We start from the raw sequence: 109,074 nt of genomic DNA, 5'->3' as shown, positions 1-109,074 counted from the left end.
GCCATAGGTCGCCAACACGGCGCCATCGGCCTGCCGCGCGATGCGGCCGGTTTCCAGAGTGAGGGTCTTTCCGCCCCACTCCAGCTCTACTTTCTTGGTATCGAACATGTATTTTCCTTCTGAACCCGCCAGCCATATTGCATGCGCGGGGCCTCTGATGCCGGGTAAACCGTCCCGGTCCGGTGTGGGGCCTTGTTGCGGCCCCCGGCTCTGGCGCCGAATTGCGCCGTCAGCCCATAAGCGAAGGGCGGCCTTGTCGAGCCGCCCTTCACGAAACCCTTATTTGCGAAGTCCGAGCTTCTGGATCAAGGCGTTGTACCGCTCCAGATCGACCTTCTTGAGATAGGCGAGCAGCGTGCGACGCTTGTTCACCATCATCAGGAGACCACGGCGGGAATGGTTGTCCTTGTGGTGCTCCTTGAAGTGTTCGGTCAGGTTGCGGATCCGTTCCGTCAGGATGGCGACCTGCACTTCGGGCGAACCGGTATCGTTCGCTTCGCGGGCGTTATCCTTGATGATTTCCTGCTTCTTTTCCGCCGTGACGGTCATGTGTGCTACTCCGCGACATCGATCAGGTTGAAGCCCCGCACGACCTTGGCCGCGCCTTGCGCCAGTTCCATCAACGCCACCGGAACACCGTCCAGCTTGGCAAGATAGAGGCCGTCGGCCTGGGACAGTTCCGCGATGACCCGGCCCTGGCGGACCGCCTGCGCGCTTGCGGGATCGAGGTGCAGAGCCGGGATGTCGTCCAGCCCCGCCTCCAGCGGCAGGAGGAGGTCGTTAAGGGCCGCGCCTTGACCGATCGTGTTCAGTTTGTCCAGCGAAATCGCCTGACCCTGGCCGAAGGGTCCGGCCCTTGTCCGCCGCAGATAGGTGACATGGCCCAGCGTGCCAAGCGCACGGGCGACGTCGCGCGCCAGGGAACGGATGTAGGTCCCCTTGCTCACATGGGCCATCAGAGTGATGCTGTCGACGAGTTCCAGCGGCGCCGTGGGATCGAACGGGTCGGGCCGACCCATGGTCGTGGCAAAGGTGCTGAACAGCCCGGCGTCCTGATCGGGCGAGACTGATTTTCGGGGCAAGTCCTCTGCGGCGTCAGCCAGCGCATCTTCCTCTTCTCCGCCGCTGGGAAGAAAGGTCAGCGAATGAATCCTGACCCGCCGCGGCTGCAATTCGACCGCCTCTCCCGACCGGGCGCGGTCGAACGCGCGCCGGCCACCAACCTTCAGCGCCGAATAGGCGGGCGGAACCTGTTCGATCTCCCCTTTGAAATGCGGAAGGATGGCGGCAATCGCCGCGCGCGGAGGGCGGTGCTCGGTCTGCTCCACCACCCGGCCCTCGGTGTCGAGCGTGTCCGTCTCTGACCCGAACTGGATGGTGAACTCGTAAACCTTGCTGGAGTCGAGCAAGCGGCCGCACAGCTTGGTCGCCTCGCCCAGCGCAATCGGCAGCACGCCTTGCGCCAGCGGGTCCAGCGTGCCGCCATGCCCGACCTTGACGCGCGCATATCCGGCTTCCCTGAGGTTGCGCTTGACCGCGCCGACCGCCTGCGTCGACCCCAGGCCGGGCGGCTTGTCGAGGATGATCCAGCCCGAAGGGGCGCTGCTGTCAGCCATGGGTCAGCCCGCCACCGCGCTGACGACCTGCATGTAGCGGCCGTGCAGCCATTCCACCGGCGGCAGGATGACGTTTTCGATAACCCCCAGCTGCGGCGCAAACCAGGTGAGTGCGACCAGGCCGAAGAAAAACACCATGCCGACAGGTCGCAGCCGTTCATACTGGCGCGCCGCCTTTTCCGGCAGGATCCCCTCCACGATGTGCGAGCCGTCGAACGGCGGGATCGGCAAGAGGTTGAACAGCGCGATGAAGATGTTGATGATGATGAAGTATTCCAGCCCGTTTGCCAGCCCCATCATCCACACGGACCCGTTGCCGCTGGTCAGCACCTTCAGCACCGCGCCGAGCAGAACCGCCCCGACCAGCCCGAGAATGAAGTTGGTGCCCGGCCCCGCCGCCGCGACCGCCACCATGCCCCAGCGCGGATTGCGCAGCCGGTCCTTGACGACCGGTACCGGCTTGGCCCAGCCGAAGATCGGCCCCTTCGCCAGCGCCAGCAGGCCAGGCACGACCAGCGTGCCGACCGGATCGACATGGCGAAGCGGATTGAGGCTGAGCCGCCGCTGCTCGCGCGCGGTCGGATCGCCCAGCGCGTTTGCCACCCAGCCATGCGCCACCTCGTGAAAGACGATGGCGATGATGAGGGAAGGCACCAGGATCAGCGCCAGCATGATGGTGTCGGACATGGCGGGTATATGGGGCGTGGCGGGTCAGCCCGCCAGCGCTCCGCCGATCCCATGCACGAAATGACGGCGGCACAGCGCAACATACCGGTCGTTGCCGCCGATTTCCGTCTGTGCGCCCTCGTTCACCGCCCGCCCCTGTTCGTCCACCCTGAGGTTCATCGTTGCCTTGCGCCCGCAGTGGCAGACCGCCTTCAGTTCGACGAGAGCATCCGCGATACCCAGAAGCGCGGCGGACCCGGCGAACAGCTCGCCGCGAAAATCGGTCCTCAGGCCATAGCACAGCACGGGAATGTCCGCCTCGTCGGCGAGCCGGGCGCACTGCCAAACCTGCGCCGGGGACAGGAACTGCGCCTCGTCCACCAGCACGCAGGCGAGCGGCCGGCGCTGGTGAGCCTCGTTGACTTCTATCCACAGGTCCGTGTCGGGGTGGAACAGATGCGCCCCCGCCTCCAGCCCGATGCGGCTCGCGATCGGCTGCCCGGCCGAGCGGGTGTCCAGCCCGGCGGTCCACAGCATCGTCGCCATGCCCCGTTCCCGATAGTTAAAATCGGCCTGCAACAGGTTGGTTGATTTGCCTGCGTTCATGCTGGCATAGTAGAAATACAACTTGGCCATCGCGGCGGCCCCTTCGGGCAAAGCCGCGCGGCGCGCAAGCATGGTTGGGAGGATGAGTGGCGGACAATGTGGCGGCTGCGGATGCGCAGCGGGGAATACTTGGCTGGATAGAGCGCACCGGCAACCGGCTGCCCGATCCGGTATTCCTGTTCTTCGGCCTCATCGGTGTCCTGATCGTCATCTCCATCGTCGCGTCGCTGGCGGGTTGGGCGGTCACTCACCCGACCGAAGTTGACGAGGCAACGGGCGCGGCGCGGGTCATCGCCGCCGAAAGCCTGCTCTCGCCCGGCAATATCCAGCGGTTGTGGGTGGAGATGCCGACCACCTTCACGCACTTCCACCCGCTTGGCTATGTGCTGGTCGTCATGCTGGGCGCCGGCGTCGCGGAACGGGCCGGCCTGTTCGGCACCGCCATGCGCGCCGGCGTGAAAGACGCGCCCAAGCACTTGCTGACGCCTATCGTTGCGCTGGTCGGCATGGTCGGCAATCTGGCTGCGGATGCCGCCTATGTCGTGCTGATCCCCCTGGCCGGGATCATTTTTCACGCCGCCGGGCGCCACCCCATCGCCGGCATAGCCGCAGCCTTTGCCGGAGTTTCGGGCGGGTTTTCCGCCAACCTGCTGCCGGGTCAGCTTGATGCGCTGCTGTTCGGTATCACGGAAGCCAGTGTTGAGACCGTGTTCGGCGGCTTTACCGCCAATATTGCGGGCAACTGGTACTTTATCTTCGCCATGACCTTCGTGTTCCTGCCGGTCATCTGGTTCGTGACTGACCGCCTGATCGAGCCGCGGCTCGGGACGTGGAACGCGGCAATGGCAGGCGGCACCAGCCCGGAACAGCAGGGCGAGGTAGAAGATGGCGACCGCCCCCTCACCGCCGGCGAGCGGCAAGGACTGCGCTGGGCCGGACTTGCCACGCTGTTCGTGATCGGCCTGTGGCTGTTCTTCACGCTGGGGCCGGGAACGCCGCTGATCAATGAAGAGGCGACCCCCGAAGCGCGGCTGACCCCGTTCTATCAAAGCCTGGTGGCCGGCTTCTTCATCCTGTTCCTGCTGGCCGGTTGGGCGTACGGCAAGGCGGCGGGCACGGTGAAGAACCACCGCGATCTGGTGCAGATGATGTCAGGGTCGATGGCCGACCTTGCCTATTACCTGGTGCTGGCATTTGCCGCCGCGCACTTCGTGGCGATGTTCGCGTGGTCCAATCTGGGCCTCATCCTGGCGGTGAACGGCGCCGACGGCCTGCGCGCCAGCGGCCTGCCGGCCTGGGCACTGCTCGGCGCGATCGTGGTGGTGACCGGACTGCTTAATCTGTTCGTCGGGTCGGCCAGTGCCAAATGGGCACTGCTGGCGCCGGTGATGGTGCCAATGCTGATGCTGCTGGGCATTACGCCGGAGATGACCACAGCCGCTTACCGCGTCGGCGACGGGGCGACGAACATCATCACCCCGCTGATGGTGTATTTCCCGCTGATCCTCATCTTCTGCCAGCGGTGGCAGAAGGATTTCGGGCTGGGTTCGCTGGCGGCCACCATGCTGCCCTACTCCATCGGGCTGCTGCTGTCGGGTCTGGCGCTGGTGATCGCATGGGTCGCTCTCGACCTGCCGCTGGGACCGGGGGCACAGGTGTTCATGGACCCGCCGACGACGATCGCGCCCACCGCTCCGACGCAGGCGCAGTAATCAGCGGGCGACTCTAGTCCTCGTCTTGGAGGTCGCGGACCACCTTTTCGTCGCGCAGCAACCGCTCGATCCGCTCCGCCTCGTCGAAGCTCTCGTCGGCGGCGAACCGCAGCTTGGGCGCGAACTTTAGGCCGAGGCGCTTGGCTACTTCCTTCTGGAAGAACGCGGTGTTGGTGCGCAGGGCCTTCAGCACCGCCGCCTCGTCCCGGCCCAGCAGCGGCTTGATATAGGCCATCGCGTGGCGCAGGTCGGGGGTCATGCGCACCTCCGTCACGCTGACGGCGTGGGCGCTGAGCGTGTCGTCATGCACCTCCTGCCGGACGAGCAGTTCCGACAGGATATGCCGCACCCGCTCCCCCACCTTCAGGACGCGGACCGATTGCTGTTCGGGGGTGGAATGCTGTTTCACCTTATCCGTCCTTAGCGAGCGTAGTGGCGGGTGCACCCCTTCTGAGCTGGGGGAGCAGTCAAGCCGCTACAAAGTCCGCTCCCGCTCCTCCACCTCAAAGACTTCAAGCTGGTCGCCAGGCTTGATGTCATTCGTGTCCGCCAGCACCACGCCGCATTCCAGCCCCGTGCGCACTTCGTCCACGTCGTCCTTGAACCGGCGGAGCGACTGGATAACGGTGGCCGATACGATGACATCCTTTCGGGTGAGCCGGGCATGCAGCCCCTTGCGCAGCACCCCTTCGACCACCAGCAGGCCGGCCGCCTTGTCGCGCTTGCCCGCAGGGAACACCTGCTTGACCTCGGCCCGGCCGATGACGTTCTCGACCTTGAGCGGGCCGAGTTCGCCCAGCAGCTCCTTCGTGACCTCGTCGGTCAGGTGGTAGATGACGTCGTGGTACATCATCCGCACCTTTTCGCGTTCCACCAGCTGCCGCGCCTTGGCGTTGGGACGCACGTTGAAGCCGATGATCGGCGCCTTCGATGCCGCTGCCAGTGACACGTCCGTTTCGGTGATCGCGCCTACCCCGGCGTGCAGCACGCGCACCTTGATGTCGTCATTCGACAGGTTGTGCAGGGCCGACACGATGGCCTCCACCGAACCCTGCACATCCGCCTTCACCACCACCGGATATTCGATGACGCTGGACTGCAGCCCGGCGAACATGGTGTCGAAGTTCGTCGGCGCCAGCGCGGTGCGCTTGGCAGTTGCCTGTTCCTGCCGATAGGCTGCGACTTCGCGGGCGCGCTGTTCGTTCTCCACCACAGTCAACTGGTCGCCGGCCATCGGCACGCCGCCCAACCCCAGCACCTCCACCGGAACGGAGGGGCCGGCTTCCTTCACCTGGCTCCCCTTGTCGTCGATCAGCGCGCGGACGCGGCCGCTCTCGGTGCCGACAACGAAGGTATCGCCGCGCTTCAAGGTGCCGCGCGTGACCAGCAGGGTTGCGACCGCGCCGCGCCCCTTGTCGAGCTGCGCTTCCACCACGATGCCTTCGGCGTCGCGGTCGCGCCGCGCCTTGAGGTCCAGCAGTTCGGCCTGCAGCTGGATCGCCTCGACCAGCCTGTCCAGTCCGTCGCCTGTCTTGGCCGATACTTCCACGTCCTGCACGTCGCCCGACATGGCCTCTACGACGACATTCTGTTCCAGCAGGCGTTCGCGGATGCGCTGCGGGTTTGCCTCGGGCTTGTCCACCTTGTTGATGGCGACGATCATCGGCACGCCCGCCGCACGGGTGTGATTGATGGCCTCCACCGTCTGCGGCATGATGCCGTCATCCGCCGCCACCACCAGCACCACGATGTCGGTGACATTGGCACCGCGCGCGCGCATCTCGGTAAACGCCGCGTGCCCAGGTGTATCGAGGAAGGTGATCTTGTCCCCCGCCTTCGTGGTGATCTGGTACGCGCCGATATGCTGGGTGATGCCGCCGGCCTCGCCCTTCACCACGTCGGTTCCGCGCAGCGCATCCAGCAGCGACGTCTTGCCGTGGTCGACGTGGCCCATGATCGTGACCACCGGCGGCCGCGGACGCAGCGTTTCTTCGGGATCCTGATCGACCGACGTGTCGATGTCGACATCGCTTTCCGACACGCGGGTGATGTTGTGGCCGAACTCTTCCACCAGCAGTTCGGCGGTGTCCTGGTCGATGGTCTGGTTGACCGTGACCATCATGCCCATGTTGAACAGCGCCTTCACGAGGTCCGCGCCCTTTTCCGCCATGCGGTTGGCCAGTTCGCCCACCGTGATGGCTTCGGGCACGACGACATCGCGCACCTGCTTCTCGCGCGCCTTGCCGCCGCCCCCGCCCTGCGCACGGCGCTCTTTTTCCCGGGCGCGCTTCAGCGCGGCCAGCGAACGAGCGCGGGCGCCTTCGTCGGAGTTCAGCGCCCGGTTGACAGTCAGCTTGCCGCCACGACGCTTGTCGTCGCGTTCGTCCCCGGCAGAACGGGTCTTCTTCTCCTCTTTCTTCTTTTCGGGACGCTTGGGCTCTGGCCGGGCAACCGGAGTGAACCGCCGCGGCGCGGGTGCGGCTGCGGCAGAACCGGAACTCTCCTCGGCCGCTTCGCCGCCAGCCGGATCGGCACTCGCGCTCTCGTCCTGCGCAGCCGGTTCGGCAGGAGGCGCCTCCGCCGCCCGGCGCAGCGCCTCTTCCTCGGCCCTGCGGTTGTCTTCCGCGCGGCGGCGCTGTTCTTCAAGGGCGCTTGCCTGGGCTTCTTCCTCGCGGCGGCGGGCTTCCTCGGCCTTGCGCAGCCGATCTTCCTCGGCTTCGCGAGCGAGGCGGGCGACCCGTTCCTGCGGCGTTTCGCCAGCAGGTGCGCTGGGGCGCGGAGCAGGCTTGGGCGGCGGGGGAGGAGGCGGGGGCGGGGCGGCCACCGGTTCGGCCACCGCGGCGGTCGCGGGCGCCTGCTCCACCGTCTCGCCCGGCTTCAGCAGCTTGCGGCGACGCTTCACCTCCACCGCGACCTTGTTGGTGCGGCCGTGGCTGAAGGTCTGCTTGACCTCGCCCGCGTCGACGGACCGCTTCAGGCCCAGCGGCTTGCGCGTGCGCGCGGTGGTGTCTTCGTCGCTCATAAAACCCGTCAATCCTTCACAAAATCCGTTCCGGCCAAACCAGTCGGTTCAGCCGGGTCAGCGCCGCTCTGCCTGCCGGTGGCGGCAATCGCAGTCCCCTTGTATGCGCTCCAACGTCCGGCGATCGCGCCTACCCGGCGACCGGCACCCTCATCCGTCAGGGCGAGGTGGACGACATTTTCCCGGCCCATTGCCACAGACAGGGCATTGCGGTCCAGTGGCAAGCGTGTCCCCGTCTTTCCCGAACCTTCGGCATCGGTGCCTACCCGCCAGGCCTGGTCGAGCTTGGCCGCGCCATCCGCGCTGGCGTCGGCGGCATGGAACAGATAGGTAACACGCCCTTCCCGCGCCGCCTTGTCGATGCGCTGCGAACCCAGCAGGAGGTGTCCTGCCCGCAATTCAAGGCCAAGACGATCCAGCAGCAGCTTCTGCAGTGCCCGGTCGATCCGTTCCGGCAGGTCCTCGGGCACCCGCAGAGCGCCGCTCTTGAAAGCGTGCGCCAGCGCCCGCTTCAATGTGCCATCGCGGATCGCCTTTTCAAGGGTCGGGCGGTCGACGCCGATCCAGGCACCCCTTCCCGGTGCCCTTGCCTGCACGTCGGGCAGCACCAGCCCGTCAGATGCGACGGCAAGGCGCGTCAGCTCGTCCCGGCCGCGCGACTGGCGGGTCAGGATGCACCGCCGCTCCGGCGCTCCGGAGAACGCGTCGGCGGGTTCAGCAGTGGCGGGCGTCAGGCGCTCATTGGGTGGAGTCCGCATCGGCGGCCTCCTGTGTGTCAGCGGCGCTTGCGCTGTCCGCGTCGAGACCCGCCGCATCGGCAGCCGTTTCCTCGTCCTCGAACCAGTGCGCGCGGGCAGCCATGATAATCTCGTTGCCCTGCTCTTCGGTCAGCCCGAACGCGCCCAGCACGCCGCCTTTGTCCTCGGCTCGCTGCGGCCGGCGCTGCGGCGGGCCGTCGGCTGCGCTGGCACGCCGGCGCGGCGCTTCGGCCTTCTTGGCGATGAGTTCGTCGGTGGCGAGGTCTGCCAAATCGTCCAGCGTCCTGATCCCCGCCTTGCCCAGCGTGACCAGCATGGCTTCGGTCAGGTGGGGCAGCTCGGCAAGGTCGTCTTCCACGCCCAGTTCGCGCCGCTCGGTCCGGTGGGCCTCTTCCTGCCGCTCCAGCGCCTCGGTTGCGCGGTTCTGGAGTTCTTCGGCCAGTTCCTCGTCAAAGCCTTCGATGCTGGCGAGTTCCGACAGCTCGACATAAGCGACTTCCTCCAGTTCCTGGAACCCTTCGGCTACCAGCAACTGCGACAGGGTTTCATCAACATCCAGTTCTTCCTCGAACATCTTGGAGCGTTCGGAGAACTCGCGGCTGCGCCGCTCGCTCGCCTCTTCTTCCGTCATGATGTCGATCTGGTGGCCGGTCAGCTGGCTGGCGAGGCGCACGTTCTGCCCGCGGCGGCCGATCGCCAGGCTGAGCTGGTCGTCGGGCACCACCACTTCGATCCTGCCTTCCTCCTCGTCGAGCACCACCCGGGCGACTTTCGCCGGTTGCAGCGCGTTGACCACGAAGGTCGCAGTATCTTCGGACCAGGGGATGATGTCGATCTTCTCGCCCTGAAGTTCCTGCACGACCGCCTGTACGCGGCTGCCCTTCATGCCGACGCAGGCGCCGACCGGGTCGATCGAGCTGTCGCGGCTAATGACGCCGATCTTGGCGCGGCTGCCCGGATCGCGAGCGGCGGCCTTGATCTCGATGATGCCGTCGTAGATTTCGGGCACTTCCTGCGCGAACAGCTTGCGCATGAAATCGGGGTGAGCGCGCGACAGGAAGATCTGCTGCCCGCGATTGTTGCGTTCGACCTTGGTGATGAGCGCGCGGATGCGTTCCCCGTTGCGGATCGGTTCGCGCGGAATCTGCTGGTCGCGGCGGATAACTCCGTCAGCGCGCCCCAGGTTCACGATGACGTGACCAAATTCGACCGATTTGATGACGCCGGTGATGATCTCGCCGGCTCGGTCCTTGAACTCTTCGTACTGCCGCTCGCGCTCGGCATCGCGGACCTTCTGGAAAATGACCTGCTTGGCAGACTGCGCATCGATGCGGCCAAGGTCAACCGGCGGCAGCGGATCGACGATGAAGTCGCCGACCTTGGCCCCGTCCTGCAATTTCTGCGCCTGCTCGACCGAAACCTGCTTGAAGTAGTCCTCGACCTCTTCGACCACTTCCACGACGCGCCACAGGCGCAGGTCACCCGTTTGCGGGTCGAGCTTGGCCCGGATGTCGTTTTCCGCCCCGTAGCGGTTGCGCGCGGATTTCTGGATCGCTTCTTCCATCGCTTCGATGACGATCGCCTTGTCGATCATCTTTTCCGACGCGACCGAGTTCGCGATTGCGAGCAGTTCGGCCTTGTTGGCGGATACGGCAGTGGTGGCCATCAGTCTTCGACCTTTTCTTCTACTTCGACGATGTCCTCGGCACCCGTGGTGTCGAGCGGTTTGGTGGCGGCGATGAGTTCATCCGTCAGGACGAGCTTCGCCGAGTGAATGTCGGCCAGCGGCAGAGCGGTTTCCCCCGCCTTGTTGTCGATGATAGTGACAATGTCACCGTTGATCCCGCGCAGGATCCCGCGAAAAGTGCGTTGACCGGGCGCCGACTTGTCCAGGCTGATCTTCGCCTCGTGCCCGGTCCAGTTCGCGAAATCCTTGGGCCGGGTCAGGGGCCGGTCGATGCCTGGGCTGGACACTTCGAGGTGATAAGCGCCCTCGATCAGCTCGTCGCCCGCCTCTTCCAGAGCGTCGAGGCGGTCCGACACCCGCCGCGACAGAGCCGCGCACTGGTCGATGATCATTTGCCCAGTGGCCGGGTCTTCCGCCATGATCTGCAGCGCCTGGCCGCCTTCGCCCGCCTCGCTCGCCATCATCTTGACCCGCACAAGATCGAGCCCAAGCGCGCGCGCCTCCGGCTCTATGAGATCAGTCAGGCGGGCTAGATCGGCCATCAACTCTCCAATTAGCTGGACTTTGTGGCAAAGCGGTTTCGTGCCGGCCCCTTGCGGCGCCAGCCCCTACTTCGCTTTCACAATGTCGGGATTGCCGGAGAGATAGTTTGCTCCCGCCCGATTGGCAAGCGCCTTTTCGCAAGATCAGCGGTCGTAGCCCTGCGCCCATGCCCGAGCCGCCTGCCGCGCAGCCTCGTCCTGCATGCGGGCAGCTTCGTCGGCGAGGCCGCGCAGGCCGACTACCTGATCGCGCCGCAACGGCGCGTCGAAGGCGATGCCCGCCAAGGCGCCGCGGCGCCACACCAGCGTGCCGAACAGTTCCAGATGGAGGCATCGTACGACGACCATCACCCCCGGGCGAGGTGGTTCCGGAGCAGCGACCCGGGCACCGGTTTCGGACACGTCGACCACTGTGCAGTCGCCGCTGCCGGTGGCCGAAACGATCCGGGCCGGCAGGCTTACGCGCAGCCGCGAACGGGCGCGCTTCCCTGTCAGGCTGGCCGGTGGAGAACAGGCTGTTTCGTTCCGCATAACAGACCATTTCCGGCCATGGTCTTGAAGAAGCGTGGCGGGCAGGGCCGGCAAAACACCTAGAGCGGATCAGCCTTCGGTCAGCCCGTGCTTCTTTATGCAATGGCGCAACTGGTCGTAGCTGAGGCTGAGCGCCTTGGCCGTCTGCCGCTGGTTCCACCTGTTCGCGCCGAGGTGGTGCGCCAGAATTCGCCGCTCGTAGGCCTCGACCGCAGCGCGCAGGTCATGCACGCTCTCGTGGGTGGGCTCGGGTGCCGGGGCCAGAGCCGGAGCTGCCGTCCCGTTGTCTCCCGATTTCGGGGTGGCCATCGGCTTCCAGGGCGAGGAGAACGGATCGAACTGCACATGGCCGACCGGCTCCTCCCAATTGTCCCAGCGATAGATGGCGCGTTCTACCACGTTGCGCAGTTCGCGCACATTGCCAGGCCAGCGGTACTCCTCAAGCTCTCGCTGCACGTGCGGGGCATAGCCGGGCCACGCCTCCCACCGCAGTTCGGCGGCCATCCGGCGTCCGAAGTAATCGGCCAGCACCGCGATGTCTCCTTCGCGAACCCGCAGCGGCGGCAGGGTAATGACCTCGAACGACAGCCGGTCGAGCAGGTCCGCCCGAAACGTCCCGGCGGTCGCGCGTGCCGGCAGGTCTTCGTTGGTGGCGCCCACGATCCGCACATCGACCCTGATCGGACGGGACGAACCGATCCGCGTCACCTCGCCGTACTCGACTGCGCGCAGCAGGCGTTCCTGCGCACCCATCGACAGGGTGCCCAGCTCGTCGAGGAACAGGGTGCCCTTGTCCGCTTCCTCGAACCGGCCGACCCGCGCCTTGGTCGCGCCGGTGAACGCACCCGCTTCGTGCCCGAACAGTTCCGCTTCGATCAGGGTTTCCGGCAGCGCGGCGCAGTTCACCGTCACCAGCGGCTCGCCCCAGCGCGTGGACAGGCGGTGGAGACGTTCGGCGATCAGTTCCTTACCCGTGCCCCGCTCCCCGATCACCAGCACCGGGCGGTGCATGGGCGCGGCACGGCTGGTCCGCTCTACAGCGTCCAAGAACGCGCCGGATTGCCCAACGAACTGACCTTCCCGCTCCATCGCGCCGCATATTAGCGATCAGCACCAACGAATGGCAACAATTTCGCATTCTACCAATATGCTGGCTCGCTACTTCCCCGAAAACCGCAATTGGCACGCTGGTTGCTTGGCCTGTCGTACAGGAGACGAAACATCATGCAACAGCATCCCTTTTCTGCTACCAGCTTTGCCAAGGCCGCGATGGTATTTGCCCCCCTTATGGCGGCGCTGATCGTGTTTGGCCCGGCTCTGCCTGCCGCGCATATTGCCCCGCAGGCCGGGATGGGCTGGCAGCAGGTGGAACTGGCATGAGCATGTCCGACGACGACTTCCTCCGCCCCGAAGACGACACTCCGGCTCGCGGCCGCGGCGCTGGCCGCGCCCCCCGGATCGAACGTGAGATGGAACGCATCCGCCGTTCGCCCGCTCCGCGCGTGGCCGACAGCGAACCGGAATACCGCCGCCAGCGCCGCACTCCTCGCGGACCGGAAGATTTCTTCAACGGAGCCAACTTGATGGGTATATTCAATCGCACCCGCGACATCATCGCCGCCAACTTCACCGACATGCTCGACCGGGCGGACGACCCGGCCAAGATGATCCGCATGATCATCATGGAAATGGAGGAAACGCTGGTGGAGGTGCGCGCTTCGGCGGCCCGCACCATCGCCGACCAGAAGGAAATGCACCGGCACACGGTCAAGCTGGACCGGTTGCAGGCGGAGTGGGCGGAAAAGGCGCAGCTTGCCCTGTCCAAGGATCGCGAGGATCTGGCCCGGGCGGCTCTCGTGGAAAAGAACAAGGCGTCCGACATGGCCCTTCAGTTGAAGGAAGAAATCGCCGTGCTCGACGATGCCCTGCGCGCCTATGAGCAGGACATCCAGAAGCTGCAGAGCCGCCTGCGCGAGGCGCGCAGCCGGCAGACGGCCATCGCCGCCCGGCTGGAGTCGGCGGAAAACCGGGTCAAGCTGCGTACCCTGATGAGCACGGAGCGGGTGGACGAGGCATTGTCCCGCTTCGACCAGTTGGAGCGCCGCGTCGATTATGCCGAAGGACGGGCCGACGCGCTGAGCATCGCCGGCGAAGGCAAACGGTCGCTCGCCGACGAGATCGCCGCGCTGGAAGGATCGGACAAGGTGGATGAAGAGCTTGAGGCGCTGAAGAAGGCGCTGGGCAAGACCGACGAAAACAAGGAGGGCTGAGAGATGGACGATTTCATCTGGGTCGCGGCGATCTTCATCGCTCTGCCATGGATCGTGCTGCACTACATTACCCGGTGGAAGACCGCCGCAACCATCACCACCGATGACGAGGTGCTGCTGGACGAGCTGTACCAGCTGGCCAAGCGGCTGGACGAACGGATGGACACGGTGGAACGTCTCGTCGCCGCCGACAACCCGGAATACACCGCACCCAAGCTGATCCACGACCGGGAGATCGACAACGAGAAGCTGCGCGAACTGGACCGCATGCTGGCCGAGAAGAAAGGACAACGCCAATGAATACGCCGCGCACGTCGCTCTACAAGGACAAGAGCAACGCCAAGCTGATGGGTGTCTGCGCCGGCATCGCGGACTACACCGGGGTGGATGCGCTGTGGGTCAGGCTGGGCGCGGTGTTCCTGCTGTTCGCGCTGAGCGGCACGCTGATCCCGGTGTATTTTGTCGCCGGCCTTCTGCTGAACAACAAGCCGGAGCATCTCTATCGCGATCCGCAGGAGCAGAAATACTGGCAGGGCGTGCGGCAGAGCCCCAAGCGGACCGCCCGCGAAATCCGCGCCCGGATGAAGGACGTGGATCGCCGCCTGGCCGATGTGGAGACGTATTACGTCTCCAGCAACCCGCGCCTCAACGCCGAAATCGAACGGCTGCGCTGACGGCCGCGAAAGGGGGAGTAGCATCAAATGGAATGGATGATCGGATTTGCGCCTTTCCTGATGGTCATCATGATCGTCTGGATCGTGTCCCGCGCCAAGCTGGAGAGCCGCAAGCTCAAGTACACGGCTTCCGAGACGGCGGAAAAGGCCGCGCAGTATGTCGGGCAGATCAAGAGCCTGGAGGACCGTGTCGCCGTGCTCGAGCGCATCGTCACCGACAGCGGCTACAACGTGTCCGCGCAGATCGAGGCGCTGCGCGACGTGCGACGGGTAGAGGACGAAGGTGCGGGCGTGATGCTGGGCACCGGCAACAGGGAGCGTGCGTGATGGACTGGAGCAATCCTGCCTTTATCCTGCTGATCATCGCCGTCAGCTATGGCGGCTGGCTCATCAACAACTGGATCCGCGCCAAGCACGGCTACCCCCTGGAAGACGAATACGGCGGCAAGAGCGTCCTGCCTGCGCAGGGCAGCGACCCCGCGCTGTCCGCGGAAAACGACCGGCTGCGCGAGGAACTGAAAACGGTGCTCGGCCGCGTGGCAGTGCTCGAACGCATCGTGACCGACAGGGGCTATAGCCTGGCCGAGGAAATCGAAGCGCTGCGCGAGCTGCCCAGCCCTGCACCGCAGGCACAAAGTGCTGCACCTCACAACCCGGCGAAGGAGCGTGCGTGATGAGCGCCGTTGATTTTCTCCCATACCTCGGCTGGATCATCCTCGCCTGCTTCATCCTCGGCGCCCTGGGAATTGCGGTTTCGTTCCAGACCACCAGGCTCAAGATCAAGAACGGCTATCCGCTGGAAGGCATGTGGGGCCAGTCACTGAAGCCCGGCAGCGACAAGCAGACAGCCGAGAGGGTCATGCTGCTGACGCAGGAAAATGCGCAGCTTCGCGCCGAGATCGGGTCGGTCAAGGACCGCCTCGCGAATGTGGAACGGATCGTCACCGACAGCGGCTACCACCTGGGGCACCAGATAGAGGCGCTACGACTGGAGCAGCGGGAGGACGCCAGATGAGCCTGTGGACCATGATCTTCCTGATCGTGCTGGTCAGCTGCGTGACGAGCATTTTCGTGGAGCGCCAGAAAACGCTGCGCAAGACCGGCGGCCTTGGCGAAGCGGACCGCCGCGCGCTTGAGGAGGAGCGCAGCCGCGCCCGGTCCGAGATCGCCGAACTGCGCGAACGGGTGAAGGTGCTGGAACGCATCGCCACCGATGGCCACACGCTGGGCGCAAGCGACACGCGCCGCATCGCGGCGGAAATCGACGCGCTGCGCGAAGAACAGAACCGCTGACCGGCAGGAGGAGAGGTGATGATGCCCGAACCTGTAACCGTGATCGCCCTCACCAGCCTGGTCGGCCTGTGCATCGTGACGGCCGGACTGCTCAAGGCCTGGCTCGCCTGGTTGCGGATCAGGGAACGGGAACTGGACCGCAACGCCGACCAGCCGCGGCCGGAACGCGGGTCGCCCGAAGGGGCAGCGCGGATCGAACTGGCCGACCTCAAGGAACGCATCCGCAAGCTGGAAGCCATTGCGAACGGCGTGGATCTCTGAAAGGCAAGGCGGCCGGGCTTCGCCGCGCATTGTCGGGTATATCATTCCCCGCTAAGGCAGCCAGCCATGCGCTCGCTCGATGACATCCGCGAAGAATACGAATTTCTCGACGGCGACGAACGCTATCGCCTGCTGATCGAACTGGGACGCGAACTGGAACCGATGCCGGACGCACTCAAGACCGACGCGACACTGGTGCGCGGCTGCTCCGCCCAGGTCTGGGTGTATCCGACCCCGGCGGGCGACAGGCTGCATTTTCTGGCGGACAGCAACGCGGCCATTACCAAAGGCATTGTTGCGCTGGTGATCGCGGCGGTGCAGGACAAGCCGGCAGCAGATGTTGCCGCGATGGACATCGCCGGGGCGCTGGCACCGTTCGGGCTGGAAAAGCAACTGTCGTCAAACCGCACCCAGGGCGTGCCCAATATGATCAGCCTGATCAAGTCACACGCCGAACGGCTGGCAACGGTTTAGGCACACTGGCGCAAGGCAGCATCGTGCCCGGCTACGACTGGCGGCAGAACCTGGCCGGCGCGGACTTCGCCGACTGGTTCACTGTTGCCGCTTACGGCCTCGCCATTGCCGCTGCTATGGTGGCGGCACGCGGCGCGCGGGCGCACGAGCGGACGCAGGACGGGCTGTTCTGGCACTTTGTCGCCTTGGCGCTCGGCTTCCTGGCGGCGAACGAGCTGCTCGACCTCCAGACACTGCTCACCGCGCTGGGCAAGCAGGCAGCCTTGAACGAAGGCTGGTACGATCAGCGTCGCGTTGTGCAGATGTGGTTCATCCTGGCCCTGCTGATCGGAGCATTGCTTGGAGGCGCGGCCATCGTCTGGCTGACACGCAGGTCTCAGGCCGCCATCCGCCTCGCAATCGGCGGCCTCGCGTTCATTGCGGTTTTCGTCCTCGTCCGCGCAGCGTCGTTCCATCATACGGACGAATGGCTCGGCCGCGATCTGTCGCTCATCGACTATGGCACGGCGCAGGAAGTGACGGGCATCGCGCTGGTGGCATTCGCGGCGGTCCTGTACCGGCGCGCCCTTGCCCGCTCCGCGCCTCCGCAAGCGAGCGGAAGCAGCGGGCGCTAGGCTCCCACGCTGTCCCGGACGCGAGCGATGCCGGCTTCGCGCTGGCGTTTCAGTTCCGCTTTCAGCTTGGCGGGGCTCCGCGCCAGAACGAAACCGAAGCTGACCCCGCCCTCCTTGCCGATGGTCGCGTGGTGCAGCTTGTGCGCCTGCACCAGCCGCTTGGCATAACCGCGCTTGGGCACCCATTTGAAATACCGCTGATGAACCAGCCCGTCGTGCACGAAGGTATAGATGAGGCCATAAAGGGTGATGCCAAAAGCGGTCCACCACAGCGCATCCGACCAGACATAGCCGACGGCAAACATGATGAACACGATGGTGCCGAACACGACGGCATACAAGTCGTTCTTCTCAAGCGCATTGTCATGGGGTTCGTGGTGGTCGCGGTGCCACGCCCAGCCCCACCCGTGCATCACGTATTTGTGCGCCCACCAGGCAAACAGTTCCATGCCGATCACGGCGGCGGCGACGATGGCGATGATTTCGAGCGTACTCATGCTGTTACCATATCGGCTTTGCTGACTTGGCTGCGACGCCAGGCCGGCAGTTGCCACCACGGCACATGCGGCGCGAGGTGGTGTTCGTGATGATACCCAAAATGGAAACAGGTGGCGAGGCTGCGCAGCGTGCCAAAGCCTTCGCTGCGGGCATTGTGCTGGTCGGCGAAGGCGCCGCGCCGGTGGTTGTGCGGGCGGTAAGTACCGAAGTAGAACAATTGCAGCGACGACAGGATTGCCGGCGCGCCGTACAGCAGCACGATCTTGGTCATGGGCACATCCAGCACCAGCCAGTAAAGGGTCACCACCGTGCTGACGAACAGGATCGAGTTCCAACCGAAATAGCGGCGGATAAAGGTCGCGTACCAGCGCCAGAAACGGGTCGGGTGCTGCTCGTCGAAATCGGGATCCCCCGCCCGCCCGGCATGGCGATGGTGCGCAAAGTGTGCCTCGCGCATCCGGCGCCAGACAAAACCAGCGTACAGGAACAGCAGACTTGCGCCGACTGCCGTGTTGATCCGCCTGCCGCCGGGCACCAGCGAGCCGTGCATCGCGTCATGGCTGATAATGAACAGGCCGACCGACAACCAGCACTGCACGGCCGCCATCAGCAGCGCGAGCGGCAAACTGGCCCAGGTCAGGTCGAACACGAACATGGCGTAGACATGGATGCCCAGCCAGCCCGCGAAAACCAGCGCCGCCAGGATCAGGCCAATCACGGCCTGCCGATTGCCGCTGCGGCGCGACCGAAGGGATGATGCGTAGTGCATGCTCAGCCCATATAGGCCGCCTCACAGCGCACGCAAAGCGGTTCAGGACGGGGTGGCGACGCCTTCGCCGAAAAAGTACCGGGCGACTTCTTCGCCAATGCGCGCGGGCCGGTGCGTGACTGCATCAAGGCAGCACCAGGCCGATTTCACCTCCGCCAGCACCTCTTCGCCGCGGCTGATCACGGTGGTGTAGAACGCGCGCACCCCGGCGATCTTCTCCAGCACGGTGCTGGCCACCACCTCGTCATCCAGGAAGGCCGGCTTGCGGTATGTGATCTCGTGCTTGAGCGCGACCCACGCGCGGCTGGCGACCGCATCGGCCGGGGCCAGCTTGCGCCAGTGCGCCAGCACCGCGTCCTGCACCCATGACAGGTAACGCGCGTTGTTGACGTGCCCCATGAAGTCGATGTCAGCGGGCACGATGCGGATGGGGAAGGCGAAAGGTTTGGCTGACATGGGTGTAAGCTAACCGCGAAATCGTTACCGCGCCATGACTCTCGCCAAAAAGATTTGCCGCCATCGGGCGTCCGAGTTGTTTTTGGCGGCCTTGCACTTGCCCCCGACCGACGAAAGCCGCATGACACCGCCATGACCAGCAAAGTCCCACGCGCCGCCGGGAAAGCGGCAGTTGCCATCGGCTCTGCGGCCATTGCCGCGGCGCTGCTCTACTCCTCCCGGCGCAAGGACCGGCAGGAAAAGGACAAGCCGGCCCCGCCGCACACCCCAACGGGCGAGCCGCCGCAGACGGATTGACAGGGAACCCACGAATGAAAGCATTGCTCTCGAACGAGGTCGGCGGACCGGAAACACTGGTTCTGGCGGAAATCGACTCTCCTGTCGCCGGACCGGGACAGGTCGTGATCGATGTCGCGGCCTGCGCGATCAATTTCCCCGATGCCCTGATCATTCGCGACCTCTACCAGATGAAGCCGCCCCGCCCGTTCTCGCCCGGCAGCGAGATCTCCGGCACGATCGCATCGCTGGGCGAAGGCGTGACGGGCTGGCAGGTGGGCGAAAAGGTCATCGCCGGTCTGGGCAGCGGAGGGTTGCGCGAACAGATCGTCGTGGAAGCGGCCCGGTTGTTCCGCGTCCCGGACAGCATCGACCTGATCGAGGCATCCGCGCTGCTGATGACCTATGGTACGTCCATTCACGCGCTGAAGGACCGGGGCCACATCAAGGCCGGCGAAACGGTGCTGGTGCTGGGTGCGGCGGGCGGCGTCGGCCTGTCCGCCGTCGAGCTTGCCAAGGCTTACGGATGCCGGGTGGTCGCGGGTGTCTCCAGCGAGGAAAAGGCGCAGGCCGCGCGCAAGTCGGGCGCGGACGAAGTCGTCATCTACCCGCGCGCGCCGTTCGACAAAGACCAGTCGAAGGCGCTGGCCAATCAGTTCAAGGAAGCCGTCGGGCCGAACGGCGCCGACATCATCTATGACGTGGTGGGCGGCGATTATTCGGAACCCGCGCTGCGGGCGATCGCCTGGGAAGGCCGGCTGCTGGTTATCGGGTTCCCGGCCGGCATCGCCAAAATGCCGCTCAACCTGACGCTTTTGAAAAGCTGCGACATTCGCGGCGTGTTCTGGGGCGCGTTCACCATGCGCGAACCGGAACGCAACGCTGCCAACATCGCCGAACTGTTCGACCTGTGGCGGGCGGGCAAGATCAGGCCGACGATCTCGGAGACCTATACCCTCGCTCAGGCACCCGAAGCCATCGCCAAGCTGGAACGGCGCGAAGCGGTCGGCAAGCTGGTTGTCACCATGTGAGGCGACGCTTGTTGCCGGTGGGCAGCGGGGCTAATGCGGCAGTCAAGATTGTACAGCGAGGATGCTCATGACCGATTTTTCCGACCGCCAGCGGGGTGAAGAAGCGAAGTTCGCCTTCGACGAGGAGAACGCCTTCAAACTGGCCGCACGGCGCAACCGTCTGCTGGGCCAGTGGGCTGCCGGCAAGATGAACCTCACGCCCGAGGAAACCGACAGCTACGCAACGGCCGTCGTGCAGGCCGATTTCGAGGAAGCTGGCGACGCCGATGTCGTGCGCAAGGTCCTGGGCGATCTGACCGCCGCTGGTCACGACACGACCGAAGCCGATGTGCGCGCCGCGCTGGAGGATTGCGAGGCAGAGGCCCGCCGCCAGTTGATCGGCAACGGGTAAGCTCGCCATGCCCATGCCTGCCGAGGAGATCAGCCGCCTGATCGGCGACGCCCTGCCGGGAGCACAGGTCGTTATCCGCGATCTGGCCGGGGACGGCGACCATTATGCCGCGGAAGTCGTCGCGCCGCAGTTCTCCGGCCTGCCCCGCGTCAAGCAGCACAAGCTGGTTTACGACGCGCTGGGCGGCCGCGTGGGCGGCGTGCTCCACGCCTTGCAACTGACGACGCGCGCTCCCAACTGATCCGGACCAGCCAACAACAACAGGGTTCAAGCCCATGTCCGACGCACACCAACGCATTTCCGACATCGTCCACGGCAACGACGTCGTGCTGTTCATGAAGGGGACGCCGCTGTTCCCGCAGTGCGGTTTTTCCAGCAAGGCGGTGCAGATTCTCGACCACTGCAACGTCGCGTACAAAAGTTTCGATGTCCTGCAGGACATGGAAGTGCGCCAGGGCATCAAGGCATATTCCGACTGGCCCACGATCCCGCAACTCTATGTGAAGGGTGAGTTCGTGGGCGGCAGCGATATCATGACGGAAATGTTTGAAGCAGGCGAACTGCAGGAACTGCTCGCCGAAAAGCACGTCACAGCGGCCGGCTAGCGCCCGCCTTGCAAGACGGCGCACAACTTCAAGGCATACCTGCAGCGACGCTGATCGTCTTCCGTCACGGGAGCGCGGGTGGACCCCCGGAAATCCTGATGGTGGTGCGGTCCCGTTCGCTGGTGTTTGCGGGCGGTGCCGCCGTATTCCCCGGCGGCCGGGTCGATGAGGCGGACCGGGCATTGGCAGCGCGGCTCGATCATGGCTGCGCCAACCCGGACGAGGCAGCGCACCGGATTGCCGCGGTGCGCGAAACGCTGGAGGAAACCGGGCTGGCCGTGGGTCTGCACGGCACGGTCGATGCAGCGCGCGCGGCGGATGCGCGCGCAATGCTGCTTGCGGAAGGGGCGCTGGCGCCGGTGCTGGACCGGTTTTGCTGGCGGATTGAATTTGCCGCATTGACGCCGTTCACCCGCTGGCTCCCCAAGGGTATGAAGCACGAGCGTATTTTCGACACCCGCTTCTATCTTGCCGATCTGGGCACCGGCGCGGTCGACGTGACAGTGGATGCGACGGAAAACACGCGCTTGTTCTGGACCACCGCACAAGGTGCGCTGAGGGCGGCGGAGCGAGGCGAGATCAGCGTCATTTTTCCCACGCGCCGCAATCTGGAACGACTGGCCACCTTTCCCGACTTCGCCGCCGCGCGCGCACAGGCCGAAGCACTGCCTCGCGGCACGGTGTCGCCTAAGATCGTGGAACGGGACGGCACCCGCTGGCTGACTATCCCCGAAGGCCTGGGTTATCCGGTCACGCAGGAGCGGCTGGACAGCGCGTTTCGCGGGTGATCCGCCGGGGTCACGCTGGCTAGGAGGAGGCGTGGGGCACGCGATGCCCCGGTTCGCCGCATGAGAGCAGCTGAACTCAGTTATCCATCGCGTCGCCAGGCTGGACCGCACTTTGCGGCGGCTTTACACCGGCTGCATGCCGCTTCGCCTTGCACTCTGCCTCCCGCTGCTCGTGACAGCCTGTGTGCAACAGGAGGTGCCGGTGGCTGACACGATTGGAACGACACCGCCGGTCGAGGGCAGCGCCGCCGACGAAGCTCGCGACGCGGCGGTTCGGGATTTGAACCGGCTGATCAGCGCCTGCGATGCGGCGGCGGTGCAGCGGCGGGTGGGTGCACGGCTGGACCGGGTGCTTCAGCACGCCTTGCTGGAGGAAAGCAGCGCGGCGGATCTGCGGGTGGTGCGGCCCGGGCAACCGGTATCCCGGGATCTGCGCACCGACCGGCTCACCGTGGAGGTCGACGGGCAAGACGTGATCACGCGCCTTACTTGCGGCTAAGGGAAACCTGTTCCAGCAAAAAGGGCCGCCGGATCGCTCCAGCGGCCCTCCCCCTGCTAAGCCCGATCAGAAGCGGATGGTGAGATCGGCCATCGCACGGTCATCCCGCAGATCGCTGCGACCGACCGAGGTTTCGAAGCCGGCGCCCAGTTGCAGCGTGCGGTTGCCCACGGTGAAGCCGCCCTTCAACTCGCCCCACTGGTTGTCGCCGCCGGCCAGTGGCAAGGCAATCGCCACGTAATCGGCCCCGGCAAACCGCACTTCCATGCCGCTCTCCGCGCCATCCAGCAGGCGGACGTAATCCGCCTGCAGCTGCGGCACGAAAGTCCAGCCGTTGCCGAGACTGTGGGAACCGGCCAGCTTCATCCCCACCTTGGCATCGACCCGCTGGGTGGTGACATCGTCGATCGCAAGGGCGGCTTCACCGCCCAACTCGGTCATGCTGGACAGCTGGGCGCGGGTATAGCCCAGCTGCACCCGCGGGGTCAGCGTCAGGCCGCGCGCAATGTCGACATTGACGCCGGTTTCGCTGACCAGGGCGATGCGCGAGGCGTCCTGCTCTCCGAACAGGCTGGACCCGCCCGCCAGGCCGATACCGAACCGCGCGGTGCGGATGCGGGCCTGCTCCATATTGGCCGCGAACCCGGTATAGGCCCCGCCCCCCAGCTGGTAGCTGCCATACAGCGCCACCTGATCGAGGGTGGAGCGTGCCTGGTCCCCGCCGCCGAAGCTGGACCCGCTGGCATGGCCCGCTGCAATTCCCAGCATGAAGTTGCGGGCAACTTCGTGTTCCAGCCCCATTCCGAAATAGGTGGAGCGGGTGCCGTCCTCGACCCGGTCGGCCGAGTAGCCGAGGCTCTGCCCCGCGACGATGCCGCCGGTGACGAAACCGGTGACGCCTTCGGGCAGGGCAAGCGCACGCTGCTGGTCGGGAGCGAGGCCGGCAAACCCGGCGCGGGTCAGCTGTGCCGCCCGCGTCGTCCCGTCCTGATCGATCACACCCAGTGGCGAACCGATGATGGAGAGGGTGCCGGTCGTCGCCTGGGCCGAACCGATCGTGGACAAGCGGTCGGTGACGACGCCGAAGAGTTGCCTGCTCTGCCGTTCGAACAGCTGCCTGCCCTGCTCGTTCGAGCGCGGCGCCAGGCTGCTCAGCGACTGGGTCAGGGCGGCACCATCCATCAGGTCGACCGCGCCATACAGGTTGTAGAGCGAGGTGTAGGACCGGTCCCGCAGCAGGTCGAGCGCCACCGCGAACGCCGTTGCCGTCAGGGCGTTGGGGCTGATCAGGTCGGACAGCCGCCCTGCCTGCAGCGTGGCCGTCACCTCGTTCCCGGTGTAGGTCAGCTCCGGCCGCAGCACGCCCAGCGCGGCATAGGTCTTGCCGAACTGCCCGTCGATGCCGGTCCCTGCCTGCGCGATGGTGAACGTCTGGCCCCAGCGCGGCGCGGCGCCCGCCGCCTTGTTGATGACCAGCTTGCTGCCGATCGCGTTGGCATCGCCGGGGTCCGACAGCGACAGGGTGCCGGTGACCGACAGCCGGTCCGATCCTGCCCGGTTCAGTTCGATCATCAGGGTCGAGCCGGACGCCAGGATCGCATTGCCGTCGATGGTGAGGGTTCCGGTGCCACGTGCCGCGCCCGGTGCGATGATGCTGGCCACCGACGTCAGGAACGGCGTGCGGAACGTGCCCGTGCCCGACAGCACGCCGGACAGCAGGAAGGTTTCGTTGGCCGAGATCCTGCCGTTCAAATCCGTCCAGCCGAGCAGCTGCGTATAGTCACCCAGCACGCTGAGCGACGCACCCTGCGCCACCTCCAGCTTGGCAAGGCCCTCCATGGTGAACCGGTCGATGGTGATGTCGGCGCCCGACAGCGTGGTTGAACCGCGGTTCAGCGTCACGTCAAAATAGCGCGGGCGAATGCCGGCCTGCGGATTGGCGCGGATGTTGTTCGGCACGAAGTTCTGGGTGCCCGGTCCGCCCTCCACAAAGAACTGCGGGCCGGTCGCGCCAACTACCGCGTCCTGTTCGAACTGCGTGCATTGGCCGGTCTTGGGGAACGGGAACGTCAGCTGAATGCCGCAGACCTCGCCGAACTTCGCGCCTTCCCCGCCGACCTCCGCGCCCGGCGCGTTCGGCAGCCGGTTGAGCAGATTGCCATCAAGCCCGACCAGGTAATTGGGGTCCATCGCCTGCACCCAGTGGTTCGGATCGGTCCACTGCCCCTTGCCGCCCTTGGTGGTCGCGTAAACATAGGGGTTGTTGGCGACGATCACCTGCCAGAAGGCGTGGAGCGGTTGATAGAAGCTGTAGCTGCCATAAGCGTCGCCAAACTGCGTGCCAAAGATGCTGCCCCCGCCGGACAGGACGCCGATGATAACATCGCGATTGTATTTCTGGTCCAGCACCAGCGGCCCGCCGGAATCGCCGCCCGCAGTCGTGCCTTCACGCGGTAGAGGCGTGTCGCCACTGCCGAAAATCCCGAAGTCGAGCCGCAGCTGGGTCACGTCGTAAATGCCGCTGGGGTCGGTGAAGGCGGTGAAATACAGGTTCTGCGGCAAACCGCCCGCGCTGAAGCCCAGCCCCGTGTCCAGATCGTCGAGCGAACCCAGGAACGAGACGTAGTTTTCCGCGATGCGGCGGCGCCAGTCGATGCCCAGATTGCCACTGGCATTGGTGCCACGACCACCATAGCCGATGATGGTCACGTGCTCCTGCTGGTCGATCGGGGTGAACAGCATCGCCCAGGTCGGGATATCGAAAGCCGGCGTGTCGAGCGTCGCGAGGGCGATGTCCGCTTCGAGAAAGCCGAATGCCAGCGAGCGCTGGTCGTACCACAGGTGCTCGACGTTGTAGAGGTTCAGCGCCTTGTTGGTGGCATTGACGGTACCGCCGTCGAGGCCCAGCCATTGCCGCACCGCCGGAAGATTGTCGGCGTTGAACCCGAAGCTCATCGGCACTCCGCCGGTCGGAGAGCCATAGGCATCCGCTGGCCGGTTGTTGGCGCAGTGCGCGGCGAACAGGACCGTTCGCGGATTGATGAGCGATCCGGTGCACAGGCCAACGGAAAAGGAGGTTGGACTGTTGCGGATAACCATCTGCCCCACTCCCGTGACCCCGCTGTCCAGGGCACCGGCCGGCGCCGGAACGTTCGGGAGGATGTCGTCACGGGTGATGATCTGCGCATCCCGTGAAGGGGCGAGGCTCACTGCGTCGCTGGTCACAGAGGCGCTGGGGCGGTCGATGCTGATCGCCGGAGCCCCCTGTTCCTGTGCCAGGGCGACCCCGGGAAGGACCAGAGCCAGAGCTGAACTTGCGGCCAGCAGGCCGGTGCGAAGCGCATGTTGAGTTGTCATGTGGTCCCCGTTTTGCAGCAGGCAGGGCGTCAGACTCGGTAGAACAGCCCTTTCTCCATCAGCAGCAGGTTAATGAAAGATGACCAGAGGTCGAGCCTAAAGTTCACAAAACTTGCGCGAACAGTGGATAACGCGGCTGCTTGTGTCGATGTGATGCGAGTTGGCCGGCTCAGGTTGCGGTTTGCGCAACCGCCTCCGGCTAGTGTCACCCTTGCACAATGGCGCCGGCTTTTGCCAAAGGAGCCGCATGCGTTGGCTTCTGCGGTCCGGACTTATTCTAATGTGCCTTGCGGTGGCCGGATACCCGGCAACCCGCGCGGATGCGCAACTGCTCCCCACGGGTGACGCGACGGCGAGCCAACCTGAACCCGATCCCTACGGGCGGGAAACGCCGCGCAGCGCCGTCACCGGCCTGCTCCGCGCATTTGCGGAACAGAATTACGAGGTTGCGGCCCAGTACCTTGCCGTACCGGCCCGCCAGCAAGACGAGGCCGCAGCGCTTGCTCTGGCGCTCAGGAACGCGCTCAATTCGGGCGGGTCGCTGAAACCCTACGCCGAACTTTCGAACGACCCTGCCGGCACCACCGGAGACGGGCTGGCCCCGCACCTTGACCAGATCGGCATCCTGTCGCGCGACACAGCCGATCCAATCCTGCTCCAGCGGTTCGAGGCCGAAGGCGCCGCGCCGGTCTGGCAGATTTCGGCGGAGACGCTGCAACTGCTGGAGCCGACGCCCCAGGAGGCGCAGCAGGCCGCGGAGCCGGTCCCCGAGACCAGCGTGGTTGCGGGCGCACCCCTTGCCGACTGGCTGACGCTGATCGGCATTCTGCTGATCGTGTTTGTCGGGTTCTGGGTCGTCTCGTCGCTCATCCTGTGGCTGCTGCGGCGCACGTTGACGATAGATTCGCCGGTCTATCATCTGCTGAATGCCGCGCTTCCGCCGCTGGCGCTGTTCCTGTCCTTTGTCGTGTTCCGCATCTTTGGCGAGGATGCGCCGGTGTCGATCATCGCGCGTCAGACGCTCCTGCGCTACCTCGGCATTCTAGGCGTCGTGGCGCTGGTCTGGTTCCTGCTGAGGCTGGTGGACGCGGTGGCGAGCTGGCTGACTTCGCGGATGGAGCGAGCCGATCGCCGGCAAGCGGCTTCCGTGATCGTATTCGCCCGCCGCGTCATCAAGGTTATCCTGCTGGCGCTGGCGTTGATCGGGGTGCTCGACACGCTGGGGTTCAATGTGACCACCGGGGTCGCTGCGCTGGGCATCGGCGGGCTGGTCCTTGCCCTTGGCGCACAGAAGTCGGTGGAAAACCTCGTCGGCACCGTCAGCGTCCTGGCCGACCGTCCAATCCAGGTGGGCGATGTCTGCAAGGTCGGCGGTGTCATCGGGACGGTCGAGGATATCGGCATCCGTTCCACCCGGATCCGCACAACCGACCGAACGGTTGTCACCATTCCGAACGGCGATTTCTCGTCGGAGCGGATCGAAAACTATTCGCAGCGCGACCGCCACCTGTTCAGAGTGGTCATAGGGCTGGAATATTCTTTGAGCGCGGCGCGGCTGCGACAGGCATTGAACATCATCAAGCAAGTGCTGGCCGAGCATCCCAAAGTGGCCGAGGACGCGCGTGCCACGCTAAAGGATTTCGCGCCGGACTCCCTGGCGGTTGAAACCTTCGCATATATCGATGTCGCCGATTACACGGAAAGCGTGTTCATCCGCCAGGAACTGCTGCTGGAAATCTACCGCCGGCTGGAGGAAGCTGACGTCGGCTTCGCCTTCCCCACGCGCACGCTGTACCTGCGGCAGGGCGAACCGGATGCGTGACCCCGCGGCCCGCCCGCTGACCGGGCAGGCGCTCGCCCAGGCGAACTTCCGGTATTACCCCTATGTCATGGCGGCGTTCATCGCCATTCTGCTGCTGTCCAACGTCATCGGCGCGGCCAAGCCCAGCTACATCGTCCTGCCCGGCGGTGGGCAATGGGCATTCGGTGCGGGGGTGCTGTTCTTCCCTGTCAGCTACATCATTGGGGACATCCTGACCGAAGTGTATGGTTACGCCAACGCGCGGCGGGTCATCTGGACCGGCTTTGCCGCGCTCGTGTTCATGGCGTTCATGGCCGCCGTGGTAGTGGCCCTGCCCCCGGCCGCCGGATGGCCGGGACAGGAAGCGTATGAGTTCGTGTTCGGCAATTCGTGGCGCATCGTGCTCGCCTCGATCCTGGCATTCTGGGCGGGCGAGTTCGCGAACGCCTACGTGCTCGCCCGCCTCAAGGTCATCACACACGGGCGATTTCTGTGGGTGCGGACGATCGGTTCCACGGTGGTGGGGCAGGGCCTCGACAGCGCGATCTTCTATCCGCTCGCGTTCTGGGGTCTGGCGGGCTGGCCGGTGGAGCAACTGTGGCAGGTCGTCCTGTCGCAGTGGGCGATCAAGGTCGCATGGGAAGCGCTGCTGACGCCAGTGACCTATTGGGTCGTCGGTTTTCTCAAGCGGCGCGAAGGGGTCGAGGCGTTCGACAGCGCAACCGATTTTTCCCCGTTCGGCGGCCGCAGCTGACGTCCGGAAAGAGTTGGCGCGCCCTGCAGGAGTCGAACCTGCGGCCTCAAGATTAGAAGTCTCGTGCTCTATCCAGCTGAGCTAAGGGCGCGTCCGCGCGAGGCTTAGCGGGAAAGCGCCGCGGCTTCAAACGGCTTCATTCTGCGCCAGCTGCGCAGCGCGATCGGCCTTGGCCGCAGGGCTGAATTCCAGCGCCCGGTCGAGCTTCAGCCGCGCGGCGAGGAGCCGCAGGTCTTTTTCCGTCGGCTGTCCGACCAGCGCGCGATGGCTTTGGGCGACCGTCAGCAGCAGCCGGCCGCCATCGATGCTGAGCCGGCTAGCCTCCAGCGATTGCGGCGATCCTGCGCCCAGCCGGCGGCACAGGCGAATGGCCAGGCCCCACGCGTACGCTCCGTCGAGCTGTTCGGGCGTCGCCAGCTGGGCGAGTTCATCCGGCAATGCGCAATTGCCGTTGCCGCAGATGGCGGCGGCCAGCATCGCCCGCTCGGTCGCAGTGGTCGTGATCCAGCGTTTGTAGAGCGCCCACTCCACCGCCTGGTTGTTCCTGAGGTTGGGTTCGATCCGCATGGACGCCAGCGCCAGGGTGGTGGCGGCCAACCGCAAGCGTTCCTGGCCGCGATGCTGGGCCGGGATCGCGCCTGCGGTCCAGCCCGCCACCTGCGCGGCCAGTGTCGGCGCGATGCCATGGTCCTGACCGAAAGCGGCTATTCCGGCGAGCAGCGGATCCTGTGCCCGCACCAACGGCGGCAGCGCGGAAAAGAGCACTCCTTCGCGCAGCCCCCAGGACGAGAACACCAGCCGCTCCGCCGCAGTCCGCTTCAGCAACGCCTGAAGCAGCACGGCGGCATCGGGCAGCTTGACCGCGCGCATGGATGAAACGCGGTCAACATCGCTGATCCTGTCGGGCGCAAGCGTCAGCACACGTTCGGTCAGACTGCGCGCCTCCTTCGCGGACAGAGCAATCCCGTGCGGGTCGCTCAGCGGGTGCTGGTCCTGTTCCAGGGCAAAGGTGGCCAGCGCGCGCCAGGTGCCGCCGACCAGATACAGGGTGTGCGCGGTTCCTCCATCCCATTGTTTCAGCGACTGGGTCACGGTCTTGCGCAGGTCGCCCCCGCGCTGGTGGCGTGCTTCGGCGAGGCGCAGGGTGCCAAGCGGCAGGCTGATGCCGCCCTCCGTCGATCCGCCGGCGATGCGCACCAGTTCGAGGCTGCCTCCGCCAAGGTCGGCCACGATCCCTGCGCCTGCGGGAAATGCCGCGATGACGCCCAGCGCGCTCATTTCGGCCTCCTGTTCGCCGGACAGAACACGCGGATGGAGGTTCAGTCCCGCCAGCAGGTCGATGAACTCGTCGCGATTGGCTGCCTCGCGAACGGCAGCGGTGGCGACGGTCTGGACGTGGCGGATGTTGGCGTCCCGCAGGATAAGCGCAAACCGGGCGAGCGCCCGGCGAGCCAATTCCATGCTGTCGGCGCTCAATCGCCCGTCGTGCGCAACTCCAAGGCCGAGCTGTGCTACCACCTTTTCGTTGAAGAGGACCCGGGGGGCGCGGGGCGCGCCGCCATATATGACCAGGCGCACCGTGTTTGAACCGATGTCGATTATGGCGCGCGGTTCGGGTTGACCCGACCCGTTCGCGCCGGAACGCGTCGGCCAGGTGCCGATCACGCGGCCCCCTTGCGCAGGGTCAGCTTGGGCACGCCCCCTTCTTCCAGTGCCCCGCCCCGGCCGGACAGCGACGGGTTGGTCATGAAATAGCGATGGCAGTTGAACGGCTTGCCATCCTGCCGCTCAGACGCGCGCGCATAATTACCATCGGCATCCAGCCACCAGCTCTGTTCGGTGTCGAGCATGTTGGCGAGCAGCACCTGTTGCAGCACCTGGTCATGGACAGTGCGGTTCCGAATGGGGATCAGCGCTTCAACCCGTCGGTCGAGGTTGCGTTCCATGAGGTCCGCAGACGAGATGAACAGCTGCGCCTGCGGACTGGGCAGGCGATGGCCATTGGCAAAGGCGTAGATGCGGCTGTGTTCGAGAAAGCGCCCGATGATCGACTTCACCCGAATGTTCTCGGACAGGCCAGGGACTTGCGGACGCAGGCTGCAGATGCCGCGGCACACGATCTCGACCGGGACACTGGCGATGCTGGCCGCATACAGGCGGTCGATGATGCCCTGATCGGTGATCTGGTTGCACTTCAGCCAGATACCGCTTGGCTGGCCATCCGTGGCATTGGCGATTTCGGCATCGATCATGGCGTACAACGTGGACCGCAGGTCGTGCGGCGCAATGGCCAGACATTCCGTCTCGTGCGGTTCGATGTACCCGGTGACGAAATTGAACATCTTTGCCGCATCGCGAGCCAGGCACGGATCGGCGGTGAAGAAGCTGAGATCGGTATAGATCCTGGCAGTCACCGGATGGTAATTGCCCGTGCCGAAGTGACAGTAGGAACGAAAGCCGTCCTCTTCCCGCCGCACGACCATCGCGACCTTCGCATGGGTTTTCCAGTTCAGGAACCCATACACGACCTGAACCCCGGCCCGTTCCAGTTCGCTGGCCCATTTGAGGTTCTGTTCCTCGTCGAAGCGGGCTTTCAGTTCCACGATGGCGGTCACCGACTTGCCTGCCTCAGCCGCCGCGATCAGCGCGGCGATCACGGCCGACTGGCTGCCCGCGCGGTACAGCGTCTGCTTGATCGCGACCACGTCGGGGTCGGCTGCCGCCTGACGGATGAAATCCACCACCACTTCGAAACTTTCGTACGGGTGGTGGATGATGATATCCTTTTCCCGGATTGCGTCGAACGCATCGCCATCGTGTTCCAGGATGCGTTCGGGATAACGCGGGGCATAGCTTTCGAATTTCAGGTCCGGGCGGTCTTCCGCGACGATGTCGGCCAGTCCTTCGATGCCGATCATCCCGCTGGTGCGGATAACCGCCGTGGCGTCCACCCCCAGGCGGTCGAGCAGCAGCTGTTCCGCCGCCGGGTCGCAATTGTCCTCCAGTTCCAGCTGGATCACCTGCCCGCGTCGGCGCCGCTGGATCGCGCTGCGGAACGTGCGGACAAGGTCTTCGGCCTCTTCTTCGATTTCGATGTCGCTGTCGCGCAGGACGCGGAACACGCCGTCTCCCGTGATGGTGAAGCCCGGAAAAAGCTCCTTGGCGAAGCGTTCGACGAGGCGCGGCAGACTGATCCAGATCGCGTCGTCGCCCGGCACCCGAACGAACCGCGGCAGCGCGGCAGGCAGCAGGATCATCTCGATCAGCTCCTCCCCGTCGGCATCACGCCGCACCGCGAACAGCAGGCCCGCTCCCTTGTTGGCGACAAAGGGAAATGGATGCGCCGGATCGATCGCCTGCGGCGTGACGAGCGGCATGATCTCGTCGAGGAAATATTCGCGCAAGGTGCGAAACGCGGCCTCGCTGATGCGCTGCTCATCGGCGATGTGAATGTCGCAGGCGGCCAGTTGCCTGCGCAGCGAAGTCCACACCTCTTGCTGTCGCGCCGTGAGCCGGCCCATCCGTTCCGCCACGGCAGCCAGTTGCTGCGCCGGCGTCCGCCCGTCCAGGGACGGCTTTTCGATCCCCCGGCTGACCTGCCCGACCAGCCCGGCGACGCGGATCATCATGAACTCGTCGAGATTGCTGCCCGAGATGGACAGGAACCGCAACCGTTCCAGCAGCGGGTGCCGTTCGTTGCATGCCTCGTCCAGCACCCGTTCGTTGAAGGCGAGCCAGCTCAGTTCCCGGTTGAAATAGGCCGCCGGGGTGCCGGGCTGCGGCAGCGAGCGGGTGATGGACACATCGACGTTCATGACTGCCGCAACGGTTGGAGCGCCTGCAAGGTGCCGCAGATGTTATCCGGCAGCACGCGTCCCGGCAAGCGCCGGCAGAGCGCCAGCCCGGTCAGCCAGGCTTGCGCAACAAGGTCCGGGTTTCGGCAATCTGCGCGATGCCGCGCTTGCCGTTCTCGTCCCGGCCGAGCTGCACGATGACGTCGATCACGCTGGCGGCGTAGGTGATGGTGTCGGTTCGGCTGAGGCCAATACCGGTCTGCATCACCATCAGCGCCAGCTGTTCCAGCGCGCCGGTCAGGGAATTGGCGTGAATGGTCGAGAAGCTGCCGGGATGGCCGGTGTTGATTGCGCGCAGGAAGCTGACCGATTCCGCGCCGCGCAATTCACCCAGCACGATCCGGTCGGGCCGCAGGCGCAGGGCGGCCTGGAGCAGTTCATTTGCTGTCACCTTGGCTTCGCCCAGTTCCCCCTTGACCGCGACCAGCCCCACCCCGTTGTCGCCCGGCAGCCGCAGTTCCGGCGTGTCCTCGACCAGCACCACCCGCTCATGCGCCGGTATCTCGCCCAGCATCGCGTTCAGAAATGTCGTCTTGCCGGTGGACGTCCCGCCGGAAATCAGGATGGTGCGCCGCTGGCGGATGGCTTCGCGCAGGAAGGCGATCGGCTGAGCCTGCGCGTCGGGCAGCGCTTCACGAACCCGTGTCTTCAGCGGCCCGGCGTCATAGGCGTCGAGCGGCAGGTCAAGGCGCCGATGCCGCCGGATCGCCATGACCCAATGGCGCCGCGACGCCGGGGGTCCGCAGAATTGCACGCGCGCGCCATCGGGCAGCGTCGCGCCCAGCAGCGGGTGTTCCCGGTTGATCCCCTGATGACTCACCCGCGCGACCTGTTCGGCGAGCCGCTGGACCAGCTGGTCAGTCACCTCCGGCCGTGCGAAGCGCCGCATGCCGCCCATGCCGGCATCCTCGATCCACACCTCCCCCGGGCGATTGACGATGATTTCCGTCACCGTGTCCCGGTCAAGCCATTCGCGCAGCGGCGCCAGATAGGCGTCGAGATAGACGGACCGCTCCGCTTCGGGCAGCGGTGCGGCCTCCTCCCGCTCAGGCCCCTCGTCCAGCACAGGCAGGGGATAAACGCTCGCGCTCATGCGGATCAACGGGTCACTTCGGAAAAGTTGAGGTCGCGGGCGGTGAAGATGCGGATCGGCTCACCCTGGCGGACCCGCACGGTCGGGCCGATCTGGCTGTTCTGCTGCACCGCCGCGGCCGCGGCGTCCTGTCCGCCGCCCATCACTACCGAAGCGCCGCCGGTCGCCAGCGTGGACAACCCTCCGACAACCGACAGCAGCATGGCCGAACCGAAGCGCTGGAAGAAGTTTGACTTCACTTCGCCAGCCAGCCCCGTGGTTCCGTCGAAGCCGATGGCAGGCGATGCAAGGTTCACCGACGCGCCATCGGGACGGATCAGCCGGGTCCAGATGACATAGGCCCGCCGCTGACCATTCTGCAGGCCGGACTGATACTGGCCGATGATGCGGCTGGACCGTGGGATCAGAACATTGCTGCCGTCGAAACTGCGCACATCCTGACTGACGACCGCGCGCACGAAGCCGGGCACGTTGGTGTCGATGGCGGTTTCCAGCACAGCTGGGATCAACGTGCCTTGCATCACGGTGGTTGCCGGATCGGTGATCGGCGTCGCACGGGCCGTGCCGCCGCCCACGCCGCCAACGCGGCTGGCGAAGTCGTTGGCGGAGTTGCCGGTCGCGGCCGCCGCTGCCGCTGCGCCGGACACCAGTTCCGGGGCTGGGCCAACCGCTTCGGAGAACCCGCTGCTGGCATCGAAGATCATGGTCGGGCTGGCCAGAGCGTTCGCCTGCGGCATGGGGTCACTCATGGGTTGAGCGGAATAGACCGGTGCAGGTGCGGGATCGGCCATCGCCATGGCCGCAGGCGCTTCAGCGACACCTGGCACGACGGTCAGATTGGCGGGCGCGGCCGGCTGCACCGCCATCTCCTGGGCCGGATCGGCGGCGACTGCGCCGCCGACGCTGCTGCCTTCGTCCAACCGTGCCGAATTCATGCTCCACAGCGTCACCGCGCCAAGGCCGGCGACCAGCGCAATGCCCGCAACCATCCCGAGCGCATCCGACCGTCCCCGCCGCTGGGTCACCGCGGGATAGGCATAGGCGGTGCGGCTGGCAAAATCGATGATTTCGGCGCTCTCATTCTCGCGCGGGTCGATGTCGTTCGCCGGATCGAGGCTGGCGCCCTTGGTCTTGAGATTGCTTCCCAATGGCATCATTCGCTTCCTTCGTTGCGGGCGAGCATGCCCGGTGCGCCGCGCATCTGGCCCTCACTCGCACGGGCTTCGTCACGCCGCTGCTCCAGCGGTGCGCCGCCATAGGTGAGTTCCGCCCGATCCTTGCCCGAGCGCAAAACCAGCACCGGCGGGACGCCGTCCACCACGACCACATCGCCACGGACGGAAAAGTTCACCGGGCCTTCGGTCTTGCCGTCGTCCGACAGGATCAGGATGGCGGGAACCGGCCGCCCTTCTGGCCAGGTGAGAAAGGTTGCCTCGCCATCGTCATAGGCCCGTTCAGGCAGCAGCTTGCGTTCACCCTTGCGCTTCCAGTCGAAGTTGAGGGACGCGGGATCGACCGTCTTTTCCGCCGCCGGTTGGGCGACAGCAAGGTCGGCCGGCGCCGCGAGCGGCGTGGCGGTGCTGCCCGGTTGCACCGGGTAATCGAAATTGAGGACGTACACCGGCTTGCCGGTATTGCTGGCGATAAGGTCGAAGAAATAGGTTCGCGCGTTCGTCACCACCGTCATGTTGGTCGTCGCGCCGTTCTGCAGCGGCTTGATGAACAGGAGGTTGGCACGCTTGTTCGGCGTCACCTGCCACGCGTTGGAGTCGCCGATGGCCACGTTCTCGATCCGCTCGTCATCGGCGAAGCGGATGGTCGCCTGCACCTTCACCCGGCCGCGGATCTGCACCACGGCATTGGGATCGTAGGTGACGGTGACCAGCCGGTTGTCCTGCGCCTGAAGCGCGGGCGCGGCGGCACCTGCCAGCACAAGCGGCACGGCAGCCAGCGCGAGGCGGCGCGCCCATAGTGTACTCATTTCACCTTCTCCAGATTGCGGACATTCGCCGGCTTGAACCGGCTGCCGATACCGCTGGCCCGCGCGGGGCCATGGCCGGCCTGCCCCGCCATTCCCGGGCCTGCGCCGACGGAATGGATGCGAACTTCGCGGCTTGTTGCAAAGCTGCCGCCGGGGCCGCTGTCGTTCGCCGGGGCGGCAACCGGGATTGCTGCCACGTCCAGCCGCCGGGCGGCCGCGATGCTGGCAGATGTGCTCGCCGCCGCCTGTGCGGCAGGGCTGGCCACCGCTGCCGTTGGCACAGGCGCTGCCACTGCTGCCACCCGGTCGTTCAGCTTGTCGACCGGTCGAGCAAAGCCGAACACGCTCCACCCCGCCACCATCGCGCCGGCGGTCCTGATGACCAGCACCATCAGCGCGACATGCACCGCACCGATCAGGAAGAAGGCAGCCGCCGCCTGCGGGTCGATCTGCCCCGGCGACTGCGCCAGTGTCGTCAAAACCGGCACCGCCAGTTCCAGCATCACGCCACCACCCAGGACGGCGAACAGCGGCGTCAGAGCCAGCATGGTCAACCCCTTGACCCAGCCGGCGAACAGGCCGCGCGTTCCGTCGAACAGCGCCATCACTACGAAGATCGGGCCCAGCGCCACCAGGACGGCCAGCGCGATGCGCGCGGTGACGAGCACTCCAACAGTGCCGAGCAGCAGCAGCATCGCGCCCAGCCACAGCAGGCCGGCGGGCGAAAATGCGGAAATGTCGGTCTGTTCCCCGCTTGCCATCTGCACGGCGGCGAACACGATGTCGATCTTGTCGCCAAAGGTCTGCGTCGCGGAACCGCGATCGCCCGTCACCACGCCGGCGAGATAGTCGGGAGTGAGAACCGCGAAGTTCCACACCACCGAATGAAACGCGAGCCAGCTGGTGGCGAAAGTGACCACCAGGCCCAGCGTCATCATTCGCGGGGTCAGCGACCGAACCGACAGGCTGGAACGGCCGAGCAGCAGCTGGATCGCGAAGAACGCAACGAACAGCGTCAGCGCGATGGTCAGCGCCGGGCCCAGCCCGCCGCCCGCCGCGAACAGGCGGCCGAACGCCTGCGCGGCGAAGTCGTTCGAAACGCAGTCGACCGCGCGCAGGCTGGCTGATACGCCAAGGCCGACCTCAGCCAGCACCGCTTCGCAGGCCGCGCTCATTCTGCGGCCCACCGGTGCTGGAACAGGCGCGCATCGGCAATCGCATCTTCGGGGAGGCCAGGCCATGCACGTCCCGTCAGCGGCGGATACCAGTCGGCCGGATTGTCGCCCACGGCATCGCGCAGGGTGTCAAGACGTCGCACTGCGCTTTCCCGGCCGGACAACAGGGTCAGCACTTCAGGGGCACCGGACAGGTCGAGACGCACGACCACGCTCGCGTCCGGCTGCCGGACAAGGAAACAGCGGCTGTGTGCAGGCAGGCTGCGGATCAGGGCGAGTTCGTGCTGGGTGAGGCCGAACCCGTCGCAGTAATCTTCGGCCCGGGCGCGGCTGTTGGGCATGAACACCATTGTCGCCGTCTGCTCCACCAGCGCCGTGGAGATCCGGCTGTCCAGTGCGTCGCGCGCCGACTGCGTGGCGAACCCCACCAGAGCGTTTCTCTTCCGCAAGGTTTTCAGCCAGTCGCGGATGCGGGCGGCGAACACCTCGTCGTCCAGCGCCTTCCACCCTTCGTCGATGAGGATCATGGTCGGCTGTCCGTCCAGCCGCTCGTCAATGCGGTGGAACAGGTACATCATGGTCGGCGTGCGCAGCCGGGGGTTTTCCAGCAGGGCCGTCATGTCGAAGCCCAGGACACGGTTGGTCAGGTCCAGTTCGTCGCGCGCGTTGTCGAACAGCCAGCCGTGCTCCCCGCTCCCGATCCAGGCGGACAGGCGGTCGGCCAGATCGCCCGGCTGCGGCCGGCGCGCGCCGGCCAGCAGTTCGCGGAAGTGGCGCAGGCGCCGCAGCGATCCGTCATTGGTGTAGGCGGCGTCCACCGCCCCGGCGATGATCGCGCCTTCCTCCGGCCCGCTTGCCTGCAGCAGCACGCCGAGCCACTCGCGCAGGAACGCCCGGTTCGCCGGGGTGTCGGGCAAGGCCAGCGGGTTGAACCCGGTTGGCTCGCCCGCCCGGATACGGTCATAGCGCCCGCCGATGCCGCGGATAAACAATTCGGCCCCGCGGTCCTTGTCGAACAGCACGGTGCGCGGGCGGAACTTCTGCGCCTGCGCCGCGAGGAAGTTCATCACCACCGTCTTGCCCGACCCACTCGGCCCGATCACGGTGAAGTTGCCCAGATCGCCGTGGTGGAAGTTGAAGAAGAACGGCGTCGCGCTGGTCGTCTCCAGCAGGGTGACGGCATCGCCCCAGTGATTGCCGCTCGCCTGGCCCAGCGCGAAGCCGTGCAGGGAACCGAAGCTCGCCATGTTGGCGGACGAGATCATCGCCCGGCGCACCAGATATCCTTCGTTGCCGGGGAATTGCCCCCAGAAGGCTGGCTCAAGGTTGGTGTCTTCGCGCACGGCGATGGCGCCGGTGTCGGCCATCGCGGCGGCGCAGGCGGCGACCGCGTCGTCAAGCCGCTCGAAATCATCTTCGCGGACCAGCACGGACAGATGGTGATCGCCAAAGCCCACGGAGCCGGTGCCGAGGGCATCGCGCGCGGCCAGCATCTCTGCCCGTTCGGCCTGCGCTTCCTCGTCGGCGGAGCGGAGGCGGCGAATGGCAAGGTCCATGCGTTCCCGCGCGGTCTGCCGTTCGGTCGGGGCATAGCTTTCGGCGACCACCATTTCGTATGGCAGGCGCAGCAGGCTGTCGAGAAGGCCGGGCGACGTCGCCTCGGGGTAGTCCTTCAGGCCCAGAATGGCGGCGAAGTCGGGTCCGCCCGAGCCGCGCAGTTCCATGGCATCGAGGCCGAAACTCGCCCGCTTGTAAGGCAGCATGGCGCCGATGTCCGTATCGTCGGACGGGCGGCGGACCGGCCGCATTTCGCCATTATAGAGCGCGGAGAGCAACTCCAGCATCTCGGAATTGGCGCGCCCGCCAGCGCCTTCGTAATCGCCCAGCAATTGCGCGCCATAGGCACTCAGCGCGGCCACCAGTCCGCCCGCCGCGGCCTTCAGCGCGCGCAAATCCCTGGGATCGGCCTCGACCACTCCGCCCTTGCCCCTGCGCGAACGCAGCGCCTTGCCGGCCCGTTCGGCCAGACCGGCCTTGCCGCGCGCGGGCCGCCGCACCAGCGTCACAAACTGGTCGTTGATGAACAGCGAGCCGGACCCAAGCCGGTCGCGCCAGCGGCGGTCGATATGGCCGCTGACCGGATCGGGAAAGGCCCCGTCCAGCGCCACCTCGACCTTGCGGCGGATGACATGATGGTAAAGAACGAAGCGCGCATCCAGGGCGGAACGCAGCATTACCTCGCGGCTGGCCGCATGGGCGTTCAGCGCCTCGGAATCTTCCGTTTCGAACAACAGGCCCGGAACCTGCAAGGCGGTCATCAACGAACCGTCGCGCAGCAGCACGGTGTGCTGATCCACCAGCCGAAGATAGGGCAAGCGGTCGCCCGCGCGGGCTTCCTTGGCGCTCCAGGCGGCGGTGCCGAGCCATTTAGTCATGGTTTAGCAGCCCTCCTTCGGGTTGAGATGACGATCAGGCCGCATAACTGTTGCAGCCCCAATGCTTCCAGTTCTTGACCCGCGGGCATTTGCTGACCTTGGTGATCCACAGATCGAAGACGCGCGGTTCCCTGAGGCAGGCGAAATAGCCGATCACGTGCATCACCAGCGCGCCGCCAAGCGCCCAGAAGCTGCCTGTGATGAGGAACAGTTCCACCGTCACCAACGCGTTGATGATGAAGAAATTGTAGGTCACGCCGGCAAACATCTGCGGCCGGGTCAGGGCGCGATGGACAGGGTGCCGGGCGAGCGCGGTCACGCCTCAGCCTCCCGACGCGCTCTGGATGCCGGCCACGATGGTGCCCGCGCCGAACAGGATGAACACGCCGATGATGACGGTCGCGCCGAACCGCCAGTTCAGGCGTCCGGTCAGCATCATGAAGCCCACCGCGGCAACCGCCATGACCGCGATCGCGGTGGCGACGTTGCCGAGCAGTGTGCCCTGCAGCCAGCCAAGCGCGTTGACGATCGGCCCGGAACCCTGCGGGTCCGTCTGGGCGAACGCCGGAGACCCGCTGATAAGGGTCGTGAAGGCCGTGGTGATTGCGGCAAGGCGCATATTCTTGACTACTCCCGCGAGTGATTGGACAAGCGGCCCATGATCGCCGCCACGTAATTCTTCGTTTCCGCGATGGCCGGAATGCCGTTCGCGCGCTCGACCCGGCCCGGTCCCGCGTTGTAGGCGGCGAGCGCCCGCTCCACATCGCCATCGAACCGGTCGAGCTGCGCCCGCAGATACCGTGCCGCGCCTTCCAGGTTGGCGAACGGATCATCAGGGTCCACCCCCAGTTCCCGCGCCGTGCCGGGCATCAACTGACCCAGCCCGCGCGCACCCTTGGGCGACACGGCGGCGTGCCGCCACCGGCTTTCCTGCCAGACCAGCGCCTCGATCAGCGCCGGGCTGAGATCGAACCGCCGGGAAAGCTCCGCGACCTTTGCCGCGTACAGTGCGGGGACATAACGGCCAGAAAGGTTGGCGTCACCTTCCGCCGCGTCGTCCGCGAGCAGCAGGAACTGCTCGTCCTCAGGCGCAGCGGCATCTACCACGGCGGACGCCACAACGCCCCCCGCGATCCAGCGAGTTCCTTCGCCGCCGATCTCCAGCACATCGGCCTCAGCGGGCACGGCCCACAGGGCGACAGCCGCAGCAAATCCTACGCGCACCTCCTGCTTGAGACTCATGGACCCTCCATCCAAGCGGCCTAGAAACCTTCTATGACACTAAACTGACAATAAAGTTAATTTCTGGTTGCCGCCAGCCGTGAAAGCGGCACGGCTGGCCTTGTTTGCTCAAGATGCTCGGGAACCGGATGTCCGTCACGGCACACGCGATCCGCTGGACGCCGGGCTGTTGCGCCTCTATCATGCACGCATCCCCGGGGAGCCGCTTGGCTGAGAGGGAGGGCTCGCATCCTCCGACCCGTTGAACCTGAACCTGATAACACAGGCGGAGGGAGTGGGCGGTCATGCATCAAGAAACCGCTCCTCGTCCATCCACCGGCGAAGGAGAGTGACATGATCGAACAAGGCCAAGTGCCCGCCTGGATAGCTCTTTTCATAGGCATCTACGCGCTGTCCGCAGGTATTGGCGGCCTCGTTCGCCCGCACCTGTTCGCCACCATGCTGCAGGATTTCGAACGCTCGCCCGCCCTCAATTATGTCACCGGCTTCGTCGTGCTGGCGCTGGGGGCCATCATCTACCTCGTCAATCCGTGGCAGCCCGACGACTGGCTGGCGGTCGGGGTAACGGTGATCGGCGGGCTGATGGTGCTGGAAGGCGCGTTTCTCATCGCGGTCGGCGACGGTTTCGCCCGCTTCGCGCGCCAGTTGCTGGGTCAGGCTGGTCGGGCCTGGGCAGTGGCTTCACTGGTTATCGGCGCCGCCCTGATCGTCATCGGTTTTGTGCGCGTCTGAACTTCACACACTCTTTCCCTTTGATCGGAGTAGCAAGAATGGCCGACATCAATTCGAAACTCGAAATCGGCGTCACCACCGGACCGATCCGCGGCAGCCGCAAGGTGCATGTCGGACCACTGAATGTCGCCATGCGCGAAATCGTGCTGGATGGCGGCGAGGCGCCGGTGCGGGTGTATGACACGTCCGGTCCGTACACCGACCCCGACACATCCATCGATATCCAGGCCGGCCTGCCCAGGCTGCGCCGCGAATGGATCCTCGCCCGCGGCGACGTGGAGGAAAAGGACCAGCGCGAGGTGCGCCCCGAGGACAACGGCCAGCTCGGCCCGGATCGGTCGGGCGGCGTACCGCCCTTCCCCAACGTCGCCCGGCGGGTGCTGCGCGCCAGGCCGGGCATGAATGTCAGCCAGATGCACTATGCTCGCCGGGGCATCGTCACGCCCGAGATGGAGTATGTCGCGACCCGCGAGAATCTGGGTCGCGAGATGCTGAGGGAGTACAGCCGCGACGGCGAGAGTTTCGGCGCGGCGATCCCCGATTACGTCACCCCCGAATTCGTGCGCGAAGAAGTCGCGCGGGGCCGAGCCATCATCCCGTCCAACATCAACCATCCCGAATCCGAACCCATGGCGATCGGGCGCAACTTCCTCGTCAAGATCAACGCCAACATCGGCAACTCCGCCGTCGCCAGCGACGTGGCGAGCGAGGTCGACAAGATGGTGTGGTCGATCCGCTGGGGCGCGGACACCGTCATGGACCTTTCGACGGGGCGCAATATCCACGACACGCGCGAATGGATCATCCGCAATTCGCCCGTTCCGATCGGCACCGTGCCGATCTACCAGGCGCTGGAAAAGGTCGGCGGCATCGCCGAGGAACTGACATGGGAGATCTTCCGCGACACGCTGATCGAGCAGGCCGAGCAGGGCGTCGACTACTTCACCATCCATGCAGGGGTGCGTCTGCCCTATGTGCCCATGACCGCCAAGCGCGTGACCGGCATCGTATCGCGCGGCGGTTCCATCATGGCTAAGTGGTGCCTGGCGCACCACAAGGAGAGCTTCCTCTACGAGCGCTTCGACGAGATCACCGAGATCATGAAGGCGTATGACATTGCCTATTCACTGGGCGATGGCCTGCGCCCCGGCTCGATCGCCGACGCCAATGACGAGGCGCAATTCGCCGAGCTTTACACCCTGGGCGAACTGACCAAGCGCGCCTGGGAACAGGACGTGCAGGTGATGATCGAAGGACCCGGCCATGTGCCGATGCACAAGATCAAGGAGAACATGGACAAGCAGCTCGCCGCCTGCGGAGAAGCGCCGTTCTACACCCTCGGCCCGCTCGTCACCGACATCGCGCCGGGTTACGATCACATCACCAGCGGCATCGGCGCGGCGATGATCGGGTGGTTCGGCACCGCGATGCTCTGCTACGTGACGCCCAAGGAGCACCTGGGCCTGCCCGACCGCGACGACGTGAAGGTGGGCGTCGTCACCTACAAGCTGGCCGCCCACGCCGCCGACCTCGCCAAGGGACACCCGGCCGCCAAGGTTCGCGACGATGCGCTGTCCAAGGCACGTTTCGAGTTCCGGTGGCGCGACCAGTTCAACCTGTCGCTGGACCCCGATACCGCCGAGCAATATCACGACCAGACTCTGCCGGCCGAAGGGGCAAAGACGGCGCATTTTTGTTCGATGTGCGGCCCCAAGTTCTGTTCCATGAAGATAACCCAGGAAGTGCGCGACTTCGCGGCGCGGCAGAACGGGGGCGCCGAAACCTTCGTGGTGGCAGCCGATGCCGAAGCAGGCATGGCCGAGATGAGCGAGCGGTTCCGGCAGGTGGGCGGCAAGCTATACGTCGACGATCCTGCCAGCTCCGCGCCATGATCCGGCTGATCTCCGCCCGCAACTGACACCGTGCCCGCCGTACGCAAAGCGCGGCGGGCAGGATATGCCTTGGGCCTCGACCGTTGTCTCATCGAAGCAACGACAAAAACAAAGGAGCGCTCAAGCAATGCATGTGCAGTTCAATTCCGACAGCAGCGTCATGGGAACGGAAAACGTGGCCGAACGGATCGAGACGCGGGTGCGGGAAAAGCTGTCCCGATTCGAGGATCGGCTGACCCGCCTGGAAATCCACGTTCAGGACGAAAACGCCAAGCGCGGCGGCGCGGATGACAAGAACTGCACGATCGAGGCGCGGCCCAGCGGCGGCGCGCCTTTGAGCGCCAGTGCCCGTGCCGGCGATGTCGATGCGGCAGCCGCCCAGGCCGCGGACAAGCTCGTCAGCTTGCTTGATACGCATTTCGGCAAGGCCGATCGTCGCCGGTGACGTGATCTAGGTGTCAGGGGCGGGCTTTTGTCTGCCCCCGATAGCTCCCGCCGCCTACGGCTTTTCAGTCGCGCACGTGCCGATGCAGCAGGACGTCGAGAACGGTGAATTCGCTGCGCCAGGCGCGCTCGTGAAAGAAGAATACCACCGCGTTCACCAGCGGCTCTACCAGAGCGATACCGCTGGCAATGGCGATCGATCCGGTGAACGCGTAGGCGACAGTGAAGCCCACCATCAGATGCAGGGCAAGAAAGCTGATGGTCTTGGCCAGATCGCGCTTGACGAATTTGCGATGTTCCACCGGCTGAAGCAGCCGGCAACCCTCGCCCGCGCACCGTGCGGAAACCACTTGATCAGTCATCGCCGCGTGCTTTCACCAGATCGTCCTTGCTCATGGCCCGCCACCTGACCCTCCACCTCACAAAGCTGAACGGGGGGAGGACGAGACACGTTCCCGCTGCCGATTAGGTAATCCGTGCGCTTTGTGCTACAAGGCCGATGCTGACGTCGAAAAATGCGACGGACTTCGGCTTTTGACGACCGATGCGCTATGGCGCTGCGGACACAGACGGCGACTTCCTTTCACTGGACGATCTGACGCACGACCCTCTGGCATGCCGCCAGCGGGCAATCACCTGTTCTTGAAAGGAACATCTCATGGCCAAGACTGGCACCGTCAAATTCTTCAACGCCGACAAGGGCTATGGCTTCATCCAGCCCGACGATGGCTCTGCCGACAGCTTCGTGCACATCTCCGCCGTGCAGGCGGCCGGAATGCATACGCTGGACAAGGATCAGCGCCTCAATTTCGAAATCGAGCAGGGCCGCAACGGCAAGGAAAGCGCCGTAAACCTTTCCGCCGCCGACTGACTGGTTGCGAAGGCGCTGTGGCTCTGCTTCAGCGCCTTCGTCACCCGTACTCCTTCGGCCTTTGTCGTGCGCAGCCCGACCACTGCTGAAAGGTTGCCAAAGGCGTTACAGCCCGCGCAGACCGCCACCTCCCTCCACATCATCCGGCAACATCCACTTGCCTGAAACTGCTTCCTCGTTAATTGTCGTGAGCGTGAGCGACCATTTACGCCAGATCATGCTCCGCATATTTGCGGCCGTGCTGCTGTCTGTGATCGGATCGCACGCCGCCATTCCCGCCAAGGCGGTTGAGCAACAGCGCGGATCGGCCTTCAGCGTGGCCACTCTCGACGTCGCTGTGCTGGGCAATCTGCGGCAGGCCGCCAACGCCGCCGCGCCGCTGCCCGCACCCCCTGCCCCGCCTGTCGCGGGTGCCGCATCCTTTATCCTGCCGATCGTCGCGGATGCTCCAGGGACCCGCAGACCGTTGCCGTGGGCCCAGGCACCTCCGCTAAAACCGGTCGGGACCAGACCGTCGCAACCACGAGCACCTCCGTCAACGCGTGCCTGACACAGCGCATTTCCGCCGGGAATGCCGAACGCGACTAGACGAGGAAATTTCTACATGGACACTGTATGTGAAGGCGTCCCGCACGAGGGGCGTCGCCAATCCGCCGTGGCTTTGCTGGCCAGATATCCGGCGCTCGATGATGCGGAACTTGCCGAACTGGTGCGATGGTTCAAGAAGGAGGCATCGGCTCTGGACGTCGGCCTGATCGCCAGCGATCCGGAACTGTGTCACTCTTACCAGCGGCTGAAGGATGACCACCTCACCAGGCTGGGTGCAGCAGACCTGTTATGGATGCTGATCCTCTTTGGAGTGGCCATCGCGTTTATCGGGCTGCTGATCTGGAGCGGCCTGTAAGATGGTTCCGGGGTATGCCCGCGCGTGCCCCGGAACAGTCGGGCAGCTGGCGGATACGGGTGGCTGGCGGCAGGGGAACGGGACATGTGTGACAGAGCAAGCGCTGCCGGCAGGTCGACGATCGGCGAGCCGCCGGTGCCTGCCATCATGCCGGCGGCGGCAGGTTGTGCGATGCAGGCGCCGCTCCCTATGCAGCGCGCCAAGGGGAAAATGCCGGTAATCCTGATGCCATGACAACCCTTGCCACTGAACCCGCTCTGCTGCTGCTGGGCATCCTGCTGCTCACGACCGTGCTCGCCGGGACCCTGTCGAGCAGGTTCGGCCTGCCTGCCCTGATCGGCTTTCTCGGGCTGGGGATGCTCGCCGGGGTCGATGGCCCTGGCGGTATCGGCTTCAGCGACTTCTCCTTCGCCCAGGCAGTCGGCACGGTGTCGCTGATCTTTATCCTGTTTTCAGGCGGGATGGACACGGCCTGGTCCGACGTTCGCCGGGTTGCAGCGCCGGCTCTGGCGCTGGCTACAGTAGGCGTGTTTGTCAGCGCCGGGATCGTGGCGGGCGCGGCAATGCTGCTGATCGGTGCGTCGCTTACCGAAGCTGCGCTGCTTGGGGGGATCATCGCGTCCACCGACGCGGCGGCGGTGTTCGCCATCCTGCGGTCCACAGGGCTGGACCTGCACGGCGATGTGCCCGCCCTGATCGAGGTTGAATCCGGCTCGAACGACCCAATGGCGATCTTTCTCGTCGGCGCAGTGCTGCTGTTCATCGGTACGCCGGACGCTAACCCGCTTGACCTGCTCCCGGAGTTCGTCGTGCAGATGGCGATGGGAGCGCTGGTCGGCCTGGCCGTGGGTTTTGCGATGCCCTGGTTGCTGAAGCGTGGCGGGTTCAGGCAGGGCGGTCTGGCTTTTGTGATCTCCATCGCCGCGGCGCTGATTGCGTTTGGAGCGGCCCATGTGCTGTCTGGAAACGGCTTTCTCGCGGCCTACGTCGCCGGGCTGGTCGCGGGGAACCGCAACTACCCCGCCAAGCGGACCATTTCCACCTTTCAGGACGGCATGGCGTGGCTGGCGCAGGTGGCCATGTTCCTGACGCTGGGGCTGCTGGTGGCACCATCGGACCTGGTGCCGGCAATCGGCCCGGGTATCGTCATCACGCTGATCCTGATGTTCGTCGCCCGCCCGCTCAGCGTGTTCCTGTGCCTTGCCCCGTTCCGGCAGTTCAACTGGCGTGCAAAGCTGTTCGTGTCATGGGCCGGGCTGCGGGGCGCCGTGCCGATCGTGCTGGCCACTTTTCCGATCGTCGCCGGCGTCGCGGGCGCTTTCAGCGTCTTCAACATCGTGTTCTTCGTGGTGCTGCTCTCCAGTCTTATTCAGGGCCCGACGATCAAATGGGCCGCGCGGAAGCTCCGGATTGGCGAGCATGGCGAGCGCGCGGCGACCCGCGAAGCGGTCCGGCCGCAAGGTTCGCCGGTCTGATGGCAGGCGGCCCGTTCCATCGATCGGTCAGCCACGCCATCGGGAACCGGACGGGGCGGCAACAGTTTTGGTGTCGCGCGCACTAACGCCCGCGTGACCGGCCAACGGCAGCGTGGCGGGCAACTTTTTTGGCAAGCGGCCAGAACGTTTTCCCTGTTTCAGGCGTTGTCGCATTACCAATTAACCGGATCACGTGGAATGACCGCCCGAATACTGATTGTCGAAGACGAGATGCTGGTAGCCATGAACCTCGAAGGAGTACTCGAGGATCTGGGTTACGAGCCCGTGGGCATCGTGCCCGATCTTCCGGCCGCGGTTCCGTTCTATGATCAGAAGGTTGATCTGGCCCTCGTCGACCTTAATCTGCGCGATGGCCTGACTGGGCCACAGATAGGCGCGCGATTGAGCGAGAAAGGAGTGGCGGTAGTGTTCGTGACCGCGAACCCCGGATTGCTCGGCGATGGTATCGCGGGTGCAATAGGCGTCATTACCAAACCGGCGGACGAAACAGCGGTAAAGGATGCGGTCGAATATGCGCTGGGATGCCGCGGCGGTGCGCAGCTTGCCCCGCCCGCCTGTCTCAGGCTGTTCGGCTGATCAGCGGACTAGTCGATCCCGTTCCACTGCGACGTTCACTGCCAATCCTTCGGGCAGCCAGTTTCTCTCAAGGGTGCCGCCAAGCTGCTGCACGATGCTGAGATCGCACAGGCGGGTGCCGAAGCCCTGCCGGCTGGGCGTTCCAGTGAGGGTGGGGCCGCCGGTTTCACGCCATTCCAGCCGCACTTTGTCCCCATCCTCGCTGATGACGATGGCAACCTGCCCATCCTCGGAGGATAGGGCGCCGTACTTCACCGCATTGGTCGCCAGTTCGTGCACCAGCAGGGCAAGCGGCGTTGCGCCGCGATCATCGACCCGTACGTCCGGGCCCGCCAGGGTAATGCGCCCCTCAGCCAGCGCCGGATAGGGCGACAGGATTTCCAGGAGGATGCCGTGCAGGGAGTCGGTCGGCGCCTGCGGAGCCGATTCTTCGCTGTGCGGCCGGACAAACTCGTGCGCCCGGCTTAACGCGGCAATCCGCTGTTGCAGCTTTTTGGCGAACGCCTTGTGGTCCGGCTCCGCTTCCCGGGTGGACATGCCGATCAGGCCGCCGATCACCGCGAAGATGTTCTTGATGCGGTGACTCAGTTCGCGGCTGAGGATTTCGTTGCGAGCCGCCTGATCCTTGGCATCGTGGATGTCGGTGCAGGTTCCGATCCAGCGCACAATCTGCCCGTCCGCGCCCCGCACCGGATAGGCGCGGCCCAGCGTCCAGCGGTATTCCCCGCTGCGATGCCGCAGCCGGTATTCGACTTCGTATGGTTCGCCGGTGGCAAGGCTCCGCCGCCACCGTTCCCATGCCCTTGCCTGGTCGTCGGGGTGGAACATGTTGTTCCACTCCTCCCCGTCGGTCGAACCCACCGGTACGCCGGTGAAGGCATACCATTGGTCGTTATAATAATCGTGATATCCGTCCGGCAGGGTCGACCACACCATGTGCGGCAGCGCATTTGCCAGGCTGCGGAAGGGAATGTCGCTGTCCAGCAGGGCGTGGCGTCCGGCAATGGCGTCGACCGCCTCGTCCTGTTGCGTCTCCATTGTCTCCATTCCGAAAAGCGGCCTTCCCCGTGGACCTGTCTCCTGCAGACAGGCTTTGCCCTCCCCATCAGAAACGGCATTTGGGGACATTGGTAGAAACATGCAATGGACAGGGCGTTAACACGCGCAAGCGCCACTCCCTTGCTGCTTGCCGCTGGCCGGGCGGCAGGCACGGCTGCGGCGCGCATGACAAGGCTTGCGGCAACTGGTATTCTCAACCGGCTGCGCCCGGGCGGCAACCAACTTGCGAGAAGAAACAGGCTCCATGAGCATCGCGCGCCCGTTCGGGTCCATTGATAGAGGCGGCGCAGGAATGTGTCAGCCTGCCGGCTGCTGCCCTGTTGCGCGGCCACGGGAGCTGATCGAACCCAAGGCGTCTGGACCGATGGCACCCTGGATGCCGAGCCGCTGATGGCGTGGTGGAGCGCCCTTCTGGCACTCGCCGCCGCCGGCGCGCTGATGGGGTCGGCCCAGCAGGTGCACGTGGGTCGGGGTTCGGTCCATGAAGCGGTTGAGCGGTTGCAGCCCGGGCAATGGGTATGGGAGCCGCTGGCCGCGCCGCAGGGTCCGCTGCTGATGGTCGTCAGCCTGCCCCGGCAGCGCGCGTTCCTGTTCCGCAACGGAGTTCCCATCGCCGCGACCACCATTTCCTCCGGCAAGCCGGGTTTCGAGACGCCCACAGGCGTGTTCACCGTGCTGGAAAAGGATGCGGAGCATTATTCCTCGATCTACAACAACGCGCCCATGCCTTACATGCAGCGGCTGACCTGGCGCGGGGTGGCGCTGCACGCCGGAAACCTGCCGGGCCGTCCCGCTTCGCATGGCTGCGTCCGCCTGCCGCTGGAATTCGCCAGGCTGCTGTTCGCCACCACCCATGTCGGCATGACAGTCGTGATCAGTGACAAGCGCGCAACCCCGCGGATCGCTCCGGCAAAGGATCTCCTGCCCCCTGCCGCTCCCAGGGCGGTGCGGGGCGGCGGCGCGGCTAGCGCGTTCGTGTGGCAGCCGGAATTGTCGCCCACGGGGCCGGTGTCGATCGTGGTCAGCGCGGCCGATGGGCGGGCGGTGGTTCTGCGCAACGGAGTGCAGATCGGGTCCGGCCCGGTTCGCGTTACCGGTCCCGTCGCGGGCACATGGGTTTATCTGTTGCAGCAAAAGGCCGGCGCAGGCAGTCACTGGCTGAGGGTAGATATGGCGAGCGCAGGCGACCCCAGCGTGCCTGTACCGCCCGCGGAATGGAACCGCTTCGCCGCGCCGCCGGAATTTCGTCAGGCTGTCGCGCGCATCCTGCATCCTGGCACAACGATCATCGTGACCAGCGACACTCTGGCCGCATCGGGGGCGGGCCGCCCAACCGACCTCCTCGAAAACGAGCCCGGGCCGGCTCCCTGAAGCAGACCGACCTGAGTCTCACCAGCACGGCGGGCGTCCGACGCGGCAGAACAGTCTGAGCAGCGGAAATGCTAGCCTCCCTGCGGCTCCTGCTGCGTCAGCTCGCGCAACCGGGCGGCCAGCTGTGCTGGCGAGCCGGGCTTGGAAATAACCGCGGAACCGGGATAACGCCGGTTGAGGCTGCCCGTGTCGGCATGTCCGGAATGAAACAGGATCGGCACCCCCAGCTGGTGCAGGCGGTCCGCCAATGGAAACACATCGCCGCCGCGCAGCGACACGTCCAGCACAGCCACGTCGGGCAACGCGGTGCCAATCGCCTTCAGCGAACCCGCGACATCGATGTAGGGGCCGTCAACCGTCAGCCCGGTTTCCTCGATGATACCCTGCAGATCCAGGGCGATCAGCAGCTCATCCTCGACCAGGAGGGCGCGCTTACCCATTCGCCAGCACCGTTCGCGGGAGGGTTACCGACAGGGCAAAGCTGTGTCCGGTCATCGTCTTGTCGATGGTCGCGCCAAGCTGTTTCAAGGAGGCATCCACCAGCAGCGTACCGAACCCGGCCCGGTCATCGGCCTTGTCCTGCCGCTTGCCCCGCTCCTGCCAGCGCAGCAGCACGCCCTCAGTGTTCAGCTCCCAGCTTACCTCCAACGTGCCGTCTTCCTGCCCGAGTGCGCCGTACTTCATCGAATTGGTGGCCCATTCATGAGCCATCATCGCGAGCAGCGAGAGGCAGCCCCGGTCGATGTCAACCGGCGGCCCGGCGATCTCGATCCGCGCGTGGTCGCGATAAGGCGCAAGCGTTTCCTCCATCAGCGCGGCCAGCGCGATGCCCTCCTGATCCCCGGCCGGCGAGGCGAGGGAATGCGCCCGGCCAAGCGCGGCAATGCGTTCGCGCAGGTCGGTGACGAGCGACCGGACATTGTCATGCGAACGACCTCCGGCCGTGACCATGCCGGCAATCACCGCGAACAGGTTTTTCACCCTGTGGTTCATCTCGCGCAGCAGCATCTCGCGGGTTTGCGCCAGGGAGAATTCCGCGGTCACGTCGATGAAGACACCCACCATGCGCGGCGGCTCCTGCTCGACGAGACGTCCGATCCCCTTTACCCAGCGCACGCCCAGCGATCGTTCAGGTTTGCAGCGGAACGTCGCTTCGAAGTCATGCCCGCCGGTTCCCGCCCGCGCAAGCGCCTCGCGCACGGCCTCGCGTTCCTCGTCGGCGATTTGTCCCAGAACCGCGTCCAATGTCACGCTTTCGTTCGCGATGCCCAGCAGCTGTTGCCCCGTCTCGTCGAGGATCGTGTCGCCGGTTTGCGGGCAGTGCTCCCAAACGCCGATGCCGCCGGCGCGGATGGCAAGGTCGAGCCGCTCCTGTTCGGTCGCCAGGTCGCGTTGCAGCGACAGCGCGTCCGTGATGTCGGTGAGCACAAGAGAGGCGCCGTCGATCTCCCCGGCCTGCGTCTTGTAGGGCAGCACGCGCATGGCCCAGGTGCGCGCGCCCTTATCGCTCAGAACCCGCCGTTGCACCGGTTCTCCGGTGGCGATCACCCGCCGGGCGTCCGCCAGATAGTCGGTATCCGACAATCGGCTGGTGACGTCCGCCAGCGGGCGGCCCCGGTCGGCCGGCTGGAAAGGAAACACACCGACGGCTGCGGGCGTGAAGCTGCGGACCCGCAACTGCGTGTCGAGCACCACCACCGCGAGGTCGGTAGATTCAAAGAAATTGCGCAGGTCGGCGTTGGCAACCGTCAACTGGTCGACCTTGCTCTTTAGTTCGTCGTTGACGGTGGACAGCTCCTCGTTGGTGGACTGAAGCTCCTCGTTCATCGACATCATTTCTTCGTTGGAGCTCTTCAGTTCCTCGTTCGCCGTCTCCAGCTCTTCCACGGCGGAGCGCAGCCGATGCCGGGTCAGGCGCAGCTCTTCCTCCAGCGCCCCGGCATAACCGTCGTCGGCCTTGATCTCGTGCAATTGCGCGTCGGCCGCTGGCTGGAACGGCGCGGTTTCGCGCAGGACCACCAGCATCCGGTTGTCCTCCAGCGGGTCGCCGATCACCTCCACCCGCTGCGTGCCGTATTCGCCGGCCACCTCCACGTCGCGCGCGATCGCCCTGCCGCCGTTGTCCCGCCCCTGACGCAGTAGTGGACCGATCACCTCGCGCAGGCCGGGACGCGCCAGGCTGATTGCATTGGTGCCGCCGGCGCGGGTGGTGGGAAAGTCGAAGTACCGGCTGAGCGGGCCGTACGCCGCAAGAATGAGGCCGTCATGATCGACCAGCACGCTGGCCGGCGCGTATCGTTCAACCAGGCGCCGAACCGCCAGGTCGTCGGGCGCCCGCCCCGCGCTGGATTGCAACAGGCTGGACGTCCGCTCCGGCGCCGTCGCCCCGCGCACCGGGCCGGGCAGCGGAAGAGGATAGGCCGGGCTGCCGGGACGCCGCTCAAACAGGCGCAGCCGCGCGTCGAGCGGGCGGAACATATTGTCGAACCGGCCGATAGTTTCCGCCGGACCAAGGAACAGATGGCCCCCTGGCTTCAGCGCGTAATGCAGCAGCGGCATGACCTGGGTTTGCAGCCGCTCCTCGAAGTAGATGAGAAGGTTCCGGCACGATACCAGATCGACGCGCGAAAAGGGCGGATCCTTGATCAGGCTGTGGTTCGAAAAACGCACCATGTCGCGGATCAGCGGAACCACCGTGAACCGATCCGTCTGCGGGATGGTATAAGCTTCCCGCATGGCCGGCGGAATGTCGGCGAGCGATGATGCGGGATAGGTCCCTTCGCGCGCGATCTGCAGCATCTGTTCGTCGATGTCGGTGGCGAAGATCTGCGTCGGGACGCTGCGTTGGGCGCGCCGCGCGGCATCGGCAAACAGCATGGCGATGGAGAAGGCTTCCTCGCCGCTCGAACAGCCTGCCACCCAGACCCGCAACTCTTCCTCGCCGCTCCAGCCCTGCACGAGAGGCTCGACAACCTTTGCGCGCAGCTGTTCGAAATGCTCGGTGTCGCGGAAGAACCGGGTGACGTTGATCAACAGGTCGCGGAACAGCGCGTCGCATTCCGTTCTGTCGTTCTGCACCTGCCGGATATATTCTGTGGCAGAGGTGATGCCCAGGACATGCATCCGCCGCTCGACCCGGCGCACAAATGTGCTGCGCTTGTAGCCGACGAAATCATGGCCGATCGTGGTCTTGATCGCTTCGCACAGCTGGTCGATGTGGTCGGCCACTTGCGCCGCCGTGTCCGCCAGCGGCATGCTGCGCCGGCGGGCGAAGAAGTTTTCCAGGCGGCCGATGATCCCGTTGGCCGGCTCCACGAAGTCGACCAGCCCGGTGCCAATCGCCGACAGCGGCATGCCGTCGTATTTGGCGGCTTCGGGCGCCTGCGCGATGCAGACCCCGCCATGCTCCTTTATGGCCCTGAGACCGGTGGTTCCGTCGCTGCCCGTCCCGGACAGGATCACACAGGCTGCGTTGTTCTGTTGATCCTGCGCCAGCGACACGAAGAAGTCGTCGATGGGGCGGCGCAGCCCGCGCGGTTGGCTGAATTCCGTCAGGCGAAGGATGCCCTGATGCAAGGCAAGCCCGTGACCAGGCGGAATGATGAACACCGTGTCCGGGGCCAACCGCTCGCCGCCGCTGACCTGCAGCACCTCGAGCGAGGTGCCCCGGCCGATCAGTTCCGCCAGCATGCTTTCGTGCGTGGGGTCGAGATGCTGCACCACCACATAAGCCATGCCGGTCGGCCGATCGGCTGCCGCAAACATATCGCGCAGCGCTTCCAGACCGCCGGCGGAAGCGCCGATCCCGATCACCGGCCCGCTGAAGGACGGCAAAGGAGCCTGACCTACCTCGTCTGGCAGGGGGCTATGCAAACGGGTCATCCTTCATCTCTTCCAGCATGAGCTTTGCCTGCGCGATCATGGCCACCGAATTGCCGATGGTTGCCAGCGATCCTTCCACCACCATGCCGCTGTCGATCAGGGCCGGATCGCTTCGGCTGACCACCTGTCCCAGCGCCTCGTCATAGGCGGTCAGGAGTTCGGGTCGGGTGTGGCTGATATCGAATTGCGACGCGATGATGAATTTGCCCGGATTGCCCCGATACCGCACCCGCGCCATGTAGAGCAGGTTGACGAACGGGCGACCGTCGCGGTGAAAATTGACGAGCACGGTGCGGATGTTCGCCCGTGCCGGACTGCTGAGGAAGGCGCGGATTTCACGCCGGGCAACCTCGTTCGCGGGCTGGTCGGCCGCGCGGCCCTGTAAAATGCGGCAGTTGCGACCCACCACCTCTCCTGCGTCATATCCCGTCAATTGCTCGAAGGCTGCATTGACGAAGACGAGTTCGTGATCGGCTTGCCCCGATGCCACCGCGATGGCGACCCTGGCATGGGCGAGATGATCGCGGACCGGCGCGGGCAGGTCGCCTTCAACCAATGACCAAGGCCTGCTCGCGGGTACGATGCGGCGCGTGGCCCGCGGCGTGGACGCACGACCGGCCCCGCGACGCGATGAACGATGATAAGTGTGCTGCCATAACTGCTGCCTTCCGCCGATCCAGGCGATCAGTCGCCCGGCTCGGTACCACTTGACTGCTGCCTATGCAGGAGGAGGCCATGGCGGGCAACACTTGATGCGCACCTTGCGGGTAAGCGGCATCTCCCGGTTTTGGCACGACCGCATCGGAGCAGCTTCTTGGCCATAATGCGGCCATTTTTGGAACAACCCGGCGTGCGAGCAGTTGAGGTGGCTGGATCCTGTTGCGACTCGCGCAGACCACCTGTCGATACCATCCCGCTCAACCAAGACTCAGGAAAGAGACAGTTATGAACAAGATGAGCATCCTTCTGGCTTCCGCCGCCGCGCTGACGCTCGCTGCCTGCAACAACACGCCCGACAGCACCACGACTGAACCCGCCACCACCAGCACTGTGGCGGCCGACCAGATGGCCAACGCCAACACGGCGACTGGCGAGAACATCGTTCAGGTGGCGCAGGGCAATTCCGACTTCTCGACCCTGGTGACGGCGGTGCAGTCCGCGAACCTGGGCGGAACTCTGTCGGGCACCGGCCCGTTCACCGTTTTCGCGCCGACCAACGCCGCCTTCGACAAGATCCCGCAGGCCACACGTGACGAACTGCTGAGCCCCGCCGGGCGCGAGCGGCTGACCGGTATCCTGAACTACCATGTGGTGCAGGGCGAAGTCACTGCCGCCCAGCTGACCCAGGCGATCGAAGCCGCCGGGCCAAATGGCCACACGATCAACACCGTCAACGGTGCGCCACTGACGGCTCGGCTTGAAAACGGTCAGGTGGTACTGACCGACGCCGCTGGCAATCGGTCGATCGTGACCCAGACGGATGTGGACGCGTCGAACGGCGTCATTCACGCGATCGACACGGTGCTGATGCCGGCCTGACGCCAGCGTCCAACAGACAATACGCTTGCAACAAAGGGCGGGCCTTCTGCGGAAGGTCCGCCTTTTTTACCACTTGCCAACAGCAGGAATGAAGGCGCATCCTCCTGCAACGAGCGGGAGGTTCGCGCATGATCATCGGCAGACAATTGCTTGTTTCCCTGGCCCTGCTGCTGGCCGGGTTAGCACCGGGCGCATCTGCCCAACCTGCGCAGGCGCCCGATAATTACGAAGCTGTCGCGGGCAAGCTGCGCATCATCCATTTCTGGAGCACCGAACCGGAAAAGATCGCGGCCGCTCTGGCCCGGTCGGACGGCTCGCCCTTAACTATGGCCCGCACAGCTGAGCGGAACCAGAAGATCCAGCAATTCATCCTCTACGCCAACTGTCAGCGCGATCCTGACGACAAATGTTGGTTGAGCGCGGTGGTGGACATCACCGCTCCCGACGGGACGCCCTATGGGGAACAGCTGCAATTCGACGCCCTGCCGCTGGGGCCGGCGGTCCCCCGCGACACCATCGGCCGTGCACCCGCTTCCATCGGTCTGATCATCGAAGATGGCGAACAATTGGGACGATACCGCATCAAGCTGGCGGTGACGGACGAAATCGCGGTGCAAACCGCCACCAGCGTGGTGCACATCGACATCGTCGAGGCTGGCACGTTGACCTCCGGCAAGTAGGAACCGGCCCCCCTCTCGATGCTTGGGCAAAGACATAGCCGGCATCAAAGGAACCGCCCCCATGTTTGAACGAACGCCAGCGTGGCTGGGTCGCGCGCTCACCAACGCCAGAGCAGGTCTGGGCGGCCTTGCAGTCACGCGGGTCAACGCCGTCACGCTGATCGGCCGGGACGGCTTTACCCTCACCAGTCCGGCTTACGAGTTTGGCGCGGAAATTCCGGCGCGGTTTACTGCCGACGCGGACGCTCCGGTGCCGCCTTGCCTGGAGTGGACGGACCCGCCGCAGGGCACCGAAAGTTTCGCCCTGATCGTCGAAGATCCCGACGCGCCCGGCTTCAAGCCATTCTGCCATTACCTGGCCTGGGGCATGACCGCCGCGACGCGCAGACTTGCCGAGGGAGAGCGACCCCCCTTCATCGGCCGCAATGCGTTCGGGCGCTGCGAATGGCTGCCCCATGATCCGCCCACGGGCCATGGTTCGCACGAATATATCTTTCAGCTGTTCGCCCTCAGCCGCCAACTAAACCTGCCGAGCGGGGCGAACCGCGCGGCACTGCTGGAAGAGATGCAGGGCCACGTGCGCGCGGTCGCCCTGTTCGCCGGCACCTACGAGCGGCGCGGTTGAACGGTCCGCGATCTGCGGCGCTGCCGCTGCTGGCGCCGCTTGCAACGTGCTGGCGCATACCGGAGATCGCGGGCAGCGAGATACCGGTGTCATGGGAGCCGTCTTTCGCCCCGCTGCCGTTCTTCGATGGGCGGCTTGCGGGCGAAGGGCGGCTGGGACACCATCATCGCCGCCACCGCGCCTGTTGCAAAGCTGGCTGAGGAAATCCGGAAGCTCGGCTAGGCACTGGCACTGGCACTGGCACTGGCACTGGCACTGGCGCTGGCGCTGGCGCCTGAATTGGCCCTGGCCCGATCCGCCAGTTTTCGGATCAGCGCCCTCACCTCGGCCGGGGTATCGCCGCTCACAACCTCCGCATAGCCGATGCCCGCCCGGCGCAGCGCCTCTTTCTTCACCGCGTCCCTGCCCGCCGCGGTCTGGCCCAGATGATGCCCGGTGCCTTGAAACTCGACCGCGTGCAGCGGTTTGCATTCCGCATCTACGATCAGCAGATCGACCCGTTTCGAATTGACGGCGAGAAACGCATCCTTGTCGTTGCTCGACAGGATTTCTCCCAAGCTGACTTGCCCCATCGAACGCCAGCCCGGCGTGTATTCCGCAAGGGCGGCGTCGATCACGGCCAGCAAACGACGCTCTTGCCTGTTGAGGAGCGGCCGCGCGGTGAATCGCGCCTGCATCACGCATTTCATCTGTTCGGCCGCAACATCGACCGCTTTCGTCAGCTTGACAGGCGACTTCGCCTTGGCGGTCTTGCGCCCTGCCCAGTAGGCGCGGCGCTGAGCCAGCTTTTGCCGCTCGACGAAGCGCTCCACTCCGATGCCGCAGGCCGCGCCGGCTGCCAGCATGAGTATCAGCAGCAGCGGCTGGTCAAGCAGTGCGTTCAGGGTCGCGAGCATAGTGGTTCTCGTATAAGGTAAAGTGGTTGCCAAATCGTTGCGGTGCGGAACGGCGAAAGCGTTTTCCCCGTTGTGCCGCCATGATCCCCGCTTCTTCGGTTCCGCTGCTGCCGCGCTGGCTCGGCCTTGCGGGCCTGCTGCCGCAGCTTGGCTGCCTGTCTGTCGCCTGGGTGGGGCCGGAAGAATGGTACTGGACCGCGCTGGCGATCGGCTGGGGCTATGCCGCCCTGATCTTTTCATTCCTGGGCGGACTGTGGTGGGGTATAGCCGCAGGCGCTCTGGCACGGGGTGAACTGGTGCCCGCCTGGCTGTGGGTCGTGTCTGTGGTACCCAGCCTGCTGGCGTTTGTGACCTATCTGCCGTGGGTGTTCGGCTACGACTGGCCTGAACCCTCTCTGGTACTGCTGGGCATCGCCATCCTCGCCACTCTGGTCGTGGACCGCAGATTGAGCGGACGTGAGGCACCGGCCTGGTGGTGGTCGCTGCGCGTACCGCTGTCGGTGGGTCTGGGCCTGGCCACCACCCTGCTACCCCTGGTCTAGCCGCCGCGGAACAAGCCTTGGCTGCGGGCGCTGTTGTGCTAAATCTGCCGAAGGAGTGTCTTCGTGACTTGCAAACCCATCGCTGCCTTTTCTGCCATACTGCTGCTGGCCGCGTGCAACCAGAACGCGCCGACCGACACTGAGGCGCCAACCGAAGCTGGCGCGACCACGGCCGCCGGCACTACCGCCACCCAAGTGGGTGGGACTGGCAGCTCTACCGAAGGTGCGGTTCAGCCGGTGCCTGACGAATACGCGCAGGAAGGCACCGCTACGCGATGATGAAGCGCCTTGCCGCCACTGCCGCCACGCTGGCCTCTGCTTCCCTGCTGGCCGCCTGCGGCACCGCGGGCGAGAACCGGCAAACACCTGCCTTTGACGGCATCGCGCGCAGCGAAACCGTCCGCGTCCTCGGCACCGAGCCGTTCTGGAACGCGGTGATCGCCAATGGCGAGCTGACTTACTCCACGCCTGAGGAACCGGGGGGCCGGTCGACCCGTGTCACGCAGTTCGCCGGCAACAGCGGCCTGGCGTTCAGCGGAACTCTTGCGGCGCAGTCGCTGGACCTGGTGATAACCGAAGGCAGTTGTTCTGACGGCATGTCCGGCCGGACTTACCCGTTCACCGCCACCCTGAAGCTGGGTGACGAGCAACGCGAAGGCTGTGCGTGGAGCGACAGCCGGCCGTTTACCGGCGATCCGGCCCCCTGACAGGTCTGGTCGCAACCCCGGCCCGCTCAAGCTCGGGACCCAGCCTGCCGGTCAGCCATAGCCACCACATGCGAAAATCGGCCCGCAGGCTCCAGCCGGGATAGGTGAACGTCGCCGGCCGGTTCCGCTCCACCAGCCAGTGCGCCAGCCAGGCAAATCCGTAGCCGGCAACCGGTATCGCCGCAGCCAGCAGCCAGTTTCCCGTCACTATCGCACCGGCCGCGAGCAGCACGACGAGCGTGGTTCCCGCGTAATGCAGGGCGCGGGTTCCCGGCCGCGAATGTTCGCGCAGATAGTGCAGCCAGAATGCCTCGTAGCTGTCGATCCGCTGCGCCATGCCGCAATGGTGCCGCGCGTGCGGCACGATGTCAAAGTCGTGGTTCAGAACAGGCCCGGAACCTCGCGCTGGGCGGCGTTGTCGTTGAATGTGCGCAGGAGATCGCCGGCAGGCCGCACCGCCTGCGCGCCTTGCACTCCGCCGCCGGTGATGGGCGTGCAGCTGCGTCCCGCGAGGAAGTCCAGAGCGGTGCGGATCGATGCTTCCTGCGGATCGCCGAACTGGCGCGACAGCTGATCCTCCGCCCGGCAGGTGCGCGGGAACACGCTGGCAAGCCCGGTGTAATAGTCGCCCTGTCCCGCCGCATTCACGGTGCGGAAGGCAAGCACCCGCAAACGGTCGTCGCACTGCGCCCGGTCCACCGCGATCTGCCCGACAGGTTTGCCGAAGGTGTTCGAGCCGATGAGCGCGACATTGTTGCCGAGGTAGGGGATGAACGCGTTGGCAACCATCTCGCTTGCCGAGGCGGTGCCGCTGGTGCCGATGATGGCGAGACGGGTGACGCCGATCGCCTCCGCCTCGCGGGTGAACAGCGCGGTTCGGTTCTCGCCCGCGCGGCTGTCGCGGAACACCGTGCGGCCGAACACCTGCCCCGCAAAGTCGCGGCCCAGCAGACTGCCCAGCAGCTCCCCCTGCGACACAAGCCCGCCGCCGTTGTAGCGGAGATCGAGGATGACCTGCGTCACACCCTGCTGCTGAAACAGGCTGAACGCGTCGCGCAGCTGCTGCGCGCCGCTTGTGACAATGAAGGTGCGCAGGTTCAGATAACCGACGCGGGTGCCGCCGTTGTCGATGATGCTGACCCCGTTGCGGTCGGATATCGGGTCCAGCGCGTAATCGGCCTTGGTGACGGACACCTCGCGGCTCGCGCCGTTTGTGTCGGTAAAGCGCAGGCTGCGCCGCAGGCCGGGCTCGCTCGGCCCCAGCGCCTCGCTGACCGCGCCGGCACCGCCGCGGGCGAACAGGGTGGACACGGCCACCCCGTCGATGGCGGTAATCTCAACCCCGCGATCGAGTCCGGCGGCAAAGCCTGGGGCGTTCTCGAACGCTTCCGTCACGAACAGGCGGTTATTGGCGTAGGACAAACGGATGCCGAACCCTGCGCTCGACCCACTGTTGATGAGGGCGTTTTCCTCCTGAATCGAGGTTATGTAGGTAAAGAACCGGTCGCGCGACTGGGCGCGCGCGGGGGCGACCAGGGCATCGATGTAATCCTGCACCGTGCTGAAGCTGGCCGGGTTCACCGTCCGGTCCAGCAGTTCGGGAAAGAGGTAGAACTGATCCAGCTGCCCCAAGGTCCAGCTCTGCCGCTGCGCCAGCGAACATTGCGCGGTCGGCGGCGGCGTCGGCGCGGGCGCGGGTCCCGTGCCGCCACCTGTCGGCGGCGTCGGGCTGCTGCCTCCACCTCCACCTCCACCTCCGCAGGCGGCCAGGCTGACCGACAGAAGGAGAGCGAGCGCGGTGCGGCCCTTGCGCATGGCTGGTGCTTTCAAAGTATTGTCCCGTCTCAAGGCGCGGCATGCCGCCGACTCCGTCAGCCTGCAGACAGCCTTTCCAAACAGCAGCTTGTCGACTTAACCGCTGGTGAGCAAGCGTCTTTTCACGCCTCTTTCGAACCGATTGACTCTGGCCCCGGCGTACACTTCGCGTTAGGCGAAGGTATGACCCATCCTGATCCCGCATGGCTGACCCGCGCGCTGGGCGGAACGCCCGCGACCGGCCACCTTTCGATTGCCCGCCTGGCTGACGCCGAAAGCCTGGGGCGCGGGGGTTTTGCCCTTTCCAGCCCCGCCTTTCCCGACGGCGGCGAACTCGACCCGTCCTTCACCGCGCATGAGGAGGATGCCGTCGCACCGCCGCTGGAGTGGACGGCCCCGCCCGCCGGTGCCGCCGAACTGGTCCTGATTGTCGAAGATGCCGACGCCGGCGCTGGCGAGGCGCCCTGCCACTGGCTGGTGTGGGGTCTGCCGGCACAGCGCGCCAAGCTGCTGGAAGGCGAAGCGCCCCCGCGCACGGGCAAGAACGCCAGCGGCAATTCGGAATGGCTGCTGCCACGTCTGGGCGCGGACGACGGCACCCGCCGCTACGTCTTCCAGCTGTTCGCCAGCGACGTGGCGTTGACCGCGCGGCCGGGCGCGGCGCGTGAAGACATCGTGAAGGCGCTTGACGGCCACGTGGTCGCGGCGGCAATCCTCACCGGCTCTTTCGCCCAGCCGGAAGAGGATGAACAGTGGGATGATGGGGATATCTGAGGGGCGTCCGGCTTTCCTCCTGCCCCATTCGGTGGCATGGCACCAAGTTGTTCAGGAAAGGAACTGAGATGGCAGAGAAGAAAAACGCGCTTCAGCAACCGGTCAAGGTGTCGGGCGATCTTCAGGAGATCGTCGGCAAGGGTGAAATGACCCGCGCGCAGGTTACGTCCAAGGTGTGGGAATACATCAAGAAGCACGACCTGCAGAAAGCCTCGGACAAGCGGGTGATCCAGCCCGACGACAAGCTGGGCAAAGTCATCGGCAAGGACGAGATATCCATGTTCAAGATGACCGCGGCCGTGTCGAAGCATCTGAGCTGACGCTGTCTTGAAGGGGGCGGTACGCTAGCCGGCCGCCCACCTTTCTCCCTTTCAAGGATAGATCGACCTCCTGCGGCGTTGGACCGGCATGGAGTGCGCTTCGCCCGACCCTTCGCCAGCACAGCCGTCACCGGCATGAACGCCGCCGCCGACTGGCACGCGCCTCCACGGCAAGCCTTGGGAACAGGGGCGCTGTTGATCGGCGCCGCATCGCTTCAGATGGCAGGGGCGGTATGGGCGGTCGCCGGGGGCCTCGCCCTGTTTGTCGCCGGCCTGCCCCATGGCGCGTTCAGCCATACGGGGCGGGCGCTGCTAAACCGCAAGCCTTACGTGATACGTTACCTTCTTGCGGGGTTGCTGGCAGGCCTCGCCTTCCTGTGGCAGCCGGTCGCCGCGCTGGCTGCCTTTCTGCTCGCCTCGGCATGGCATTTCACATTCGATCACTCCAGCGGAGCGACTCTGCGGCGAAGCGCTATCGCGCTGATCGCGATCGGCGGCAGCGCCCTGTTCCGTCCGACCGAAACGCAGGCCGTTTTCGCCGCCTTGTGTGGGAGCGCCATCCCTGCCCCGGTCATGATCGTCCTGGCGGTGTGCGGGGTAGCGGGATATGCCATGACTGCGCGCGTCCTGCTGAAGCGCCCGCGTGATCCCGCGCTATGGCTGGTGGCAGTCAGCCCTGCCCTGTTCCACCCTGTGCTGGCAACCGGCCTTGTGTTCTGGGTCGGTCATGCCGGCCCGCTGACCAGCCGGCTCGCGCGCTTGCGCAACTGGACGCCCGTGACCTGGCTTGCACTGGGCGGAGCTGCGGTCGCGGCGACGGCGGCGATCATCCTTGCTCTGCCCCTCGCGCCCGCGTTTTTGCCGTGGTACGCGGCGGCGGCCGTGGGCCTTATCGCCCCGCATCTCCTGCCGCTACGCTGGCTCTCGCCAGCCGCGGACCGGCAGGGGACGCCCGTTCAGAGCAGCCAGGCAGCGATCTCTCCGGCGACCTGATTGGCCGCCTGGTTCAGCGCCTGCCCCACCGGCCCACTTTCGGCCGCCACGCCAGGCACCACCGCTTCGAACCGCCGGCTCGTGACCGCCGCGCCGCCGGGTTCCATCCGGGTGGCATCGAACCGCACCACCACCGACGAAGTGGGCGCATCGTACCCGAACTCGCGCACTACGCCGGTCACGCGAACCGTCGCGGCGACGCCCGGATCGTCGCCGTCGATCACGATCCGGTCGGTCCGCGCGCGCACCGTTTCCGCGACCACGCGGCGGAACAGTCGCTGGGGCCGTTCGACCCAGACCGCATCCTTGAGATATGCGAGCTCGCTGCCGTTGATCCGCACGGGCACGCGCAGGACGTCGATCCCGGCCGTTGCCTCGAAATCGGTGATCGCGATGGCGTTGCCTTCGGCCCCGGTCCTGCTCGACCCGGCCGGAGCCGCGTTGCTGGCGGTCAGCGTCAGCAGCTTGTCGGGCGCGCGCGGTCCGAAAGAGACGCAGCCCGCCAGCAGCGCGATCGCCCCGACAGCTGCGGCCGTCCGCGCCAGTTTGCGCCTGGCCGCCATTGGGTGAACCCTCATTCGCTGTAATCCTTGCTCGGGTCATAATCCGGCAACCGGGGGCCGGACAGGATGGAAGTGGCGCCGCGGGTCTGGACCTGCTCCGTCACCTGCCTCAACGCCCTGCTGGTGGCCCGCAGATCCTGGAGAGTGGCCTCGGCGGCCGGGAGCGTGCTTTCGGTAAGCTGGCGAGTGGCCGGCCGGGTTTCGGCCAGCGTCTGTTCCAGCGACCGGGCCGCGCCGCTCGCCGCATTCAGCGTTTCGCGCAGCTGCTGCGACAACTGCTGTCCTTCCTGGTTCAGCAGCGCATCGGTGGAGCGGGTGACGTTCTCGAACTCGTTCAGCGCCTCGCTCGCTTCGCGCAGCGTCACCTGCAATTCGTTCAGCGTCCGTTCGGTCGCCGGGCCGACCCCGGCAAACTCTCGGGTGAGCTGGTTGGTGTTGGCGAGGATCGCGGCGATTTCACCCTGGTTGTTTTCGTCCAGCAGCTGCGTCAGCCGCTCAGTCAGGCTTGCGACCCGTTCCAGCAGCAGGGGGGCATTGTTCAGCAGTTCGCCAAGCCCGCCCAGCCGGGTAGGAATCACCGGCACGCCTTCGGGACAGCCGCTGATCCCGGCGGTGCGCGTCTGGCAGGTGATCGGGGCTGCCCCGGCCCGCGCGCCGTCGAGGAGGATGGTGGAAACGCCAGTAAAGCTGCCCTGTATGGTCGCGGTGGTGCCGCGCAGGATAGGCACGCCCTCCTCCACCCGGATGCGAACGCGCACATATTGCGGGTCGCGTTCCCACAGACTGATGGAGGCGACCTGCCCGACCGGAACGCCGGCAAAGCTCACCTGCGAACCGGTGGCGAGCCCCGACACGGACTGCTGGAAGAAGATGTCGTACTCATCCTGACGGCCTTCGCCCAGCCGGGCGAGCCAGACGATGAACAGCGCCAGCGCGGCGAGCAAGGCGAGGGTGACGATCCCGACCCACAGGTGATTGGCGCGTGTTTCCATTCCCTTGCGGCCTATGCCCCCCTCTGCGGTGCGTTGTCCAACACTTTGACCGCGTTGGCAGCGACCGGCTTGTCCATGTGGCGCCGCAACTCATCCAGCGCCTGCGCCGTCAGCGCCGCCCGTCCGCGCGGACCGTTGAAATACTCGTTGATCCAGGGGTGGTCCAGCCGCATCAGGTTGGGCACGGTGTCGACCGCGATCACCCGCTTGTCCGCCAACACCGCCACCCGGTCGCAGATCTCGTGCAGCGTATCGAGGTCATGGGTGATGAGGAACACGGTCAGGCCCAGCGTTTCCTGCAGTTCCGCGATCAGCCGGTCGAACGCCGCCGCGCCGATCGGGTCGAGACCCGCCGTCGGCTCGTCCAGGAACAGCAGTTCAGGGTCCAGCGCGAGCGCCCGCGCAAGGCCCGCACGCTTCTTCATGCCGCCCGACAGTTCCGCCGGGAACTTCGCCACCGCTTCTTCCGGCAGACCGCTCATCATCACCTTGTAGCGGGCGATCTCGTGCCGCAGCTTGTCGTCGATGTCGCCGTAGAACTGCTTCAAGGGCACCTCCACGTTTTCCCCGACGGTGAGGGTGGAAAACAGCGCTCCGCCCTGGAACAGCACGCCCCACCGATCGCGCACGCCCAGCACTTCGTCCGGCGCGCGGTCGGTGATGGAGCGGCCGAACACGCGGATGTCTCCGCCTGCAGGTGCCTGCAGTCCGATGATGGAGCGCATGAGCACCGACTTGCCGGTGCCCGACCCGCCGACCACGCCCAGGATTTCGCCCCGTCGCACGGTCAGGTCCAGCCCGTCGTGCACCGTCTGGTCCCCGAACCGGTTCACCAGCCCTTCCACCACGATCGGGTATTCCGCGGTGGCGTTTTCCGCAACGGTGTCTTCCTCCTGCATCAGCCCCACCCGACATTGGTGAAGAACACCGCGAAGAAGGCATCCAGCACGATCACCATGAAGATGGCCGCGACGACCGCGGTGGTCGTGCGCATCCCCACTTCTTCCGAGTTGCCCTTGACCTGCATCCCCTGATAGCACCCCGACAGCGCGATGATGAGGCCGAACACCGGCGCCTTGATCAGGCCGACCCACAGGTCATAGGTCGGCACCACGTCGCGGATGCGCAGAAGGAAGCTCTGGAACGGAATGCCCAGCGACAGGTCGGCGATCACCGCTCCGCCGACGATGGCAACCACGCAGGCGTAGAACCCGAGCAGCGGCATGACCAGCACTGCGGCAAGGATGCGGGGGATGACCAGCGCTTCGATCGGCGAGATGCCGATGGTGCGCATGGCGTCGATCTCCTCCGTCAGCTTCATGGTGCCAAGCTGCGCGGCAAAGGCGCTGCCCGACCGCCCTGCCACCATGATCGCCGTCATGAGCACGCCGAGTTCGCGCAGGGTGATGCGGCCCACCAGGTTCACGGTCAGCGTCTCCGCACCGAACTGAGCCAGCTGCACCGCACCCTGTTGGGCGATGACGATCCCGATCAGGAAGCTCATCAAGCCCACGATCGGCAGGGCCGACACGCCCACCTGCTCCATCTGGCGGACCAGCGCCTTGCCCCGGAAACGGCGGGGATGGCGGATGATCGCCCCGGCGGCCAGAATGATCTGCCCCAGGAAACCCAGCACGCCCAGCAGGCCCGCGAAGAACTCCACCACCAGTTCGCCCATGCGCTGAGGTACGCGTTGCCATACAGGCAGGTGGCGGGACGGAGTGACGCCATCCATCGGCGCGGCGGAAACCGCATCGATAAGGCGGGCGGCCCGGTCATCGGCTCCGGTAATCGGGCCGTTCAGTCGCAGCGACAGGGTATGCGCAACCCATGCCCCGACCGTGTCGATAGCCGTCACCTGCGACAGGTCGACCGCCGCCACGTCACCTTTCAGGTCATGAAGATGTGCATCGACCGCACCGACGGTGGATAGCAGATACGGCCCCTGAAGCCGCAGCACGCGCCCGTCCGCCTCGTCCACCAGTGCAAAGGATGCCGCCCCGTTCATTTCCCGCTCCTATGCGGGCATTTGCCGGAGCAAACAAGCATGGCGTTGCACGCGGACGGCCAGGCTGGCATGACGCGCCGCACCATGGATCCACTGCCCAAGACCTTCGACCCTGCCGCCATCGAAGCCCGCTGGTATGCCCTTTGGGAGGAACACGGGCTGTTCCGCCCCGCGCGGCCGGACGCCGAGCCGTTCACCATCGTCAACCCGCCGCCCAATGTCACCGGCTCGCTCCACATCGGCCACGCGCTCGACAACACGCTGCAGGACATCGTCGTCCGCCATGAACGGATGCGGGGCAAGGACGCCCTGTGGGTGGTGGGCACCGACCACGCCGGCATCGCCACGCAGATGGTGGTCGAACGGCAGATGGCCGAACGCGGCGAGAAGCGCACCGACTTCACCCGCGAGGCGTTCGTGCAGAAGGTGTGGGAGTGGAAGGAGGAAAGCGGCGGCGCGATCACCCGCCAGCTGCGCCGGCTGGGCTGCTCGATGGACTGGTCGCGCGAACAGTTCACCATGGACCCGCACTTCACCCGCGCGGTGACCAAGGTGTTCGTCGACCTGTACAACGACGGCCTCATCTACCGCGACAAGCGGCTGGTGAACTGGGACCCCAAGCTGAAAACCGCGATCAGCGACCTGGAGGTCGAGACGCGCGAGGTCCAGGGCCATTTCTGGACTCTGCGCTATCCGCTGGCCGATGGCAGCGGCGATGTGCGGGTGTCCACCACCCGGCCCGAAACCATGCTCGCCGACATGGCGGTGGCGGTTCACCCGGAGGACGAGCGGTATCGCGATCTCGTCGCGCGCGGGGCAAAGGTGCGCCTGCCGATCACGGGCCGCGAAATCCCGATCATCGCCGACGCGCACGCCGACCCGGAACTGGGTTCGGGCGCGGTCAAGATCACGCCGGGGCACGACTTCAACGACTTCGAGGTGGCGCGGCGCGCCGGCATCGCGGCCGCCGACATGCTCAACATGTTCGACGCCGACGCCTGCCTGATGCAGACGGCGGACCGGCTGGTGCCCGAGGAGCTGCTCGGCCTCGATCGCTTCGCCGCGCGCGAGCGGGTCATGACGCTGCTGAAGGCGCAGGGCTTCCTCGTCCCCCACATCGACAAGGACGGCGCGGAACACGACGCCGAACCGCGCACGATCCAGCTGCCCTATGGTGACCGAGGCGGCGTGCCGATCGAACCGTGGCTGACCGACCAGTGGTATGTCGACGCCGCCACGCTGGCGCAGCGGCCGATCGAGGCGGTGCGTTCGGGCGAGGTCGAGATCGTGCCGAAAAGCTGGGAAAAGACGTTCTTCAACTGGATGGAGAACATCCAGCCCTGGTGCGTCAGCCGCCAGCTGTGGTGGGGGCACCGGGTGCCGGCTTGGTACGACGCGGACGGCACCGCCTTTGTCGCGGCCGACGAAGCGGCGGCACGGGCGCTCGCCGGACCGGATGCCGTGCTGCGGCAGGACGAGGACGTCCTCGACACCTGGTTCTCCTCCGCCCTGTGGCCCTTCGCCACGTTGGGCTGGCCGGACACTTCCCTCCCGCAGGCGGGAGGGGCCGGGGGTGGGTCGGAGGCGGCTGAGCAAGACAGCCCCACTCCTGACCCCTCCCGCCTGCGGGAGGGAAACACGCTCCTCGCGAAGCACTACCCCAACGACCTGCTGATCTCCGGCTTCGACATCCTGTTCTTCTGGGACGCCCGGATGCTGATGATGGGGTATTACAACATGGGCGAGGCGCCGTGGAAGCGGCTCTACCTCCATGGCCTCGTGCGCGCCGCGGACGGGCAGAAGATGTCCAAGTCCAAGGGCAATGTCGTCGATCCCTTGGGCCTCATCGACCGCTACGGCGCGGACGCGCTGCGCTTCTTCATGGCCGCGACCGAGAGCCAAGGGCGGGACATCAAGCTCGACGAGAAGCGGGTCGAGGGATACCGCAACTTTGCCACCAAGCTGTGGAACGCGGCCCGGTTCTGCCAGGCCAACGGCATCGGCGGCAGCACGACCGTCGCCGCGCCCCCCGCGCGCCTTGCCGTCAACCAGTGGATCGTGGGCGAGGTGGTGGAAACGCTGGCCCGGCTGGACAAGGCGCTCGCCGACCTGCGCTTCGACGCGGCGGCGGACGCGATCTACCACTTCGTGTGGGACCGGTTCTGCGACTGGTATCTCGAACTCATCAAGCCGGTGCTGCAGGGCGAGGCGGACACGCCGGCCGCGGCCGAGACCCGCGCGGTCGCCGGCTGGGCATTGGACCAGATCCTCGTCATGCTCCACCCGTTCATGCCCTTCGTCACCGAAGAACTGTGGCAGGCGCGGGGCGACCGGTCCCAGTATCCGCTGATCACGGCGCAATGGCCACGGCCCGACGCGACCGTGGACCCCGATGCCAAGGCCGCGATCGACTGGGTGATCACGCTGACCACCGCGACCCGCAGCGCGCGGAGCGAACTGGGCATTGCGCCCGGCGTGAAACTGGCCGCGACCATTGCCGATCCATCGCCGCTCGCGCAAAAGGTCATCGACCGCAGCAGCGCCGCCATTGAACGGCTTGCGCGTCTGGCGCCGGTGAGGGTGGGCACGCCGCCAGTCGGCGCGGCGATGCAGGTGACGGCGGGCGAGGACGTGTTCATCATCCCGCTGGAAGGGGTCATCGACGTGGCGGCGGAACGCGCGCGGTTGCAAAAGGCGCTTGATGCCAGCCGCAAGGAAGCGGACTCGCTGGCGAAACGCCTGTCCAACCCCGCCTTTGTGGAGAAAGCCAAGCCCGAGGCGGTGGAGAAAGCCCGCGCCGACCACGCCCATCATGCGGGAGAGGCGGCGCGTCTGGGAGCGGCTCTCGCCCGGCTGGATTAGGCACCACGGCGCGGGCGGCAGCCAGCGGCGTTTCCTACCCGCATCCGCCGTGGCAGGGTGACGCCATGACAAAGAAAACCGCCCCGCCCAGCTTGTCCGGCATCCTGCGCGCGGCCGCTGGGCTTTTATCCCTCTGGACCGTGTAACATGCGGTCCAAGTGTTGCTGAGGAACGACGAAGCGTGCCGCTGACACTCGCCACCCAGGCGCCCGGAGTGCCGGAACTGTTCGCCTCGCTACAGGGCGAGGGGCCGAGCGCGGGGATGCCCGTGGCATTCGTGCGCCTGTCGCGCTGCAATCTTGCCTGCGAATGGTGCGACACTGCCTACACCTGGCGGTTCGCGGGCGACAACCGCCCGCACCGCAGCGGCGCCTGGCACGACCGCCGGGACAATCAGGTGACGCTGCCCGAGGCAGAGGTGGCGGGTCGTATCGCCGCGCTGGGACAGTCGCGACTGGTGATTACCGGGGGCGAGCCGCTGTTGCAGGCACCGGCGCTCGCACGGATGCTCGACCTGCTGCCGCATCTCGCGGTAGAAGTGGAAACCAACGGCACCGTCGCCGCCACAGCTGCCCTGGACGCCCGCATCGACCAGTACAACGTCAGCCCCAAGCTGGCGCATAGCGGCAATCCGGCGGAACTGGCCCTGATCCCCGATCGCCTCGCCGCCTATGCCGCCGATCGGCGCGCCTGGTTCAAGTTCGTGATCGCTGCGCCCGGCGATCTGGCGCAGGTGCTCGCCTTGCAGGAACGCTTCGCGATCCCGTCAGACCGCATCTTCCTGATGGCCGAAGGAACCACCAGCGCTGTCCTGCGCGAACGGCACCAGTGGCTCGCGCCGCTCTGCCTCCAGCACGGCTTTCGCCTGTCCGACCGCCTGCACATCCACCTGTATGGCGATACGCGCGGGACGTGACCGCCTAGCCCGCCTGCGCGCGCCAGCGCTGAACCGTGCGCCGCACGGCATCCTCCTCGCCGCCGGATTCGCTCCACAGCTCCACAAAGCTTGGATCTTCCGAAGCGGGTCGCTTGGCCTCGTCCAGATTGTCGAAATTGACCCGGATGGGAATGGAAACGCCTTCGCCGCAGATGATGCACTCGCGGTTGCGCAGCGCCGAAATGGCATCGAGGAAGCCGCGCGCTCCTTCGGGCATGGCAGCCTTGACGAACGCCTGGTCGCGGTCGTTGTTGAGGCGCATGGAGATGATGGTGCCGCACTGCGACAGCACCCCTTCGGCCAGATCGCTCGGCCGCTGGGTAATGAGGCCCAGGGATATGCCGTATTTGCGGCCTTCCTTGGCGATGCGGCTCAGGATGCGGCCAACCGACGAACCGTCCGCGTTCTTCTCGTTCGGCACGTACCGGTGCGCTTCCTCGCAGACCAGCAGGATCGGCCGGGTTTTCTCCTCCCGTCCCCAGATGGCGAAGTCGAACACCAGGCGGCTGAGAACCGCGACGACGGTGGCGGTGATGTCGGACGGCACGCCCGATACGTCGATGATCGCGATCGGCTTGCCGTTGGACGGCATGCGGAACAGCTTGGCGATGAACTCGGCCATCGTGTCGCCGACCAGCATGCCGGAAAACAGGAACTGGTAGCGTGGGTCGCCCTTCAACTCGTCCAGTTTCGACTTGATGCGAATGAACGGCGCGGATGAAGTCGCCTTGTCGAGCTTGCCCATTTGCAGGTTCAGCTCGGCCGACAGGTCTGACAGCAAATAGGGAATGGGCGAATCCACCGTCACCTTGCCAAGCGATTCGGCCAGCCGGCTTTTCTGCCGCGCGACCAGCAGGCATCTGGCCAAAATGTCCGCGTCCACCTGCCGCTCCGCCCCGTGGCTGGTAAGCAGGATTTCGCAATGCTCTTCGAAATTCATCAGCCAGTACGGCATCTGAAGGTTGGACACGTCGAAGATGATGCCGGTCTGCCGAAATGCGGCCGAGTATTCGCCGTGCGGGTCGATCATGACGATGTGACCTTCCGGCGCGGCTTCGCAGATGCGGTGAAGGATGAGGGCCGCGCTGGTGGACTTGCCGGTCCCGGTGGAGCCGAGCAGGGCGAAGTGCTTGCCCAGCATGGCGTCAATGTACAGCCCGGCGCGGATGTCCTTGGTCGGATAAACCCGTCCGATTTCGATGTTGGGCCGTCCATCGCTGGAATAGATCTGTTTCAGATCCTGGGTGCTGGTCGGATAGACGAGCGCGCCGGGAATGGGATAGCGCGTCACGCCCCGTCGGAAGTTGTACACCCGCCCGGTCAGCTTCTCCTCGTGCCCTTCGCCAAGAAAGTCGACATCGGCGGTGATCCCGCCCGATGTGCCTGCGCGGCGGTCCTGCCGCTGGTTGCGGACGCTGGCCAGCAGCCAGGTGTCGCCGACCTTGACCTTGACCTGGCTGCCGACCTGGCCTGCCTGGTTCACTGCCGGATCGGCATCATCCATGCATTCGCCCAGCCGCTCCGGATCAAGCGCGATCTGCGATCCGGCGCCGCCGATGGCCAGAATGACGCCGATAGGCTGAAGAACGTTGACGGCGTCGTACTCCGCCTGGTGTGGCATCGCCAGCGCGCCCCCGGCGGCCGCGATACCCGCGACGCCTTCGGCAGGCTGCGGTTCCGCCGCTCCCCGCGGGGGCGGCACCGCGCCCAGTTCCAGCGCGGGGTCGAATGTGCGAAAGTGGTTGCGGGGCATGTCGGTCATGGAGCGCTTTCAGACTGCAGGTTCGCGCCATACCATGCCGGTACCTGGTTAAGATCGCGTCAACACAGCCTAGATCAGCGCGAACAGTCGGCCTGCTATCCAGCCGGTGCCAAGCGACAGCAGAACGGCGAAGAGGCCATAGGCCAAAGCGTTGTTTTCCGCAGCCTCGGCGACGGACCTTTCGAACCCCACCTTTTCCACTACCACTTCAGTCTCTGCGGACGCGATCACGCGGCCGTTCGCTACGGCGAAGGTTTCGGCGGTGTAAAGGCCTGTCACGACATTCGACGGCAAGTCGATGCGCGCCTGGTACAGCACCCCTTCACTTACCCTTACGCCCGACATGTTCTCGTCATACAGCCCCTGCCGCTCCTTCAGGTCGATCAAGCCGTCCACGAAACGGCTCTGGGTCACCGGGTCGATGATGCCGCTTGGGGACAGCTGGATGTATCGGGTGCCGAATTCGAAGATCGCCGCGGTCTTCTCGTCCACGATCTCTTCCACCGGCCGGGACGAGGCAACGGCAAAGAAGCTGGGCACGGAGCGGAAGTCGCTGCTGCCGGCATTGATCCAGATGCCGCCGACCTTTTCCTTTTCCCGCAGGCGGATGGCCTGCGCCGGACCCTTCAGCACAACCACGATGTCATACTCCTGTCCTGCGCGGCGACCGCTGGGATCGAGGATCGCGCCGAACAGCAACAGTTCCGTTCCGGTAAAGCCCTGCTGCACCTGCACCTCGTGCTGCGACACTTCGGGCACGAGGATGGCATCGCGCTGCCCCATGCACAGCGTCGCCGCGAGCCCGCACATCAAGAGGCGGAGCGCACCCTTCACAGCGGCTGCACCGTGAAGATTTCGTCGGGACGGAACCCCAGGCCGAACAGCATGCGGAACGCGACCAGCAGGACAATGGCTGCCAGCACCAGGCGCAGCGCCTCGGGCTTCACCTTCTGCGCCAGCTGGGCACCGATTTGCACGCCGGTCACCGACCCGATGAGGAGGAACGCGACCAGCACGATGTCCACGGCCTTGGTGGTCAGGGAATGCATCAAGGTGGTGGCGATGGTGACGAAGAGGATGTTGAACAGGGATGTCCCCACAACGACCCCGGCGCTCATCCCCAGGATGTACAGCATTGCCGGCACCAGGATAAATCCGCCGCCAACACCCATCAGCATGGTAAGGATGCCTACGAACACGCCGAGCAGCAGTGGGGCAAGAGGCGAGATGTAGAGGCCGGAACGATAGAACCGCCGCCGGAGCGGCAGGGCGGCGACCAGCGGGTGATGGCGCCGCTTGGGCGCGGCCGGCGTGCCGCTCGCCGAACCGCGCAGGCTCTGCACCGCCTCACGCGCCATCATGGCACCGATAGTGCCCAGCATGATGACATACAGTGCGCTGATGATGACATCGATCTGCCCGATTGACTGGAAAAACCGGAACAGCAGCGCGCCAACGCCGGTGCCCAGCATCCCGCCCACAACGATGATGCCGCCCATGTGATAATCCACGCCGCGCCGCTTTGAATGGGCCAGCACGCCCGTGACGCTGGCCCCTGTCACCTGGGTCGAGGCGGACGCGGCGGCAACAGTGGGCGGTATGCCGTAGAAGATCAGCAACGGGGTGGTCAGGAACCCGCCGCCCACGCCGAACATGCCGGACAGCAATCCGGTCAACCCGCCCAGAAGCACGATCACAAGGCCGTTCACCGACAGGTTGGCTATGGGCAGGTAAACATCCACTCGGCCGCCCTACCGCAGCGCACTGCCTCTGAAAAGCACGGGCGGCGGCGCATGCGGGTGCATCAGAAGCCGGTGGCAACCGTCAGCGCAAAGCCGCTGCCAGGTTCTGCGCTCCCGGCGACGCGGTGGCGGTAACTTGCTTCTATCCGAACGGGTGCGCCGGCGAGTTCCAGTTCCACACTGGCAGCGGGCCCCAAGTCCAGCCGGTCCGCGTCCTCCTGCACTCCGCCCCATGCGCCCAGGCCGGTGCGCACCCGGGCAGGACCGCCCCTGTCGATGCGCCTCGAAATCACAACCTGGCCGTCGGCGAACGCCGTGCCGAACGTTCCGCCGACATAGCCGGCCTGCGCGTAAGCAACCGCGTCCATGCCGGCAAGCCGGTGGTGAAATCCCGCTGTCACGAATGCCGCGGGGCGCAGTTCCACGTCATCAGCCCTGGCGGTGACACGGCCCTCCGCGTGAACAGTCATCGGTACTTGAGGGACCGGACGGAGAGCTACGCCGGCGGCCACCTCGCGCTCGCCCCCATGGACAAGGGCCTTGGAGGCGCGGAGGTAGGCGTCCGCCTGCGCCGGGGCATCCAGGCGCAGGTCGTAGCGCACCACGACACCGGCCTGACTGGCGCCAAGACTGGCTGGACGCAGCGCGGTCGCCGCGCGCGGTGGTCCGTCCTGGCGAAGGAACAACCACGCATCCAGCGACAGACGCGGACGGGCAGCGGACGGAGAGGTTACGCTTGGCAGGGCGTCCGCCGCTGGCCGCGCGGTGTTCGCCAACGGCCTCGCCGCCACGCTGGGCGCCGCCACCGCCAGCAACCCTGCCGCCACTGCTGACGGCGTGGCGTGATGTGCCACCCCTCCCCTAGCCGCGGATACGACGCGCGGTGCCGCCAGGCGCTGCGGTCGGTAGGATGATCGTTCGTTCGCAGCATCGCGTTGCGAGGCCGATTGCGCCAGCACCGGTGCTTCCACACCGGCCGCCGCGGTAACTACCTGCGGAAACGCTGCTGGGGTCAGGCTCTCGGTCCACTCCACCGGCGTCCCCGTCAACGCCCACGTGGATCCACGCAGGGCCAGCCAGCAGCCAAGCACCAGCGCCAGCATCATCAGCGGGGCGCCTTTGGCTCCCTTTTTCGTCCCCGTCGCGCCAGTATTCATGCTGCCAGCTTTTCTGGCAGCGGTTCGATCCGGCTAGCGGGGTGGTAGTGATGCGCAGTCTTGTCCCAGCGTGGCAGTTCCCCGGACAGGCTGCGGCAGTATGCTGCCACTGCCCGCCAACTGGCCATGATGGTGATGATGTTGGAGATGCAGGTGCGCGGCAGCGCGATGAGGCCTTGCCGCCAGCCATGTTCGCGCGCGGTGAAGATGCCGCGCCACGCCAGACGCCATGTCAGCAGGCCCATGTTGGCCACCAGCAGCGCTTGCAACCAGGGTGCCAGCAAGAACGTCTCGCCCGGGCCGAGTTGGGCCAGCGCGAACGTGCCCCCTAAAGCGGCGACGCACAGGTAGCCGATGAGCAGCAGCAGTGCGCCCAACAGACCGCGCCGATCGCGCAGCAACATGTAGCGGTCGATCAAGTTGCCGCGCCAGCCCAGCCTGTCCCACCCTTGCAGCGCAATGCCATGCGTCCAGCGGGTCTTCTGCCGAACCGCCGCGCCGAGGGTTGCAGGAAAGTACGCGCGGGTCGCCACGAGGCGCCCTGTCGCCGTGCGTACGCGCAAAAATCGCGCCTTTCCGCCAAGCCGTGCGATGGCAAGACCGAGTTCGTAATCCTCAACCAGCGAACCGGTGGCAAACGGCGCACCTTCGGGACTAAGGGCGGCTAGCTTTGCCACCATCTCCCGCGCGATCGCGCATCCCACCCCCGCCCCTGGCAGCGCGGCGCCCAGCGCTGCGCGGACGACCATCGTCTTGCCATGCGCTTCGGCGAACTCGTCGCTGTAGTGCCCGCTGATCCAGCGAGAACCTGCATGCGGCAGCGCGAGCACCGGCAACTGCACGAAGTCTGCGCGATCCAGCGCCCGGCTCATCAGTGGCAGCGCAGCCGGATCGACCATATCCTCTGCATCGTGCAGCACAACGAACCGGTATCGCTCCTGCCGCTCAACCTCGTCGGCACACATCGCCGCGTGAAGCCGGTTCAGGCAGTCCGCCTTGCACGTCGGGCCCGCCACAGCATGCATGATCAGCCGCACACGCTTGCTGTCAGCGGCGGCTGCGCGCACGGCCGCCATTGTCGCCGGGTCGTTGAAGTAGCAGCCGACATACAGCGTTACCTCGTCCTGCGGCCAGGCCGCCATGGCATGACGAACAGTGGCGCCGATCACCAGCGCCTCCTGCCAGGCAGGGATGAAAACCGCGACGGGCCCGTTGAGTGCGTCTGCCGCCATCTCGCCACCAGTCTCCGAGACGGTGTCGGTGCACCACGCCGACCGGTGCAGCCGCCCGCTCAGTCGCAACCACAGGTAAACCGCGTCGATCAGCAGTTCGTCCAGCGAACCCAGCAGGAAGAACGCTGCCGCAAACAGCAGCAGTTCGCCCTGCGCCGCCAGCACCGCGGCGCTTGCATCAGCCACCATTACCGATCAACCGCGCCGGCACAGGCGGACGCAGCGATACGCCTGCGTCACGCTCAACCGTGCGGGCGCGCCGCTGCGCGTCTGCGGACGCACCCGCTCAAATCGTTCCATCTATGCCCCCATCCGTGTCCCGTTTTGCCGGCAAGCGGCCATTACGCTTGCAGGCATCAACCCCTCGCGCTGCTGACGAACATATCGGGCACCGCTTTTCAGATGCTTAGCGGGAATTGTTTCACACAATCTTACCGCGCGCCTGACGCCGGCGCTTTGTGTGGTTCTCTTCAGCAGCCACGGGCGTGCAGCGGCAGGGCCGCAATCAAGCTGGCGTTAATTTTCCTTCAACCAGACGCGAGCGGTTCCGCAACGGGCGAAGGCCCGCTAGGGGCAGGTCCACGCTTAATCAACTAACTGACTGTCATGTTCGAACCGCTCCGCAACATCTTCCGCTCGCGCCCTGTCCGCAAGGAGCCTGCCCGTGTTCCCGCAGGAGAGCGCTATTATGTCATCGGCGACATTCACGGCCGGCTCGACCTGTACCGGGCGCTTATCGCGGCGATCGAACAGGACGATGTGGATAAGGGCGGGGCCGCCACCACGGTCATCCTCCTTGGCGATCTGGTGGACCGGGGGCCGGACAGCCGCGGGGTAATCGAACTGTCCATGCGCTGGGCCAAGGCGCGGCGCGTCCGTTTTCTTGCAGGCAATCATGAAGAGATGTTCCTGCAGGCATTCGAGGACACCAGCCGCCTGCGCCATTTTGTAAAGCATGGCGGGCGCGAAACCATTCTCAGTTATGGCATACCCGTCGCCACATACAACGACTTGAGCTTGGCTGAGCTGCTGGCCGAACTGCCTCAGTTGGTACCTGCGGAGCACCGCGATTTTCTTCAGAGCTTCGAGGACTACATCGTTGCCGGTGATTACGCCTTCGTTCACGCCGGGATTGATCCGGGCAAGCCGCTGGAAGAGCAGGGCCGCGAAAGCCTGCTGTGGATACGGGAACGGTTTCTGTCGCATAGCGCGCCGCATTCGCACGTTGTAGTGCACGGCCACACAATCTTCGATGAAGTGGACGATCGCGGTAACCGTATCGGAATAGACACTGGGGCATATCGCACTGGCCGTTTGACCGCGCTTGTGCTTGAGGGCGACCAGCGCCGCTATATCGCGGCGGTCGAACAGGGGGACTCGACGGTGGTCGAGCATTCAGAAGGAACGGCATGAAGATAGCAATGGTTGGCTCGGGCTATGTGGGCTTGGTCTCAGGAGCATGCCTGGCCGATTTCGGGCATCATGTAGTTTGCATCGACAAGGATGCCGGAAAGATCGAGCGGCTGGAGGATGGCGTGATGCCGATCTTCGAACCCGGTCTGGCAGAACTGGTGGCGAAGAATGTCGCGGCCGGGCGCCTGTCCTTTACCACCAGCCTGCCCGACGCATTGCAGGGGGCCGAGGCCGTGTTCATCGCGGTCGGCACACCCAGCCGCAGCGGCGACGGCCATGCCGACCTGTCGTTCGTGCTGGGAGTAGCCAGAGAGGTTGGCGAGAACATGACCGGCGACCTCGTGGTCGTCACCAAATCCACCGTGCCAGTGGGGACCGGCGATCAGGTCGAGCGCATCATTGCCGAATGCGAACCGGGCCACCGGTTCTCCGTCGTCTCCAATCCGGAATTTCTGCGCGAAGGCGCAGCGATTCGCGACTTCAAGATCCCTGACCGCATTGTCATCGGGGCCGAGGACGATTTCGGGCGCGAGGTGATGCGGGAAGTGTATCGCCCGCTGTTCCTGAACGAATCTCCGATCCTGTTCACCTCGCGCCGGAGCTCGGAACTGATCAAATACGCGGCCAACGCGTTTCTGGCGACCAAGATCACCTTCATCAACGAGATGGCCGATCTGTGCGAAAAGGTCGGCGCCGATGTGCAGGACGTCAGCCGCGGCATCGGCATGGATGGCCGGATCGGCCCCAAGTTCCTCCACGCGGGGCCCGGCTATGGCGGTTCGTGCTTTCCCAAGGACACGCTGGCGCTGCTCAAGACGGCGGAGGATTACGACAGCCCGACCCGCATCGTCGAGGCCGTCGTCAAGGTCAACGAGACGCGCAAGCGGGCGATGGGACGCAAGGTAGTGGACGCTCTGGGCGGGCTGGACGAGGCGCGAGGGAAAACGGTGGCGATGCTCGGCCTGACTTTCAAGCCGAACACGGACGACATGCGCGATGCGCCGTCAGTCGCGATTGCACAGACGCTCATCGACGCGGGCGTAGCGGTCAAGGCCTACGACCCTGAAGGCATGAAGCATGCTTCCCAGATGATGCCGGATGTTGTCATGTGCGAGGGCGCATACCAGGCGATCGACGGCGCGGATGCCCTGGTGATCGTCACCGAGTGGGATGCTTTCCGGGCGCTGGACATGAAGCGGGTGAAATCGTTGCTGACCGCGCCGGTGCTGATCGATTTGCGCAACATCTACAAGCCGCAGGACATGCGGACCGCCGGGTTCACTTACATCAGCGTGGGTCGTTCCTGAGGCGGCGGGGGCGCATCGCCGCCCCCGCCACCTGATTGAGGAGTCACTTCGCGGCGAGTTCCCGCACCAGGCGGGGCGACGGATAGATCTTCTCCAGCGCCTCCTGAACCGCATCCGCGCTGACCGCCACAGTGCGGTTCAGCGCGGGGTCGTAGCCGTAATTGCCGCCGAGCGAATGAATGTTGCCGTCAAACGCTGCACCAATCACCGTCCCAGCCCGGTCGATCACCGGCGATCCCGAGTTGCCCCCGATGATGTCATTCGTGGTGACGAAATCGAAGGACACGTTCGGGTCGATCCGCGCGCGCTGCCGTGCGAATGCCGGCGCCACGTCGAATGGTGCATTGCCGGTCGCCCGCTCGAACGTGCCGCCCAGCGTCGTCTGGAAAGGCACCTGCTGGCCACGCTCCTCCCAGCCTTTCACCTGACCGTAGCTGATCCGCAGGGTGAATGTCGCGTCGGGATACAGGCTGTCGCCGTAAGCCGCGAAGCGGGCATCGGCGAGCCGTGCCCCCGCCACAGCAAGCGGGCCGCTGTACACTTCGTTCACCTGCTCGCGAAGCGCGCGCTGGCGGTCGGCCAGGGCTAGCGCATACTGGATCATCGGGTCGTCCGACGCGCGTATCGCCGCGAGGCCGCCGTCCCACAACTGCTGCCGGACCGCCGGATCGGCGAGCCGCGTGCCCGTCACCAGCCGCTCCGCCAGCTGCTCCGGGCTTTCCCGGCCCAGCAGCAGCCGTGTGTCCGGATCGTCGGCACCCAGATATTCCCGCGCCTTGGACAGGCTCCATTCCATTGTCAGCTGATCGAGCCAGGAATAAACCGGCCGCTCGTCCAGCAGGCGCTTCTGCGTCAGGGGCAACGCGCTGTTTGTGAAGCCCGGCAGCCGCTCGGCGTCAGGTTTTTCCCGCTCCTGCGCGGCCAGCACCAGTGTCTGTGCGTACGCGTACAGGTCACCCGACGGACTGATGAAGCGCGTGGGCAGATAGAGCGCGCGATAGGCGGTCACCGCCTGCTCGACGTCGGCCCAGGGATCGCCGATCGCTGCGTTGCCGGCGCTGCGCTGGCGCAGCTGCGCCTCCCGGTCGGCCAGTGTGGCAGTGAAGGCAGGATCGTTCAGCGCCTTCAGGCGGCCGATCTGCACCTTGAGGCTGTTTTCGATGCCGTTCAGCGTGTCCAGTCCTTCGCGGCGATGATCGGGGCTTTCGTCCATCGCCCGGATCAACCGTCCGCGCAGTTCCGACAAGGTCGCCAGCGTCACTGGCAGCACCGCCTCCCGTGCGAAGGCAAGCTGGCTTTGCGTGTTGAGCCGGCTGGTCGAACCGGGATTGCCGACCACGAAAGTAATCTCTCCCTCGCGCGGGGGACGGGGATTCCAGCGCAGGTGCTGCGGCGTCGCCACGGGTCGGCCGTTCTCGTAGGCGCGCAGGAAACTTGCATCGAGCGAATAGCGCGGAAAGTTGAAGTTGTCCGGGTCGCCGCCGAACGTCGATGCGCGATCTTCGGGCGCCCACACCAGCCGGACATCCGAATACTTGCGGTAGGTGTAAAGCTTGTACTGGCCGCCGCCGAACAGGGTGACCACCTGGCAGCGGGTCCGTTCCTTGTCCGGACAGCCCGCGCTCTCCAGTTCGGCGATCTTCGCGTCCCGCGCCCTGGTCAGCGCTTCCCCCGTCAGTCCGGCGAACGCCCCTTTCACCGTGTCGGTCACATCGGTGATCTGCGTGACCACCTCGGCCTGCTGGCCGGCGCACTTCTTCTCGTCGGTCAGACCCGCGGCGATAAAGCCGTTGGTCAGCAGGTCGTTGTCCTGCGTCGCGTTCTCGAAGATGCAGGAGGCGACGCAGTGATGGTTGGTCAGGATCAGCCCTTGAGAGGACACAAAGCTTGCCGAACAACCGCCAGTCAGGCGAACGGCGGCGGCCTGCACCCGGTCGAGCCACGCCTGGTCCGGTGCCCAGCCATACTGGTCGCGCACCTGCGCGGCAGGAAAATTGTCAAAGGTCCACATCCCCTCTTCGGCAGCAGCCGGGGCGGCAACAAGGCCGAGGAGCGAGGTGGCAGTGAGGAAAGCGGCGGCTGGACGGAACACGGCAGGTCATCCTTCTTTGCTGTTCTTCCTGCCGCTTTTCGCCACCAGCGGCGCAATGTCCAGTACAAGATTGAAAGCCAGGGAGCCTGTAAGCCGGGTTCTGTCCCGCCGCTCAGGCGGGGGCAGCCATTCCTCTAGGCGGGGGATCGCTCCCCACGCTCAAGCAGCCAACCCGGACGGTCCCGGGGCGAAACACCCCTGCCCTCTTGCAACAAGAGGGCGCGCCGTCCCTATTTGGCCTTGCTCCGGGTGGGGTTTGCCATGCGGGTGCTGTTGCCAGCGACCCCGGTGCGCTCTTGCCGCACCCTTTCACCCTTGCCTGTGCCGCGTTCCCGAAGGAGCGGGCCATCGGCGGTCTGCTCTCTGTGGCACTTTCCCTGTGGTTGCCCACGGCGGGCGTTACCCGCCACCCTTGTTTCGTGGAGCCCGGACTTTCCTCGGGCGGGTTGCCCCGCACGCGGCTGCCCGGCCCCCTGGCGCTAAGGCATGTAGGCGCAATGCCGGCCCAACGCCAGTGCCGTCCGCCGGCGGTGATGCTGGGCGCAAAGAGGAAGCTAACGCGCCGCGCCGCGGTCCCGGTCGAGCAGCAGCTGGAACAGGATGGCGCGCACCTGGCCGTCGATCACCCCGTCGATCCGCTCCGGACGCCAGCGGCGCTGGAACGCTTCCACTGCCTTGATGCCATCGGTGATGTCGTACCCGAACCGCTCGAGCGCCAGATAGAAGGCGGCATCGTTCGTGAAGGGATCGAGCCGCTCCAGCTTCGCAGGTGTCGGCAGGCACAGGCCGTATTGCGCCAGCCGCCCCCACGGGAACAGCTCGCCCGGATCGATCTTTCGCGCCGGGGCGATGTCCGAATGACCCACCACGTTCGCCCGCGGAACGTCGTGTTCCCGCACGATTCGGGCGAGGAGCGGCACCAGCGCATCGAACTGCGCGTCGCTGAAATGCCGATAGCCGTTGAGGTGTCCGGGATGATCCAGTTCGATGCCGATGCTGGCGGAGTTCACGTCGCGCACACCCCGCCAGTAGGCAACGCCCCCATGCCAGGCTCTCCGGGCTTCCGGCACGAGGCGGATGACCTCCCCATCCTCGCCGATCAGGTAATGCGCGCTGACCTTTGCGTCGGGATCGCACAACCGCTCCAGCGCGGCTTCCTTCCCCAGCATCTCGGTGTAGTGAATGACCACCATGCTGACCGGCAGGGTCCGTGCGTCCTGATTGGGCGAGGAAAGTTCGCGGTGGACCAGTTCGTCGCGGTCCGGGTGCGCCGTCAACCGATCATCCCTTCCGACTGCGGCAGGATGGCTCCCATCACCAGCGCGGTGTCGCTGCGCTGATACTGCAAACTGCCGCCGCGTGCTTCGGCCAGCAGGCAAAGCATATGTGCGGCGGCTGTCCGGCTGCTGATGTCATCGGCATGGAGCGAGCCGTCCAGCGCCCGGCCAATGTTGTCGTCAAAGGCGATCCGGTCGCCGGTCGCGCGCACCACGATCTCGCTTTGCCCGTCCCGCGTCTCCGCGCCGATGTCGAGAGTGCCGCCCCGGATCAGGGCGTCCATGCCGATCTGGGCCAGGTTCAGCATGACCTTGACCGCTTCCTTGGGAATGGTCGGATCAGCCAGTGCCCAGTGCAGCGTGATGCGGCCGTTGTTGCTGGCCAGCGCGTCGATCAGGGCGCGCGGCTCTTCCACCGGGACCGCTTCGCCAAACCCGCCCGCCGCGCCGAACGCGAGGCGGAAGAATTTGAGCTTGTCCGTGCTGATCCGCGCGCTTTGCTCCAGCAGCTCGACACATTTGGCCCGCATGGCCGGATCGCGCTCTTCGCTGAGCAGTTCCAGCCCGTTGCTAAGAGCGCCGATGGGCGACAGCAGATCGTGGCACAGGCGCGAGCACAGCAGGGCGGCAAGGTCGATAGCGGCGGTGTCTTTCATGGGCGGCGGCAACTTCCCTGATCGTAAACGCCTGCCTTAGCTTGGGTTCACCGGGGAGGGAAGCTTGCGCGGCTTGTGCCTGGCCAATCGATCAGCCATGCGCATGTCCATGACGGCACCACAGACGCAAGACGGTGCGTTCACGACCGGCGGCAGGGTGGACCGCGCCCTGTCGGACGCGACAGGCCTGTCGCGCGAACGGATCAAGCGGTTGATTGCGGAAGGCCTGGTGCGGGTCGCCGGCGCCGTCGCTGCAAACCCGGCGGCCAAGGTCGCGCCGGGCACCGCGTTCTCCATCGTTGTGCCCGAGACGGCTCCGCTGGCGGCGGCGGCGCAGCCGATCCCGCTGAACGTGGTATATGAGGACGAACACCTGGTGGTGGTCGACAAGCCGGCGGGTCTGGTCGTGCACCCCGCGGCGGGCAATCCCGACGGCACTCTGGTCAACGCCCTGCTGCATCATTGTGCCGGACAGTTGTCCGGCATCAACGGCGTCGCCCGGCCCGGCATCGTTCATCGCATCGACAAGGACACATCGGGCCTGCTGGTCGCGGCCAAGAATGATGCAGCGCACGAGGGGCTGGCGCGGCAGTTTGCCGAACACACCGTGCATCGCCGCTACCTGGCGATCTGCGCCGGCCACCCGCGTCCGCCGGAAGGGACGATCCGCACCCGCATCGGCCGTTCCGACACCGATCGCAAGAAGATGGCCGTGCTCCCCGACACCAGCAGCCGCGGCAAGCACGCGGTTACCCACTACAAGACGTTACAAAGGCTTAAAGATTGCACCTTAATCGAGTGTCGATTGGAGACGGGGCGCACGCATCAGGTCAGGGTTCATTGTGCGTCAATCGGTCACGCGCTAGTAGGGGATCCAGTCTATGGACGAACACCGACATCGCTACGCCCGGTGCTTTCCCGCCTCGGCTTCGCACGGCAGGCGCTGCACGCGCACGAGCTCGGCTTCATTCACCCGTTCAGCGGCGAAAGTTTGCGTTTTTCGGCCGAACTGCCGCCTGACATGGCGGAACTCATCGACGAAACCGCTCGTTGAAATCGGTATATTGCACTGCACGCAGGAGCCGCAAAAGAGTATATATGACAACCGCGCATGGTCAGGCGCGGCCCGGTTGGCCTCGCCCCAGCACAAGCCAATCGCCTCTCTGACCTCAGGAAGGTAAGAAACATCGTGTCCAGCAGCAAGGCCCCATCCGTTCCAGCCCTCAGCGGCGAGCAGAGCCTCAACCGCTACCTGGCTGAAATCAAGAAGTTTCCGGTTCTCACGGCGGAACAGGAATACATGCTGGCCAAACGGTATGAAGAGCATGACGACCCGGAAGCGGCGGCGCAGCTCGTGACCAGCCACCTGCGTCTGGTCGCCAAGATTGCCATGGGCTATCGCGGTTACGGCCTTCCCGTCAGCGACCTTATTTCAGAAGGTAACGTCGGGTTGATGCAGGGCGTGAAGAAGTTCGAGCCGGATCGCGGTTTCCGCCTGGCGACCTACGCCATGTGGTGGATCAAGGCGTCGATTCAGGAATTCATCCTGCGCTCCTGGTCGCTGGTCAAGATGGGCACCACCGCTGCGCAGAAAAAGCTGTTCTTCAACCTCCGCCGGATGAAGAAGAACCTCGACGCTTACGAAGACGGCGACCTGCATCCCGACGACGTCACCAAGATCGCGACCGATCTGGGTGTTCCGGAACAGGAAGTGATCAACATGAACCGCCGTATGATGATGGGCGGCGATGGATCGCTCAACGTCTCCATGCGCAATGGCGAGGAAGGTTCTGGCGAATGGCAGGACTGGCTGACCGACGACCGCCCGCTGCAGGACGAAACAGTTGCGGAAGCGCAGGAAAAAACCATGCGCCACGAGATGCTGACCGAGGCGCTCGACAGCTTGAATGAGCGGGAGAAGCATATCCTGACGGAGCGGCGGCTTACCGAGAACCCCCAGACACTGGAAGAATTGTCGCAGGTTTACGACGTGTCGCGCGAACGGATCCGTCAGATCGAGGTGCGCGCGTTCGAAAAGCTGCAGAAGGCGATGCAGCGGATCGCGGGCGAGCGATTGCTGCCGGCGCCGCTACCCGCGCTGGGCGCCGGATAGCCGCATAAGGGTTCTGCACAGCGGCGAGGAAGTTTACGAACCCCGCCGCTGTGCGCTCTGGTTGGCTGACGCGCTGCGGCGTATTCGTCCGCAGCAAGCAGTGTCCCGCGTAGCCACGGATGCCGCTCCGGCCTTTGCGCCGTGGCACGCTCTCCGCTACGCCTCGCTCATGTTCCGCGTCGCCAAGTTCCTGTTGACCATCGTGCTCGGCTTCATTGCTCTGAGCCTCATCCCCGTCCTTATTTATCGCTTCGCCCCTGTGCCCGTGACGTTGACGATGCTGATGGATGAGCATGGCTGGACGAAGGACTGGGAACCGCTCAGCAACATCGACCGTGATCTTGTCCGGGCGGTCATAGCGGCCGAAGATGGCAAGTTCTGCCAGCACAACGGCTTCGATACCGAGGCGATCGGACAGGCAATCGAGGAGCGGCTCGCCGGAGAACGGGAACGCGGCGCTTCCACGATAAGCCAGCAGACTGCGAAGAATGTCTTCCTCTGGCAGGGCGGCGGATTTTTCCGCAAGGGGCTGGAGGCCTGGTTCACCTTCCTCATCGAACACCTGTGGGGCAAGCGGCGGATCATGGAGGTGTATCTCAATGTCGCTGAAACCGGCATCGGCACCTATGGGGCGGAGGCCGGAGCGCAGCGATACTTCAACAAGTCAGCCGCAAGCCTTTCGCCGGCAGAGGCGGCACGTCTGGCCGCGATTCTGCCGTCACCCAAGACGCGGGCAGTGGTGAACCCCGGCGGCTTCACCCGCAGGTATGGCAACACCATCGCTGCGCGGATCGGAGTGGTGCGGCGGGACGGGCTGGACGCCTGCGTGTACTCATAACATGGCTGCGAGGCACTCTCATGCGCATCATCCGCATGAACATGGGCACGGGCATGGGCAAGGCGCTGCCCACCATCACCATGCGCCCGCCGACTTCGGTCGCGCCTTCGCCATCGGAGTAGCGCTGAACTCGGCTTTTGTCCTGGTCGAGGCGACTGCGGGTATTCTGACGGGTTCAATGGCGCTGGTGGCGGACGCCGGGCACAACCTGTCCGATGTCCTTAGCCTGCTCCTCGCCTGGGGGGCGGCCTCCCTCGCCAAGCGGCCACCATCGGCCCGGTTCACCTATGGCTTGAAATCCTCGACCATTCTGGCCGCACTGGCGAACGCCATGCTGCTGCTCGTCGCGCTTGGCGTCATCCTGGTCGAGACACTGCAGCGGTTCCGTAATCCCGAGCCGGTAGAGGCAGGAGTGGTGATGGCGGTGGCAGGCGTCGGCATCCTCATCAACACCGGCACGGCCTTGCTGTTCATGCGCGGTCGCCGACACGACCTCAACATCCGGGGCGCGTTCCTGCACATGGCCGCAGACGCGCTTGTATCCCTCGGCGTGGTTATTGCCGGCGCGCTGATCTGGTGGACCGGTCTCTTGTGGATCGACCCGCTGACCAGCTTGCTGATCGTGGCGGTGATTGCCTGGAGCACCTGGGGGCTTCTGCGCGACAGCGTGGTGATGAGCATGCTGGCGGTGCCATCCGGTATCGATGCGGAAGCGGTCCGCAAGGACCTGAGCGGTCTGCCGGGAGTGACCGCGGTTCACGACTTCCACATCTGGCCGCTGTCCACCACCGACATCGCGCTGTCCGCACATCTGGTGATGCCGCACGGCTACCCCCACGCGGATTTTCTGCGAAGCATTGCCGAGCGCTGTCGCCACGATCACGGGATCAGCCACGTCACCTTGCAGATCGAAACGCAGGAAACCGGTTGCAGCGGCGGCTGCTGATCAGCGTCAGCCGCGAGGCTGGAGCTTCTCCTTCATCCGCCGCGCCTGATTGGCGACACTGCGCAGAACCGGCACCTGATCAAACCATTTGCGCTCGCCAATGTCGGTTGCCGATATCCGATAATCCGCGAGGGGCAGAAACTGTGTCCTGATTTCGGGATGGTAGCGCCTGAACCAGACATATGCCCCATCAATCGGCGGCCTGATGCGCGGATTGAAATCGGAACGGACGATTGCCGGATCGTATTGCGTCTCAGGATCAAGCAGCGATTGCAGAAATGGAACCAGCTTTTCCAGCGCTGACACTGAGAAGCCCATGAAGTGAGCCCCTTCAATATCGGCATTTAAAAGGTCTTGTTCATCGCTGGCCAAGGCAAATCCGCCGTACAGAATATCGGTGTCGCTCTCTTGCTGCATACTTCTGGCAGCAGGCAGAAACACGCAATCGTCCTCTAGCACGATGACAGATCGCCGGTCTGCGAGTGCATCGGTCAAAACCTGCAAGTGGCTCTGAAAGGCGCCGTTGGCTCCCAGACAGTGAAACAACCCCGGACCATCCGGCTTCACCGCGCTGAAGTATTGAACCTTCGGATCACCTAAAAGGCCGACCTTGGCGAGTTCGCGGTCCATCTCCCGGCGCCGGTCGCGGCGGTGGGGAAGATTGATTATGCGGACGGAGTCGTATTGATCAAATATCATCTCAGCTCGGCCCATACCGCGTCGCGGTTAACAGATGGAACTCTCGTCCAGACGCCTTGCTCATCGTATCGGCTCGCCAAATGTGCCACAAGCGCAAACGCTTAAAAGCCGTCAGCAGACTTCCAGTGGCGCCTCGCGAGAGCGGCGCCATACGCGATGCCGAGCCTTCCATTGGACGCCCCGCAACAGCCTCTCGCCGCCTCACAGAACGCTGCCTGAACTTTCTAAAATAGGAGAGATGCCTTAGAGCAGCCTCTGGCCCTCAGGAGCTGAACAACGGCGCTGCCCGGATCGGGGAGCAGCGCCTTGCAATCAGGCTGCCGCTTCCTTCTTGCCCTTGGTGCCATCCATCACCTGGACCGGCGCCTTGCGGCCTTCCACCACATCCTTGTCCACGACGATCTCGCTGACACCCTCCATGTCGGGAAGGTCGAACATCGTGTCGAGCAGAATGCCTTCGACGATCGATCGCAGGCCGCGCGCGCCGGTTTTCCGCAGAATGGCCTTCTGCGCGATTGTCTCCAGCGCGTCCTTGGTGAAGGTAAGCTCCACGTTCTCCAGTTCGAACAGCTTGCGATACTGTTTGACCAGCGCGTTCTTCGGCTCCGACAGGATCTGCACCAGCGCTTCCACGTCCAGGTCCGTCAGGGTAGCGATCACCGGCAGACGTCCGACGAACTCCGGAATCAGGCCGAATTTCAGCAGATCCTCCGGCTCGCCCTTCTCCAGCAATTCGCCAACGCGGCGCTTGTCAGGATCGGCGACATGCGCACCGAACCCGATCGACCGCTTCTGCAGGCGGTCGGCGATGATCTTGTCCAGACCGGCAAAGGCGCCGCCGCAGATAAACAGGATGTTCGTCGTATCGACCTGCAGGAACTCCTGCTGCGGATGCTTGCGTCCGCCCTGCGGCGGGACGGAGGCCGTCGTACCCTCCATCAGCTTGAGCAGCGCCTGCTGCACCCCTTCGCCCGACACGTCCCGCGTAATCGAAGGGTTTTCGGCCTTGCGGGTGATCTTGTCGATCTCGTCGATATAGACGATGCCGTGCTGTGCCTTTTCGACATTATAGTCGCTGGCTTGCAGCAGCTTGAGGATGATGTTCTCCACATCTTCCCCGACGTAGCCAGCCTCGGTCAGGGTGGTGGCATCGGCCATCGTGAACGGCACGTCAAAGGTGCGCGCCAGCGTCTGCGCCAGCAGCGTCTTGCCGCTGCCGGTCGGTCCGACGAGCAGGATGTTCGACTTGGCAAGCTCCACATCGCCCGACTTGCCGGAGTGCTTGAGCCGTTTGTAGTGGTTGTGAACTGCCACCGACAGCACGCGCTTCGCCCGGTCCTGCCCAATGACATAGTCATTGAGGGTGGAGAAAATCTCCATGGGCGTGGGCACGTCGCCTTCCTTGCGCCCGACAATTCCCGCCTTCGTTTCTTCGCGGATGATATCGTTGCAAAGTTCAACGCACTCATCGCAGATGAACACGGTCGGCCCGGCGATCAGCTTGCGCACCTCATGCTGGGATTTCCCGCAGAAGCTGCAGTAGAGGGTGCTCTTGCTGTCGGAATTGCTCAATTTCGTCATGCCTTATCCAATTTTCGCCAGAAGCCTAGAACGGCGTCAGGTGCGATTCTTCAATCGGAATGTAGCCCGCAAAGGCACGATATCAATCGACACTGCATAATTCTATAGTGTCAACTCTATCCTAACGGCGCACACGGGCGCGCGCTCTCAACCTTGTGGGCGATTCATCAGATGCAGGCATCGGCAGAGCCGCGCCCGGTGGAAAACGCGCAGCAGGGAGGCCGAGCCACGGGCACGGCGCTTACCCCCAAATCGCGCTTGCCTTGCGGTGCAACCGCGCAGTCTGCGGACCTAAGCCTGTTTGCGAGTGCTTACTCAGGCGCCCCGCCCGAACCCTTGTCGCCTTCCGGCTGATCTCCTTCGGGGCGGGTTTCGAACACCTTGTCCACCAGCCCGAACTTCATCGCTTCGTCCGCTTCCAGGAAGGTGTCCCGATCCATTGCCTGCTCGATTTCCGTCAGCGTCTTGCCGGTGTATTTGGCGTACAGTGCATTCAGCCGTTCGCGCATCCGCAGGATTTCGCGCGCGACAATCTCGATGTCGGAGGCCATCCCGCGCGCTCCGCCGGACGGCTGGTGCACCATGATGCGCGCATTCGGCAGGGCGATCCGCATCCCCGGCTCTCCGGCGGCCAGCAAGAAGCTGCCCATGGACGCAGCCTGGCCGACGCAGACGGTCGAAACGCGCGGTTTGATGTACTGCATCGTGTCGTGGATGGCGAGCCCCGCCGTCACCACCCCACCGGGTGAGTTGATGTACATCGAGATCGGCTTGGAAGGGTTTTCGGATTCAAGGAACAGCAGCTGCGCCACGATCAACGACGCCATCTGGTCCTCAACCTGGCCGCTGACGAAAACGATCCGTTCGCGCAGCAGGCGGGAAAAGATGTCGAAGCTGCGTTCGCCGCGGCTGGTCTGTTCCACCACCATCGGCACCAGCGCGCCTGTCACCGGGTCGTGTGTGAAACGGCCCTGGCTGGCATAGGCATCGGTGCCGAACAGGTCGATCATGAAAAAATCCTCTCAATTTGGAAGTGCGCGCCTATCTTGCGATTGGCGCCGCCATGTTCAAGAGTGTTTAGATCGTTGTTGGCCGGAAGTACTCCTCTTGCACTTCAGGTGAGCGCGAACGACAAGGCCGCATGCAACTTCGTGCTTTCCGACCGCTCGCCTCGCTTGGCCTTGTTCTCACCGTCACGGCTGGCTGCGCCACGCTGCCGTCCGATCCGATAGCGAGGCCGGACGCCCGAACGTCCGACTCTGTCCCGAATGACCCGGTGGAGGCCGTTGCCCATTACAGGCTGCGGATTGCACAACTGGACGACGTCGGGCCGCAGCTGAATGCGGTGATCAGCCTGAACGAAGGGGCGGCAGGCGACGCGGCCGCGGCGCGTGATCTGCCGCTGGCCGGACGGGCGGTGCTTGTGAAGGACAACATCGAGACGCGCGAACTGCCGACCACGGCAGGCAGTCTGGCGCTGGCCGGCAACACCACCGGCCGGGATGCGCCCCTGATCGCCCGCTTGCGGGAAGCCGGCGGTGTCGTGCTGGGCAAGGCCAACCTGAGCGAATGGGCGAATATCCGCGACACGGATTCAACCAGCGGGTGGAGCGCGGTGGGCGGACTCACCCGCAATCCGCACGCCACCGACCGCAACGCATGCGGATCATCGTCAGGCAGCGGCGCGGCAGTAGCAGCGGGCCTTGCGTGGGCCGCAATCGGCACAGAGACTAACGGCTCGATCACCTGTCCCGCCAGCATCAATGGAATTGTCGGCTTCAAACCCAGCGTCGGGATCGTCAGCCGCACGCATGTGGTGCCGATCTCAAGCACGCAGGACACCGCCGGACCGATGGCGCGCAGCGTGCGCGATGCCGCGCTGCTGCTGACCGCCATCGCGGGCGAAGATCCAGCCGATCCCGCGACCATCGGCGCTGCCCGGGTCGAGGACTACACCGCAGGCCTCGACACTTCATCGCTGGCAGGCGTGCGAATCGGGGTGCTGCGGAGCGCGGTCGGCACTCGCGCCGACGTCAGAGCGCTATTTGAGGCGGCGCTGGCAGATCTCCAACGCGGCGGCGCGGTGCTGGTCGATGTCGCTTACGCGCCCCCCGGCGAACTGTGGCAGGCAACGCTGCCTGTTCTCCTGCATGAACTGCGCAAGGAAATGGACCGCTATCTCGGCACGCTGCCTGGCGCCGGCGGGCCCCGCAGTCTGGCCGATGTGGTCGCATTCAACGCCGCAAATGCGGACACAGAGCTGCGCTGGTTCGGGCAGGATCTGTTCGAGCAGGCGCTGACCACCACCGACGACGACGCATATGCCAAGAACCTTGCCACATTGCGCCGCCTGTCCCGCGCCGAAGGGATCGACAAGCTGCTGGCCGACAACGGTGTCGCTTTCCTGGTTGCGCCGACCACCGGGCCAACCTGGACGACGGACCTTGTGAACGGAGATAACTTCGCGGGCGGTATTGGCGCAGGCTACCTCGCCGCCATTGCCGGATACCCTCATCTCACCGTGCCGATGGGAGCGGTGGAACGATTGCCCGTCGGCCTGAGCATCATCGGAGGGCAGTGGCAGGACGCCGCGGTTCTGCGCGCCGGCGCGGCTTACGAACAGTATCGTACAGCAATGGTGCCATCTCCCTCGTTCCGGCGTTGGGAGCCGTAAGCCCTTTCCAGCGCGGGATTTTTACCGATGTTCGAGTTTGAGCCGCGCATTTTCCTGTTCGTTTTGTTTGGTCTAGGCCTGATGGCGACGTCACTGGCCGAACGCTGGTTGGCCGACCGTTGGCTGTCGCTGCCGATCGCCTACGTATTGCTTGGTTTTGCCGTGTTCTCGCTGCCGCTCGGCCTGCCGAACATCAATCCCGCAGCCGACGGGTTTGATGCGACGGTGCTGGAGTACGCGTCCGAGTTTATCGTCATTGCGTCGCTGATGGGTGCTGGACTCGCGCTTGACCGGCCGGTCAGCTGGGCCAACTGGCGGCAGGTCTGGCCGCTGCTCGTAATCGCCATGCCGCTGTGCATCGCCGCCGTTGCGCTTCTGGGATGGGGTCTGTTGGGGCTCCCGGTGGCGACCGCCCTGCTGCTGGGTGCGGCGCTGGCGCCCACCGATCCCGTATTGGCCAGCAGCGTGTCGGTCGGCCCGCCTGGAGACAAGCGCCGCCACGATGTGCGTTTCAGCCTCACCACCGAGGCCGGGCTGAACGACGGGCTGGCATTTCCGTTCGTTTACCTCGCCATTGGTGCCGTTGGCGTGGCCGGGATTGGCACCTGGACTGCTCAATGGTTTGCCTTGGATCTTGTCTGGCGGGTTGGTGCAGGCGTTCTGACGGGTGTTGCCACGGGCCGACTGGCCGCCTGGTACATCTTCGAGCGCGGCGGCGATGCAGCCCTCGGCGCTGACGGCCCCAAACAGGGCGAGCACACCGCCGAGGGGTTGATCGTGCTTGGGTCGCTCCTGTTTTCCTATGGTCTTGCCGAAATGGTCCAGGGTTATGGCTTTCTGGCGGTGTTTGTCGCCGCCGTGACGGCGCGCCAGTACGAGAGCCGCAGCCGCTATCACCGCATGAGCCACCACTTCATCGAGCAGGTGGAAAAGATCGTGCTGGTTGGCATGCTGTTCGCGTTCGGTGCAATGATCGCCAGCGGGGTGCTGGCCCAGCTCGACTGGCGCGGCGCGGTGATCGGTGGGCTGCTGGTGTTCGCCATCCGGCCGCTGTCGGGCCTGCTGGCGGAGTGGCGCTCGCCGCTGCCACTGCCCGGCAGGCTAGCGGTCGCGTTTCTGGGTGTGCGCGGTCTCGGGTCGATTTACTATCTCGCCTACGGCCAGAACAGCGCTGCTTTCGAGCAACTCGGGACGGTCTGGTCGGTGGCGAGCTTCACCATTCTACTGTCGATCGTGGTCCATGGCGTTAGCGCCAATCGGATCATGCGGTTCGTGGAAACGCGGGGCCACCACATCCATGAAGGGCAAGACGACCGCTTACCACCCAAGGAGGAGGCAGCCGCGCCTATCGGCTCCTAGCCCGCATCGGCCGGCTGGATGGGCCGGTCAGCGCCTGTGCGGCACTGACCTGGAGAGTCAGGCCGCCGAAATGAAGGACTGCTTCGGGCAAATTCCGCTGGCACAGCACCCGCCCGAAGCCATAACCGCACCCTGTCCGGCAACAACTCGCAGTTTGTTGCCTCAGTCGTCCTTCTTGCCTGCCGTCTTCTTGGCACCGCCCTTGGCAGCCGCCTTCTTGGGCGCAGCTTTCGTGGCCTTGCCCTCATCGGCAGTTTTTGCAGCCCTGGGCGCGTCCCCGGCCGCGTCAGCGCTCTTTTTCCCGCCTGCCTTCTTCGCTGCGGGCTTCTTGGCCGCCTCGCCACCTTCGGCTTGGTCGGCAGGAGCGTTCCCGTCGGCCTTCGCCGCCTTCTTTGCCGGAGCCTTCTTCTTCGTCGCGGGCTTCGCCTCCTGCTCGCCCTCGTCAGCCTCGATCGCTGCTTCCAGCTCTTCGCGGGTTACTTCGCGGTCGGTGATCTGCGCCTTGTCGAACAGGAAATCGACCACCTTGTCCTCGTACAGCGGTGCCCGCAACTGCGCCGCGGCCATGGGCTCCTGCTGCACGTAGTCGATGAACCTTTGCCGGTCTTCGGCGCGGTACTGCTGCGCGGCCTGCTGGATCAGCATGTTCATTTCCTGATTGCTGATCTGGATGTTGTTCGCCTGTCCGATCTCCGACAGGAGGAGGCCCAACCGAACCCGGCGTTCCGCGATGCGGCGGTAATCGTCGCGGTCGCCTTCGATCTCGCTCTTCGCCGCGGCCGGATCGTCGGCCTTGGCAGCCTCCTGCTCCAGTTGCGCCCAGATCTGCGCGAACTCGGCCTCCACCATGTTTTCCGGTACGGCGAAGTCGTGATCCGCCGCCAGCTGGTCAAGCAGAGCGCGCTTCATCTGCGTGCGGGTCAGCCCGGCCAATTCCTGCTCCATCTGCGCGCGCATGATCTCGCGCAGCTTGTCCATGCTTTCCAGCCCGAACTGCTTGGCAAAATCGTCATCCAACTTGGTTTCGCCTTCGATCTTCACCGCCTGCACAGTGACGTCGAATTCGGCTTCCTTGCCCTTCAGGTTTTCCGCCGGGTAATCGGCCGGGAAGGTTACGGTGATGGTCTTGACGTCACCCGCCTTCACGCCGGCCAGTTGATCCTCGAAACCAGGAATGAAGGTACCAGAGCCCAGCACCAGTGTCGCGCCTTCGGCTTTGCCGCCTTCGAACTCGGTACCGTCGACGCGGCCAACAAAGTCGATCAGCAACTGGTCGCCCTGCTGCGCCTTGCGCGCCTTGGGTGCGTCCGTGTAGCTCTTGTTCTGCCCGGCGAGCTGATCCAGCCGTTCATTCACCTCTTCATCTTTGACGGCCACGGCCAGGCGTTCCAGCTTGAGCCCGTCGACGTCAGGCACATTCACCTGGGGCAGAACTTCCATCTCGACCGTAAGCTCGGCGTCCTTGCCGTTCTCATATCCTTCGCCAAGTTCGACCTTCGGCTGCATTGCCGGGCGCAGCTGCTTGTCGCGCAGGAGATTGTCGATCGACTCGCGGATGGTGTCGTTGAGCACCTGCGCGTGCAACTGTTCGCCGTGCATCTTGCGCACGAGATTGGCAGGAACCTTGCCCGGCCGAAAACCGGGCATGCGCACCTGCGGCGCGATCTTGCGCAGTTCCTGAACGATACGGCTGTCGATTTCCTGTGCCGGAATGCGCAGGCGATAACCGCGCTTGAGGCCGCTGTCGGTGGTCTGCTGAATGTCCATGAGTGCCTTTGAAACCTTTTTGTCGAATCGAATGGGTTGCCGCGCGGGGGCGGTGCGGCGGTGCTGGTGCGGGCGAAGGGACTCGAACCCCCACATCCTTCGATACTGGTACCTAAAACCAGCGCGTCTACCAATTCCGCCACGCCCGCAACAGCGCCAGCCCGGCGGCCCACGCCACCGGTGAAATCAAGGGGTGCGCCTTATAAGCGGTCGGGGGAAAGGGCAAGTATTTGCGGCCCAAACAGGAACGGCCATCCGCCGTCGCCCGTATTGCCCGTGCCGCAACCCCACACAGGAGGCACTAAGATGGCCACGACACCGCAGGTTCCGCAACCCGACATCGACAATCCGCAGGCGCCGCCGGAAACACCGTCGCAGCCGGAACCGTTCAACGAGCCCGGCGACAACCCGCCGGAAATCGAAGAGCCGCAGCCTGACTACGACGACCCGGACCCGCTCCCGCTGACCACGCCCCTCCCGCCTGACTGAGGCCGCTTGCGCCAACAGTGCCGCCTGTCTAGTGCCGCGGGATGAGCGAACAGGAACAACAGGGCGCATCCGCAATCGAAGCGGGCGCCGATCTGCCACCCGATCACCTTTCGGTGAATCTGCGCAGCCCCCACTTCGATGCGGACAAGCTGCGTCGCGGGATTGGCATCCGCTTCAAGGGGCGCGAGCGGACCGACATCGAGGAATACTGCATCTCGGAAGGGTGGGTGCGTGTTCAGGCAGGCAAGACGGTGGATCGCAAGGGGCAGCCGTTGACGATCAAGCTGACCGGGCCGGTCGAGGCATGGTATCAGGACCTCGGCGACGCCGCCCCGGTCGCGAAGGCGGAGTAACGCCGATCGGCTTCCCATGAAACCGCAAGTCATCATCATCGGCCGGCCCAATGTGGGCAAGTCGACCTTGTTCAACCGTCTGGTCGGCAAGAAGCTTGCGTTGGTAGATGATCAGCCCGGCGTCACCCGAGATCGGCGCATGGGCGACGCGGAGATCGCCAACCTGCAGTTTACCGCGGTGGACACCGCCGGGTGGGAAGATGAGGACGCGGCCAGCCTGCCCGGCCGGATGCGGGCACAGACGGAAGCCAGCCTGGAAGGCGCGGATGCGGCCCTGTTCGTGATCGACGCACGCGCCGGGTTGACGCCGCTGGACGAGGAAATTGCCCGCTATCTGCGCGAATACCGCGGCAGGCGCGAAGGCAATGTGCCGATCATCGTGGTAGCCAACAAGGCGGAAGGACGCGCTGGCGACAGCGGCATTTTTGAGGCGTACTCGCTTGGATTGGGTGACCCGGTGGCAATCAGCGCCGAACACGGCGAAGGCGTTGCCGACCTGTTCGACGCGCTGTGGCCCCTGATCGGTGAAAAAGCGGACGCAGTGAGGGACGCGAGCGACCTCGACCGCGAGGCTGAGGAAGCGGAAGACGCACCCGCCGGGCCGCTCAAACTGGCAATCGTTGGCCGTCCTAACGCCGGCAAATCTACTCTCATCAACCGTCTGCTGGGCGAAGACCGTTTACTGACCGGGCCGGAGGCGGGCATCACCCGCGATTCGATCGCGGTCGACTGGCGCTGGACCGATCCGCAGAGTGGCGAAGAGCGCGAGGTGCGCCTGATTGACACAGCCGGCATGCGCAAGAAGGCGCAGGTGGTCGACAAGCTGGAGCGGCTGGCCGTTGCCGATGCGCGCCACGCGGTGGATTTCGCCGAAGTCGTGGTGCTGCTGCTGGATGCGACCCGCGGGCTTGAACACCAGGACCTGAAAATCGCTTCCATGGTAGTCGAGGAAGGCCGCGGCTTGATGATTGCCATCAACAAATGGGACATTGCCGGCCAGGAAGTTGGCGGAGATGCAAGCCGTCTGTTCAACGGCATCAAGACCGCGCTGGACGAAGGGCTGGCCCAGGTGCGCGGGCTGCCGGTGCTTGCCGTCAGCGCCCGCACTGGCAAGGGGCTGGACACGCTGATCCGCGCGGCTTTCGACCTGCGTGAAACTTGGTCTCGGCGTGTGCCCACGGCCGCACTCAACCGCTGGTTCGAGGACGCGCTGGAGGCAAATCCGCCGCCGGCGCCGGGGGGCAAGCGGATCAAGCTGCGGTACATCACGCAAGCCGGGACCCGGCCCCCGCGTTTCGTGTTGTTCGGCACCCGGCTGGAGCTGCTGCCCAAAAGCTACGAGCGGTATCTGGTGAACGGCATCCGCCGCGACCTGGGACTCGGCGCGGTGCCCGTCCGCCTGTTCCTGCGTTCACCCAAGAACCCGTTCGAGAAGAAGTGACAGAAGAACTCATCGCTGCGGGGCTGGCGGCAGCCGACTTCATCTCGCAGTCGCGCAATACCGCCCGCGTACAGGCGATAATGCAGTTGAGCCTCGCACCAGCCTTCCTTCTGGCCGGCATTGGCGCGATCATGAATGTGATGACCAGCAGGCTTATTTGGGTCGCCAACCGCATCGACCGGATCGAGCAGCTGCAACGCGAAGGAGTGGCGGGCGCGGCGGTGGACGACCTGCCGGCCCTCGAGAAACGGCGGAGCTATGTTCAGGGCGCGGTGATGCTGTCCACTGCCGCCGCGCTCACGATCAGCGTGGTCATTGCCCTGCTTTTCATCAGCGCCTTTATCCAGCCGCGCATCGGTACGCTGATCGCGTCGGCGTGGATCCTGACGATGGTGTTCCTGGTCGGCGGGCTTGGCCTGTTTGTCATGGAAACGCGCACAGCCGCGCGGCGTAACCGGGAGCGCGCGCGAGAGCGGAAAAGGCGCGCTCGCAATGACTCGGCGACACGATGACCTGCGCCACCGGCACTTGCGTCTGCGATGACTGATTAACCGATTATCAACCCTGGCGCCGTAAGTCTGCCGCGTCGCGATAGCGGCTAGAGGGTTGCGGCGGAGTCGCCGCACGCTGGAGGCGGGTGATGGTTGCGCTTTTCAAGGCAGTCATTCCGGGCGGTCTTCTGACCTGGATCGTCTGCATGTTCTTCGGATCGGCGGGTTCGAGCGGCGGTTTTCTTCACGTGTACAGCCAGCATCTGGCAGATCACAGCATCTACTGGTCCTGGCCGTTGTTCACTGTCGGAACGCTGCTTGCCTGGTTCGTTTACGCCAACATCGACTGACGCAGCGCGAAAACCCTGCCGTAGGTGAGGCAGCGCCATAGCCACTCGAGCGGACCGTAGCGAAAGCGGGCGAGCCACCACTGCGACCACAGGGGCATTGCCACCGCCGTGACAAGCGCGACGATGTAAAGCTCCGCCCGGTTCAACTGGCCGAACATCCCCAGCCCAAAGCCGTGGAAAATCCACAGCATGACAACGGACGTTCCGATGTAATTGGTGAACGCCGCTCTTCCCGCAGCACGCAGGCCTGTTCCGAACCAGCCCTTCGCATGGTCGTTCAGCAAAACCAGCAAACCCGCCAGCCCGAAGATCATCGGCAGCCGGGGAAACGCGCTCCACCCGGCAACCGCGGACAGGCTGCTCCAGTAGGTCAGGCCGCGGTCAATCTCCCACAGGCCTTCGATCAACGTGACAACTGCTCCGACCGCCACGCCGGCGACGCTGCCTGCCAGCATCCTGCTGCGATCAAGTCCACTGGTGAAGAAACCCGCTTTGTAAAGTGCCATGCCCATGATGACGAGCGGCACCGTTTCCAGCAGCAGGAGCGCCAGATTGAAGCCGAGCGAGTCCGGCAGACCGGTAAGATTGCCAGCTACAAACTGCGGGTAATCGCCTTGCGCGATCACCCTACCCTCAGCCAGCTCATGCTGCCGGGCGGCCTCCTCTTCCACCACAAGCCCGGCGTGCATCGCGGCGAGTTGCGGATCGGCCGCCGCCTGCGGAGCGGCGGCTGCGGCGAGGAAGCCGTACATGGCAGTGGAGATCAGCGCGCCTGCCGCAAAGGCGGTCAGGCCGAATGCCAGCAGGCGGCGCCCGCTCCATCTAGCAAAGGGAAGCGCAATCACCCCGGCAACCGCATAGGCGACGAGGATATCGCCGCGCCACAACAGCACATGATGTGCCACTCCGAACACGAACAGCCAGCATAGCCGCCGTAGCTGCAGCCCGGCTGCTGCCCCCTGCTGCCGGGCGCGCTCCAGAAACAGCACCAGTCCGGCCCCGAACAGCACGGTGAACAGCCCGCGCATCTTGCCGTCGATCAGCACCAGCTGGGTCAGCCATAGCCAGTCGTCCACGGCCCGCGCAGGGGTCAGGAAGGCGGCGGGATAGAAGCTGGCCGAGAACGGCTGGCCAAAGGCAGCAACGTTGGCAAAGACGATGCCCATGACGGCAACGCCGCGGGTAAAATCCAGACTGCCGATTCGATGATCCGACGGCGTTGTCTCAGGTCGATCGGTCCCATCCGGCATTGCCGCTGCATCGTCGGAAAACCTGCTGGACGCAACCTTGCGCCACAACTGCGCCGGCCCGTGCCGCGCGGCCGCATCATCCCATGGCCTTAACTCTAAATTAGGGGTGCTCTGGCAAAGCAGAGGGGAAGAGGTGCCGCACGGCCCCTTTGGCAGACAAACTGGACGACATTAAGGGGACAACCTTTGCGGGTATTGGCACTGGCATCGCAGAAAGGCGGATCGGGCAAGACGACCCTCTCCGGCCATCTCGCCGTTCAGGCACAGCGGGCAGGCGCGGGACCGGTGGTGCTGATCGACATTGATCCGCAAGGCTCGTTGGCCGACTGGTGGAACGAACGGGAGGCGGAATACCCCGCCTTTGCGCAGACCACCGTGTCCCGTCTGGCGGCGGACCTGCAGATCCTGCGGCAGCAGGGCTTCAAGCTGGCCGTGATCGACACGCCGCCCGCGATCACCATGGCCATCCAGTCCGTCATCGCCGTGGCCGAACTTATCGTGGTGCCGACCCGGCCCAGCCCGCACGACCTGCGGGCGGTGGGGGCGACCGTCGACCTGTGCGAACGGGCCGGCAAACCGCTGGTGTTCGTGGTAAACGCCGCCACGCCCAAGGCCAAGATCACGTCCGAGGCGGCAGTGGCCCTGTCGCAGCACGGCACTGTCGCGCCAATAACCCTGCACCATCGGACGGACTTTGCCGCATCCATGATCGACGGGCGCACCGTGATGGAAGTTGACGAGAACAGCCGCTCTGCGGTCGAAGTCACGACCTTGTGGCGCTATCTCGCAGATCGGCTGGAAAAGAACTTCCGCCGCACCGTATTTGCCGCCCCGGCCTCGGCCTCGCAGATGCCGCATCAGCAGCGTCCCGCAGGCGGCGGCTTTGGCCGCCGGGTCGCGCAGTAAGGCCACGGGGCCAGTAGCATGGCAGAAGACGAGGCTTCCATGAACAACCAGCATTTTGCCTCCCTTTCGCCGGCCTTGCTGGCCCGCAAGGGGGGTGCAAAGCCCGCCATGCGTTCGCAACTGGGGATGATGGGAGCCACTGTTCCAGACGGCGTGCTCGATGAGGAAGACCTCGGCTGGAATGACCTGGGTGAAGATGTGCCGGCGTCGGCGCAGATCTTCGACTTTGGCGCCGCGCAAGTCCGCAAGCCTTCTGGTCAGCCGGGGGTCCAGGATGCCGTCGGCGGCGCGGACCGGCTGCTCGTCAAGGCCAAGCGCTCGGGCAAGCCCAGGAACAGCCGCACATCCTTTACCCTGCGCCTGGATGCGGAACGGCATCTGATGCTGCGGCTCGCCTGCGCGTTGCAGGGTTGCAGCGCCCAGCAATTCGTCACCGGCGCGCTCGACACGCTTCTCGCCACAATTCCCGACATCGACAAACTTGCGGCCCGAACAAGCCGGAGCTGACCCCCTTCAGAAGGACGGAACATCGTGACCAACATCCGCATGACCCGGCACAAGCTTATCGGCCTCGCGCTGTCCACCGCGCTGGCATCGGGCGCGCTCACCGCCTGCAGCGGCAGTGTCGCGCCCGACGCGCGCGTGTCGGCTGACAAGGCGAGCCAGGCCCTCACCCGGGGCAAGATCGACGCGGCCATTCGTCACGCGGAGGCAGCGGTGCTGGCTCAGCCCCGCTCCGCAGAATACCGCAGCGCCCTTGGTGCCGCTTATCTGGAGGCAGGCCGCTTCCAGTCTGCCGAAACCAGCTTCGCCGAAGCGATGGAACTGGGTGGTACAGCCCCGCGGATCGTGGTCAGCCGCGCCCTGGCGCAGATTGCCGTGGGTCAGTCTGAAGCGGCCTACAATCTGCTTCATCAGCACGCGCAAAACATTGATCCGGCCGATCTGGGCCTTGCCTTCGCCCTGTCCGGCGACGCCGAGCGCGGGGTCAAGCTGCTGCTGAGCGAAATGCACGGCGGGCACAATACACCCAAGGTACGGCAGAATCTCGCCTATGCATTTGCGCTTAAGGGCGATTGGCACTTGGCCCGGCAGCTTGTGTCAGAGGATGTTCAGCCCGACAAGGTCGGCGAACGGCTCGGCCAGTGGGCCGTTGCCGCCAGCCCGGGCGGTCATACCCTGCGCGTCGCTAACATCCTGAACGTCGCGATCGCGCGCGAGGATCACCGGCCGGCCCAGCTGGCGCTGACCAACTTTCCCGACACGCCCATGCTGGCCGCCGAAGCCGCGACCCAGTTGCCGGTGGACGCCGAACCCAGCATCGCAGTGGCCAGGGTTGCCAATGCCGGCTTCGACGCCGCGGGCGAACTCCCGCCGATCGGCCGCACGGCACAATCCGTCGACGGTTCTCCGGTTCAAGCAGTTGCCGCCCCCGCCCGGCCCTCCACGGTGCCCGCTGCGCAGATCGCTACAGCTGCTGTAGCAGCGCCATCGGTGAGAGTGGCCGCCGCGCCATCTGCGGCTTCAGCACCGGCCCGCGCCGTACCCGCCAAACCGGCAGCAACGGCGGCGGTTCGCCCGGCCGCGCTCCAGCAGTTCGAGCCCGGCAATCATCTCGTCCAGCTCGGCTCCTACACCAGCGAGGCCGGCGCGCGGGCCGCGTGGCCTGTGTTCCAGGCGCGCTTTCCGGTGCTGAAAGACCAGTCACCCGTAATCACCAAGGCGCAGGTGAACGGCCGCATCTACTACCGCGTCGCGGCGGGAAATCTTGCTGAAAGGTCGGCCCAGTCGCTGTGCGCGATGGCCAAGGCCAAGGGACAAGGGTGCATCGCCTATTCCGCAGCCCGGCCGCTGCCTGGCACAATCGGATCCCCCGTGCGCGTGGCGGGGCGATGACCTTCGCCCGGTAACCGAACGCTAGGAATTTGCCGCTAAACCGCAGGGCATAAGCAAACCCCACGCTTTGGAACCCCTCGTCCTGCGGGACGGGGGGTTTTTCGTTACCGATGTTGCCAGCCGGGACAAATTCGGGTCTTGTAACAAATGTGTCACAAGCACATCGCGCCGCGGCCCGGCGACGGAATTTCCTCGCCGAGGCGAAAGGCTTCGCTGTTTCCCTGATCGGCGAAGCACTTACGCTGGCGAAAACGCCCACTGCGATCGTTGCGGCGCTGCTGATATTACCTGCTGCCGCTTTTCTGACCGGAATGGGAATTGTTGTCGCCTATGGCGAGTATCACGGGCACGATCTGCCCGACCGGCTGATGCTTTCACGGGATAATACTTTCAGTGAACGCTTTGAGTACGTGCTGACCGGCGCGGCGGCGCTGGCGATGCTGCTGACGTGGCGCCGCACTGGCGCAACGGCATATATGGTCTTTGCGGTGCTGTTTGGCTGGCTCACTGCCGACAACAGCCTGCAGCTTCATGAACGGCTAGGAGTTCTGGTAGGCACGGTGTTGCGCAGCGGCGGATTTCCTGCGGAGAATGCACGGCATTTCGGCGAAGCGGCCGTCATGTGCGGCATAGGCGCGTTGCTGATCGGCATGATAGTCTGGTCACTCGCCGGTAGTGGCGCACTCCACCGGCTCCGGGCCACGATCCTCCTCCTGCTGATCGGCGGCACGGCATGTTTCGGTGTGGTGGTGGACGCAATCGACGCCTTGGTTTTTGCCGAAGGGTCAGCCGCGCAGCAGGTCGGTGCGTTTGTGGAAGATGCCGGTGAATTGTGGTTGCTTTGCCTCACCGTCATCTGCGCGCTTGCTGTTATGGTCCGCTCGAGCGGCGGATCCCATGACCTTGCCGAAGCTGCCTCGGACACAGGGCGCCCGGTTTTCAGGACGCAGGCTCCACCCCGCCCTTGAACAGCCGGATGCAGCGGCCCTGTACCGGTTTACGGTCGAACGGCGTGTTGCCGGCCATGCCGTTCAGGCTGCTGCTCTCCACAATCCACGGACAGTCAGGAGCAATCAGCGCGACATCCGCCTCGCGCCCGGCTTCAAGTACGCCAGCATCGACCCGCAGTATCCGCGCCGGGGCGGCCGCCATCAGGTCGAACGCCCGCTCCAGCGAGATCAATCCGTCCCGCACGAGGGAGAGGACCAAGGGTAGCAGCGTCTGCGCCCCTGCCATTCCGGGCGCAGCCTCGGCGAAAGGTAGGCGCTTTTCTTCCATGGCCTGCGGATCATGGCCGCTGGCGATCACATCGATCGTGCCATCGGCGATCGCCTCGCGCACCGCCTGCCGGTCGTCTTCGCTGCGCAGCGGCGGCGACAAACGGGCGAAGCTGCGAAAGCCGTGGACTGCAAGATCGGACAACATGAAATGCGCTGGCGTAACACCCGCGGTGACGCCAATGCCGCGCGCCTTGGCCTGACGCACCAGCGCCAGCCCGGCGCGGGTCGTAACCTGCCGGAAGTGCAGGCGCGCGCCGGTCATCTCCGCCAGCACGAGATCACGGGCGATTGCCAGCACCTCCGCCTGCGCGGGCGCGCTTGCAAGGCCCAGACGCGTCGCGATCTCTCCTGCCGTTGCTACCGCCCGCCCCGCGAGAAACCCGTCCTCGGCATGGGCGATCACCGGCAGGTCCAGCATCGCCGCATATTGCAGCACCCGCAGCATGACGCCGCTGTCCGCGATCCAGTGCCGGCCGGTGGCAATTCCGCGCGCGCCTGCCTCCTGCATCAGCGCAAATTCGGCCAGATCCGTTCCCGCCAGACCTTTGGTCGCCGCGGCGAGAGGATGCACCCACAGGTCCGGCTTGCCGCGCTTGGCGGTGAAGTTGACGCTGGAAGGATGGTCCAGCGGCGGGCTTTGATCCGGCATCAGCGCGGCGCGGGCGATCCCGCCGAAATGAAAAGCCCCCCTGTCGACGGCGAACACACCCAGGTCGATCAACGCTGGCGCGATCAGCGCCCCTCGTGCGTCAATGATCTGGTCGCCCGGCTCAGCCGCAACGTCGCCCACCGCTGCGATCCGCCCCTGTGCCAGACGCACCGAACCGTGGCGCACTTCCCCCGGCAGAACCAGCCTGCCGCCGGTTATGCAGACCCCACCGAGCTGCTTCATGCCAGCGCGTTCCCTGCGTCAAGCGGCTCGGGCGCCCAGCCCGGCACTCCGCGCGCACGACGGGTCAGGATGTCAAGGCAGGCCATCCGCACCGCCACGCCCATCTCCACCTGGCGCGTGATGATGGACCGATCCGCGAGGTCGGCCACCGCGCTGTCGATTTCCACCCCGCGGTTCATGGGGCCGGGATGCATCACGATCGCATCGGGCGCGGCGCGCGCCAACCTTGCCTCGGTCAGGCCGTAAAGATGGCGGTACTCCCGCTCCGACGGGATGTACTGCCCGCTCATCCGCTCCGACTGCAGACGCAGCATCATAACCACATCGGTCCCAGCCAGCGCAGCGTCGAAGTCGCAGAACACGGCGGCACCCATTGCTTCCACCCCGTGAGGCAGCAGCGCAGGCGGGGCGCACACCCGCACACTTGCGCCCAGCGCCTGCAGGCAAAGCATGCCTGAACGCGCTACACGGCTATGCAGGATGTCGCCGCAAATCGTGACGGTGAGGCCCGTGAAATCGTCGCCCGCCTCGCCTCTTTGCCGCAGCGCGTGGCGCAGCGCCAGGGCATCCAGCAACCCTTGCGTGGGATGTTCATGGCTGCCGTCGCCCGCGTTGAGGACGGGACAGGCAACCTTGTCCGCGATCAGCGCGACCGCGCCAGAGCTGGCGTGCCGGATGACGATGGCATCCGCCTGCATAGCGTTCAGCGTCACGGCCGTGTCGATCAGCGTTTCGCCCTTTTTGACGCTGGACTGAGTGGCGTGCATGTTGACCACATCGGCGCCCAGCCGCTTGCCCGCGATTTCGAACGACAGCAGCGTGCGGGTTGAGTTCTCGAAGAAGGCGTTGATGATGGTGAGCCCCGCCAGAGCCTCCGCCCGCTTGGCCGCCTGGCGGTTCAGCGCGATCCATTGTTCGGCTTCGTCCAGCAGATACAGGATTTCGTGCCGTTGCAGCTGGCCGATGGCCAACAGGTCACGATGCGGAAAGGCCTGCCGCCCCGGGGGGTAGCCGCCGGCCCAGCGCGATTGTGGTGACTGGCTCATCAACGCCAGAGCCATAGTGGCAAGCCGCGCCACCCTCAAGCTGTTGGTCGCGCCAACCGCCCAGAACAAACGGCTGGACCGCAAGGGTGCCACCTTCTACCTGTTGATGATGGACAGGACAGGAACGGCAGGCATGAGTTTCGCGGGCAAGGTCTGGCGATTGCTGGTGGGGATCAAGGATGGCCTTACCCTCCTCTTCCTGCTGCTTTTCTTTGCTACGCTTTTCGCCATTCTGAGCGCGCGACCCAGCGTGGCGCAGGTTCGCGACGGGGCGCTGTTGCTGAAACTGGACGGTGTGGTGGTGGAAGAGCGCAGCCCCATCAACCCGTTCACCGCCTTGCTGGCGTCAGAAGCACCCGTGCGCGAATTTGCTGCGCGTGACCTGGTGCGCGCCATCGACGCTGCCGCGGCTGACAGCCGGATGCAGGCCGTCGTGCTCGATCTCGACCGGTTCTTGGGTGGAGGACAGGTTCATTTGCGCGAGATCAGCGACGCGCTGGCCCGCGTGCGCGCGGCGGAAAAGCCGGTGTTCGCCTTCGCGACGCTCTACTCGGACGATTCCCTGCTGCTCGCCGCCAATGCGAACGAGATCTGGGTCGATCCGCTGGGCGGCGCCGCGATCCTGGGACCAGGCGGCAACAACCTGTATTTTGGTGCGCTGCTCGACCGGCTCAACATCACGGCACGCGTTTACCGGGTAGGCACCTACAAGGCGGCGGTCGAGCCTTGGACACAAAGCAGCATGTCGCCCGAAGCGCGGGAAAACGCCCAAGCGCTGTACGGATCGCTGTGGGAAGAATGGCAAACCTATGTGCAGCGCGCCCGGCCCAGGGCAAACCTGCCTGCTTTTGCCCAGCAACCGGCGCAGCTGATCGCCGCCAACGGCGGCAGCATGGCAAGGGCAGCGTTGCAGGCCGGCATAGTGGACCACCTTGGCAGCCGGTATCAGTTCGAGGACCGCGTGGCCAAGCTGGTTGGCGAGGACAAGCTGACCGATACACGCTTCGCGCATACCGCGCTTCAGCCGTGGCTGCAGTCGCTTGGTCCGCAAAGGGGTGGCCGAGCGATCGGCGTTGTCACCGTCGCCGGGACCATTGTTGACGGCGAAGCGGGACCGGGAACCGCGGGGGGAACCCGGATCGCGAAACTGCTGGACGATGCGCTGGACGACGAACTGGCGGGCCTCGTCCTGCGGGTCGATTCGCCCGGCGGATCGGTCCTTGCCAGCGAGGAGATCCGCCGCGCCGTGGAACGGCACCGGGCGAACGGCACGCCCGTGGCGGTTTCCATGGCGAATGTCGCTGCCAGCGGCGGGTACTGGGTCGCCACGCCAGCACAGCGTATTTTCGCCGAGCCGGAAACCATTACCGGGTCGATCGGCGTGTTCGCCGTTTTTCCGACCTTTGAGCGGCTGGCGCAGGAATACGGCGTAGGGTCCGACGGGGTCAGCACCACCCCGCTGTCGGGTCAGCCGGACCTGATCGGCGGACTGACGCCGGAAGTGGAAAGCATTCTGCAATCCGGCACCGAGGAGACATACCGCACATTCCTCCAGCGGGTGTCCCAATCACGCAACATGACAGTGGAACGGGCGGATTCGCTTGGCCAGGGACGCGTGTGGGATGGTGGAACCGCTCGCCAGGTCGGGCTGGTCGATCAGTATGGCGGAGTGGACGATGCGCTCGCATGGGTCGCGGCGCAGGCCAAGCTTGGCGAAGGCGAATGGCACCCGACCTATCTCGGCGAGAACACGAGCGCTTACGACACTTTGCTGCGCCAGTGGCTGATCAAGGATGATGCCCAGGAAGCGCGCCGCGACGTAGCAGCGCTGGCCGCCGGACAACAGCGCGACATTTTTCACCGGCTAGAGCAGCAACTCGCCATGCTGCTGCAGGTCCGGGGAATGCAGGCATACTGCATGGAGTGTCCGGTCGCTGAACGCACGCCGGTAGCGGCTCGGTCCGCCGGCCGCGGCTGGATGCAGGAACTGCTGTCGTTTCTTGCGCGCTGATCCGGCCGGGGGTTGTCAGCGGCCGCTGAGCAAACTAAACGCGCCGGCCTGTCCAGCGCCTTCGTGGTGCCTTTAGCGGACGGGCGCGTAGCTCAGTGGTAGAGCACACCCTTCACACGGGTGGGGTCGCAGGTTCAATCCCTGCCGCGCCCACCATCTTTTAACCGTCGGTAGCCAAGCCAATCTTGGCGCCTCTTTGGCGCAGGGCCGAATTCCCTCTGCTGGCTTGCATGCGGTTGACGCGCAGCAGATAGAATTTGCTGATGACGCCGATTGACGTCGGCCTCGCGGTTGCAACATTGCTGTGTGGGCGCTATGGCGCCACTCGTTCATCGGACCCGGCTCTGCCGGGTGGCTCGGCCCGGCGCCTATCCCCGGGACAACCTTTCACACCGGCATGCCGCTGCCACCATGGATAGCGGCAGAACTGCGAGCCAGAGAGCCGTGCCGGAAGTGTGCCTCAGGTTAGTTTTTACATGTTCGATATTGCCGCGCTGAAGCGCGAGTGGCTTTCCAACCCCCGGCGGGATGTCCTTGCAGGCATTGTAGTCGCCCTGGCGCTTATACCCGAAGCCATCGGCTTCTCCATCATCGCCGGTGTTGATCCCAGGGTCGGTCTCTACGCATCGTTTTCTATCGCCGTCATCATCTCTCTGGTGGGTGGACGGCCAGGCATGATTTCGGCGGCTACTGCAGCCATCGCCGTGCTCGTGGTTCCCCTGATAGGAACTTACGGGGTCGAATATCTGTTCGCCGCAACAATCCTGATGGGCGTAATCCAGATCATCGCTGGGTTCCTGCGCCTGCACCTGCTGATGCAGTATGTATCGCGGTCGGTCATTACCGGCTTCGTCAATGCCTTGGCCATACTGATCTTCATCGCGCAGTTGCCGGAGCTGATAGGGGTGCCGGCGGTGACTTACGCGCTGGTGGCGGCGGGCCTGTTCGTCATCTACCTTCTTCCTCGCCTGACCCGGGCTGTTCCATCCCCTCTCGTCGCCATCGCGGTTCTGACCGCCTTTGTGTACTACATGGGCACGGATGTCCGCACGGTTGGCGACATGGGCGAACTGCCATCCTCACTGCCTTCGTTCCTCATCCCCGACGTACCGTTTACCCTCGAAACCTTGCAGATCATTCTGCCCTACTCGGCCACGATGGCCGCTGTCGGCCTGCTCGAGTCCATGCTGACGGCGCAGATCGTTGATGACCTGACCGATACCGGTTCCGACAAACAGCGGGAGATGAAGGGGCAAGGCATAGCCAACTTCTTCACCGGCTTTCTGGGCGGGATGGGCGGCTGCGCCATGATCGGCCAATCGGTCATCAACGTCAAATCAGGCGGAGAGACGCGGCTGTCGACCTTCGTGTCGGGCGTCTTCCTCCTGTTCCTGCTGCTGGTTCTCGGGCCTTTGGTGGCGATCATCCCGATGGCCTCCCTAGTGGCGGTCATGATCATGGTGTCGATCGGCACCTTCTCGTGGCGATCCATCCGGGACATCCGCTACAACCCTTGGCAATCCTCGGTGGTGATGATCGTCACGGTGGTAGTGGTGGTCTGGACCCACGATCTCGCCCAGGGCGTGTTGGCGGGTGTCATTCTGTCGGGCCTGTTCTTCGCCAGCAAGGTCAAGCGGCTTTTCACCGTCGACAGCGAGTTGTCGGCCGACGGTCGCACGCGAACCTACCGCTTGGAGGGCCAGGTGTTTTTCGCCTCGTCCAATCGCTTCGTTGAAGCCTTCGACTTCAAGGAAGTGCTGGACCGTGTAGTGATCGACGTCAGCCGCGCGCATTTCTGGGACATCTCGGCGGTGGGGACGCTCGACAAGGCGATTCTGAAGTTTCGCCGCGAGGGTGCAATGGTGGAAATTGTCGGCCTGAATGATGCCAGTGCGACCATGATCGAGCGGTACGCCATCCACGACAAACCCGGCGCGGCAGCGCAACTAGGAGGACACTGATGGAAGCTCAGGTAACGCAAAACGTCCTCGCGGCAATCGACGCCTCGGCCTACGCCACCAGCGTCTGCGGCTATGCCGGATGGGCGGCTCGCCGATTGTCTCTGCCGGTGGAGCTGCTGCATGTGGTTCAGCGGCAGGATCCGATCGCCGCCCGTAAGGATTTGTCGGGCGCCATTGGGCTGGGCGTCAAAAGCGAGCTGATGGAAGAACTCGTACGGCTATCCGAAGAAGGTAGCCGAACCGAGATCGAGAAGGGGCGCGTGCTTCTTGCCGCGGGCGAGCAGCTGTTGCGCGAAGCAGGCGTTGCCCAGGTCACCGCGCTGCACCGGCACGGTGGTGTGGTTGAAACCATCCTCGAACGGGAGGCTGAGGCACGGGTAATTGTAATGGGGAAGCGAGGGGTAGGCCACGAATACGCCTCCGGCCAGATCGGTTCCATGGTCGAGAGAGTGGTTCGCGCCAGCAGCAAGCCGGTGTTGGTTGTCCCTCGCGAATACACCGAACCTCGGCATATCGTTATCGCCTATGACGCCAGCCCTGCTGCGGAACGCGCGCTGGAGCGTCTCAGCAACTCACCGCTGTTCGACGGATTGCCGGTAACAATCGTGATGGCAGAAGCGGAAGGAGAGGCCCAACGCGCGCAACTCGCCAACGCGCAATCGGCCTTTGCTGCGCATCGCGAAGTGACTGTGGTGATGCAGGACGGCAAGGCGGAGCAGGTAATCCCAGCGGTGGTCGCATCGACCGCACCTTCACTGCTGCTGATGGGCGCCTATGGCCATTCGGCAATTCGCCGCCTGATCATTGGCAGTACAACCACAGAGATGGTGCGCACGGTGCATGCGCCGATCCTGATGGTGAGGTAGGTTGTCCACCTAGGTG

At 65.2% G+C, this 109,074-nt stretch carries 114 protein-coding genes, 3 tRNA genes, 1 other RNA gene, 1 riboswitch and 1 other annotated feature (1 of these 120 cut by a window edge); of the genes, 62 read left to right on the top strand and 56 right to left on the bottom strand.

The window, feature by feature from the left end; all coding sequences use genetic code 11:
- The 5 genes from pnp to LHJ54_RS05665 all read right to left on the bottom strand — a co-directional run.
- A protein-coding gene (pnp, locus tag LHJ54_RS05685; RefSeq protein WP_228242947.1) for a polyribonucleotide nucleotidyltransferase crosses the window boundary here: on the bottom strand, window positions 1-108 show its 5' portion. It extends 2,232 nt beyond the left edge of the window; 108 of the gene's 2,340 nt are visible here — the first part of the coding sequence; the start codon lies at window positions 106-108; its stop codon lies beyond the left edge, outside the window.
- A 171-nt stretch (window positions 109-279) separates the two neighbouring features.
- Complete coding sequence (gene rpsO / locus LHJ54_RS05680; protein ID WP_228242946.1) at window positions 280-549, bottom strand: 30S ribosomal protein S15; 270 nt, start codon at window positions 547-549, stop codon at window positions 280-282.
- Between the two features lie 5 nt (window positions 550-554).
- Entirely contained in the window at window positions 555-1,616 is a 1,062-nt protein-coding gene (gene truB, locus LHJ54_RS05675; protein ID WP_228242945.1) for a tRNA pseudouridine(55) synthase TruB, read from the bottom strand.
- Between the two features lie 3 nt (window positions 1,617-1,619).
- On the bottom strand, window positions 1,620-2,303 hold the full coding sequence (locus tag LHJ54_RS05670; RefSeq protein ID WP_228242944.1) for a site-2 protease family protein: 684 nt from the start codon (window positions 2,301-2,303) through the stop codon (window positions 1,620-1,622).
- A gap of 24 nt (window positions 2,304-2,327) precedes the next feature.
- Window positions 2,328-2,918 (bottom strand): thymidine kinase, encoded by a 591-nt coding sequence (locus LHJ54_RS05665; protein WP_228242943.1) that lies wholly within the window; start codon window positions 2,916-2,918, stop codon window positions 2,328-2,330.
- Window positions 2,919-2,974: 56 nt separating this feature from the next.
- On the opposite strand from LHJ54_RS05665, the gene LHJ54_RS05660 reads away from it, so the two are divergent.
- On the top strand, window positions 2,975-4,600 hold the full coding sequence (locus LHJ54_RS05660; RefSeq protein ID WP_228242942.1) for an AbgT family transporter: 1,626 nt from the start codon (window positions 2,975-2,977) through the stop codon (window positions 4,598-4,600).
- Window positions 4,601-4,613: 13 nt separating this feature from the next.
- Here the strand turns inward: LHJ54_RS05660 and rbfA are convergent, their stop codons facing one another.
- The 7 genes from rbfA to pspF all read right to left on the bottom strand — a co-directional run bounded on the left by rbfA (window position 4,614) and on the right by pspF (window position 12,229).
- Complete coding sequence (gene rbfA, locus LHJ54_RS05655; protein WP_228242941.1) at window positions 4,614-5,009, bottom strand: 30S ribosome-binding factor RbfA; 396 nt, start codon at window positions 5,007-5,009, stop codon at window positions 4,614-4,616.
- Window positions 5,010-5,075: 66 nt separating this feature from the next.
- Window positions 5,076-7,622 (bottom strand): translation initiation factor IF-2, encoded by a 2,547-nt coding sequence (infB, locus tag LHJ54_RS05650; RefSeq protein ID WP_228242940.1) that lies wholly within the window; start codon window positions 7,620-7,622, stop codon window positions 5,076-5,078.
- A gap of 8 nt (window positions 7,623-7,630) precedes the next feature.
- Window positions 7,631-8,380 (bottom strand): DUF448 domain-containing protein, encoded by a 750-nt coding sequence (locus LHJ54_RS05645; protein ID WP_228242939.1) that lies wholly within the window; start codon window positions 8,378-8,380, stop codon window positions 7,631-7,633.
- Window positions 8,361-10,046 carry a transcription termination factor NusA gene (gene nusA, locus LHJ54_RS05640; RefSeq protein ID WP_228242938.1) on the bottom strand — a complete coding sequence of 562 codons (1,686 nt, stop codon included), beginning with the start codon at window positions 10,044-10,046 and terminating at the stop codon, window positions 8,361-8,363. The genes LHJ54_RS05645 and nusA overlap by 20 nt, the downstream gene beginning before the upstream one ends.
- On the bottom strand, window positions 10,046-10,609 hold the full coding sequence (gene rimP / locus LHJ54_RS05635; RefSeq protein WP_228242937.1) for a ribosome maturation protein RimP: 564 nt from the start codon (window positions 10,607-10,609) through the stop codon (window positions 10,046-10,048). The genes nusA and rimP overlap by 1 nt, the downstream gene beginning before the upstream one ends.
- Before the next feature lie 144 nt (window positions 10,610-10,753).
- Window positions 10,754-11,140, bottom strand: coding sequence for a PilZ domain-containing protein (locus LHJ54_RS05630; protein ID WP_228242936.1), 387 nt, complete (start codon window positions 11,138-11,140; stop codon window positions 10,754-10,756).
- Window positions 11,141-11,209: 69 nt separating this feature from the next.
- Window positions 11,210-12,229, bottom strand: a complete 1,020-nt coding sequence (gene pspF, locus LHJ54_RS05625; RefSeq protein WP_228242935.1) for a phage shock protein operon transcriptional activator — start codon at window positions 12,227-12,229, stop codon at window positions 11,210-11,212.
- 135 nt (window positions 12,230-12,364) lie between these two features.
- Here pspF and LHJ54_RS05620 point away from each other — a divergent pair, with 135 nt between their 5' ends.
- From LHJ54_RS05620 to LHJ54_RS05570, 11 genes are all read left to right on the top strand, one after another.
- Window positions 12,365-12,520 (top strand): hypothetical protein, encoded by a 156-nt coding sequence (locus LHJ54_RS05620; RefSeq protein ID WP_228242934.1) that lies wholly within the window; start codon window positions 12,365-12,367, stop codon window positions 12,518-12,520.
- On the top strand, window positions 12,517-13,410 hold the full coding sequence (gene pspA, locus LHJ54_RS05615; RefSeq protein WP_373457054.1) for a phage shock protein PspA: 894 nt from the start codon (window positions 12,517-12,519) through the stop codon (window positions 13,408-13,410). Before LHJ54_RS05620 ends, pspA begins: the two co-directional genes overlap by 4 nt.
- 3 nt (window positions 13,411-13,413) lie before the next feature.
- Entirely contained in the window at window positions 13,414-13,710 is a 297-nt protein-coding gene (gene pspB, locus LHJ54_RS05610) for an envelope stress response membrane protein PspB (protein WP_228242933.1), read from the top strand.
- The gene (pspC, locus tag LHJ54_RS05605) at window positions 13,707-14,084 is read left to right on the top strand and encodes an envelope stress response membrane protein PspC (RefSeq protein ID WP_228242932.1); all 378 of its coding nucleotides are present in this window, start codon (window positions 13,707-13,709) and stop codon (window positions 14,082-14,084) included. The genes pspB and pspC overlap by 4 nt, the downstream gene beginning before the upstream one ends.
- Window positions 14,085-14,111: 27 nt before the next feature.
- Window positions 14,112-14,411: a hypothetical protein gene (locus tag LHJ54_RS05600; RefSeq protein WP_228242931.1), complete on the top strand. Its 300-nt coding sequence runs from the start codon at window positions 14,112-14,114 to the stop codon at window positions 14,409-14,411.
- Window positions 14,411-14,758 (top strand): hypothetical protein, encoded by a 348-nt coding sequence (locus tag LHJ54_RS05595; RefSeq protein WP_228242930.1) that lies wholly within the window; start codon window positions 14,411-14,413, stop codon window positions 14,756-14,758. Before LHJ54_RS05600 ends, LHJ54_RS05595 begins: the two co-directional genes overlap by 1 nt.
- Complete coding sequence (locus LHJ54_RS05590) at window positions 14,758-15,099, top strand: hypothetical protein (protein WP_228242929.1); 342 nt, start codon at window positions 14,758-14,760, stop codon at window positions 15,097-15,099. Before LHJ54_RS05595 ends, LHJ54_RS05590 begins: the two co-directional genes overlap by 1 nt.
- The gene (locus LHJ54_RS05585) at window positions 15,096-15,377 is read left to right on the top strand and encodes a hypothetical protein (RefSeq protein ID WP_228242928.1); all 282 of its coding nucleotides are present in this window, start codon (window positions 15,096-15,098) and stop codon (window positions 15,375-15,377) included. The genes LHJ54_RS05590 and LHJ54_RS05585 overlap by 4 nt, the downstream gene beginning before the upstream one ends.
- A gap of 21 nt (window positions 15,378-15,398) precedes the next feature.
- Window positions 15,399-15,638 (top strand): hypothetical protein, encoded by a 240-nt coding sequence (locus tag LHJ54_RS05580; protein ID WP_373457064.1) that lies wholly within the window; start codon window positions 15,399-15,401, stop codon window positions 15,636-15,638.
- Window positions 15,639-15,704: 66 nt separating this feature from the next.
- Window positions 15,705-16,112, top strand: a complete 408-nt coding sequence (locus tag LHJ54_RS05575; RefSeq protein WP_228242926.1) for a SufE family protein — start codon at window positions 15,705-15,707, stop codon at window positions 16,110-16,112.
- A 23-nt stretch (window positions 16,113-16,135) separates the two neighbouring features.
- The gene (locus LHJ54_RS05570; protein ID WP_228242925.1) at window positions 16,136-16,726 is read left to right on the top strand and encodes a hypothetical protein; all 591 of its coding nucleotides are present in this window, start codon (window positions 16,136-16,138) and stop codon (window positions 16,724-16,726) included.
- Here LHJ54_RS05570 and LHJ54_RS05565 read toward each other — a convergent pair.
- Genes LHJ54_RS05565 through LHJ54_RS05555 form a run of 3 tightly spaced genes read right to left on the bottom strand, consistent with a single transcriptional unit; the run spans window position 16,723 to window position 18,449 of the window.
- A complete protein-coding gene (locus tag LHJ54_RS05565) occupies window positions 16,723-17,223 on the bottom strand; it encodes a sterol desaturase family protein (protein WP_228242924.1) in 501 nt (166 codons plus the stop codon). The two genes, LHJ54_RS05570 and LHJ54_RS05565, sit on opposite strands and share 4 nt — an antisense overlap.
- Window positions 17,220-17,993, bottom strand: a complete 774-nt coding sequence (locus tag LHJ54_RS05560; RefSeq protein WP_241721426.1) for a fatty acid desaturase — start codon at window positions 17,991-17,993, stop codon at window positions 17,220-17,222. Before LHJ54_RS05560 ends, LHJ54_RS05565 begins: the two co-directional genes overlap by 4 nt.
- A 42-nt stretch (window positions 17,994-18,035) precedes the next feature.
- Entirely contained in the window at window positions 18,036-18,449 is a 414-nt protein-coding gene (locus LHJ54_RS05555) for a thioesterase family protein (RefSeq protein ID WP_228242922.1), read from the bottom strand.
- A 132-nt stretch (window positions 18,450-18,581) separates the two neighbouring features.
- Here LHJ54_RS05555 and LHJ54_RS05550 point away from each other — a divergent pair, with 132 nt between their 5' ends.
- The 7 genes from LHJ54_RS05550 to LHJ54_RS05520 all read left to right on the top strand — a co-directional run bounded on the left by LHJ54_RS05550 (window position 18,582) and on the right by LHJ54_RS05520 (window position 22,039).
- Entirely contained in the window at window positions 18,582-18,746 is a 165-nt protein-coding gene (locus LHJ54_RS05550) for an isopropylmalate isomerase (protein WP_228242921.1), read from the top strand.
- 14 nt (window positions 18,747-18,760) lie between these two features.
- The gene (locus LHJ54_RS05545; RefSeq protein ID WP_228242920.1) at window positions 18,761-19,756 is read left to right on the top strand and encodes an NADPH:quinone oxidoreductase family protein; all 996 of its coding nucleotides are present in this window, start codon (window positions 18,761-18,763) and stop codon (window positions 19,754-19,756) included.
- A gap of 67 nt (window positions 19,757-19,823) precedes the next feature.
- Window positions 19,824-20,147: a DUF1476 domain-containing protein gene (locus tag LHJ54_RS05540; protein WP_228242919.1), complete on the top strand. Its 324-nt coding sequence runs from the start codon at window positions 19,824-19,826 to the stop codon at window positions 20,145-20,147.
- A gap of 7 nt (window positions 20,148-20,154) precedes the next feature.
- Window positions 20,155-20,388 carry a BolA/IbaG family iron-sulfur metabolism protein gene (locus LHJ54_RS05535; RefSeq protein WP_228242918.1) on the top strand — a complete coding sequence of 78 codons (234 nt, stop codon included), beginning with the start codon at window positions 20,155-20,157 and terminating at the stop codon, window positions 20,386-20,388.
- 34 nt (window positions 20,389-20,422) lie between these two features.
- Entirely contained in the window at window positions 20,423-20,752 is a 330-nt protein-coding gene (gene grxD, locus LHJ54_RS05530) for a Grx4 family monothiol glutaredoxin (protein ID WP_228242917.1), read from the top strand.
- A gap of 8 nt (window positions 20,753-20,760) precedes the next feature.
- Window positions 20,761-21,540 (top strand): NUDIX domain-containing protein, encoded by a 780-nt coding sequence (locus LHJ54_RS05525; RefSeq protein ID WP_228242916.1) that lies wholly within the window; start codon window positions 20,761-20,763, stop codon window positions 21,538-21,540.
- 202 nt (window positions 21,541-21,742) lie between these two features.
- Window positions 21,743-22,039, top strand: coding sequence for an I78 family peptidase inhibitor (locus tag LHJ54_RS05520; protein ID WP_228242915.1), 297 nt, complete (start codon window positions 21,743-21,745; stop codon window positions 22,037-22,039).
- Window positions 22,040-22,105: 66 nt separating this feature from the next.
- Here LHJ54_RS05520 and LHJ54_RS05515 read toward each other — a convergent pair whose 3' ends face one another.
- Complete coding sequence (locus tag LHJ54_RS05515; RefSeq protein WP_228242914.1) at window positions 22,106-25,396, bottom strand: autotransporter outer membrane beta-barrel domain-containing protein; 3,291 nt, start codon at window positions 25,394-25,396, stop codon at window positions 22,106-22,108.
- Window positions 25,397-25,643: 247 nt separating this feature from the next.
- On the opposite strand from LHJ54_RS05515, the gene LHJ54_RS05510 reads away from it, so the two are divergent.
- Both LHJ54_RS05510 and LHJ54_RS05505 read left to right on the top strand, forming a co-directional pair.
- Window positions 25,644-27,218: a mechanosensitive ion channel family protein gene (locus LHJ54_RS05510; protein ID WP_228242913.1), complete on the top strand. Its 1,575-nt coding sequence runs from the start codon at window positions 25,644-25,646 to the stop codon at window positions 27,216-27,218.
- Window positions 27,211-27,951, top strand: coding sequence for a queuosine precursor transporter (locus LHJ54_RS05505; RefSeq protein WP_228242912.1), 741 nt, complete (start codon window positions 27,211-27,213; stop codon window positions 27,949-27,951). Before LHJ54_RS05510 ends, LHJ54_RS05505 begins: the two co-directional genes overlap by 8 nt.
- Before the next feature lie 14 nt (window positions 27,952-27,965).
- On the opposite strand, the gene LHJ54_RS05500 is transcribed toward LHJ54_RS05505, so the two are convergent.
- From LHJ54_RS05500 to LHJ54_RS05450, 11 genes are all read right to left on the bottom strand, one after another.
- Window positions 27,966-28,042: transfer RNA gene (locus LHJ54_RS05500), tRNA-Arg, on the bottom strand.
- A 35-nt stretch (window positions 28,043-28,077) separates the two neighbouring features.
- Window positions 28,078-29,616, bottom strand: a complete 1,539-nt coding sequence (locus LHJ54_RS05495; protein ID WP_228242911.1) for a Ppx/GppA family phosphatase — start codon at window positions 29,614-29,616, stop codon at window positions 28,078-28,080.
- The gene (locus LHJ54_RS05490; RefSeq protein WP_228242910.1) at window positions 29,613-31,766 is read right to left on the bottom strand and encodes an RNA degradosome polyphosphate kinase; all 2,154 of its coding nucleotides are present in this window, start codon (window positions 31,764-31,766) and stop codon (window positions 29,613-29,615) included. Before LHJ54_RS05490 ends, LHJ54_RS05495 begins: the two co-directional genes overlap by 4 nt.
- Window positions 31,767-31,857: 91 nt before the next feature.
- Window positions 31,858-32,898, bottom strand: a complete 1,041-nt coding sequence (virB11, locus tag LHJ54_RS05485; RefSeq protein WP_228242909.1) for a P-type DNA transfer ATPase VirB11 — start codon at window positions 32,896-32,898, stop codon at window positions 31,858-31,860.
- A 5-nt stretch (window positions 32,899-32,903) separates the two neighbouring features.
- Window positions 32,904-34,052, bottom strand: coding sequence for a TrbI/VirB10 family protein (locus LHJ54_RS05480; RefSeq protein ID WP_228244305.1), 1,149 nt, complete (start codon window positions 34,050-34,052; stop codon window positions 32,904-32,906).
- A complete protein-coding gene (locus tag LHJ54_RS05475; RefSeq protein WP_228242908.1) occupies window positions 34,052-34,879 on the bottom strand; it encodes a TrbG/VirB9 family P-type conjugative transfer protein in 828 nt (275 codons plus the stop codon). The genes LHJ54_RS05480 and LHJ54_RS05475 overlap by 1 nt, the downstream gene beginning before the upstream one ends.
- The gene (locus LHJ54_RS05470) at window positions 34,876-36,054 is read right to left on the bottom strand and encodes a type IV secretion system protein (protein ID WP_228242907.1); all 1,179 of its coding nucleotides are present in this window, start codon (window positions 36,052-36,054) and stop codon (window positions 34,876-34,878) included. The genes LHJ54_RS05475 and LHJ54_RS05470 overlap by 4 nt, the downstream gene beginning before the upstream one ends.
- Window positions 36,051-38,489 carry a VirB4 family type IV secretion/conjugal transfer ATPase gene (locus LHJ54_RS05465; protein WP_228242906.1) on the bottom strand — a complete coding sequence of 813 codons (2,439 nt, stop codon included), beginning with the start codon at window positions 38,487-38,489 and terminating at the stop codon, window positions 36,051-36,053. The genes LHJ54_RS05470 and LHJ54_RS05465 overlap by 4 nt, the downstream gene beginning before the upstream one ends.
- 34 nt (window positions 38,490-38,523) lie before the next feature.
- Complete coding sequence (locus tag LHJ54_RS05460) at window positions 38,524-38,808, bottom strand: type IV secretion system protein VirB3 (protein WP_228242905.1); 285 nt, start codon at window positions 38,806-38,808, stop codon at window positions 38,524-38,526.
- 3 nt (window positions 38,809-38,811) lie between these two features.
- Window positions 38,812-39,108, bottom strand: coding sequence for a TrbC/VirB2 family protein (locus LHJ54_RS05455; protein WP_228242904.1), 297 nt, complete (start codon window positions 39,106-39,108; stop codon window positions 38,812-38,814).
- Window positions 39,109-39,116: 8 nt separating this feature from the next.
- Window positions 39,117-39,731 (bottom strand): lytic transglycosylase domain-containing protein, encoded by a 615-nt coding sequence (locus tag LHJ54_RS05450; protein WP_228242903.1) that lies wholly within the window; start codon window positions 39,729-39,731, stop codon window positions 39,117-39,119.
- Between the two features lie 185 nt (window positions 39,732-39,916).
- Window positions 39,917-40,023: riboswitch (TPP riboswitch) on the top strand.
- 41 nt (window positions 40,024-40,064) lie between these two features.
- Here LHJ54_RS05450 and LHJ54_RS05445 point away from each other — a divergent pair.
- The 3 genes from LHJ54_RS05445 to LHJ54_RS05435 all read left to right on the top strand — a co-directional run bounded on the left by LHJ54_RS05445 (window position 40,065) and on the right by LHJ54_RS05435 (window position 42,800).
- Window positions 40,065-40,463, top strand: a complete 399-nt coding sequence (locus LHJ54_RS05445) for a hypothetical protein (RefSeq protein ID WP_228242902.1) — start codon at window positions 40,065-40,067, stop codon at window positions 40,461-40,463.
- 38 nt (window positions 40,464-40,501) lie between these two features.
- Complete coding sequence (gene thiC / locus LHJ54_RS05440; RefSeq protein WP_228242901.1) at window positions 40,502-42,355, top strand: phosphomethylpyrimidine synthase ThiC; 1,854 nt, start codon at window positions 40,502-40,504, stop codon at window positions 42,353-42,355.
- A 127-nt stretch (window positions 42,356-42,482) separates the two neighbouring features.
- Window positions 42,483-42,800, top strand: coding sequence for an HPF/RaiA family ribosome-associated protein (locus LHJ54_RS05435; protein ID WP_228242900.1), 318 nt, complete (start codon window positions 42,483-42,485; stop codon window positions 42,798-42,800).
- A gap of 64 nt (window positions 42,801-42,864) precedes the next feature.
- On the opposite strand, the gene LHJ54_RS05430 is transcribed toward LHJ54_RS05435, so the two are convergent.
- Entirely contained in the window at window positions 42,865-43,035 is a 171-nt protein-coding gene (locus LHJ54_RS05430; RefSeq protein WP_241721436.1) for a DUF2061 domain-containing protein, read from the bottom strand.
- Window positions 43,036-43,457: 422 nt separating this feature from the next.
- On the opposite strand from LHJ54_RS05430, the gene LHJ54_RS05425 reads away from it, so the two are divergent.
- The 5 genes from LHJ54_RS05425 (at window position 43,458) to LHJ54_RS05405 (ending at window position 46,646) form a co-directional block, all read left to right on the top strand.
- Entirely contained in the window at window positions 43,458-43,670 is a 213-nt protein-coding gene (locus tag LHJ54_RS05425) for a cold-shock protein (RefSeq protein WP_228242899.1), read from the top strand.
- 193 nt (window positions 43,671-43,863) lie between these two features.
- A complete protein-coding gene (locus tag LHJ54_RS05420; protein ID WP_228242898.1) occupies window positions 43,864-44,220 on the top strand; it encodes a hypothetical protein in 357 nt (118 codons plus the stop codon).
- Between the two features lie 54 nt (window positions 44,221-44,274).
- Entirely contained in the window at window positions 44,275-44,574 is a 300-nt protein-coding gene (locus LHJ54_RS05415; protein ID WP_228242897.1) for a hypothetical protein, read from the top strand.
- A 230-nt stretch (window positions 44,575-44,804) separates the two neighbouring features.
- Window positions 44,805-46,049: a potassium/proton antiporter gene (locus LHJ54_RS05410; RefSeq protein WP_228242896.1), complete on the top strand. Its 1,245-nt coding sequence runs from the start codon at window positions 44,805-44,807 to the stop codon at window positions 46,047-46,049.
- 198 nt (window positions 46,050-46,247) lie between these two features.
- On the top strand, window positions 46,248-46,646 hold the full coding sequence (locus LHJ54_RS05405; RefSeq protein ID WP_228242895.1) for a response regulator: 399 nt from the start codon (window positions 46,248-46,250) through the stop codon (window positions 46,644-46,646).
- On the opposite strand, the gene LHJ54_RS05400 is transcribed toward LHJ54_RS05405, so the two are convergent.
- Window positions 46,647-47,684: a PAS domain-containing protein gene (locus LHJ54_RS05400; protein WP_228242894.1), complete on the bottom strand. Its 1,038-nt coding sequence runs from the start codon at window positions 47,682-47,684 to the stop codon at window positions 46,647-46,649.
- A gap of 411 nt (window positions 47,685-48,095) precedes the next feature.
- Here LHJ54_RS05400 and LHJ54_RS05395 point away from each other — a divergent pair, with 411 nt between their 5' ends.
- Window positions 48,096-49,076, top strand: coding sequence for a L,D-transpeptidase family protein (locus LHJ54_RS05395; protein ID WP_228242893.1), 981 nt, complete (start codon window positions 48,096-48,098; stop codon window positions 49,074-49,076).
- 71 nt (window positions 49,077-49,147) lie between these two features.
- On the opposite strand, the gene LHJ54_RS05390 is transcribed toward LHJ54_RS05395, so the two are convergent.
- From LHJ54_RS05390 to LHJ54_RS05380, 3 genes are read right to left on the bottom strand one after another with little or no spacing between them, the layout of a single operon-like run.
- Window positions 49,148-49,516 (bottom strand): response regulator, encoded by a 369-nt coding sequence (locus tag LHJ54_RS05390; RefSeq protein ID WP_228242892.1) that lies wholly within the window; start codon window positions 49,514-49,516, stop codon window positions 49,148-49,150.
- On the bottom strand, window positions 49,509-52,958 hold the full coding sequence (locus LHJ54_RS05385; RefSeq protein ID WP_228242891.1) for a CheR family methyltransferase: 3,450 nt from the start codon (window positions 52,956-52,958) through the stop codon (window positions 49,509-49,511). Before LHJ54_RS05385 ends, LHJ54_RS05390 begins: the two co-directional genes overlap by 8 nt.
- Entirely contained in the window at window positions 52,942-53,514 is a 573-nt protein-coding gene (locus LHJ54_RS05380) for a PAS domain-containing protein (RefSeq protein WP_228242890.1), read from the bottom strand. Before LHJ54_RS05380 ends, LHJ54_RS05385 begins: the two co-directional genes overlap by 17 nt.
- A gap of 389 nt (window positions 53,515-53,903) precedes the next feature.
- On the opposite strand from LHJ54_RS05380, the gene LHJ54_RS05375 reads away from it, so the two are divergent.
- From LHJ54_RS05375 to LHJ54_RS05365, 3 genes are all read left to right on the top strand, one after another.
- Complete coding sequence (locus tag LHJ54_RS05375) at window positions 53,904-54,497, top strand: fasciclin domain-containing protein (protein WP_228242889.1); 594 nt, start codon at window positions 53,904-53,906, stop codon at window positions 54,495-54,497.
- Between the two features lie 128 nt (window positions 54,498-54,625).
- Window positions 54,626-55,177 carry a hypothetical protein gene (locus tag LHJ54_RS05370; protein WP_228242888.1) on the top strand — a complete coding sequence of 184 codons (552 nt, stop codon included), beginning with the start codon at window positions 54,626-54,628 and terminating at the stop codon, window positions 55,175-55,177.
- 61 nt (window positions 55,178-55,238) lie between these two features.
- On the top strand, window positions 55,239-55,802 hold the full coding sequence (locus tag LHJ54_RS05365) for a YbhB/YbcL family Raf kinase inhibitor-like protein (protein WP_228242887.1): 564 nt from the start codon (window positions 55,239-55,241) through the stop codon (window positions 55,800-55,802).
- A gap of 218 nt (window positions 55,803-56,020) precedes the next feature.
- Here the strand turns inward: LHJ54_RS05365 and LHJ54_RS05360 are convergent, their stop codons facing one another.
- On the bottom strand, window positions 56,021-56,698 hold the full coding sequence (locus LHJ54_RS05360; protein WP_277754025.1) for a DUF2726 domain-containing protein: 678 nt from the start codon (window positions 56,696-56,698) through the stop codon (window positions 56,021-56,023).
- A gap of 80 nt (window positions 56,699-56,778) precedes the next feature.
- Here LHJ54_RS05360 and LHJ54_RS05355 point away from each other — a divergent pair, with 80 nt between their 5' ends.
- The 3 genes from LHJ54_RS05355 to LHJ54_RS05345 all read left to right on the top strand — a co-directional run bounded on the left by LHJ54_RS05355 (window position 56,779) and on the right by LHJ54_RS05345 (window position 57,947).
- Complete coding sequence (locus LHJ54_RS05355; RefSeq protein WP_228242886.1) at window positions 56,779-57,240, top strand: DUF3429 domain-containing protein; 462 nt, start codon at window positions 56,779-56,781, stop codon at window positions 57,238-57,240.
- A 63-nt stretch (window positions 57,241-57,303) separates the two neighbouring features.
- Window positions 57,304-57,519, top strand: a complete 216-nt coding sequence (locus LHJ54_RS05350) for a hypothetical protein (protein WP_228242885.1) — start codon at window positions 57,304-57,306, stop codon at window positions 57,517-57,519.
- The gene (locus LHJ54_RS05345; protein WP_228242884.1) at window positions 57,516-57,947 is read left to right on the top strand and encodes a COG3650 family protein; all 432 of its coding nucleotides are present in this window, start codon (window positions 57,516-57,518) and stop codon (window positions 57,945-57,947) included. The genes LHJ54_RS05350 and LHJ54_RS05345 overlap by 4 nt, the downstream gene beginning before the upstream one ends.
- Here LHJ54_RS05345 and LHJ54_RS05340 read toward each other — a convergent pair.
- Together LHJ54_RS05340 and LHJ54_RS05335 are read right to left on the bottom strand one after the other, a co-directional pair.
- Window positions 57,925-58,284, bottom strand: a complete 360-nt coding sequence (locus tag LHJ54_RS05340; RefSeq protein WP_228242883.1) for a DUF962 domain-containing protein — start codon at window positions 58,282-58,284, stop codon at window positions 57,925-57,927. The genes LHJ54_RS05345 and LHJ54_RS05340 overlap by 23 nt on opposite strands.
- Window positions 58,285-58,328: 44 nt before the next feature.
- Window positions 58,329-59,762, bottom strand: a complete 1,434-nt coding sequence (locus tag LHJ54_RS05335) for a S41 family peptidase (protein WP_228242882.1) — start codon at window positions 59,760-59,762, stop codon at window positions 58,329-58,331.
- 183 nt (window positions 59,763-59,945) lie between these two features.
- On the opposite strand from LHJ54_RS05335, the gene LHJ54_RS05330 reads away from it, so the two are divergent.
- From LHJ54_RS05330 to LHJ54_RS05320, 3 genes are all read left to right on the top strand, one after another.
- Window positions 59,946-60,536: a YbhB/YbcL family Raf kinase inhibitor-like protein gene (locus tag LHJ54_RS05330; protein ID WP_228242881.1), complete on the top strand. Its 591-nt coding sequence runs from the start codon at window positions 59,946-59,948 to the stop codon at window positions 60,534-60,536.
- 68 nt (window positions 60,537-60,604) lie between these two features.
- Window positions 60,605-60,856 (top strand): SWIB/MDM2 domain-containing protein, encoded by a 252-nt coding sequence (locus tag LHJ54_RS05325; RefSeq protein WP_228242880.1) that lies wholly within the window; start codon window positions 60,605-60,607, stop codon window positions 60,854-60,856.
- A gap of 78 nt (window positions 60,857-60,934) precedes the next feature.
- Window positions 60,935-61,849 (top strand): Brp/Blh family beta-carotene 15,15'-dioxygenase, encoded by a 915-nt coding sequence (locus tag LHJ54_RS05320; protein ID WP_228242879.1) that lies wholly within the window; start codon window positions 60,935-60,937, stop codon window positions 61,847-61,849.
- On the opposite strand, the gene LHJ54_RS05315 is transcribed toward LHJ54_RS05320, so the two are convergent.
- Genes LHJ54_RS05315 through LHJ54_RS05300 form a run of 4 tightly spaced genes read right to left on the bottom strand, consistent with a single transcriptional unit; the run spans window position 61,813 to window position 65,412 of the window.
- Entirely contained in the window at window positions 61,813-62,427 is a 615-nt protein-coding gene (locus LHJ54_RS05315) for an ABC-type transport auxiliary lipoprotein family protein (protein WP_228242878.1), read from the bottom strand. The genes LHJ54_RS05320 and LHJ54_RS05315 overlap by 37 nt on opposite strands.
- The gene (locus LHJ54_RS05310; RefSeq protein WP_228242877.1) at window positions 62,424-63,404 is read right to left on the bottom strand and encodes an MlaD family protein; all 981 of its coding nucleotides are present in this window, start codon (window positions 63,402-63,404) and stop codon (window positions 62,424-62,426) included. Before LHJ54_RS05310 ends, LHJ54_RS05315 begins: the two co-directional genes overlap by 4 nt.
- A gap of 11 nt (window positions 63,405-63,415) precedes the next feature.
- The gene (locus tag LHJ54_RS05305; protein ID WP_228242876.1) at window positions 63,416-64,303 is read right to left on the bottom strand and encodes an ABC transporter ATP-binding protein; all 888 of its coding nucleotides are present in this window, start codon (window positions 64,301-64,303) and stop codon (window positions 63,416-63,418) included.
- The gene (locus LHJ54_RS05300) at window positions 64,303-65,412 is read right to left on the bottom strand and encodes an ABC transporter permease (RefSeq protein WP_228242875.1); all 1,110 of its coding nucleotides are present in this window, start codon (window positions 65,410-65,412) and stop codon (window positions 64,303-64,305) included. Before LHJ54_RS05300 ends, LHJ54_RS05305 begins: the two co-directional genes overlap by 1 nt.
- Before the next feature lie 69 nt (window positions 65,413-65,481).
- Here LHJ54_RS05300 and LHJ54_RS05295 point away from each other — a divergent pair, with 69 nt between their 5' ends.
- A complete protein-coding gene (locus LHJ54_RS05295; protein ID WP_228244303.1) occupies window positions 65,482-68,274 on the top strand; it encodes a valine--tRNA ligase in 2,793 nt (930 codons plus the stop codon).
- Between the two features lie 181 nt (window positions 68,275-68,455).
- Window positions 68,456-69,190: a 7-carboxy-7-deazaguanine synthase QueE gene (locus tag LHJ54_RS05290; RefSeq protein ID WP_228242874.1), complete on the top strand. Its 735-nt coding sequence runs from the start codon at window positions 68,456-68,458 to the stop codon at window positions 69,188-69,190.
- Between the two features lie 4 nt (window positions 69,191-69,194).
- Here the strand turns inward: LHJ54_RS05290 and LHJ54_RS05285 are convergent, their stop codons facing one another.
- The 5 genes from LHJ54_RS05285 to LHJ54_RS05265 form a co-directional block, all read right to left on the bottom strand.
- A complete protein-coding gene (locus tag LHJ54_RS05285) occupies window positions 69,195-70,832 on the bottom strand; it encodes an ATP-binding protein (protein WP_228244302.1) in 1,638 nt (545 codons plus the stop codon).
- Between the two features lie 210 nt (window positions 70,833-71,042).
- Window positions 71,043-71,783, bottom strand: coding sequence for a TIGR02186 family protein (locus tag LHJ54_RS05280; RefSeq protein WP_228242873.1), 741 nt, complete (start codon window positions 71,781-71,783; stop codon window positions 71,043-71,045).
- A gap of 20 nt (window positions 71,784-71,803) precedes the next feature.
- Window positions 71,804-72,715, bottom strand: a complete 912-nt coding sequence (locus LHJ54_RS05275; protein ID WP_228242872.1) for a sulfite exporter TauE/SafE family protein — start codon at window positions 72,713-72,715, stop codon at window positions 71,804-71,806.
- 62 nt (window positions 72,716-72,777) lie between these two features.
- Window positions 72,778-73,872: a hypothetical protein gene (locus tag LHJ54_RS05270; RefSeq protein WP_241721424.1), complete on the bottom strand. Its 1,095-nt coding sequence runs from the start codon at window positions 73,870-73,872 to the stop codon at window positions 72,778-72,780.
- On the bottom strand, window positions 73,869-75,293 hold the full coding sequence (locus LHJ54_RS05265; RefSeq protein WP_228242870.1) for a glycosyl transferase family protein: 1,425 nt from the start codon (window positions 75,291-75,293) through the stop codon (window positions 73,869-73,871). The genes LHJ54_RS05270 and LHJ54_RS05265 overlap by 4 nt, the downstream gene beginning before the upstream one ends.
- 417 nt (window positions 75,294-75,710) lie before the next feature.
- Here LHJ54_RS05265 and LHJ54_RS05260 point away from each other — a divergent pair, with 417 nt between their 5' ends.
- Together LHJ54_RS05260 and LHJ54_RS05255 are read left to right on the top strand one after the other, a co-directional pair.
- Complete coding sequence (locus tag LHJ54_RS05260; protein ID WP_228242869.1) at window positions 75,711-76,517, top strand: metallophosphoesterase family protein; 807 nt, start codon at window positions 75,711-75,713, stop codon at window positions 76,515-76,517.
- The gene (locus tag LHJ54_RS05255) at window positions 76,514-77,824 is read left to right on the top strand and encodes a UDP-glucose/GDP-mannose dehydrogenase family protein (RefSeq protein ID WP_228242868.1); all 1,311 of its coding nucleotides are present in this window, start codon (window positions 76,514-76,516) and stop codon (window positions 77,822-77,824) included. Before LHJ54_RS05260 ends, LHJ54_RS05255 begins: the two co-directional genes overlap by 4 nt.
- 43 nt (window positions 77,825-77,867) lie before the next feature.
- Here LHJ54_RS05255 and LHJ54_RS05250 read toward each other — a convergent pair whose 3' ends face one another.
- The 4 genes from LHJ54_RS05250 to LHJ54_RS05235 form a co-directional block, all read right to left on the bottom strand.
- Window positions 77,868-79,916 (bottom strand): S46 family peptidase, encoded by a 2,049-nt coding sequence (locus LHJ54_RS05250; RefSeq protein ID WP_228242867.1) that lies wholly within the window; start codon window positions 79,914-79,916, stop codon window positions 77,868-77,870.
- Between the two features lie 73 nt (window positions 79,917-79,989).
- Window positions 79,990-80,393, bottom strand: an RNA gene (gene rnpB / locus LHJ54_RS05245) — RNase P RNA component class A.
- A gap of 77 nt (window positions 80,394-80,470) precedes the next feature.
- A complete protein-coding gene (locus LHJ54_RS05240) occupies window positions 80,471-81,109 on the bottom strand; it encodes an N-acetylmuramoyl-L-alanine amidase (protein ID WP_228244301.1) in 639 nt (212 codons plus the stop codon).
- An 80-nt stretch (window positions 81,110-81,189) separates the two neighbouring features.
- Window positions 81,190-81,849, bottom strand: a complete 660-nt coding sequence (locus LHJ54_RS05235; protein ID WP_228242866.1) for a histidine phosphotransferase family protein — start codon at window positions 81,847-81,849, stop codon at window positions 81,190-81,192.
- Window positions 81,850-81,958: 109 nt separating this feature from the next.
- Between LHJ54_RS05235 and LHJ54_RS05230 the strand changes: the two genes are divergently transcribed.
- The 4 genes from LHJ54_RS05230 (at window position 81,959) to LHJ54_RS05215 (ending at window position 85,746) form a co-directional block, all read left to right on the top strand.
- Complete coding sequence (locus LHJ54_RS05230; RefSeq protein WP_228242865.1) at window positions 81,959-82,903, top strand: RluA family pseudouridine synthase; 945 nt, start codon at window positions 81,959-81,961, stop codon at window positions 82,901-82,903.
- A gap of 135 nt (window positions 82,904-83,038) precedes the next feature.
- Window positions 83,039-83,962, top strand: coding sequence for an RNA polymerase sigma factor RpoH (gene rpoH, locus LHJ54_RS05225; RefSeq protein WP_228242864.1), 924 nt, complete (start codon window positions 83,039-83,041; stop codon window positions 83,960-83,962).
- 169 nt (window positions 83,963-84,131) lie between these two features.
- A complete protein-coding gene (gene mtgA, locus LHJ54_RS05220; protein WP_228244300.1) occupies window positions 84,132-84,800 on the top strand; it encodes a monofunctional biosynthetic peptidoglycan transglycosylase in 669 nt (222 codons plus the stop codon).
- Between the two features lies 1 nt (window position 84,801).
- Window positions 84,802-85,746, top strand: a complete 945-nt coding sequence (locus tag LHJ54_RS05215) for a cation diffusion facilitator family transporter (RefSeq protein WP_228242863.1) — start codon at window positions 84,802-84,804, stop codon at window positions 85,744-85,746.
- 6 nt (window positions 85,747-85,752) lie between these two features.
- Here LHJ54_RS05215 and LHJ54_RS05210 read toward each other — a convergent pair whose 3' ends face one another.
- From LHJ54_RS05210 to LHJ54_RS05200, 3 genes are all read right to left on the bottom strand, one after another.
- The gene (locus LHJ54_RS05210; protein WP_228242862.1) at window positions 85,753-86,376 is read right to left on the bottom strand and encodes a hypothetical protein; all 624 of its coding nucleotides are present in this window, start codon (window positions 86,374-86,376) and stop codon (window positions 85,753-85,755) included.
- A 381-nt stretch (window positions 86,377-86,757) separates the two neighbouring features.
- Entirely contained in the window at window positions 86,758-88,026 is a 1,269-nt protein-coding gene (gene clpX, locus LHJ54_RS05205; protein ID WP_228242861.1) for an ATP-dependent Clp protease ATP-binding subunit ClpX, read from the bottom strand.
- Window positions 88,027-88,337: 311 nt separating this feature from the next.
- Window positions 88,338-89,036 (bottom strand): ATP-dependent Clp protease proteolytic subunit, encoded by a 699-nt coding sequence (locus LHJ54_RS05200; protein ID WP_228242860.1) that lies wholly within the window; start codon window positions 89,034-89,036, stop codon window positions 88,338-88,340.
- A gap of 131 nt (window positions 89,037-89,167) precedes the next feature.
- Between LHJ54_RS05200 and LHJ54_RS05195 the strand changes: the two genes are divergently transcribed.
- Window positions 89,168-90,700 (top strand): amidase, encoded by a 1,533-nt coding sequence (locus LHJ54_RS05195; RefSeq protein WP_228242859.1) that lies wholly within the window; start codon window positions 89,168-89,170, stop codon window positions 90,698-90,700.
- Window positions 90,701-90,727: 27 nt separating this feature from the next.
- Complete coding sequence (locus LHJ54_RS05190; RefSeq protein WP_228242858.1) at window positions 90,728-92,059, top strand: sodium:proton antiporter; 1,332 nt, start codon at window positions 90,728-90,730, stop codon at window positions 92,057-92,059.
- Between the two features lie 162 nt (window positions 92,060-92,221).
- Here the strand turns inward: LHJ54_RS05190 and tig are convergent, their stop codons facing one another.
- Together tig and LHJ54_RS05180 are read right to left on the bottom strand one after the other, a co-directional pair.
- Complete coding sequence (gene tig, locus LHJ54_RS05185) at window positions 92,222-93,826, bottom strand: trigger factor (RefSeq protein ID WP_228242857.1); 1,605 nt, start codon at window positions 93,824-93,826, stop codon at window positions 92,222-92,224.
- Between the two features lie 64 nt (window positions 93,827-93,890).
- Window positions 93,891-93,975: transfer RNA gene (locus LHJ54_RS05180), tRNA-Leu, on the bottom strand.
- Window positions 93,976-94,132: 157 nt separating this feature from the next.
- Between LHJ54_RS05180 and LHJ54_RS05175 the strand changes: the two genes are divergently transcribed.
- From LHJ54_RS05175 to LHJ54_RS05155, 5 genes are all read left to right on the top strand, one after another.
- Complete coding sequence (locus tag LHJ54_RS05175) at window positions 94,133-94,315, top strand: hypothetical protein (protein ID WP_228242856.1); 183 nt, start codon at window positions 94,133-94,135, stop codon at window positions 94,313-94,315.
- Between the two features lie 41 nt (window positions 94,316-94,356).
- Window positions 94,357-94,668, top strand: coding sequence for a DUF3297 family protein (locus tag LHJ54_RS05170; RefSeq protein ID WP_228242855.1), 312 nt, complete (start codon window positions 94,357-94,359; stop codon window positions 94,666-94,668).
- Between the two features lie 16 nt (window positions 94,669-94,684).
- Window positions 94,685-96,109 carry a ribosome biogenesis GTPase Der gene (gene der, locus LHJ54_RS05165; RefSeq protein ID WP_228242854.1) on the top strand — a complete coding sequence of 475 codons (1,425 nt, stop codon included), beginning with the start codon at window positions 94,685-94,687 and terminating at the stop codon, window positions 96,107-96,109.
- Entirely contained in the window at window positions 96,106-96,621 is a 516-nt protein-coding gene (locus LHJ54_RS05160; protein ID WP_228242853.1) for a DUF2721 domain-containing protein, read from the top strand. The genes der and LHJ54_RS05160 overlap by 4 nt, the downstream gene beginning before the upstream one ends.
- 128 nt (window positions 96,622-96,749) lie before the next feature.
- Window positions 96,750-96,950, top strand: a complete 201-nt coding sequence (locus LHJ54_RS05155) for a hypothetical protein (protein ID WP_228242852.1) — start codon at window positions 96,750-96,752, stop codon at window positions 96,948-96,950.
- Here LHJ54_RS05155 and LHJ54_RS05150 read toward each other — a convergent pair.
- Window positions 96,932-98,200 (bottom strand): DUF418 domain-containing protein, encoded by a 1,269-nt coding sequence (locus LHJ54_RS05150; RefSeq protein WP_228242851.1) that lies wholly within the window; start codon window positions 98,198-98,200, stop codon window positions 96,932-96,934. The two genes, LHJ54_RS05155 and LHJ54_RS05150, sit on opposite strands and share 19 nt — an antisense overlap.
- A gap of 186 nt (window positions 98,201-98,386) precedes the next feature.
- On the opposite strand from LHJ54_RS05150, the gene LHJ54_RS05145 reads away from it, so the two are divergent.
- The 4 genes from LHJ54_RS05145 to LHJ54_RS05130 all read left to right on the top strand — a co-directional run bounded on the left by LHJ54_RS05145 (window position 98,387) and on the right by LHJ54_RS05130 (window position 101,970).
- Window positions 98,387-99,106: a ParA family protein gene (locus tag LHJ54_RS05145; protein WP_228242850.1), complete on the top strand. Its 720-nt coding sequence runs from the start codon at window positions 98,387-98,389 to the stop codon at window positions 99,104-99,106.
- A gap of 39 nt (window positions 99,107-99,145) precedes the next feature.
- Window positions 99,146-99,613 carry a type II toxin-antitoxin system HicB family antitoxin gene (locus LHJ54_RS05140; RefSeq protein ID WP_228242849.1) on the top strand — a complete coding sequence of 156 codons (468 nt, stop codon included), beginning with the start codon at window positions 99,146-99,148 and terminating at the stop codon, window positions 99,611-99,613.
- 24 nt (window positions 99,614-99,637) lie between these two features.
- Window positions 99,638-101,002 (top strand): tetratricopeptide repeat protein, encoded by a 1,365-nt coding sequence (locus tag LHJ54_RS12710; RefSeq protein WP_228242848.1) that lies wholly within the window; start codon window positions 99,638-99,640, stop codon window positions 101,000-101,002.
- A 149-nt stretch (window positions 101,003-101,151) separates the two neighbouring features.
- Window positions 101,152-101,970 (top strand): hypothetical protein, encoded by an 819-nt coding sequence (locus LHJ54_RS05130; RefSeq protein ID WP_228242847.1) that lies wholly within the window; start codon window positions 101,152-101,154, stop codon window positions 101,968-101,970.
- On the opposite strand, the gene LHJ54_RS05125 is transcribed toward LHJ54_RS05130, so the two are convergent.
- Window positions 101,942-103,174, bottom strand: coding sequence for a dihydroorotase family protein (locus LHJ54_RS05125; protein WP_228242846.1), 1,233 nt, complete (start codon window positions 103,172-103,174; stop codon window positions 101,942-101,944). The genes LHJ54_RS05130 and LHJ54_RS05125 overlap by 29 nt on opposite strands.
- Window positions 103,171-104,220 (bottom strand): aspartate carbamoyltransferase catalytic subunit, encoded by a 1,050-nt coding sequence (locus LHJ54_RS05120; protein WP_228242845.1) that lies wholly within the window; start codon window positions 104,218-104,220, stop codon window positions 103,171-103,173. Before LHJ54_RS05120 ends, LHJ54_RS05125 begins: the two co-directional genes overlap by 4 nt.
- A 16-nt stretch (window positions 104,221-104,236) precedes the next feature.
- Between LHJ54_RS05120 and sppA the strand changes: the two genes are divergently transcribed.
- The 4 genes from sppA to LHJ54_RS05100 all read left to right on the top strand — a co-directional run bounded on the left by sppA (window position 104,237) and on the right by LHJ54_RS05100 (window position 109,058).
- A complete protein-coding gene (gene sppA / locus LHJ54_RS05115; RefSeq protein ID WP_228242844.1) occupies window positions 104,237-106,231 on the top strand; it encodes a signal peptide peptidase SppA in 1,995 nt (664 codons plus the stop codon).
- An 81-nt stretch (window positions 106,232-106,312) separates the two neighbouring features.
- Window positions 106,313-106,387 (top strand) — tRNA-Val (locus LHJ54_RS05110).
- A gap of 175 nt (window positions 106,388-106,562) precedes the next feature.
- Window positions 106,563-106,616 (top strand) — a sequence feature (sul1 is cis-regulatory element that is thought to sense ions involved in sulfur or methionine metabolism; They are found in Alphaproteobacteria).
- Window positions 106,617-106,707: 91 nt separating this feature from the next.
- The gene (locus LHJ54_RS05105) at window positions 106,708-108,192 is read left to right on the top strand and encodes a SulP family inorganic anion transporter (protein ID WP_228242843.1); all 1,485 of its coding nucleotides are present in this window, start codon (window positions 106,708-106,710) and stop codon (window positions 108,190-108,192) included.
- A complete protein-coding gene (locus tag LHJ54_RS05100; RefSeq protein WP_228242842.1) occupies window positions 108,192-109,058 on the top strand; it encodes a universal stress protein in 867 nt (288 codons plus the stop codon). The genes LHJ54_RS05105 and LHJ54_RS05100 overlap by 1 nt, the downstream gene beginning before the upstream one ends.
- Window positions 109,059-109,074 lie beyond the last annotated feature (16 nt).

The sequence above is a fragment of the Porphyrobacter sp. GA68 genome, assembly GCF_022605525.1.
In the GTDB taxonomy this organism is placed as follows: domain Bacteria; phylum Pseudomonadota; class Alphaproteobacteria; order Sphingomonadales; family Sphingomonadaceae; genus Qipengyuania_B.
Note: the sequence above shows the minus strand (reverse complement) of the source record. Positions and strands in the feature narration are given on the sequence as shown.

What these genes read in the sequence shown, in the direction of transcription:
- pspF (WP_228242935.1), bottom strand. Translation starts at nt 12,229, where the DNA reads ATGGAGCGGGAAGGTCAGTTCGTTGGGCAATCCGGCGCGTTCTTGGAC.
- pspA (WP_373457054.1), top strand. Translation starts at nt 12,517, where the DNA reads ATGAGCATGTCCGACGACGACTTCCTCCGCCCCGAAGACGACACTCCG.
- LHJ54_RS05550 (WP_228242921.1), top strand. Translation starts at nt 18,582, where the DNA reads ATGACCAGCAAAGTCCCACGCGCCGCCGGGAAAGCGGCAGTTGCCATC.
- LHJ54_RS05255 (WP_228242868.1), top strand. Translation starts at nt 76,514, where the DNA reads ATGAAGATAGCAATGGTTGGCTCGGGCTATGTGGGCTTGGTCTCAGGA.
- LHJ54_RS05455 (WP_228242904.1), bottom strand. Translation starts at nt 39,108, where the DNA reads ATGCGCCTTGCCGCAATCACCACGGCCTTCACGACCCTTATCAGCGGG.
- LHJ54_RS05235 (WP_228242866.1), bottom strand. Translation starts at nt 81,849, where the DNA reads ATGAAAGACACCGCCGCTATCGACCTTGCCGCCCTGCTGTGCTCGCGC.
- LHJ54_RS05125 (WP_228242846.1), bottom strand. Translation starts at nt 103,174, where the DNA reads ATGAAGCAGCTCGGTGGGGTCTGCATAACCGGCGGCAGGCTGGTTCTG.
- LHJ54_RS05560 (WP_241721426.1), bottom strand. Translation starts at nt 17,993, where the DNA reads ATGCACTACGCATCATCCCTTCGGTCGCGCCGCAGCGGCAATCGGCAG.
- LHJ54_RS05645 (WP_228242939.1), bottom strand. Translation starts at nt 8,380, where the DNA reads ATGCGGACTCCACCCAATGAGCGCCTGACGCCCGCCACTGCTGAACCC.
- LHJ54_RS05200 (WP_228242860.1), bottom strand. Translation starts at nt 89,036, where the DNA reads ATGATCGACCTGTTCGGCACCGATGCCTATGCCAGCCAGGGCCGTTTC.
- pspB (WP_228242933.1), top strand. Translation starts at nt 13,414, where the DNA reads ATGGACGATTTCATCTGGGTCGCGGCGATCTTCATCGCTCTGCCATGG.
- der (WP_228242854.1), top strand. Translation starts at nt 94,685, where the DNA reads ATGAAACCGCAAGTCATCATCATCGGCCGGCCCAATGTGGGCAAGTCG.
- LHJ54_RS05300 (WP_228242875.1), bottom strand. Translation starts at nt 65,412, where the DNA reads ATGAACGGGGCGGCATCCTTTGCACTGGTGGACGAGGCGGACGGGCGC.
- infB (WP_228242940.1), bottom strand. Translation starts at nt 7,622, where the DNA reads ATGAGCGACGAAGACACCACCGCGCGCACGCGCAAGCCGCTGGGCCTG.
- LHJ54_RS05390 (WP_228242892.1), bottom strand. Translation starts at nt 49,516, where the DNA reads ATGGGTAAGCGCGCCCTCCTGGTCGAGGATGAGCTGCTGATCGCCCTG.
- LHJ54_RS05575 (WP_228242926.1), top strand. Translation starts at nt 15,705, where the DNA reads ATGCGCTCGCTCGATGACATCCGCGAAGAATACGAATTTCTCGACGGC.
- LHJ54_RS05600 (WP_228242931.1), top strand. Translation starts at nt 14,112, where the DNA reads ATGGAATGGATGATCGGATTTGCGCCTTTCCTGATGGTCATCATGATC.
- LHJ54_RS05580 (WP_373457064.1), top strand. Translation starts at nt 15,399, where the DNA reads ATGCCCGAACCTGTAACCGTGATCGCCCTCACCAGCCTGGTCGGCCTG.
- LHJ54_RS05410 (WP_228242896.1), top strand. Translation starts at nt 44,805, where the DNA reads ATGACAACCCTTGCCACTGAACCCGCTCTGCTGCTGCTGGGCATCCTG.
- LHJ54_RS05470 (WP_228242907.1), bottom strand. Translation starts at nt 36,054, where the DNA reads ATGAGCGCGGCCTGCGAAGCGGTGCTGGCTGAGGTCGGCCTTGGCGTA.
- LHJ54_RS05555 (WP_228242922.1), bottom strand. Translation starts at nt 18,449, where the DNA reads ATGTCAGCCAAACCTTTCGCCTTCCCCATCCGCATCGTGCCCGCTGAC.
- LHJ54_RS05355 (WP_228242886.1), top strand. Translation starts at nt 56,779, where the DNA reads ATGATCCCCGCTTCTTCGGTTCCGCTGCTGCCGCGCTGGCTCGGCCTT.
- LHJ54_RS05620 (WP_228242934.1), top strand. Translation starts at nt 12,365, where the DNA reads ATGCAACAGCATCCCTTTTCTGCTACCAGCTTTGCCAAGGCCGCGATG.
- LHJ54_RS05295 (WP_228244303.1), top strand. Translation starts at nt 65,482, where the DNA reads ATGACGCGCCGCACCATGGATCCACTGCCCAAGACCTTCGACCCTGCC.
- LHJ54_RS05155 (WP_228242852.1), top strand. Translation starts at nt 96,750, where the DNA reads ATGGTTGCGCTTTTCAAGGCAGTCATTCCGGGCGGTCTTCTGACCTGG.
- LHJ54_RS05140 (WP_228242849.1), top strand. Translation starts at nt 99,146, where the DNA reads ATGAACAACCAGCATTTTGCCTCCCTTTCGCCGGCCTTGCTGGCCCGC.
- LHJ54_RS05190 (WP_228242858.1), top strand. Translation starts at nt 90,728, where the DNA reads ATGTTCGAGTTTGAGCCGCGCATTTTCCTGTTCGTTTTGTTTGGTCTA.
- LHJ54_RS05670 (WP_228242944.1), bottom strand. Translation starts at nt 2,303, where the DNA reads ATGTCCGACACCATCATGCTGGCGCTGATCCTGGTGCCTTCCCTCATC.
- LHJ54_RS05435 (WP_228242900.1), top strand. Translation starts at nt 42,483, where the DNA reads ATGCATGTGCAGTTCAATTCCGACAGCAGCGTCATGGGAACGGAAAAC.
- LHJ54_RS05270 (WP_241721424.1), bottom strand. Translation starts at nt 73,872, where the DNA reads ATGAATACTGGCGCGACGGGGACGAAAAAGGGAGCCAAAGGCGCCCCG.
- LHJ54_RS05150 (WP_228242851.1), bottom strand. Translation starts at nt 98,200, where the DNA reads ATGCCGGATGGGACCGATCGACCTGAGACAACGCCGTCGGATCATCGA.
- rimP (WP_228242937.1), bottom strand. Translation starts at nt 10,609, where the DNA reads ATGGCCGATCTAGCCCGCCTGACTGATCTCATAGAGCCGGAGGCGCGC.
- thiC (WP_228242901.1), top strand. Translation starts at nt 40,502, where the DNA reads ATGGCCGACATCAATTCGAAACTCGAAATCGGCGTCACCACCGGACCG.
- LHJ54_RS05450 (WP_228242903.1), bottom strand. Translation starts at nt 39,731, where the DNA reads ATGAGTCTCAAGCAGGAGGTGCGCGTAGGATTTGCTGCGGCTGTCGCC.
- LHJ54_RS05375 (WP_228242889.1), top strand. Translation starts at nt 53,904, where the DNA reads ATGAACAAGATGAGCATCCTTCTGGCTTCCGCCGCCGCGCTGACGCTC.
- LHJ54_RS05665 (WP_228242943.1), bottom strand. Translation starts at nt 2,918, where the DNA reads ATGGCCAAGTTGTATTTCTACTATGCCAGCATGAACGCAGGCAAATCA.
- mtgA (WP_228244300.1), top strand. Translation starts at nt 84,132, where the DNA reads ATGTTCCGCGTCGCCAAGTTCCTGTTGACCATCGTGCTCGGCTTCATT.
- LHJ54_RS05170 (WP_228242855.1), top strand. Translation starts at nt 94,357, where the DNA reads ATGAGCGAACAGGAACAACAGGGCGCATCCGCAATCGAAGCGGGCGCC.
- rpsO (WP_228242946.1), bottom strand. Translation starts at nt 549, where the DNA reads ATGACCGTCACGGCGGAAAAGAAGCAGGAAATCATCAAGGATAACGCC.
- LHJ54_RS05195 (WP_228242859.1), top strand. Translation starts at nt 89,168, where the DNA reads ATGCAACTTCGTGCTTTCCGACCGCTCGCCTCGCTTGGCCTTGTTCTC.
- LHJ54_RS05120 (WP_228242845.1), bottom strand. Translation starts at nt 104,220, where the DNA reads ATGAGCCAGTCACCACAATCGCGCTGGGCCGGCGGCTACCCCCCGGGG.
- LHJ54_RS05490 (WP_228242910.1), bottom strand. Translation starts at nt 31,766, where the DNA reads ATGAACGTCGATGTGTCCATCACCCGCTCGCTGCCGCAGCCCGGCACC.
- LHJ54_RS05310 (WP_228242877.1), bottom strand. Translation starts at nt 63,404, where the DNA reads ATGGAAACACGCGCCAATCACCTGTGGGTCGGGATCGTCACCCTCGCC.
- LHJ54_RS05175 (WP_228242856.1), top strand. Translation starts at nt 94,133, where the DNA reads ATGGCCACGACACCGCAGGTTCCGCAACCCGACATCGACAATCCGCAG.
- LHJ54_RS05260 (WP_228242869.1), top strand. Translation starts at nt 75,711, where the DNA reads ATGTTCGAACCGCTCCGCAACATCTTCCGCTCGCGCCCTGTCCGCAAG.
- LHJ54_RS05305 (WP_228242876.1), bottom strand. Translation starts at nt 64,303, where the DNA reads ATGCAGGAGGAAGACACCGTTGCGGAAAACGCCACCGCGGAATACCCG.
- LHJ54_RS05285 (WP_228244302.1), bottom strand. Translation starts at nt 70,832, where the DNA reads ATGCCACACCAGGCGGAGTACGACGCCGTCAACGTTCTTCAGCCTATC.
- LHJ54_RS05100 (WP_228242842.1), top strand. Translation starts at nt 108,192, where the DNA reads ATGGAAGCTCAGGTAACGCAAAACGTCCTCGCGGCAATCGACGCCTCG.
- LHJ54_RS05405 (WP_228242895.1), top strand. Translation starts at nt 46,248, where the DNA reads ATGACCGCCCGAATACTGATTGTCGAAGACGAGATGCTGGTAGCCATG.
- virB11 (WP_228242909.1), bottom strand. Translation starts at nt 32,898, where the DNA reads ATGAGCGCGAGCGTTTATCCCCTGCCTGTGCTGGACGAGGGGCCTGAG.
- LHJ54_RS05230 (WP_228242865.1), top strand. Translation starts at nt 81,959, where the DNA reads ATGACGGCACCACAGACGCAAGACGGTGCGTTCACGACCGGCGGCAGG.
- tig (WP_228242857.1), bottom strand. Translation starts at nt 93,826, where the DNA reads ATGGACATTCAGCAGACCACCGACAGCGGCCTCAAGCGCGGTTATCGC.
- LHJ54_RS05585 (WP_228242928.1), top strand. Translation starts at nt 15,096, where the DNA reads ATGAGCCTGTGGACCATGATCTTCCTGATCGTGCTGGTCAGCTGCGTG.
- LHJ54_RS05360 (WP_277754025.1), bottom strand. Translation starts at nt 56,698, where the DNA reads ATGCTCGCGACCCTGAACGCACTGCTTGACCAGCCGCTGCTGCTGATA.
- LHJ54_RS05565 (WP_228242924.1), bottom strand. Translation starts at nt 17,223, where the DNA reads ATGAGTACGCTCGAAATCATCGCCATCGTCGCCGCCGCCGTGATCGGC.
- LHJ54_RS05505 (WP_228242912.1), top strand. Translation starts at nt 27,211, where the DNA reads ATGCGTGACCCCGCGGCCCGCCCGCTGACCGGGCAGGCGCTCGCCCAG.
- LHJ54_RS05365 (WP_228242887.1), top strand. Translation starts at nt 55,239, where the DNA reads ATGTTTGAACGAACGCCAGCGTGGCTGGGTCGCGCGCTCACCAACGCC.
- LHJ54_RS05415 (WP_228242897.1), top strand. Translation starts at nt 44,275, where the DNA reads ATGGACACTGTATGTGAAGGCGTCCCGCACGAGGGGCGTCGCCAATCC.
- LHJ54_RS05215 (WP_228242863.1), top strand. Translation starts at nt 84,802, where the DNA reads ATGGCTGCGAGGCACTCTCATGCGCATCATCCGCATGAACATGGGCAC.
- LHJ54_RS05595 (WP_228242930.1), top strand. Translation starts at nt 14,411, where the DNA reads ATGGACTGGAGCAATCCTGCCTTTATCCTGCTGATCATCGCCGTCAGC.
- LHJ54_RS05395 (WP_228242893.1), top strand. Translation starts at nt 48,096, where the DNA reads ATGGCGTGGTGGAGCGCCCTTCTGGCACTCGCCGCCGCCGGCGCGCTG.
- LHJ54_RS05590 (WP_228242929.1), top strand. Translation starts at nt 14,758, where the DNA reads ATGAGCGCCGTTGATTTTCTCCCATACCTCGGCTGGATCATCCTCGCC.
- LHJ54_RS05425 (WP_228242899.1), top strand. Translation starts at nt 43,458, where the DNA reads ATGGCCAAGACTGGCACCGTCAAATTCTTCAACGCCGACAAGGGCTAT.
- LHJ54_RS05510 (WP_228242913.1), top strand. Translation starts at nt 25,644, where the DNA reads ATGCGTTGGCTTCTGCGGTCCGGACTTATTCTAATGTGCCTTGCGGTG.
- LHJ54_RS05330 (WP_228242881.1), top strand. Translation starts at nt 59,946, where the DNA reads ATGACCCATCCTGATCCCGCATGGCTGACCCGCGCGCTGGGCGGAACG.
- LHJ54_RS05400 (WP_228242894.1), bottom strand. Translation starts at nt 47,684, where the DNA reads ATGGAGACGCAACAGGACGAGGCGGTCGACGCCATTGCCGGACGCCAC.
- LHJ54_RS05240 (WP_228244301.1), bottom strand. Translation starts at nt 81,109, where the DNA reads ATGGTGGTCATTCACTACACCGAGATGCTGGGGAAGGAAGCCGCGCTG.
- LHJ54_RS05335 (WP_228242882.1), bottom strand. Translation starts at nt 59,762, where the DNA reads ATGCGCAAGGGCCGCACCGCGCTCGCTCTCCTTCTGTCGGTCAGCCTG.
- nusA (WP_228242938.1), bottom strand. Translation starts at nt 10,046, where the DNA reads ATGGCCACCACTGCCGTATCCGCCAACAAGGCCGAACTGCTCGCAATC.
- truB (WP_228242945.1), bottom strand. Translation starts at nt 1,616, where the DNA reads ATGGCTGACAGCAGCGCCCCTTCGGGCTGGATCATCCTCGACAAGCCG.
- LHJ54_RS05210 (WP_228242862.1), bottom strand. Translation starts at nt 86,376, where the DNA reads ATGGACCGCGAACTCGCCAAGGTCGGCCTTTTAGGTGATCCGAAGGTT.
- LHJ54_RS05465 (WP_228242906.1), bottom strand. Translation starts at nt 38,489, where the DNA reads ATGACTAAATGGCTCGGCACCGCCGCCTGGAGCGCCAAGGAAGCCCGC.
- LHJ54_RS05105 (WP_228242843.1), top strand. Translation starts at nt 106,708, where the DNA reads ATGTTCGATATTGCCGCGCTGAAGCGCGAGTGGCTTTCCAACCCCCGG.
- LHJ54_RS05265 (WP_228242870.1), bottom strand. Translation starts at nt 75,293, where the DNA reads ATGGTGGCTGATGCAAGCGCCGCGGTGCTGGCGGCGCAGGGCGAACTG.
- LHJ54_RS05315 (WP_228242878.1), bottom strand. Translation starts at nt 62,427, where the DNA reads ATGAGGGTTCACCCAATGGCGGCCAGGCGCAAACTGGCGCGGACGGCC.
- LHJ54_RS05475 (WP_228242908.1), bottom strand. Translation starts at nt 34,879, where the DNA reads ATGAGTACACTATGGGCGCGCCGCCTCGCGCTGGCTGCCGTGCCGCTT.
- LHJ54_RS05540 (WP_228242919.1), top strand. Translation starts at nt 19,824, where the DNA reads ATGACCGATTTTTCCGACCGCCAGCGGGGTGAAGAAGCGAAGTTCGCC.
- clpX (WP_228242861.1), bottom strand. Translation starts at nt 88,026, where the DNA reads ATGACGAAATTGAGCAATTCCGACAGCAAGAGCACCCTCTACTGCAGC.
- LHJ54_RS05630 (WP_228242936.1), bottom strand. Translation starts at nt 11,140, where the DNA reads ATGCGGAACGAAACAGCCTGTTCTCCACCGGCCAGCCTGACAGGGAAG.
- LHJ54_RS05345 (WP_228242884.1), top strand. Translation starts at nt 57,516, where the DNA reads ATGATGAAGCGCCTTGCCGCCACTGCCGCCACGCTGGCCTCTGCTTCC.
- LHJ54_RS05545 (WP_228242920.1), top strand. Translation starts at nt 18,761, where the DNA reads ATGAAAGCATTGCTCTCGAACGAGGTCGGCGGACCGGAAACACTGGTT.
- LHJ54_RS05480 (WP_228244305.1), bottom strand. Translation starts at nt 34,052, where the DNA reads ATGCCATTGGGAAGCAATCTCAAGACCAAGGGCGCCAGCCTCGATCCG.
- pspC (WP_228242932.1), top strand. Translation starts at nt 13,707, where the DNA reads ATGAATACGCCGCGCACGTCGCTCTACAAGGACAAGAGCAACGCCAAG.
- LHJ54_RS05280 (WP_228242873.1), bottom strand. Translation starts at nt 71,783, where the DNA reads ATGTGCGGGCTCGCGGCGACGCTGTGCATGGGGCAGCGCGATGCCATC.
- LHJ54_RS05340 (WP_228242883.1), bottom strand. Translation starts at nt 58,284, where the DNA reads ATGGCGCAGCGGATCGACAGCTACGAGGCATTCTGGCTGCACTATCTG.
- LHJ54_RS05370 (WP_228242888.1), top strand. Translation starts at nt 54,626, where the DNA reads ATGATCATCGGCAGACAATTGCTTGTTTCCCTGGCCCTGCTGCTGGCC.
- LHJ54_RS05515 (WP_228242914.1), bottom strand. Translation starts at nt 25,396, where the DNA reads ATGACAACTCAACATGCGCTTCGCACCGGCCTGCTGGCCGCAAGTTCA.
- LHJ54_RS05430 (WP_241721436.1), bottom strand. Translation starts at nt 43,035, where the DNA reads ATGGTGGGCTTCACTGTCGCCTACGCGTTCACCGGATCGATCGCCATT.
- LHJ54_RS05445 (WP_228242902.1), top strand. Translation starts at nt 40,065, where the DNA reads ATGATCGAACAAGGCCAAGTGCCCGCCTGGATAGCTCTTTTCATAGGC.
- LHJ54_RS05385 (WP_228242891.1), bottom strand. Translation starts at nt 52,958, where the DNA reads ATGACCCGTTTGCATAGCCCCCTGCCAGACGAGGTAGGTCAGGCTCCT.
- grxD (WP_228242917.1), top strand. Translation starts at nt 20,423, where the DNA reads ATGTCCGACGCACACCAACGCATTTCCGACATCGTCCACGGCAACGAC.
- LHJ54_RS05325 (WP_228242880.1), top strand. Translation starts at nt 60,605, where the DNA reads ATGGCAGAGAAGAAAAACGCGCTTCAGCAACCGGTCAAGGTGTCGGGC.
- LHJ54_RS05535 (WP_228242918.1), top strand. Translation starts at nt 20,155, where the DNA reads ATGCCCATGCCTGCCGAGGAGATCAGCCGCCTGATCGGCGACGCCCTG.